This is a genomic window from Agaribacterium haliotis (assembly GCF_002312815.1).
Lineage (GTDB): Bacteria > Pseudomonadota > Gammaproteobacteria > Pseudomonadales > Cellvibrionaceae > Agaribacterium > Agaribacterium haliotis.
Window position 1 is genome coordinate 173015 of record NZ_NKQJ01000006.1, and the last position, 82408, is coordinate 255422.

Annotated in this window: 67 protein-coding genes (1 of these 67 only partly in view); 32 read left to right on the forward strand and 35 right to left on the reverse strand. The window is 50.9% G+C overall.

All coding sequences use genetic code 11. The features are described 5' to 3' along the window. A protein-coding gene (locus CFK45_RS08900; protein ID WP_143247531.1) for an autotransporter subunit C crosses the window boundary here: on the reverse strand, positions 1-1206 show its start. The gene continues 7554 nt to the left of window position 1, outside the view; 1206 of the gene's 8760 nt are visible here — the first part of the coding sequence; it begins with the start codon at positions 1204-1206; its stop codon lies off the left edge, out of view. Between the two features lie 10 nt (positions 1207-1216). Between CFK45_RS08900 and CFK45_RS08905 the strand changes: the two genes are divergently transcribed. After that, a complete protein-coding gene (locus CFK45_RS08905) occupies positions 1217-1444 on the forward strand; it encodes a hypothetical protein (RefSeq protein WP_096086093.1) in 228 nt (75 codons plus the stop codon). A 165-nt stretch (positions 1445-1609) separates the two neighbouring features. On the opposite strand, the gene greA is transcribed toward CFK45_RS08905, so the two are convergent. The 4 genes from greA to CFK45_RS08925 form a co-directional block, all read right to left on the reverse strand. After that, positions 1610-2086 (reverse strand): transcription elongation factor GreA, encoded by a 477-nt coding sequence (gene greA / locus CFK45_RS08910; RefSeq protein WP_096086094.1) that lies wholly within the window; start codon positions 2084-2086, stop codon positions 1610-1612. A gap of 30 nt (positions 2087-2116) precedes the next feature. Beyond that, positions 2117-5332 carry a carbamoyl-phosphate synthase large subunit gene (gene carB, locus CFK45_RS08915; RefSeq protein WP_096086095.1) on the reverse strand — a complete coding sequence of 1072 codons (3216 nt, stop codon included), beginning with the start codon at positions 5330-5332 and terminating at the stop codon, positions 2117-2119. A gap of 7 nt (positions 5333-5339) precedes the next feature. Beyond that, on the reverse strand, positions 5340-6512 hold the full coding sequence (carA, locus tag CFK45_RS08920; protein WP_096086170.1) for a glutamine-hydrolyzing carbamoyl-phosphate synthase small subunit: 1173 nt from the start codon (positions 6510-6512) through the stop codon (positions 5340-5342). Positions 6513-7130: 618 nt separating this feature from the next. Then, entirely contained in the window at positions 7131-7703 is a 573-nt protein-coding gene (locus CFK45_RS08925; protein ID WP_096086096.1) for a hypothetical protein, read from the reverse strand. 245 nt (positions 7704-7948) lie between these two features. On the opposite strand from CFK45_RS08925, the gene CFK45_RS08930 reads away from it, so the two are divergent. After that, positions 7949-8779 (forward strand): N-formylglutamate amidohydrolase, encoded by an 831-nt coding sequence (locus CFK45_RS08930; RefSeq protein ID WP_096086097.1) that lies wholly within the window; start codon positions 7949-7951, stop codon positions 8777-8779. Between the two features lie 207 nt (positions 8780-8986). Here the strand turns inward: CFK45_RS08930 and CFK45_RS08935 are convergent, their stop codons facing one another. The 3 genes from CFK45_RS08935 to CFK45_RS08945 all read right to left on the reverse strand — a co-directional run bounded on the left by CFK45_RS08935 (position 8987) and on the right by CFK45_RS08945 (position 14026). Continuing rightward, complete coding sequence (locus CFK45_RS08935; protein ID WP_096086098.1) at positions 8987-9985, reverse strand: cytochrome-c peroxidase; 999 nt, start codon at positions 9983-9985, stop codon at positions 8987-8989. A gap of 291 nt (positions 9986-10276) precedes the next feature. Further along, a complete protein-coding gene (locus CFK45_RS08940; protein ID WP_096086099.1) occupies positions 10277-12445 on the reverse strand; it encodes a cation:dicarboxylate symporter family transporter in 2169 nt (722 codons plus the stop codon). Positions 12446-12904: 459 nt separating this feature from the next. Next, positions 12905-14026 carry a zinc-dependent alcohol dehydrogenase gene (locus tag CFK45_RS08945; RefSeq protein ID WP_096086100.1) on the reverse strand — a complete coding sequence of 374 codons (1122 nt, stop codon included), beginning with the start codon at positions 14024-14026 and terminating at the stop codon, positions 12905-12907. A gap of 453 nt (positions 14027-14479) precedes the next feature. Between CFK45_RS08945 and CFK45_RS08950 the strand changes: the two genes are divergently transcribed. Together CFK45_RS08950 and CFK45_RS08955 are read left to right on the forward strand one after the other, a co-directional pair. Then, positions 14480-16696, forward strand: coding sequence for a DUF6359 domain-containing protein (locus CFK45_RS08950; RefSeq protein WP_096086101.1), 2217 nt, complete (start codon positions 14480-14482; stop codon positions 16694-16696). Positions 16697-16736: 40 nt separating this feature from the next. Beyond that, entirely contained in the window at positions 16737-18743 is a 2007-nt protein-coding gene (locus CFK45_RS08955) for a bifunctional 2',3'-cyclic-nucleotide 2'-phosphodiesterase/3'-nucleotidase (RefSeq protein ID WP_096086102.1), read from the forward strand. Between the two features lie 181 nt (positions 18744-18924). On the opposite strand, the gene CFK45_RS08960 is transcribed toward CFK45_RS08955, so the two are convergent. The 4 genes from CFK45_RS08960 to CFK45_RS08975 form a co-directional block, all read right to left on the reverse strand. Continuing rightward, positions 18925-19176, reverse strand: a complete 252-nt coding sequence (locus tag CFK45_RS08960) for a GlsB/YeaQ/YmgE family stress response membrane protein (protein ID WP_096086103.1) — start codon at positions 19174-19176, stop codon at positions 18925-18927. A gap of 236 nt (positions 19177-19412) precedes the next feature. Further along, positions 19413-20267, reverse strand: a complete 855-nt coding sequence (locus tag CFK45_RS08965; protein ID WP_096086104.1) for a class II fructose-bisphosphate aldolase — start codon at positions 20265-20267, stop codon at positions 19413-19415. Positions 20268-20278: 11 nt separating this feature from the next. Next, the gene (locus CFK45_RS08970) at positions 20279-21790 is read right to left on the reverse strand and encodes an L-fucose/L-arabinose isomerase family protein (protein WP_096086105.1); all 1512 of its coding nucleotides are present in this window, start codon (positions 21788-21790) and stop codon (positions 20279-20281) included. Between the two features lie 17 nt (positions 21791-21807). Next, entirely contained in the window at positions 21808-22719 is a 912-nt protein-coding gene (locus CFK45_RS08975) for a carbohydrate kinase family protein (RefSeq protein ID WP_096086106.1), read from the reverse strand. A 155-nt stretch (positions 22720-22874) separates the two neighbouring features. Between CFK45_RS08975 and CFK45_RS08980 the strand changes: the two genes are divergently transcribed. The 3 genes from CFK45_RS08980 to CFK45_RS08990 all read left to right on the forward strand — a co-directional run bounded on the left by CFK45_RS08980 (position 22875) and on the right by CFK45_RS08990 (position 25841). Next, a complete protein-coding gene (locus CFK45_RS08980) occupies positions 22875-23729 on the forward strand; it encodes a helix-turn-helix domain-containing protein (protein ID WP_096086107.1) in 855 nt (284 codons plus the stop codon). 133 nt (positions 23730-23862) lie between these two features. Beyond that, on the forward strand, positions 23863-24861 hold the full coding sequence (locus tag CFK45_RS08985; RefSeq protein WP_143247532.1) for a type 2 periplasmic-binding domain-containing protein: 999 nt from the start codon (positions 23863-23865) through the stop codon (positions 24859-24861). A gap of 119 nt (positions 24862-24980) precedes the next feature. After that, on the forward strand, positions 24981-25841 hold the full coding sequence (locus CFK45_RS08990; protein WP_158224652.1) for a type 2 periplasmic-binding domain-containing protein: 861 nt from the start codon (positions 24981-24983) through the stop codon (positions 25839-25841). A gap of 33 nt (positions 25842-25874) precedes the next feature. Here CFK45_RS08990 and dapB read toward each other — a convergent pair whose 3' ends face one another. From dapB to grpE, 4 genes are all read right to left on the reverse strand, one after another. Next, positions 25875-26681 (reverse strand): 4-hydroxy-tetrahydrodipicolinate reductase, encoded by an 807-nt coding sequence (gene dapB, locus CFK45_RS08995; RefSeq protein ID WP_096086110.1) that lies wholly within the window; start codon positions 26679-26681, stop codon positions 25875-25877. A 436-nt stretch (positions 26682-27117) separates the two neighbouring features. Next, on the reverse strand, positions 27118-28257 hold the full coding sequence (gene dnaJ / locus CFK45_RS09000; RefSeq protein ID WP_096086111.1) for a molecular chaperone DnaJ: 1140 nt from the start codon (positions 28255-28257) through the stop codon (positions 27118-27120). Between the two features lie 329 nt (positions 28258-28586). Further along, positions 28587-30515 (reverse strand): molecular chaperone DnaK, encoded by a 1929-nt coding sequence (gene dnaK / locus CFK45_RS09005; protein ID WP_096086112.1) that lies wholly within the window; start codon positions 30513-30515, stop codon positions 28587-28589. Positions 30516-30933: 418 nt separating this feature from the next. Beyond that, on the reverse strand, positions 30934-31500 hold the full coding sequence (gene grpE, locus CFK45_RS09010; RefSeq protein WP_096086113.1) for a nucleotide exchange factor GrpE: 567 nt from the start codon (positions 31498-31500) through the stop codon (positions 30934-30936). Positions 31501-31774: 274 nt separating this feature from the next. On the opposite strand from grpE, the gene recN reads away from it, so the two are divergent. Then, on the forward strand, positions 31775-33445 hold the full coding sequence (recN, locus tag CFK45_RS09020) for a DNA repair protein RecN (protein WP_096086115.1): 1671 nt from the start codon (positions 31775-31777) through the stop codon (positions 33443-33445). Between the two features lie 43 nt (positions 33446-33488). Here recN and CFK45_RS09025 read toward each other — a convergent pair whose 3' ends face one another. From CFK45_RS09025 to CFK45_RS09035, 3 genes are all read right to left on the reverse strand, one after another. Then, entirely contained in the window at positions 33489-34346 is an 858-nt protein-coding gene (locus tag CFK45_RS09025; protein WP_239923619.1) for an SDR family oxidoreductase, read from the reverse strand. A gap of 59 nt (positions 34347-34405) precedes the next feature. Then, the gene (locus CFK45_RS09030) at positions 34406-35437 is read right to left on the reverse strand and encodes an HAD family hydrolase (protein WP_158224653.1); all 1032 of its coding nucleotides are present in this window, start codon (positions 35435-35437) and stop codon (positions 34406-34408) included. Positions 35438-35609: 172 nt separating this feature from the next. Beyond that, a complete protein-coding gene (locus tag CFK45_RS09035) occupies positions 35610-36887 on the reverse strand; it encodes an ABC transporter substrate-binding protein (RefSeq protein WP_143247533.1) in 1278 nt (425 codons plus the stop codon). 122 nt (positions 36888-37009) lie between these two features. Here CFK45_RS09035 and CFK45_RS09040 point away from each other — a divergent pair, with 122 nt between their 5' ends. Continuing rightward, positions 37010-37999, forward strand: a complete 990-nt coding sequence (locus tag CFK45_RS09040) for a serine/threonine protein kinase (protein WP_096086118.1) — start codon at positions 37010-37012, stop codon at positions 37997-37999. Between the two features lie 82 nt (positions 38000-38081). Then, positions 38082-39524, forward strand: coding sequence for a DEAD/DEAH box helicase (locus CFK45_RS09045; RefSeq protein ID WP_096086119.1), 1443 nt, complete (start codon positions 38082-38084; stop codon positions 39522-39524). Positions 39525-39710: 186 nt separating this feature from the next. Here the strand turns inward: CFK45_RS09045 and CFK45_RS09050 are convergent, their stop codons facing one another. The 3 genes from CFK45_RS09050 to fur all read right to left on the reverse strand — a co-directional run bounded on the left by CFK45_RS09050 (position 39711) and on the right by fur (position 42185). Further along, positions 39711-40415: a DUF3313 domain-containing protein gene (locus tag CFK45_RS09050; RefSeq protein ID WP_158224654.1), complete on the reverse strand. Its 705-nt coding sequence runs from the start codon at positions 40413-40415 to the stop codon at positions 39711-39713. A 137-nt stretch (positions 40416-40552) separates the two neighbouring features. Next, on the reverse strand, positions 40553-41521 hold the full coding sequence (locus CFK45_RS09055) for a glucosaminidase domain-containing protein (protein WP_158224655.1): 969 nt from the start codon (positions 41519-41521) through the stop codon (positions 40553-40555). A gap of 253 nt (positions 41522-41774) precedes the next feature. Next, on the reverse strand, positions 41775-42185 hold the full coding sequence (gene fur / locus CFK45_RS09060; RefSeq protein ID WP_096086122.1) for a ferric iron uptake transcriptional regulator: 411 nt from the start codon (positions 42183-42185) through the stop codon (positions 41775-41777). Positions 42186-42263: 78 nt separating this feature from the next. Here fur and CFK45_RS09065 point away from each other — a divergent pair, with 78 nt between their 5' ends. Beyond that, complete coding sequence (locus CFK45_RS09065; protein ID WP_096086172.1) at positions 42264-42674, forward strand: outer membrane protein assembly factor BamE; 411 nt, start codon at positions 42264-42266, stop codon at positions 42672-42674. Between the two features lie 141 nt (positions 42675-42815). Here the strand turns inward: CFK45_RS09065 and CFK45_RS09070 are convergent, their stop codons facing one another. From CFK45_RS09070 to CFK45_RS09105, 8 genes are all read right to left on the reverse strand, one after another. Continuing rightward, entirely contained in the window at positions 42816-44153 is a 1338-nt protein-coding gene (locus tag CFK45_RS09070; protein ID WP_096086123.1) for an MATE family efflux transporter, read from the reverse strand. Positions 44154-44205: 52 nt separating this feature from the next. Further along, the gene (locus tag CFK45_RS09075) at positions 44206-44898 is read right to left on the reverse strand and encodes a DUF6445 family protein (protein WP_096086124.1); all 693 of its coding nucleotides are present in this window, start codon (positions 44896-44898) and stop codon (positions 44206-44208) included. 84 nt (positions 44899-44982) lie between these two features. Then, positions 44983-45555, reverse strand: a complete 573-nt coding sequence (locus CFK45_RS09080) for a DUF4136 domain-containing protein (RefSeq protein WP_096086125.1) — start codon at positions 45553-45555, stop codon at positions 44983-44985. Positions 45556-45600: 45 nt separating this feature from the next. Further along, entirely contained in the window at positions 45601-46197 is a 597-nt protein-coding gene (locus CFK45_RS09085; protein WP_096086126.1) for a hypothetical protein, read from the reverse strand. A gap of 2 nt (positions 46198-46199) precedes the next feature. Then, positions 46200-46850 (reverse strand): hypothetical protein, encoded by a 651-nt coding sequence (locus CFK45_RS09090; RefSeq protein ID WP_096086127.1) that lies wholly within the window; start codon positions 46848-46850, stop codon positions 46200-46202. Positions 46851-46869: 19 nt separating this feature from the next. Next, positions 46870-47454 carry a DUF4136 domain-containing protein gene (locus CFK45_RS09095; RefSeq protein ID WP_096086128.1) on the reverse strand — a complete coding sequence of 195 codons (585 nt, stop codon included), beginning with the start codon at positions 47452-47454 and terminating at the stop codon, positions 46870-46872. A 14-nt stretch (positions 47455-47468) separates the two neighbouring features. After that, the gene (locus CFK45_RS09100) at positions 47469-50501 is read right to left on the reverse strand and encodes an efflux RND transporter permease subunit (RefSeq protein WP_096086129.1); all 3033 of its coding nucleotides are present in this window, start codon (positions 50499-50501) and stop codon (positions 47469-47471) included. A 10-nt stretch (positions 50502-50511) separates the two neighbouring features. Then, complete coding sequence (locus tag CFK45_RS09105; protein ID WP_096086130.1) at positions 50512-51591, reverse strand: efflux RND transporter periplasmic adaptor subunit; 1080 nt, start codon at positions 51589-51591, stop codon at positions 50512-50514. A 384-nt stretch (positions 51592-51975) separates the two neighbouring features. Here CFK45_RS09105 and CFK45_RS09110 point away from each other — a divergent pair, with 384 nt between their 5' ends. The 3 genes from CFK45_RS09110 to CFK45_RS09120 all read left to right on the forward strand — a co-directional run bounded on the left by CFK45_RS09110 (position 51976) and on the right by CFK45_RS09120 (position 56431). Next, positions 51976-54396 carry an arylsulfatase gene (locus CFK45_RS09110; RefSeq protein ID WP_096086131.1) on the forward strand — a complete coding sequence of 807 codons (2421 nt, stop codon included), beginning with the start codon at positions 51976-51978 and terminating at the stop codon, positions 54394-54396. A 353-nt stretch (positions 54397-54749) separates the two neighbouring features. Then, positions 54750-55436 (forward strand): DUF3313 family protein, encoded by a 687-nt coding sequence (locus CFK45_RS09115; protein WP_096086132.1) that lies wholly within the window; start codon positions 54750-54752, stop codon positions 55434-55436. Between the two features lie 98 nt (positions 55437-55534). After that, the gene (locus CFK45_RS09120) at positions 55535-56431 is read left to right on the forward strand and encodes a hypothetical protein (protein WP_143247535.1); all 897 of its coding nucleotides are present in this window, start codon (positions 55535-55537) and stop codon (positions 56429-56431) included. A 3-nt stretch (positions 56432-56434) separates the two neighbouring features. Here the strand turns inward: CFK45_RS09120 and CFK45_RS09125 are convergent, their stop codons facing one another. Beyond that, a complete protein-coding gene (locus tag CFK45_RS09125; protein WP_096086134.1) occupies positions 56435-56965 on the reverse strand; it encodes a DinB family protein in 531 nt (176 codons plus the stop codon). Between the two features lie 158 nt (positions 56966-57123). Here CFK45_RS09125 and CFK45_RS09130 point away from each other — a divergent pair, with 158 nt between their 5' ends. After that, the gene (locus CFK45_RS09130) at positions 57124-58176 is read left to right on the forward strand and encodes a nucleoid-associated protein (RefSeq protein WP_096086135.1); all 1053 of its coding nucleotides are present in this window, start codon (positions 57124-57126) and stop codon (positions 58174-58176) included. 22 nt (positions 58177-58198) lie between these two features. Here the strand turns inward: CFK45_RS09130 and CFK45_RS09135 are convergent, their stop codons facing one another. Together CFK45_RS09135 and CFK45_RS09140 are read right to left on the reverse strand one after the other, a co-directional pair. Continuing rightward, positions 58199-58468: a hypothetical protein gene (locus CFK45_RS09135; protein WP_143247536.1), complete on the reverse strand. Its 270-nt coding sequence runs from the start codon at positions 58466-58468 to the stop codon at positions 58199-58201. A 384-nt stretch (positions 58469-58852) separates the two neighbouring features. Beyond that, complete coding sequence (locus tag CFK45_RS09140; RefSeq protein WP_096086137.1) at positions 58853-61552, reverse strand: cation-translocating P-type ATPase; 2700 nt, start codon at positions 61550-61552, stop codon at positions 58853-58855. Between the two features lie 365 nt (positions 61553-61917). On the opposite strand from CFK45_RS09140, the gene CFK45_RS09150 reads away from it, so the two are divergent. From CFK45_RS09150 to CFK45_RS09190, 9 genes are all read left to right on the forward strand, one after another. Next, entirely contained in the window at positions 61918-62688 is a 771-nt protein-coding gene (locus tag CFK45_RS09150) for a DeoR/GlpR family DNA-binding transcription regulator (protein ID WP_096086139.1), read from the forward strand. Between the two features lie 15 nt (positions 62689-62703). Then, on the forward strand, positions 62704-64527 hold the full coding sequence (gene glmS, locus CFK45_RS09155) for a glutamine--fructose-6-phosphate transaminase (isomerizing) (RefSeq protein ID WP_096086140.1): 1824 nt from the start codon (positions 62704-62706) through the stop codon (positions 64525-64527). A gap of 136 nt (positions 64528-64663) precedes the next feature. Continuing rightward, on the forward strand, positions 64664-65101 hold the full coding sequence (locus CFK45_RS09160; RefSeq protein ID WP_096086141.1) for a GNAT family N-acetyltransferase: 438 nt from the start codon (positions 64664-64666) through the stop codon (positions 65099-65101). Positions 65102-65130: 29 nt separating this feature from the next. Then, the gene (locus CFK45_RS09165; protein ID WP_096086142.1) at positions 65131-65817 is read left to right on the forward strand and encodes a glutathione S-transferase family protein; all 687 of its coding nucleotides are present in this window, start codon (positions 65131-65133) and stop codon (positions 65815-65817) included. Between the two features lie 106 nt (positions 65818-65923). Beyond that, on the forward strand, positions 65924-66355 hold the full coding sequence (locus tag CFK45_RS09170) for an MmcQ/YjbR family DNA-binding protein (protein WP_096086143.1): 432 nt from the start codon (positions 65924-65926) through the stop codon (positions 66353-66355). 51 nt (positions 66356-66406) lie between these two features. Beyond that, entirely contained in the window at positions 66407-67045 is a 639-nt protein-coding gene (locus CFK45_RS09175; protein ID WP_096086144.1) for an SDR family oxidoreductase, read from the forward strand. A 211-nt stretch (positions 67046-67256) separates the two neighbouring features. Continuing rightward, the gene (locus CFK45_RS09180) at positions 67257-67661 is read left to right on the forward strand and encodes a Rap1a/Tai family immunity protein (protein ID WP_096086145.1); all 405 of its coding nucleotides are present in this window, start codon (positions 67257-67259) and stop codon (positions 67659-67661) included. Positions 67662-67922: 261 nt separating this feature from the next. Then, positions 67923-68165 carry a type II toxin-antitoxin system ParD family antitoxin gene (locus tag CFK45_RS09185; RefSeq protein ID WP_096086173.1) on the forward strand — a complete coding sequence of 81 codons (243 nt, stop codon included), beginning with the start codon at positions 67923-67925 and terminating at the stop codon, positions 68163-68165. Beyond that, positions 68162-68482: a type II toxin-antitoxin system RelE/ParE family toxin gene (locus CFK45_RS09190; protein WP_096086146.1), complete on the forward strand. Its 321-nt coding sequence runs from the start codon at positions 68162-68164 to the stop codon at positions 68480-68482. The genes CFK45_RS09185 and CFK45_RS09190 overlap by 4 nt, the downstream gene beginning before the upstream one ends. 92 nt (positions 68483-68574) lie before the next feature. Here CFK45_RS09190 and CFK45_RS09195 read toward each other — a convergent pair whose 3' ends face one another. After that, complete coding sequence (locus CFK45_RS09195) at positions 68575-70818, reverse strand: hypothetical protein (protein WP_143247537.1); 2244 nt, start codon at positions 70816-70818, stop codon at positions 68575-68577. Between the two features lie 622 nt (positions 70819-71440). Here CFK45_RS09195 and CFK45_RS09210 point away from each other — a divergent pair. From CFK45_RS09210 to CFK45_RS09240, 7 genes are all read left to right on the forward strand, one after another. Then, entirely contained in the window at positions 71441-73921 is a 2481-nt protein-coding gene (locus tag CFK45_RS09210; protein ID WP_096086150.1) for a cation:proton antiporter, read from the forward strand. Between the two features lie 101 nt (positions 73922-74022). Next, complete coding sequence (locus tag CFK45_RS09215; RefSeq protein ID WP_096086151.1) at positions 74023-75504, forward strand: MATE family efflux transporter; 1482 nt, start codon at positions 74023-74025, stop codon at positions 75502-75504. Positions 75505-75559: 55 nt separating this feature from the next. Further along, entirely contained in the window at positions 75560-75922 is a 363-nt protein-coding gene (gene folX, locus CFK45_RS09220) for a dihydroneopterin triphosphate 2'-epimerase (protein WP_096086152.1), read from the forward strand. Positions 75923-75945: 23 nt separating this feature from the next. Further along, on the forward strand, positions 75946-76656 hold the full coding sequence (gene folE / locus CFK45_RS09225; RefSeq protein WP_096086153.1) for a GTP cyclohydrolase I FolE: 711 nt from the start codon (positions 75946-75948) through the stop codon (positions 76654-76656). Continuing rightward, positions 76653-77375 carry a dihydromonapterin reductase gene (gene folM, locus CFK45_RS09230; protein WP_096086154.1) on the forward strand — a complete coding sequence of 241 codons (723 nt, stop codon included), beginning with the start codon at positions 76653-76655 and terminating at the stop codon, positions 77373-77375. The genes folE and folM overlap by 4 nt, the downstream gene beginning before the upstream one ends. Before the next feature lie 16 nt (positions 77376-77391). Continuing rightward, on the forward strand, positions 77392-77838 hold the full coding sequence (locus CFK45_RS09235; RefSeq protein WP_096086155.1) for a thiol-disulfide oxidoreductase DCC family protein: 447 nt from the start codon (positions 77392-77394) through the stop codon (positions 77836-77838). Then, on the forward strand, positions 77828-78592 hold the full coding sequence (locus CFK45_RS09240; RefSeq protein ID WP_204378438.1) for a Rossmann-fold NAD(P)-binding domain-containing protein: 765 nt from the start codon (positions 77828-77830) through the stop codon (positions 78590-78592). The genes CFK45_RS09235 and CFK45_RS09240 overlap by 11 nt, the downstream gene beginning before the upstream one ends. A 47-nt stretch (positions 78593-78639) precedes the next feature. On the opposite strand, the gene CFK45_RS09245 is transcribed toward CFK45_RS09240, so the two are convergent. Beyond that, positions 78640-80538 (reverse strand): choice-of-anchor I family protein, encoded by a 1899-nt coding sequence (locus tag CFK45_RS09245; RefSeq protein WP_096086157.1) that lies wholly within the window; start codon positions 80536-80538, stop codon positions 78640-78642. Positions 80539-80759: 221 nt separating this feature from the next. Here CFK45_RS09245 and CFK45_RS09250 point away from each other — a divergent pair, with 221 nt between their 5' ends. Beyond that, positions 80760-82175 (forward strand): APC family permease, encoded by a 1416-nt coding sequence (locus tag CFK45_RS09250; RefSeq protein ID WP_096086158.1) that lies wholly within the window; start codon positions 80760-80762, stop codon positions 82173-82175. Positions 82176-82408 lie beyond the last annotated feature (233 nt).

The window sequence follows — 82408 nt, forward strand, 5'->3', positions numbered from 1 at the left end:
GTTGTCATCGCAGTTTGCCGCATAGGCATCGGCATAACCGTCTGCATCACTATCGGTGTGCGCACTGCCATCGAAAGGCCAGACATCAAACGCGTCAGCACGCGTATCGCCGTCAGAATCGCGCAAGAGCACATTGTTAAAATACAGGCCCGGCAGTTGTTCAGCACTGCCAAAATCCCACAGCGGTTCACCATCGCTATTGCTCGCGCTGGCCCAGCCCTCGTATAAAATTTCATCGCTGCAGCTGCTGTTATCTGCCTCAGCACAGCGCAGCTGGCTTAGATTTACCGCTGTAACACCCGTTACGCCGCTGCCCGCGCTGGTAAACTGCTCTAGCGGCCAGTAACTTGCACTGTAACTTGCGCTGTAACCACTGCCAGTCACGGCTTTGCCAGTTGAACTGGCGCCAGTAACAAGCGCGCGCGTTAGCGAGGCATCGCGATCCACTCTGCCAAACAAAGCGCCAATATTGGAGCTGTCAGCGCCGCCGCTAACCACAACCGACGCAACAACATCGCTGGCTGTGCTGTCGCCGGCAAGGCGAGCGGCAATGCCACCTACACTAGTATTGTTATCGCTTTGCACCGAGCCACTAACAAAAGCAGCTTCCAGCTGACTTGCACCCAAAGTACCGACTAGGCCACCGGCCTCACCCGAGACATAAATATCAGCAAAGGCCCAAACCTCTTTTATCTCAGAGCGCAAGGCATAACCCGCCAAGGTACCAACGGTACTGCCGCCAGTAACCGAGCCCAAGCGACCACCCAAACCCAAACCCGAGACTTTGGCACCGTCGAGATAAGCCCAAAGACCAATAAACGAATGCAGGCGCTTGATATACAAATTGTCTATCTGCAGGCCGTTGCCCTGGAATACAGCGGTAAAACGATTATTGAGGCCGCCAATTGGCTGCCAGCCTTCACCGTCGTTCCAGTAATCGTCACTCGCATCTAACTGGCCATCGCCATTTGTATCAAAATCGAGTGACGTCGTTAATTCAAAACCCGTGCAGCCACCAGCCGGACAACCGTTGTTTTCGCCATACAGGCTCGTACCATCGAGGTTATTTCTAATTTCATTGAGATCGGCAAGATCGTTAATTTCGATCAAACCGTCGTCGTCGACGTCGTAGTCAGATCGGCCGGACTCGGCCAGGGTAAAGCAACTACAAATGAGTAGTACAAATAGGACAAGAACTCTTGTCATATAAATCTCCATGTTGCGTTTAAGTTATAAAAAGCCTTTTCCAAACAGCCCGCGCACTATAAGAGACCCACCCCCACAAAACCGAATCGAACATGTAAAGAAAATCAACACAAATGACACAAAAACCCAGGTCAACCAAATATTTGGGATACGCATCACAAAAACACAGCAATTAATGAATGCATTAGAGGCGCAAAAAGACGAAATCCGAGATTGGCTAGATAGCGCAGGAATTTAACGGTAAAAAAATGGCGTGCAATAAAAGCGTCATCGATAACACATAGCATTTATGATGGAGTTAATTGCGCCTTAAAAAAGAGCAAAAACAAATAACGCAGACACAAAAAAGCCCGCATAAGCGGGCTTTGGCAAAAACAGGCTTAGAATGTTTTTTTAAAATATTTTAAAGGTGCTTAACCTCGGCGATCTCGTAATAGATCTCGCCGCCGGGAGCGTTTACAACCACTTCTTCGCCCTCTTCTTTACCAATCAGCGCGCGCGCAATTGGCGAGGTGATGGAGATTTTATTGCTCTTAATATCGGCTTCATCTTCGCCGACCAGCTGGTAAGTGATTTCTTCTTCGGTATCGCAGTTGATCAGATCAACCGTTACACCAAAGATCACCTTGCCGGTTTGCGGCATAGACTTAACATCAATCACCTGGGCGGTGCTTAGCTTAGCTTCAATTTCTTGAATTCGCCCCTCGCAAAAACCCTGCTGTTCCCGGGCGGCGTGGTACTCGGCGTTTTCTTTTAAGTCGCCGTGCTCACGCGCCTCGGCAATGGCCGCAACAATTTTCGGTCGCTCAACTTTTTTTAAGTTTTCAAGTTCGTCACGCAGGGCTTTTTCACCAGCGACGGTCATCGGAAACTTTTGCATGTATCTCTCTCCGTGTTGTGTACGCTGGTGTTATACCAGTTTATGCAGTTCTTGCAGTGGGCGCACGGTTTGCTCCTGGCCAAAACGCAGGGCCATACAAAGTGCATTACCGGCAGCAAGTGTAGTGGTGTAATACACGTGGTTAGCCTCAGCGCTGCGGCGAATGCTGGCTGAATCCTGAATCGCCGCCTTGCCTTCAGTCGTGTTAATGATCAGTTGGATTTCGCCATTTTTGATCATATCCACTGCGTGAGGGCGACCTTCGGCAACCTTATTGACGACCTGAACGGCAATGCCGGCCTCTTCAATCACCTTGGCGGTACCGCGAGTGGCAACAATATTAAAGCCGAGGTCTTTGAGCTCTTTGGCTACAACAACAATGCCGTCTTTATCAAAGTCGCGCACACTCAAAAAGGCCGAGCCCTCTGTCGGTATCGCCGAGCCGGAACCGACTTGAGCTTTGGCAAACGCTTCAGCGAAGGTGTCACCAGTGCCCATTACTTCACCGGTACTCTTCATCTCGGGGCCGAGAATCGGGTCAACCGCAGGGAACTTGTTGAACGGGAAGACAGATTCTTTCACGTTCATAAAGCTCGGTACGATTTCTTTGGTGTAACCGGCCTCTTCCAGAGTCTTACCGGTCTGACAACGCGCCGCAACTTTGGCGAGGCTGGTGCCGATACACTTGGAAACAAAAGGAACCGTACGAGAAGCGCGAGGGTTGACCTCGATCACGTAGATCTTGCCATCCTGGTATGCGAGCTGAGTATTCATCAGCCCCACTACGCCAAGCTCAACCGCCATCTTGCGCACTTGCTCACGCATCTCGTCCTGCACATCTTCCGGCAGTGAGTACGGAGGCAGAGAACAGGCCGAGTCACCGGAGTGAACACCACACTGCTCAATGTGCTGCATGATTGCACCGATAACTACGTCTTTACCGTCACTGACCGCATCGATATCAACTTCGATCGCGTTGTTAAGGAAGTGATCTAACAAGACAGGAGAGTCTTCACTTACTTTTACCGCTTCAGTCATGTAGCGGCGCAGTTCTTTTTCGTTGTAGACAATTTCCATTGCGCGGCCGCCGAGTACATAAGACGGGCGAACAACCAGCGGGTAACCCACTTTTTCAGCCTGGTGAATCGCTTCTTCAGTCGAGCGAACAATGGCGTTTTTAGGCTGAAGCAGACCGAGGCGGTTGATCATTTGCTGGAAGAGCTCACGATCTTCTGCGCGGTCAATCGCTTCAGGGCTGGTGCCGATAATAGGTACACCTTCAGCTTTCAAAGCGTTAGCCAGCTTCAATGGCGTCTGACCACCAAACTGAACAATGACGCCTTTGGGTTTTTCTTTGCGAACGATCTCGAGCACGTCTTCCAGAGTTACCGGCTCGAAATAGAGGCGGTCGGAAGTGTCGTAATCGGTTGAAACGGTCTCAGGGTTACAGTTAACCATGATGGTTTCAAAACCGTCTTCGCGCGCAGCCAGAGCCGCGTGTACACAGCAGTAGTCAAACTCGATGCCCTGACCAATACGGTTGGGGCCGCCACCAAGCACCATAATCTTGTCATTGTCACTCGGGTTGGACTCACACTCTTCGTCATAGGTGCTGTACATGTAAGCGGTAGAAGTTGAGAACTCAGCCGCACAGGTATCAACGCGCTTGTAGACCGGGAAGACTTCCAGATTCTGGCGCAGTTCGCGGAAGTTCTTTTCACTAACACCCAAGAGCTCAGACAGGCGCTTATCGGAAAAACCTTTGCGCTTAAGCTGCTGCATGATGTCTTTATCGATGTCACTCATGCCCATCGTAGACAGAGCGGTTTCAGCTTTAATGATGTCTTCGATCTGAACGAGGAACCAACGGTCGATGGCACTCTGCTCAAACACTTCGTCTACGCTCATGCCGGCGCGGAAAGCATCGGCCACATACCAGATGCGCTCGGCGCCTGGCGTGCTCAGGTCGCGGCGAATGCTCGCCAGCGCTTCATCATCGTCAAGGTCAACACGCGGTTCAAAACCGGCCGAGCCAACTTCGAGGCCACGCAGTGCTTTCTGCAGGCTTTCCTGGAAGTTGCGACCGATAGCCATCACCTCACCGACAGACTTCATCTGCGTGGTCAGGCGGGCATCGGCGTCGCCGAATTTTTCAAAGGTAAAACGGGGAACTTTGGTAACCACGTAATCAATGGAAGGCTCAAACGAAGCCGGGGTCGCACCGCCAGTAATGTCGTTTTGCAGCTCATCGAGGGTGTAACCCACAGCCAGCTTGGCGGCGACTTTTGCAATCGGGAAACCAGTCGCTTTAGAAGCCAGAGCAGATGAACGGCTTACGCGCGGGTTCATCTCGATGACAACCATACGGCCGTCTTTAGGGTTTACCGCAAACTGTACGTTTGAGCCACCGGTTTCAACACCGATCTCACGCAGTACCGCCACCGAGGCGTTACGCATGATTTGGTATTCTTTATCGGTCAGAGTCTGGGCAGGCGCTACGGTGATCGAGTCACCGGTGTGCACACCCATAGGGTCAAAGTTTTCGATCGAACAAATGATGATGCAGTTGTCGTTTTTGTCGCGAACAACTTCCATCTCGTACTCTTTCCAGCCGAGCAGGCTTTCATCGATCAGCAGCTCGTTGGTTGGGCTCAGGTCGAAACCACGAGTACAGATTTCTTCAAACTCTTCCCAGTTGTAAGCGATACCACCACCGGAACCACCCATGGTGAAACTTGGGCGAATAATGACCGGGAAGCCGTATTCTTTTGGCGCTTCCAGGGCTTCGTCCATGGTGTGAACAATACGCGCACGAGCACACTCAAGGCCGATGTCTTTCATCGCCTTGTCGAAACGCTGGCGATCTTCAGCTTTGTCGATGGCGTCTTGTTTGGCGCCAATCAGCTCACAGCCGTATTTGTCGAGCACGCCGTTGTCGTGCAAAGCGAGAGCGCAGTTCAGTGCCGTCTGGCCACCCATGGTCGGCAGGATCGCATCCGGGCGCTCTTTCTCAATAATTTTCTCAACCGTTTGCCAGGTGATTGGCTCGATGTAGGTCGCATCGGCCATAGACGGGTCGGTCATGATGGTGGCTGGGTTGGAGTTAACCAGAATGACACGGTAACCCTCTTCGCGCAGGGCCTTACAGGCCTGAGCACCACTGTAGTCAAACTCACAGGCCTGGCCGATTACAATCGGGCCAGCACCAATGATCAGAATACTTTTAATGTCTGTACGCTTTGGCATGGCTCTGTTAGTTCTTCTCGTTCATTAATTCGATAAAGTGATCAAATAAAGGCGCGGCATCGTGTGGGCCAGGGCTCGCTTCAGGGTGACCCTGGAAGCTGAACGCAGGCTTGTCGGTGCGGTGAATGCCCTGCAGGGAACCGTCAAACAGAGACTTGTGAGTTGCCTTCAGGTTTGCAGGCAGAGTCTCTTCATCGGCAGCAAAACCGTGGTTCTGGCTGGTAATCATTACCGTGCCTTTCTCAAGGTCCTGCACCGGGTGGTTAGCACCGTGGTGGCCAAACTTCATTTTTACCGTCTTAGCGCCAGAGGCCAGAGCCAGAATCTGGTGGCCGAGGCAGATGCCGAAGATAGGAATGTCTTTCTCAAGGAAAGTTTTAACCGCTTCGATCGCATAAGTACAAGGCTCTGGGTCACCAGGGCCGTTACTCAGGAAGATGCCGTCCGGATTCATCGCCAGCACGTCATCAGCTGGAGTCTGCGCGGGAACGACCGTCAGTTCACAGCCGCGATCGACCAGCATGCGCAGGATATTAGCTTTGGCACCGAAGTCGTAAGCTACAACTTTGAAGCGCTTGCCTTCAGGCAGGCCACCAAAACCTTTACCGAGCTGCCAGCTGCCGGCATCCCAAGTGTGTTTTTCGCTGCAGCTTACTTCTTTGGCGAGGTCCATACCGGCCAGGCCGCTGAAACCTTTGGCCAGCTCAAGTGCTTTTGCTTCGTCGATGTCGTCACCGGCGAGGATACAACCACTCTGCGCACCTTTGTCTCGCAGGATACGAGTCAGGCGACGGGTGTCGATGTCGGCGATGCCGAGGATGTTGTTGTCCTTCAGATAGGCATCCAACGCTTGCTCGCAGCGGAAGTTCGAAGCGAGTGCAGGCAGGTCGCGGATTACCAGGCCAGCGGCCCAGATTTGCTCGCGCTCTTCGTCTTCCTTATTGACGCCGGTATTGCCGATATGAGGGTAAGTCAGGGTCACGATCTGACGTGCATAGGATGGGTCAGTCAGGATTTCCTGATAGCCGGTGATCGCGGTATTAAACACCACCTCACCTACGCTCTGACCATCTGCGCCGATGGCGGTCCCACGGAAAACGCTGCCGTCGGCCAGCACCAATACTGCTGGACGGCCCTGCGAAGCCTTAAAGTAACTGAGATCTACTTGCTCTGAAGCCAAGTAATTATCCTCCGCGCCGAATTTTAGAAAGCTATTGCCAGTGCCGTGCTTCACGCGCCCGATAAAATCTTAAGAAAGGAGTAAAAGCACTTTACAGTAGGCCGTACGAAAGTGCCGCGCTGCTTAGCCCTGCTCGGCTGAGCTGGGGTAGTCCTAAGTTAAGCACGCTTCTGCTGGAGCAGTGGCGGATTCATAAGGCAATTGTAAAAAAGCGAGGAGAAGCTGTGCTTCACCTCGCTCGATACTCACTTAAACAAGTGGGGGCCCGTATACCGTTGTGACAGCTTGGAGCTAAAACAGGCTTCTACAAGATATCGAAAACGGTGGGCATATGCACATTTGGCTGGGGGCGCATTTTAGACAAAAAGCCAGCGTGCGTCTATGCAAATTAGTGCCTTTGTCCGAGCGACTTTATCTTGGCTACTAATCCAAGCTACTGATCCAAGCCACTTAGCTCACCGGGCAAAGCCCCAAAGAAAAAACGGCCCATGGCCGCAAATGCGGTGCATGGGCAAATGAGAGACAAACGAAAACGATGTCTATTGGAACAACTTTCAAGAGCATGTATAAACATGCGCAACAGCACTCGCGAAAGGCGGGCGCTATAAACAAAAACAACTAGGGCTGGGCAAACTCCAGAAAGAACTCTCGCGAGCGGGTACTTTTTTCACAGTTGCGCCGTTTAGCGTCGTGCCATACCGCTTCAACCGCAACTCGGAACCAGTGGTGCTCATCAGACATCAGTTCCAACTGTAATGGCTGAGCCCAATCAGCTTCCAGCAGGCGCTTGTCGCCCGTTGGCGGCTTAAGCCGGTAAGTTTCTTTATCCGAGCGCAGGTTTAAGCGGCTGTCACTTTGGGCATGCGGCGCCGTTTTACTCAATTCAGCATATTTCTGACTGGCGCCGTGAGCCGCAACACTGAGCTCCAGCGATTTTATTCTCAGAGCACTGCCACCGACATTGCTTAATTCCAGGCTGGCCATGCCACTGCGCTGCCCTTTTGGCTGTTTGACATTGAGCACCTTAAGTTGCAGTTGAGGTTCTCGACTTCTCAGCCAGGCGGCAATCATCGAGTTCACCCGCCAAGCAAGTAGCAAAAAAGCAAGCAACAAACACAGCACCGCCAGCAGCACCAGCACCTGCCACAGGGCCGCCGAACTGCCGTGTAATGATTCAACTAAATTTTGCAAAGCGCCCCCCTGACCTAAATTAGCTTTTGCCAGTATAAAAAACGCTCAACACGCAAACAGGGCCCAGCTCGCAAAAAGCGCCGCCGCCGTGTGATCAACATCGCGCTTTAAACAAAGCCGTGCTTAAGTAGCAAGCGCTTTTACTGCGCGCACAACAATTGCCGGCACTGAGCAATGGCGCTAATCTAGGGCCTGTTAACAGGCCCCAACACTAAGTGCTAAACGACAAGCAAGGAAGTCGAACAATGATGCTAAGTGAAGAAGAGATATGCGCACGAATTCAACGGCGCGAATGTTTTAAGGCCAGCATAGAAGGCGGCGGCTTTAGCATTAAAATTGACAGCTACCTCCCTTGTATTGCAGCGGCCATTCACAATGGCACGCGCCTGCGCGAAGAGCTCAAAGAAAACTGCCTGCTCAGTCACGCCGAACGCTACTTTGAAGAAGACCCGCACACCGGCACCTTTATCGACGACCAACAAATAACCTTAATTGCCAACGACAGCCGCTACGAATACGACCTCAACCGGGCAACGTCAAACTGCGTTTACGACACAGCCTGGGGCAAAGATTGCTGGAAACAAGCGCTGAGCGAAACACAAAAACAAACCAGCCTGGCCAAACACGCTCAGTTTTACCGCATAGTCTCGGTACTTTGTGAGGCCCTTATCGAAGACTTTGGTGCCGTTTTAGTAATCGATACCCACAGTTACAATTGGCGCCGTTTTGAAGACAGGCACACGCCAGTATTTAATCTCGGCACAAGCTCAGTAAAAGGTGATTTATGGCGGGCAAGTATTGACTGCTGGCTAAACGAGCTCAACAACATCAGCGTTGACGGCATAGATATTGACGCAGCTGAGAACGATGTATTTTTTGGCAAAGGTCAGCTCGCCGCCCACTGCCACGGCCTTTACGACAATGTTTTAGTACTGGCGACAGAATTTAAAAAAGTATTTATGGATGAACGCAGCGGCGAAGCCTACGACAGCATTATCCAACAGTTGAAACTCGGCTACGGCCAAGCCATTCAAAAAACGCTGCTGGAGTTTTCCAAATTAACTAAAAGCAGCTAGGGCCCGACATAACCATCAAATACGCTCTTTGGGTGTACAGGCCTCACCCTGTTAGCGGCCTGAACTTGATAGCAGCAGCTGAGACTCGGCGTATATCCATCCATGGAGCCTCAACAGCAGCATCCCTGCTGCTGATGGTCTCATCTACTGCTATCAAGTCCATGCTTGGAGCCTGGTAGTGCCCCACCAGCCAGAATTAACAAAACCTTAGCTATCAGCAAAAGGCTGAGGCGGGGTGGTATCGTTATTAGACGGCGGCAAAATCGGCAGCACAATTTTGGGCTGTTCACCGGTCAGTGTTTTCAAAAACGCAACAATGTTTGCAGTCTCTTCGCTTGTAAACTCTTTATTAAGCTGTAATTTACCCATCAGATTTACCGCCTCTTCCAGGGTAGCAACTTCACCATCGTGAAAATATGGATAGGTCAGCTCGATATTTCGCAGCAGCGGCACCTTAAACATATTTTTATCCTGCTCTTTACCGGTAACATCCATACGGCCTTTGGCAGTGCTTTTGGTTTTATACTCAGCAAAAACACCGAGCTTCTGATACGAAGTGCCGCCGAGCCCCATGCCACTGTGACAAGCAACACAGCCCGAGTTTTTAAATAGCTCATAGCCTTTGAGCTCATGTGCTGCCAGCTGCGACTTGTCACCCTTTAACCACAAATCAAAACGGGAATTAGGCGTGATTAAGGTTTTTTCAAATTCAGCAATGGCTGTTGTTGCCCTATCGATGGTGACCCCGTCGCTGCCAAAGGCTTGTTTAAACATTGCCCGATACTGAGGCATCGAGTTAATGATGCTGATCGCAAGCTCATGATTGCTGGCCATTTCTTTCGGGTTCTCAATAGGGCCACCGGCCTGCTCTTTTAAATCAGCTGCGCGGCCGTCCCAAAATTGAGAATTATTCAAACTGGAATTCAGTACAGTAGGAGAATTAATCGGCCCCTGCTGCCAGTTGTGACCAACCGATGTTTTGATGTTATCGGTGCCCCCCATGCTCAAATTGTGACAAGTATTACAAGAAATAACGCCCGACTTGGAAAGGCGCGGGTCAAAGTACAAAAACTTGCCAAGCTCGGCTTTTTGCTCGTCAATATTCTTGGGTTTTTCAAGAGGCGCGTACGGCTCGTAGGCGTGGGCTCGCATCACTGCGGCCATACTGATAAGTAAAACAGTCCACGTCAGTTTTACTGAGTTCATCTGGTTTTTCTCCGCTTAGTATTGTAATTGGCTGGGCTGACATTCCTAAATTCGGGATTATCATAACGACTCAGCGCATACATTAATGCGGAGAACTTGGCATGTTATAAAAATGTGATAATTGCTTTTAAGCGGCGCCACAAAAAAATAAAAAACGACAGCTTTGTTATTAAACCGTGAGAATTAAAATTAAAACAGGCGCAGCAGCCGCGATAACCACACTCTCGAACAACCAAGCCTTTGAATAACCAGGCTCGCGACTGCCTTAAAACACTTTAGTGATATTGGTGCTTATAAACCCCAGCCCAAAACATCTTCAGCAATAGACCAGCGGCGCTTATCTTCTTGCGGGTCGTCACCCAAAATCCAGTGGTTGTAGACAGGCGCAACCTCGCCCATATCCCGCTTAAGCTTCAGCCAGGTATTCATATACAAAGTCCAGTCTATCTCACCTTTCGGCAAACCAAAGACGACCGGCGCCTTCATCGTGATACCTTCGGGGATAACAACGGTAAAACTCGGATACAGCACAGTCCAGGCTGCGGCTACTTCGGCGGAATAAACAAAAGCATCGACGTTTTCAAACTCACCTTTAAAAAACGCGCGCGGACTTTTTACATGCACCAGTTCAGCATTGGGAAACAGCTCGTGCACCGGTGACTCAAAATAACGCGACTTAGACAGGCCTATCTTTAGTTGCTCCATATCGACTATGTCTGCGCGTGTTTTAAACTTGTCGCGGCGATAGTCTTCTACGATCAAGCCAATACTGTGGTAAGTATACGCATCGGTATAGTTCACCTTGGTTGCCCGCAGCGGCGTAATGGTGTTGCCGCCGACGATAATATCGACGGTGCCATCGGCCAGCATCGCCGCCGTCTTGTCGAAGTTACCCGGCAGGCGCTGCACAACCAGCTTTACATCTAAGTCGTAGGCGAGCTGATGCATCAACTCCATATCAAAACCGACCACCTCACCAAGCTGATTGCGAAAAGCAAAAGGTAGGCGATCGGCAAAATAGGCGACTCTCAAGCTGCCGCGCTCACGAATGACATCCAGCCTGGGGCGAGCCTGCTGCTCAGGGCTCAAAGCCTGAAGCGGCTCGTCCAGCACTTCGACCATGGACGACGACAAACGCATCGCTTCAAAGCTTTTATCGCCGGTATATTGGTAGGGAATCACCTTGGTCATCACAATGCCGGCGCCGATCATCAGCGCCGCCGTCAGCCCCAGGTGCAAGCCCATTGCCTGAAATAAATTTCGCCACTTCAGGTGTTTTTTAACCGCTGCGGCAACCAGCAGCGTCACAACAAAACCGTGCAGCGCAGCCAGCGCCGTGGCAAAACGCGCGGTGACAACCGAGCCGAGCAAATAGAGCTGGAACTGATCCGCCGGCAGGCCAAAATAGTCGAGCAGAAACGGTATCGCCACGGCCATCGAGCCAAAGGCCGATAGCGCCCCCATCACCACAAACGATGCGTACTGATCCAAACCTAAAGGCGAGCCGACATACCAGGCGGAAAACAAAATAAAACCCAGGCCCATAAGGGTGCCGGCGCTTGGGAAACTATAGGCAGTTGGCACTAATACATCGACGGCACTGTCCGTTTCCTGATTCTGCAGGCCCTTGCTCTCGATCATCTCCTTGCAGCGCTCGGCAATCATCGGCAGTACAACTAAAACGGTGCCTGTGGCCAGCGCTGTGATCATCGCCTCACCGGCGTTGCGCATTAATTCGCGGTACGAAAACGGTGTCGACCATTTCACCAACAGTGGCATCGCGATCAACGCAAGCATTAACCAAGCTAACAAATAGACCCATAAAAAGACCTGTAACTTGCCAAGTTCATCTGGGTCCAGCGTACCTGCTGCGGAGGCTGAAATTGCAAAAATACCAAACGGCGCCAGCTTGGCGACAAAAGAGGCAACCTTCATCAACGCATCACTGACGTTGGCCATTAGATCCAGCAATACCACTTTTTCTTTTACTTGAATAAGCGCCGCACCGAGCAAAAGGCAGAACAGCACCACGGCAGGCACGATAGTATTAGCCAGCGAATAAAAAATATTGGCGGGAATATAAAGATCGAGAAAGTTAAATTCCGACTTCGGTGCGAGCAAACTGGCACTGAAAAAACCGGCCGTCTCCCAGTCGGGGTAGGCGAGCGGCAACAAAAGCAGCGTCAGCATGGTCAATAACCACAAAAACAAGATAACCAAGCCGCCGCGTATACCTATCTTCTGTGCGGTTGTCGCATCGAGCCGGCCGAGACCTCCGATAATACTCACCAACACATAAGGCAATACCGTCATCTGCAGAAGACGGATATAGGCGTTGCCGAATATCGACAAGCTACCTGTGATTTCACCAAAAAAGAGCCCGGTCAAAATACCCAAGACCAGGCCGGTAAGAACACGCTGAAACGCGCTTAGATTCTTAAAGAAGCGTAAGATAGCCACCTTGCTACTCCATATCCCAAAGCTGTAATTACTGTAGTAGTTATTAACGACAGCGAAGATTCTACAAGAGAAAGCAAACAAACACCTACGCAAAAACTCGCCCCAGCGCGTTACTTTAGCACTTAGATCAAAATAGCTCTGAAGGCAGAAGCGAGCCCTAGGCCCAGCATCGACCAAAACAGCCAGGACGATACTGGGGCCTGTTAACACTAATTAAGCCTTTTTAAACTGCCCGACAACGTAGTCCCCCGCCGGAATAGCAAAAGCCCACATCAGCGATGTCCAGGAGAGTATGTGCGCAACCGCACCCTGTTAGTGGCGGGCCCGGGCTACCTACAAAAATTTGGCCAACCAACATCACCCGAACAATTAAGCCAGCACCGCTGCCTCTACATCGGCCCGAAGCGGTGCGTATTTCAAGAAAAAAGGCGCGCTGTAGACAGCGCGCCAAGTACAGCTTTAGCTGTTCACTGTAATAACTTTAATACCTTCCATACGGATATTAGTTTCCACGGCTTCGGTAATTTCTTCCAGAGGGAACGAGTGAGTTACCAGGCGCGTGATTGGCAGGCCCATTTCTTTGATGCTTTTCATACAGGCGATCGCATTGGGGTAATCTTCCGGAGCATAAGCCCAGGAGCCAACCAGGGTAATTTCTTTATTGCAGATATCGACATGAGGGTTGACCGCAGCCTCACCGTTGTCGACAAAAAAGCCGAGCTCACACAAACCGCCACCGCGCGCAATTAACTTCCACACACTGGTTGCTGCAGCCGGAACACCGGTACACTGAAACGCAAACTTAGCGCCGCGACCATTAGTCAGTGCTTTAACAGCATCCGCCAGTTTCTCTGGCGTTTCAAATTCGGTGAAGTTCAACGTTTCGCTGGCGCCAAGCTCTTTGGCAATTGCCAGCCTGTCACTCTGGCCGTCAACAGCAATGATGCTTTGTATGCCCATCGACTTAAGCACAGCAATAATCGACAAACCAATTGGCCCACAGCCTTGAATCAGCACTGGTGAGGCCCAGTTCAGCAAGTTTGTTGTTTTGGCTCGCTCAACTGCATGCACGGCAACCGCAACAGGTTCAATTAAGATGCGCTCTTCAAGGCTAAATTCGCTGACATTAAAAAAGGTCGAGCCGTTTTTCAGAACTAAATAATCGCCAAACCAGCCGTTAAATTTATTGTCTTCTTGTTCGCCCATCAAACCGTAACAGCCCATGTTTTCACACATATTTGTGCGGCCGGGCATCGATACGCAGGGCTCACATTCGCCGCAGGGGATAATACTGGTAATCAGCTTGCTGCCGAGCTCAACTTTATTGCCAACCGTATCTGTGGTGACGTTTTTCCCAAGTTTGACAACTTCACCCGTGCCCTCGTGGCCGAGCACGATAGGAATCATCTTAAACGGGTCATTTTTATATTCGTGTACGTCGGTACCACAAACACCACAGCCCTCCACTTTTACTAAAATCTCATCGTCGCCTATCTCAGGCAGCGAAAATTCTTGCAGTTCAAACTTTCTCAGTTCAGTTAAAACAGCAACGCGGGCAGCTTCAGGTAAATCTACGGTCATGGCGCTCTCCTGTAATTAAAATATTGACTTGTTACTTTGTACAGACACATATCAGCTAAGCCCGATGCAACTGCAAAAAGCGACATAAAATCAAAGATCAAATTCACTATATCAACGCCTGACGCGACAATTTAAATACAGAACCAGACCAAATATGTACTATTTTTCCCCACAGAAATTTATTTGACCTAGGTTAAAAACCGCCCGTGCAACACCAATGCTTATCCACCTAAAAAGCTATAAGACCGGGTTCATCGACAAAAGATCTTGCGCTAAAACAAAGCGGCTCTGATCTACATCAATACCAGCTCAACACAAAACAGCTGGCGCGCCATTCATTGCCGCATTCAAAAAGGCATCACAGAAGCATCATCTAGCCGTCATCGCACAGTCACCTGCTCACCCTAGAGTCTTGTCTCCTAGTCGCACTTGATCATTCAACGGAAGAAGCTCATGTTAAAAAATAAGTGGTCCCTGGCTCTTAGCCTTTGCAGTATTTGTGCACTCAGCCACAGCGCTTCTGGCGCTGACTATCAATGGAATTACCCGGCTCCGGTAAAGACACCTAGCGCCACTAGCAACAACGGCAAGATTGTATTATTTGATGTGTCGCACGGCGGCGTAGAGGGCAATGCCGACTGGGTGATCGACGGTGCGTTCTCAGACTTTGCCGACGCCCTGGTCAACGAAGGTTATCGGGTTGAGGAATACAGAGGCGTCGACAAAAACGGCGACGGTCTGATCCAGTTTGTCGACGACTACAACAACCCCAGCGCAAGCAATAGTGCGCTTAACGAAGCGCAAATTAATTTCCAGGCTATCTCCCACGCCGACGTCTTGGTGCTTGCCGAAAGCAACCGGCCTTTTACCCTGGCTGAACAAACAGCACTTGAGCAATTTGTTGCCGCGGGCAAAGGCATTTATTTTATCGGCGATCACTACAACGCCGATCGCAACCTCAACAGCTGGGACAGCACTGAAGTTTTTAACGGCTACAACCGCTCCGATCTCAGCCAATTTAATGTCGGCGGCGTTTACGGCGATCTGCGCCACCCCGGCGCCGCCGGGGGCGGCTGGTTGGCACAGAACTTCGGCATTCGCTTTCGCTTTAACGCCATCGACTATATCCCCGGCGCGAGCTTGTTAGTCGACGCCCAGCAGAGCGAGGGCATTACTGTCGGCGCAGGTCCCGTGCTTATGGCCGGCGGGGCAACACTTGCCATTACCGATGCCAGTCGCGCAAAAGGCCTGGTTTATTTTGCCCCAGGCGACAGTCCCAGCGCCTGGAATCACGCGGTGGATTCGGGTTTGTATCTCGGTGGCAGCGATGAAGGCCCCTACGTGGCTATCGCCAAATCTGGCGCCGGTAAAGCCGCTTTTATCGGCGATTCCAGCCCGATTGAAGACGCCAGCCCCAAATATCGGCGCGAGGACAACGGCAACACAAAGCGCACCTACCCCGGCTGGACGGACGCGGGCAACGCAGCCCAGCTGTCCATCAATATCGTCAACTGGCTGGCGACACCGGAATCCTATACCCACTTTAACAGCAGCGCCCACCCGCCAGGTTTTGTCACCCCGCAGGCGCTTTTTGTTGAAGAGCTGAGCGACCCCGACAACGGCCAGCCCTGGAACACTCCCAGCGGCGGCTACCAGCCCTGGGATAAATCGACCTTTGCCTACGGCTCTTACGGCGCACCGCAGGGCCCGGGCGGCAGCAGTGGCGGCGGCGACCCCAGCTCTGATGCACTCTCTGTTGGCGAGGCCCTCGCCCTGGGCAACGGCAGTGCCGTCACCGTTCGCGGCGTCGTGACACAGGCGATCAACGGCGAATACGCACTCGAGATTGCCGACGCGACAAACAGCAGCAACAAAATTTTTATCAAACTCGAAAGTCAGTACCGCGCCGAATTCAGCCCGCAGAACAACCCTGCCATCATTGGGCGCAGTATCGAAGTCAGCGGTGTACGCGATGATTATATGAGCTCACCGAGCGTCGAATCGGTCAGCGCCATGATCCTTGTCAGTGACAACAGCAGCGGCTCGCCCTCCGCACTCAGCGTTGGCGAAGCGCTCAATCAAACCAATGGCAGCGACGTCAGTGTTATCGGCGAAATTAGCCAGGCCATTAACGGCGAATATGCGCTCGAGCTCAGCGACTTAAACAACCCCAGTCAAAGCATCTACGTCAAACTCGACGCCGCCTACAGAGCTGAATTTAGCCCTCAAAATCAGCCCCAGCTGATCGGCCAGCAACTTCAGGTAAGCGGCCGGCGCGACGACTACATGAACTACCCCAGCATCGAGTACGTCACTGCCATGCAATTAGTCGGCTCCCCGGGTGGTTCGGGCAATGCACCCTGCTCCGTGCCCGGTGCCGTCTCGGTCGCAACGGTAAAAGCAGCCGATGTCGGTACCGCGTTTACCACCGTCGGCCTTGTTGTCGCCGGTGTCAATGACCCTTACGCGCTGGAACTTGCCGATATCAACGACAGCACCAGCAGTATTTACGTGAAGTTGGAATCACACCAGCGCAGCGATTTCAGCCCGGCGCTGAACCCCTCCGTGCTCGGCACTTATCTTGAAGTCAGCGGCCGCCGCGACCTCTACATCAGCTACCCGAGCCTGGAATCCGTCAGCCATTTGCAAATCTCTACCAGCTGCCCTTAAGGGCAGCTTTTTTTGAAAAACACCAAGGAACTTAAGTTCGATGAAACACTTTAAAAAAGCCGTACTCAGTCTCGCAGCAGGCTCAGCTAGTCTCGCCCTGATTAGCTGTGGAGGTGACGATGACAACAGCGCCAAAGTCAACTTGCGGCTAATGGAAACCACCGATATTCACGCCAATGTTATGGATCACAATTATTACAGTGGCAGTCAGAGTGAAAAAATCGGCCTGGTGCGCACCGCAACATTAATTAACGAAGCCCGCGCGGAACTCAGCGAAGCCGACAACCACGTTTTAGTCGACAACGGCGATCTGATCCAGGGTAGCCCAATGGGCGACTGGCGCGCGGCCGAAGGCATAGAAGCTGGCGAAGTCCACCCTGTTTATAAAGTTATGAACGAGCTCGACTACACTGTCGCCAACTACGGCAACCACGAGTTTAACTACGGCCTGGCATTTTTAGCCGAGAGTGTTAACGACGCCAACTTCCCCTATATCAGCGCCAATATTTTTAAGCACGACAGCGATAGCGACGACAGCAACGACGAGCTCTACTTCAAACCCTACCACTTAGAAAACAAGCTGCTGCTAGACGAGAACGGCCGCGAGCGAGAAATCACCATTGGTTTTATTGGTTTTGTACCACCCCAGATTATGCAGTGGGACAAAGCCAAACTTGAGGGCCAGCTAAAAACCAAAGACATTAAACAAATGGCCGAACGCTTTGTACCCCAAATGCGTGCCGAAGGCGCCGATATTGTCGTTGCCATTCCCCACTCAGGCATCAGCACCGAAGCATATAGCGCCGATGCCCTGCCGGAACACAGCGCCTGGTACCTGGCCGATGTCGACGGCATCGATGCCATCATGTTTGGTCACAGCCACCTGACATTTCCATCGGCTGCTTTTGCTGATACTGCAGGCGTTGACCTTGAAGCCGGCACCATTAAAGGCGTGCCGGCCGTTATGCCCGGATACTGGGGCAGCCACCTAGGAATTATCGACCTTGAACTGGAATACAATATCGACAAAGACCGCTGGCGCGTGAGCGCGAGCAAAGTCGAAGCGCGCGCGATTTACGACAACGAAAACAAAATGGCTTTGGTTGATGCCGACCACAGCCTGGTTGCCGCAGTTGCCGATGACCACGACAAAACTCAAGCCTACATGGGTACACCGATAGGTGAGGTCAGCGATAATATTTTCAGTTTTCTTGCCCTGGTAAAAGATGACCCGTCTATTCAAATTGTCAGCGACGCGCAAAAAGCCTATGTTGAAGACCTCATTGTTGGCGACGTCAACTTGCAAGAGCTACCGGTACTTTCTGCAGCTGCGCCGTTTAAAGCCTGCGACCGGGAAGGTATCTGTGCAGATGAAACCAGCTTTACCACTGTGCCCAAAGGCCAGCTAACCTTAAGTGATGCAGCGGATTTATATCTGTACCCAAATACTCTGGTTGCAGTAAAAGTCACCGGGGCCGAACTAAAAGGCTGGCTGGAATGCTCTGCATCTCAGTTTTTCCAAATTGATACAAACACCAGCGCGCGCCAAGAACTTATTAACTACGCTGGCTTTCCGACCTACAACTTTGATGTTATCGACGGCGTCACGTACGAGATCGACGTCAGCCAACCCGCTCGCAATGACGGCAAGTGCCAGGAGCTAAATGCCGATGCCGAGCGCATCGTCAATTTAAAATACATGGGCAGTAAGGTCAGTGACGAACAAGAATTTATTGTCGCCAGCAACAACTATCGCGCCAATGGCGGTCAATTCCCCGGCACTGGTGCCGATCATGTTGTCATTAACTCACCCGATGCCAACCGCACCGTATTAGCAAATTATATTCGCGACAACAGCCCCGTCACACCAACGGCTGATGGCAACTGGAGCTTTAAGAAACTCGATACCGACACCGATCTGGAAATTGTATTTCGGGTACCAGATAGTGAACGCGCCCGCAGCTTTGTAGCAGAACAGTTGCCAAGTGCTGTTGAGCTGGAAATAAACGATAAAAAAGAAGTCATCTACGAATTAAATATGCAATAACTGCGCTTGCTGTCGACAGGCCCCAATAAAGCAATAGAGAGCAAAGTAATAGAGAATAACGTAATAAAGAGTAAAGCAATAAAAAAGCCCTGTTAGCTTAAGCTCAACAGGGCTTTTTTCTAGGGCCAGTTAGTGGCAGTTTTGTCTTCGTGACCACTCTGTGCTCTTGCACTTAAAAAAATCAGGCCTTTTTAATCAAACCCACAACAAACAACAGTAGCGCTGCGCCGACTGTTGCCGTGATGATCGAACCAACCAAACCACCGGCAGAAATACCAACAAGGCCAAAAACAAAACCGCCGATAACCGCGCCAACGACCCCGACAACGATATTGCCCAACAGGCCAAAACCACCACCTTTCATTAAGTTCCCTGCCAACCATCCTGCCAATGCTCCGATGGCCAAAAATACTAGCAAACTGACTATGTCCATAACTTCACCTTTAATGCTGAGTGTAGAGTTGATTCAATCGACTGATAAAAATCGCAAGCAAAATAAAAATCGCAAACTTAGGCGACAATACGCCAACATAAATCAGTCGAATTAGACGCTAACACATAAGGCTTTAGCTTGCGTTACACTCAGCGCCACTTTTTTATTGAAGCTCAAACACAAAAAAAGGCGCCGCGTTTTAGCGCGGCGCCTTTATAAAGCTTTAATAAAAAAGTTTACGCTGCTTTTTCGTTTTTAATACTATTAACAGCACACAAACGGTCATAAACCACATCGGCAATTTTAGGAATCACCTCTTTCATCAAGAATGGAGGATAAGCCGCAGCAACATCTTTACTTATTTCTTCATAAGTCTCACGCATGTAAGTAGTGTGCACGATGGTGCCAATATTAATCTTGGCTATGCCCATGGTGATAGAGCGTTGAATATCTTCATCGGGGATACCGGTACCACCGTGCAAAACAAGGGGCGCCGCAACGGCGTTGGCAATTTCCTGTAGCCTGTCAAAGTGAATTTTAGGTGTTGTCGGGGTAAAGCCGTGAGCGGTGCCTATGCCCACCGCGATGGAATCCGGGCCGGCCTCTTCGGCCAGCGCTTTAACATCGGCAACCGCAGCAAGATAATCGTCTTCAGTTTTGGCAACAACATCGCGGCCCATAATCTTGCCGATTTCGGCTTCAACCTGAACCCCGGCACTGGCGGCGTAGTTCACAACTTCTTTGGTACCGCGGATATTATCGGCCAGCGGCATTTGCGAACCATCAAACATAACCGAGTCATAACCATCGTCAATGGCCTGCTTGCACATATTGACATCGGAGCAGTGATCCAGGTGCAAATACAACTTGTTATTCGCCAGCTTTTCAAAACCATCGACCATTTTGCGGCACATATAGGAGCTATTTAACTCCACTACCGGGCCATAGGTCATCAGCATCGCGGGTAAATCTAGGCGATTAGCTGCATCGACAACCGCGTGAATATCGTAGATATCGTTAATATTAAAACCAGACAGGCAGCGGCCTTGTTGGCGATACTCTTTTAATAAATCTGCAAGTGCTTTAGCCATGATGCAGCTCCTTAGAAGTTCATGTTTTTAGGTTGACTGCGACCGCTGGTGACGCTGTCTAAAATGGGTAATTCGTCTACGCCTATCCAGTGATTAAATTCGCGCAAATCTTCAAGCAAGTGTCCACGCGCAACAATCCAATGGTGGTCAAGGCCGTTAGTCAGTACAGTGTTAATAACTGATTTAGTTGTGCAGTTTTTAGGGTCTACTTCGCCATAAGAGCCGCGATAGCGCATTTCTGAATCGACAATATCGCCTTCAAATGCCATAACAAAACTGGCGTGAGGGTACTGGTATTTAGCGACGGTAATTGGCCCGGTTTCCTGCAAAAATTCAAGCATCATGCCGCAGCTGCTTTCTTCATCGAAGTTGTCGAGTATGCTGTGGTTGCGCATCTGGAACTTAGTGCCCCGACGCATCAGGCGAGTTGCTGTGCCACCGCAGTGCCACATACCAACTTTGTTGTCGTTAGCGTTCAGGTAACTCAAGTCCATCAGTGTTGGCAGGCCCGCACCTTCGGTTAGCTCATTAAAGGTCACCATGGTCAGCAAACCGCCCATATCACTTTCGTCGGCAACGGGTATGCCCAAATCCTGCACCAGGCCACCTGCGCCGTCACCGGCAATGCCATAGCGGTCAAATAATTCGGGCCAGTTTTTCAAAGCGATGCCTAAGTAACCGCCGCTGCGAGTGTAATCGGCAATCGCCAGCGCAAAACGCACACTTAAATACAGCTCGTTTTCTTTTACTTCGTTCTCGTCACAAAGCTCTGAACTAATTAATTTTTGTACAATCGGGTTAATTTGCTCTTCGGTAAATTTGTCTCCGTGCTGCCACAACTCTTCTAGATCGACCCTATCTATGCTCAGACCAAAATGGCGCGCAATGCTCATTTCATTGAGTTCACAGTCGTAAAAACCCGGCACACGCATGCCGCCAATCATTAAGAGCTTGCCCTGATTTAAACGACTTTTTGCCAGCAGAGATCGGCAGTAGCGGCTTAAGGCCTGATTCAAATTTTCGGTGCCGATATCTTCAAATACCCAGCTGTATTTAATCTGCATATTGTTAAATACATTGAGCATAAAGTTTTGCGAACAAAAACGATTGGCGCGCAGGTTGCCGCCAGTCATTTCAGTGTGCGCCCAACTTAATACCGGCATATTGTTATCTTTAAGCCAGGTCGCAACCGCCAGCGCTACCGCACCGTCAATAAACGATGCGTGGTAAATAATCAAACCGGTCATGCCTTTACTTTTGTAGTTATTCAGCATCGCCAGTACATCGTCTTTAGTTTGCACAGGCTCGGCATCGGCGAGCAGCGAAGCCGCCTCGGGAACCAGAGCCTCGGTTGCAGCTACCGCTTCTTTATAGGCTTTTTTACAAAGCTCCCAGTCGAAGTGCATTTCCAGGCCAAGACCAATTAAACCAATCGCACAATCACTTTTGTTCTGTGCTGGCGCAACCAGCTCGTCCATTTCTTTCTGTACAACACCAACTCTTTCGAGGAAATTAACGCTCATAGTTCTACCAACTTCAATTACAGTAATTCGTTGTTGTTAATCACAGCTTCGACTTCGGCTGCACTCGGGTGATACGTTCTACCACCGACATGCCTGGCAACCAGCGATGCGTACGCGCTGGCAAACTGCATGCGCTGCTGTATGTCCATGCCCTGCAATAACGCGTAAGCGTAAGCCCCGTGATAACTGTCGCCGCAACCGGTGGTATCGACCACCTCAGTTTTAAAGGCGCCCTGATGCACAACCTTGCCCGCAAGCCAGGCCCAGCTGCCATTGGCACCATCGGTAATCACAATTTGTGCATCGCTTAATTTGGCAAGTTCAGGCAGTGCCAAACCGACTTCGTCTTCACCGGTGATGGCCTGCGCAGCCTCCAAGGGCAAAATGGCGTGAGAACCTAAGCTAATCATTTCAATGAGCTCTTCTCTATCGCCGGCTTCAACGTCGAGTACCGAGGGCACGCCGAGCTCTCGCGCAAGCTTTAACAGCTGGATATTTCCGGCTCGGTCATAACCGTCGACAAATACAAGCTTGCTGTTTTGCACCCATTCGCGCTTTACGTCGGCCGGAGCCAGCGCGCGATAGTTGTTCAGACTGTAAAACACCGTGCGCTCGCCGTTATTGGCATCAATCTCAACCAGGGCAACAGCTGGGTTGTGCTCGGGCTTGTTGAGCATCAGCGAGCTATCAACCTTGCAACGCTGCAATTCGCGCTCGGCAATATCACTTAAAACGTTGTCACCCCGGTTGCCCAAAAATGCGGTTTTCAGCCCCAACATAGCCATTACACTGGCGGCATTTCCGGCCGGGGCGCCGCCCTGAATTAATATCTTGTCGACTTCGTGTTTGCTGTCCCTCTTTACCTGTTCGGGCAGGGTGAACAACAGATCCACAACGTTCAGACCACTGACAATGACATCAAAGCTCATCTCTTATCTCTCTCGTTTTTGCTGAGTTCAGCTTACGCCAGGCTAAGACAACAGCGGCAATACTCAATTTGCCTATTTATGTACTATTTTTCCCTATAAACATAGAATTTGATTTTGATCAAACCTTTTAGATACACATAAGCCACTGTAGTCGCATGAAAGCCGTATTAGAGAAGATTCCAGAACAGGCGCGCCAGTCGTTCTATTTCAGCGACTACCGCCAAAGCCGCTTTAACAGCCCGTGGCACTACCACCCACAGTGGGAGCTAACCTGGATAGAGCGCGGAGAAGGCATTGCTTATGTTGGCAATGTCATACGCCCTTTTGTCGAGGGCGAGCTGGTCTTGCTCGGGCCCATGCTGCCGCACTGCTGGAAGAGCGACGCCAGCGACGGCGCTGTGGTCAGCTATTTTGCCCAGTGGGACGACAAGCTGCTCGGCAGTCACTGGCTGCAGGGGCCGGAGTTTGTTGCGCTCAACAAATTGCTGCAGGCGAGTCGCCGCGGCCTGCTATTTGACGCGCAGGTAAGTCGCGAGCTTGGCGAGAAATTAGTTCAACTTGGAGAACTCGCCCCGTTTGAGCGGCTGTTAAGCTTACTTAGTATTTTAAATACGCTCAGCGGCAGCAAATTTACGACCCTCTGTGAACACGAGGCGGTGCAAATTAATACGCTTGCAGCCGATCGTATCGAGCGCATCATTCACTACGTCGAAAACCACTACAGAGAAGAAATTACCGCCAACCAGCTAAGTGAACTGTGCAGCATGACCACAAGCTCGTTCGCCAAGTTCTTTCGCAAAACCTTCAATAAAACCTTTACCCAGTACCTGAATGAATACCGCATAAGCCGCGCATGCAGTTTGCTGCAGAGCAGCAAGATGAGCATTGAGGACATCGCCTTTGATGTCGGCTATCGAAACATGAGCTTTTTTCACCGCCAATTTAAGAACCAGTGCAGCAGCACACCCGCGGCGTGGCGGCGCGCCTTTCTCGCCCTGAACGAGAGTTAAAAAGCATGGACAACGGCAAGCCTTGCAATGCTATAGTTGTCGCTAAGACGAATTCTGACGACAGGAGGCCCGCTGTTTGTGCGCCTGTAAAGCTCAAGCTCAGAAGCTGTTTACCACGGACGCTGCAAACATCTTGACTGGGCTCAAGCTCATCCTCGGTGTTGCGATGATCTTAATCGCGGCTATTGTTCTCGCAACTATTGGGCTCGCGACTATTGTGCGCGCCGAGCCACCCGCATTACACGCCTCAGAAACTACCGGCAAACAACGTCTAAGCGCTGAAGATCATCGCAATGTTAAGCTCACCATTGCCATCAACAGTGTCTCCGCACGCAAGCTTGGGCTGAACAGTTTCAACAATGTCTGTGAACAACTTGATCAAAAACTGTCACTCAAACCTCTTTTTGACCGCGCTGGTGTCGAGCTTTTACTAATTTGTCGCGCCCTCGCTGCCGCTGGCATCAACGCCGACATTAAGCTTGTTGAAGCCCCCAATTATTGGCGCGCACTTAAAATGCTAGAAAGCGGCAAGGTGACCAGTATCGCCGAAAGTATCTGGAATACAGACGCCAAAGCAGAGTTTGTCTACCGCAGTGAAGCCGTGCTGCGACTCGGTGAATTTGAAAAAGGTATTTACACCACCGCAAAGCACCCACTGCAAAACACAGCCACCACCGAACAACAACTGCGGCAGTTTACTGGTGTAACCATGAAAACCTGGGATCACGACTGGCGCATCTTAAACGAGCTCAGCCCCCATACCATCTCAACCATACGCTACGAGAGCATAGTGAAGATGCTCGAGGTCGGCCGCGGCGATTTCACTTTGCACGCCTTCCCCAACAAACAAGATCTGAGCCTGGATGTCGCCGGACTCGAATTAAGGCCGCTGCGCGGCGTTAAAATCGTCATCCCCGAATCGAGAGTACTTGTTGTCTCGCGCAAAGCGCCGCAGGCCAGAACCATTGCCGATGCGTTGAACAAGGGCATTATTTTGCTGCGAAGCCGGGGTGAGATTCGCCCACTCTACGAGCAACACGGTTTTATTAATGCAAATACTCGGGATTGGCAGGTGCTTAACACCGTGCCCAAAGGGCTGGGACCAAGCGCTTTACTCGAAGCAATTGAGTAAAGCTTAACGCTGGCTTCTATAGTTAAAACAAAGCGTTTTTAACTATCGTCAGCATGCGCCAAACCACATCGCCCCAGCTACAATTTTTGCTCAATTTAGGGCTTATGTCGGCAATAGCTGTGTTTTTTATTGCCGCCAGCAGCCGCGCCGAGCCTTCAGCCGCTTTGCTGCGCGTGACTATTGACCGCACCATTGTGCTCAACCACCCCGAGCTGCTCGACGGCGATATCTGTGAACAGCTAACGCTGCACAACAACACGCTTGTCCGCCCTCCGGTCGACTTACTGCTGATTTGCTTAGGCCTGCAACAAAGCGGTGTACAGGCACGTATCGAACTGGTCGAATCGCCAAGTTATCAGCGCTCTTTGCGTATGCTTAAAAACGGCAAAGCCGATCTAATGGGTGAGAGTGTCTGGAATGCCGATGTCGACGAAACCCTATTTGCCGTATCTCAACCCGTGCTTAAGTTTGGCGACTTTGAAAAAGGCATCTACACACTCGAAGATCACAGTTTGCAACAGAGCTGGAGTGAGCACAGCCAACTGAGCGATTACACTGGTATTACCTTAAAAAGCTGGCACCAGGACTGGCGCATCATCAATGAGCTAAGCCCGAAGGTAAATTCCACCGCGCGCTACGACTCCCTGCTAAAAATGCTCGCCGCCGGGCGCAGCGACTTTACCCTTCATGAATTCCCCCGCGGTACCGATTTGATTGTCGACGCCCACGGGGTCAGGCTCGCGCCGCTGCCCGGCATTAAAGTGGTCATTCCCGATGAACGGGTGTTGGTGGCATCCAAACAACCCCATGCACTCGTCACTAAGCTGTGGCAAAGCCTTGCTGAACTTGAACAGCGGGGGGAAATTCGAGCGCTGTATCAGCGCCACGGCTTTATGCGTAAAAAAACAGCCAACTGGCGCGTAGTTAACAAGCTCTTTATAGAAATAAAAGCGGCGCCCGTGGCGCCGACAAATAGTTAAAATAAAAACCGGAGCAAACGCTTTAAAACAAGATTAACGCAGCTCAAGTACATCTTGCATATCGTAAAGCGCGGGCTCCTTGCCGGCCAACCAGCAAGCCGCGCGCACCGCGCCGCGGGCAAAACTCATACGGCTAGACGCCTTGTGCGTAATCTCAACACGCTCGCCGTCGGCGAGAAAACTTACCGTGTGATCGCCAACAACATCGCCGCCGCGCACCGTCGCAAAACCGATGGTGTCGCGCTCGCGCGCACCGGTCTGGCCCTCGCGCCCATAGACAGCAACTTTTTTCAGGTCGCGATCCAGAGCATCGGCAATAACCTCACCCATGCTCAAAGCCGTGCCTGAAGGTGCATCAACTTTATGGCGGTGGTGAGCTTCGTAGATTTCAATATCACTGTCTTCGCCAAGCACGCGAGCGGCAATGTCGAGCAATTTAAAGCACAGGTTTACGCCGGTGCTGTAGTTAGAAGCAACAATGGCCGGGATCTTGGCCAGGCTGGCATTAAATTCGGTTTTTTCATCGTCGCTAAAACCGGTTGTACCAACCACCATGGCCTTGCCGTGCTCAGCACACAAAGCGGCGTTGGCAACGGTCGCAACCGGCGCAGTAAAGTCGATCAGCACATCGAAGTCATCAAGCACAGCAGCTAAATCGCCACTAATAGCCACTCCGAGCTTGCCCAAGCCAACCACTTCACCGGCGTCGGCACCAATTAAAGAACTGTCTGGCCTATCAATAGCAGCTGCGAGAACTGCATCGTCATTATTTTGTACCGCTTCAATCAAAATGCGGCCCATACGACCGGCAGCGCCGGCAATTGCGATTTTTGTGCTCATCTTTTTTCTCTACTAACTTTGCAGCAGTTAGTTTTATTTAGGCGTGGTTTAGGTGCTTCGGAGCAGTTCCGGCACAGCCTGTCGGGACACGCCGTGAATATATCCCTATAGGCTCGGCCGCCGCATCCATGCGGCAGACGGTCCCGACAGCCTGTACCGGAACCACTCTTTGTAAATTCACTGCCACTTCAGAAAAATCTAAAGCATTGGTGAGAGTTAATTCAGAAGGTGAATAATAACGAAAAGCTGAAGCTCCTGCGCTCCCCCCCTCACCACTAGGTGATATATGTTGGAACTGGCACGCAGGTCCGAGCGAGTATTCGATAGTACTTAGCGAGACCATCTGCGCCATGGATGGCGCTGCTGAGCCCCCAAGGATGGGTTCACGGCGAGTCTCGATAAGTACTATCGAATACTCGCCTGCACCAAAGCCGAATTACAACTTCATATCACCGAAAAAGTTTTTCATGCCTTCAAACCAACTGTGCTGACGAGGGCTGTGTTTTTTGCCCTGCATTGAATCGCGCAGCTGCTCCACCAGCTCTTTTTGATCTTTGCTCAAATTCACTGGCGTCTCGAGTACCACACGACACATAAGATCACCCGTCGCGCCGCCGCGAACAGAACCGACGCCCTTGCCGCGCAGGCGGAACATCTTGCCAGTTTGAGTCTCTGCCGGAATACGCAGTTTTACCCGGCCATCCAAAGTCGGCACCTCAATTTCGCCGCCTAAGCAGGCATCAAAAATAGAGATCGGCACTTCGCAATACAGGTTGCGACCATCGCGCTGAAAAAACTCGTGCTCACGCACATGCATCTGCACATAAAGATCACCCGGCGGCCCTCCGTCGGCACCGGCTTCACCTTCACCGGCCAAACGAATACGATCACCGGTATCAACACCCGGCGGTACTTTAACACTGAGCGTTTTGGTTTCCTCTACGCGGCCCTGGCCGTGACAGCTTGTGCAAGGATCACTGATGATGGTGCCTTTGCCGCGACAAGTAGGGCACGTTTGCTGCACGGCAAAAAAGCCCTGCTGCATACGCACCTGACCGTGGCCGCCACAGGTATTACAGGTAACCGGTTTCGAACCGGCCTTTGCACCGGAGCCATCGCAGGCACTGCACGAAACCAGCGTCGGTACTTTAATTTTTACAGTCTTACCTTTAACGGCATCTTCAAGGCTTAAATCGAGGTTGTAGCGCAGATCGGCACCTCGGGCCGGCCCACCGCGACGACCACCGCCACCTCCGGCACCGCCAAAAATATCGCCAAAAACATCGCCAAAGATATCGCCAAAACCGCCAGCTCCGCCGCCGCCAAAACCACCGCCCATTCCGGCTTGGCCATCGACGCCGGCGTGACCGTATTGATCGTAAGCCGCTCGCTTCTGATCATCGCTCAGAATTTCGTAGGCTTCGTTGGCTTCTTTAAATTTCTCTTCCGCAGCTTTATCGTCGGGGTTACGATCCGGGTGATATTTCATCGCCACGCGGCGATAGGCTTTTTTCAGATCTTTTTCCGAGACGTCTTTGCTAACGCCGAGAACTTCGTAATAGTCGCGCTTGGACATAGGTGTAACTAACTTTCAGTGACTTTTTCTCTCAATACACAAACATCATCTGTGATTAAGAACTCTGCTTTCGTTGCCGCTTAAGCTCGTGCCTGCCGTATTTCAGCTCGCACGCTGTATTGCTCAAAGGCTCTCCGGCATCCGACGCGGGACTGAGGGAGCCTGACGGGACCGTCGATAGCAGGGATGCTATCGTCGAGCCTACAGGGAAGTATTTACGGCGTGTCCCGGCAGGCTTCATCTGTCCCGCTGCTGGCACCAAAGCCAACAGCCAAATTCCAGATACAACAAAGCCCAGACATCTCTGCCCGGGCTTTTATCAACAATAATTACTTATCGTCTTTAACTTCTTCAAACTCAGCATCAACCACGCCGTCATCGGCTTGTGCTTGTTCAGCACCTGCATCAGCAGCGCCTTGTGCAGCTTCGCCGGCTTGAGCTTGCTCAGCGTAAAGTTTCTGTGCCAGTGAACCAGAAGCGTCAGTCAGCTCTTTGGTTGCAGCCTCAATCGCTTCAAGGTCATCGCCTTTTACGACTTCTTCCGCTTTTGCGAGTGCAGCTTCGATGGCAGTTTTCTCGTCTGCTGTAGCTTTATCACCCGCCTCTTCAAGAGTCTTCTTCGTTGCATGAATCAAACCTTCCAAGGTGTTGCGCGCAGAGACAAGCTCTTCGAACTTGCGATCTGCTTCAGCGTTAGCTTCGGCATCCTGCACCATTGAATCGATCTCGTCGTCGCTAAGGCCAGAAGAAGCCTTGATAACAATGCTCTGCTCTTTACCAGTGCCCTTGTCTTTAGCGCTAACGTTCAAAATACCGTTGGCGTCGATGTCGAAAGTAACTTCGATTTGTGGCATACCACGTGGCGCTGGAGGGATATCAGCCAGGTCAAAACGGCCCAGAGACTTGTTACCAGAAGCTTGCTTGCGCTCACCCTGTACAACGTGGATGGTTACAGCATTTTGGTTATCTTCAGCGGTAGAGAAAGTTTGCGATTTCTTAGTAGGAATCGTGGTGTTTTTCTCAATCAGTGGAGTAGCCACACCGCCCATGGTCTCAATACCAAGTGTCAGTGGTGTTACATCCAACAGCAGAACGTCTTTAACGTCACCGGCCAGTACCGCACCCTGAATCGCAGCGCCCATGGCAACAGCTTCATCGGGGTTTACGTCTTTGCGAGACTCTTTGCCGAAGAAGTCAGAAACCGCGCTCTGAACCAGAGGCATACGAGTCTGACCACCAACCAAGATGACTTCGTCAATTTCAGAAGCAGACAGGTCAGCATCTTTCAGAGCAGTCTTAACAGGCTCAAGTGAGCGGGTAACCAGGTCTTCAACCAGAGACTCCAGCTTGGCGCGAGTCATTTTAACAACCAAGTGCTTAGGACCAGTTGCATCAGCAGTGATGTACGGCAGGTTCACTTCGGTTTGCTGGCTTGAGCTCAGCTCGATCTTGGCTTTTTCAGCCGCCTCTTTTAAGCGCTGCAGAGCCAGTGGATCGTTGTGCAGGTCGATGCCGTTTTCTTTCTTGAACTCGTCCGCCAAGTATTCGATCAAACGCAGGTCAAAGTCTTCACCACCGAGGAAAGTATCACCGTTAGTAGACAGTACTTCGAACTGGTGCTCACCGTCGACGTCGGCAATTTCGATAATAGAGATATCGAAAGTACCACCACCTAAGTCGTAAACAGCGATAGTGCGGTCGCCTTTGGCTTTATCCATGCCGTAAGCAAGGGCAGCAGCGGTTGGCTCGTTGATAATACGCTTAACGTCGAGACCTGCGATTTTACCGGCATCTTTAGTTGCCTGACGCTGGGAGTCGTTAAAGTAAGCAGGGACGGTGATTACCGCTTCAGTTACAGTCTCACCGAGGTAATCTTCGGCGGTCTTTTTCATTTTCTTCAGAACTTCAGCAGAGATCTGAGGTGGGGCTTTTTTGTCGCCTTTCACTTCAACCCATGCGTCACCGTTGTCGGCAGCGGCGATGGTGTAAGGAACCATCTTGATATCTTTCTGAACGACGTCGTCTTTAAACTTGCGACCGATCAGGCGCTTAACCGCAAACAGGGTGTTAGTTGGGTTGGTCACAGCCTGGCGCTTAGCGCTCTGGCCGACCAAAATTTCGTTGTCGTCGGTGAACGCAACGATCGAAGGCGTAGTGCGATCGCCTTCAGCGTTTTCAATTACTTTGCTTTTGTCGCCTTCAAGTACCGATACACAGGAGTTGGTGGTACCGAGGTCGATGCCGATGATTTTACCCATTTTGCATTTTCTCCGCGTTTAAATCAGAGCCCAGGCTCTGAGGCAATTCAAATTCTGTTGAGCTCAGCTTTAACTGTTCAGCTCTGTTGCCTTCTATATAAGTGCACTTTTGTGCATTTCAAGGCTTGTATTTGCTCGTTGCTTTTCGGGCTTGAGCTTCACTGTCAGGACTCGCCGTCAACCCTTCCATGGGGGCTCAGCAGCCGCATCTCTGCGGCAGATGGTCCTGCCAATAAAGCTCAAGCCCTCCAGAACCACTGTGCCAATTCAGGTTTGGATTAGCACGCAGTTGTAGGAGAGGTTTTGGTGCTTGCTGACGGAACCGTCTGCCGCAGGGATGCGGCTGCCGAGCCTACATGGATGTATTCACGGCGTGTTCCGGCAGTAAGTGCCAAAGCCTCAGTGGCACATAGTCGTGTTAGCCTGCTTTGCTAACTACAACCATGGCTGGGCGCACGAGGCGGCCGTTTAAGGTGTAGCCTTTTTGGACAACGTTTAATACCGTATTAGGCTCTGCTTCCGGGCTTTCAATAGCCGAAATCGCCTGGTGCAAATTCGGATCAAACGGCTCCCCCTCTGGTGCAACCTGATCAATTTTGTGGCCCTGCAGCGCGTCGATAAAGGTCTTCAAGGTCAACTGCACACCCTGGTTGAGCGACTCGGGGTCAGCACCTTCCGCGGCGGCAGCCTCGAGTGCTCGCTCGAGATTATCAACCACAGGCAACAGGCTGTTCACCAGCTTCTCCAAACCAAATTTATGCGCTTTCTCGACATCCTGTTCGGCACGGCGGCGAATATTTTGTGCTTCAGCAGCGGCGCGCAAGGCATTTTCCTGCGCCGCGGCAAGCTGCTCTTCCAGCTCAAATACTCGCTTATTTAAGTCGCCCTCTGGCGCTTCGCCGGGCTCTTGCTCGGTCGTTTGCTCTTCAGTGGCAGCCTCTACCGACTCCTCAACGGCGTCGTTTTTCTGATCGTCGTCGCTCATGTTTACTCCAAATGTAGATCGCATAAGAAATAGCTTTGGCGGCTATATGGGGCCGCGGTTGCGCCGCTTCAAGGGTCAAATAATACAAAGCCGACAATTAATTTAGTCGGCGGGCTTGGCAATACTGGATAAACTACTGTATAAATACAAGTACTGGTTAAACATACAGCGGTCAAAGCAAAACTTGGCCAACGTCCAAACGAAAGCCAGGCAAAAAACCAACCCAAAACCCAAAACAAATAGTTGATGTAGCCCACTTTAGACGGACGCCAATATGCTCAGCCACCTGCAAATCAGCAACTTCACTCTTGTAGAGCAACTCGAGCTCGAGTTGCACAAAGGCTTAAGTGCACTGACCGGTGAAACCGGCGCAGGTAAAAGCATCCTACTTGACGCTTTGGCCCTGGTTCTGGGGGATAGAGCTGATGCCGACAAAGTGCGCCACGGCGCCGAACGCGCAGATATTCAGGCGAGCTTTAATTTGGCGGCGCTGCCGTGGGTTAGCAAGTGGTTAAAAGAGCAGGACCTTGGCGAAGGCGACGAGTGTTTGCTGCGACGAGTTGTCACCCAGGAAGGGCGCTCACGCGCTTTTATCAACGGCCAAAGTGTCACCCTGCAACAGCTTAAATGTCTCGGCGACATGCTGGTTGATATTCACGGCCAACACGAGCACCAAAGCCTGCTAAAAAACCGGACTCAATTGCGCCTGCTCGACGCCTTTGGCCAGCAGCGCAAATTAGCCAAAGAAGTTAAGCGCGCTTACTTTCACTGGCACTGTTGCAAAGAAAGGCTTGAGCAACTGCAAAATCAGAGCGACGAAATTAACGCCCGTTTTCAACTGTTGAGTTACCAAGTAGACGAACTTGAGCAACTTGAACTCGGTGAGCACGAAATAAACGAGCTTGAAAACGAACAAAAACAACTGGCCAATATTGAACACATTCAACACAACTGCCAGCACTTAAACGAGCTGTGCAGCGACGACGAACAGGGCTTAATATCTCGCCTGCACAGCGGTTTGAAATTATTAAACGAACTTGGCGACACAAAAAGCACAAAACTACAAAATGTTGAGAGCCTACTAGAGCAGGCATTAATCAATGTTCAAGAAGCCCACAACGACGTAGAGAGAGAACAACAAAACCAAGAGCTCGACCCAAAACGCCTGCAAGAAATTGATCAGCGTTTGAGCCGTATTTACGATGTCGCCCGCAAGCACCGAGTGATGCCGGAAGAACTCTATGCGCTGCAGCAGCAGCTAAATGGCGAGCTACAACAGCTGCAAAGTGGCGATAAACAAATAGAAGCGTTAGAAAGCGAGTTGGCCGAGTACCTTCTGCACTACCGCCAACTCGCCGATCAGCTCAGCCAGGTGCGCCAACAAGCGGCCGAGCAATTACAGCTGGCCGTCAACGGCAAACTTGCGCAGCTGGCGATGGGCCATGCCAATTTTGTTGCCAGCTTGCAAAGCTTGAGCGAACAGCCTCACAGCGACGGCAACGAGCAGGTGCAATTTTTAATATCAACCAGCCCCGGCCAAGCGCCCAAAGCCCTTGCAAAAATTGCCTCCGGCGGTGAACTCAGTCGCATTAGCCTCGCGATTCAGGTTGTTACCGCGCAAACCTCAACCATACCGACGCTTATTTTTGATGAAGTTGATGTCGGCATCGGCGGCACCACCGGCGATATTGTCGGTGAATTACTGCGCGAGCTCGGCGAACAAGGCCAGGTGCTTTGTGTGACGCATTTAGCCCAGGTCGCAAGCAAAGCCCACCATCACCTACGCGTTGAAAAAACCATAGAAAAAGACGCCGTTAATTCGAGCTTAAGCCAGCTTGGAGGCGACGAAAAAATTATGGAAATCGCGCGCATGATGGGTGGCGCCATCGACTCCGAACAGAGCCTCGCCCACGCGCGCGCAATGCTGGCAAACAACTTACATTAGGGCCCGACACCAGGCAGACAAAAGAAACTCGCGCGGGCCTCGCTTAACGCCCACCACTGACATCAATCAAACTGCCCGTGACATATGAGGCCTGTTCAGACAGCAACCACGCGACCACGTCGGCCACTTCTTCAACCCGGCCACCTCGCTTCATCGGCACCGACGGGCTAATACGCTTTATGCGATCGGGTTCACCGCTGTCGGCGTGCATGCTTGTATCAATAATGCCCGGCCTAACTGCATTCACACGCACACCGAGTTCGGCAACTTCTTTGGCCAGGCCAATTGTCATCGTATCAAGTGCACCTTTGCTGGCCGCATAGTCAATATATTCAAAAGGCGAGCCGAGGCTAGCTGCCACCGAGCTCACATTTACAATCGCAGCATTGGCGATATTTTTCTGCAACTGCCGGCGGCGCAAATATTCTCTGCAGCACAAGAATGTGGCAAACACATTGACATCAAAAATGCGTTTAACGCGCTCGAGGCTCATTTCAACCAGCGGCATTTGTTTAGCTAAAATTCCGGCGTTATTCACCAGGTGAGTCACCGGGCCCAGTTCGCTTTCACACTGATCAAAAGCTGCGTTTATTTGCTGTTCATCGCTAATATCGGCGGCGATGCAGCTTGTCTCGGCGCCGAGAAACTCAAGCTCCTGCTGCAGCGCCAAGGCCTTGTCGTGACTTTGCCGATAAACCAGAGCAAGTGCATAACCCTGTTTGGCCAGAACCCGCGCGCAGGCAGCGCCGATACCACGTGTAGCGCCGGTAATAAAAACAACCTTTTTTACATGCTCTTGCTTATCCGTTTTTTTCTTTGCGCTGTCAGCGGCATCCTTTTGCTCATCGCGATGCTCACTTGTCGAGCCAGAGGACAAACTCATACCGATATGAATAACCATGTAATTTCCCCGTCGAAGCCTGAATGTTTTGCAGCACTAAGCTGAGCCCATATACACAGCTACTCGGGATAAACCTGCAGCCAGTCATGTTTCATATCAACCAGCGTCCAAGCCTTAGTGCGGGCCTGATCCCAGGCTTGATCGAGGCGACCGATATTTGAATGTCTATCATAGGCCCATTCGCGCTCACTATCGGTGTGGTGCACGAGCGCCTGAAAACTCAGATACTCGGGGTTAGCATCGGTCCACTGCAGCATTTGCAGATCGCCGTCCGAGTTGCCAAAAGCAAACACCGGGCGGCGACCGATAATATGATTAATGGCCACAGGTTTACCCTGTTTATCGTTGTAGTGTGCCAGTTCAGCGTCGCGAATCAGCACGGGCTCGGCGCCGCTATCATCCCAGTGAGTTTTGAGCGATGAGCCAATCACATACTGCGGCTCAATGCCGTAAACCTCTTCGGCAAAAGCGCGCATAAACTGCACACCACCACCGGAGACTATGTAAGTTTTAAAGCCATTGGCCCGCAAATAAAAAAGCAGCTCGAGCATCGGCTGATACACAAGGCTGTCAAAGCGGCGCTTAAACCGCGGGTGCTCGGCACTTTGCAGCCAGCTTTTCACCTCTTGTCGAAATTCAGTTTCACTCATGCCGGCATGAGTTTGCATCAACAGTTTTATCAGCGCCTGTTCACCCCCAACTTGCAAACTTTGCATATCACCTTCAAGCGCCGCTTTAAACGGCTGCTCTTGCAGCCATTTTTCTTTTAGCTCAGGGTCGGCCTCCGCCATCGACTTCACACGTTTTAATACAAAAAACAATTGAAAGTACATCGGCTGCTCGGACCACAGCGTGCCGTCGTTATCGAATACGGCAATGCGCGCCTTTTTGGGGATGTAGTGCTCGGAGTTAAGATCGGTGACACTTGCGATATAGTTTTGAATCGCATTTTTTACTTCGCCATCTCGCCAAGAATCTAAGCCAAGCCTAGGCGCAGTGTCACTTTCAGCATGCCCTGCCGAATCTCCTGTCGTCGATAGCGGTGCATCTGAACACGCAGTAAAAAATCCACAAACAGTCAAAAAAGCCAAGGCCATTAGACGCCTAGGGCAAAACAATCCATTAAACATAAGCAGCCTTCCCTAAAAACAGCAAAGAGTGTGAGCCGATGCTAACAAACTTAGACCTGCGGCCATAGTAGACAATACAGAAGCTCTGCGCACCGTATAAATAAGGCTCTGATTTTACGGCAATCAGGGCCGGCTATTTATTATTGAAAAACACCTGCTGGCGGAGAGCTTCGAGCTGCTCAGCGGTTTGATCAACATCTAAGTGCACAATAAAGCTCACCAAAATAGCGGGAACTTCTTTTGCAAAGGAAAAATTGGTGTCGCGATCGAGATACTGGATACCACCGGGGGAATTTCTAATCGCCATTTGCATCGTTCTTGTCAAGCGATCACTTGAGGCGGCGGCGTTCCGGTTTGCCGCGGGCCGGGATATAGGCTTGTTAAAAACAGCTTGAAAATCTTTGCCGGCGATCCAGCGAAGCACCTGTTTTAATTCGTCGCTCATCTGCACATAACTCGGCACCATAAACACATTAACAGGCGCCACGGTATAAAGCGGTAAATCTGGATTTATCTGCGGGAAGGGTGCGATATTAATATCGGCGCGCATCGCACTGTTAATACCCTGAGGCACCCCGTCGATCAAACTCAGTGCCGATTGAGCGTGAAGCAGACGCGGAAAGCTTTGCCACAAGTTGTAAGACGCGTGGTTTTTATTAAAGCAGCCCTCGTCAAACATTTGTTTCCAGACCCTGAGTACGGTTTTAATTCGCTCATCGGTATAGGCCACTCTGCCTGCCAGCACCTGGCGATAAAAACCCAAACCGTGAATGCGCAAGTTCAAATAATCAAACCACGCGTGTGTTGACCAGGCGGTCTGGCTGCCGATAGCAAAAAGATCGACATTCTGCTTGCGCAACTGCCGACAGCTCGCAAGCAGCTGCTGCCAGTTTTGGGGTACGGAGATGCCAAGCTTTTTTAGGCTCGGCTCGTGATAATACAAAGCCCAATAATAATAAGTGATCGGAATGCCGTAGATACCGCCTTCGACAAACACCGTATCGCGAAGCGCCAAGGGAAACTCTTTATCCATCGCCGCCGGATACCAAATATCGTCGAGCGCTCGCACCGCACCGGTTTCAACAAATTGATTCAGGCGTTGACCGCCGTACCAATAAACGATGTCGGGGCCGACACCGCTTTGCATCCAGTTTTCAACCTTAAGGTTGTAATCATCGATGCCGCGCATCGCCAGCAGTTCAAGATCAATATGTGCGTGGCGGCGCTCATAGGCGGAAACAATATTGCGCAAAGCCGCGCGGTGAGCCCCCCCATCGGCGTAGACGGCGATCTGAATTTTAACTTCAGAGCTGTGCACAGTGGCAGAAAAGACGCTGACAGCAAGCGTGGCAAACACCAGAGTGCAGCCAACAAACAGTCGCTGTACAGCTCGCCCCCCCTGTTTACTCATTTTGTCGCCTTTAATCCCGGTTAGCTCAACAAGTATAGGCAGCAAAACTCGCTTGAGCTGGCCCTCGGCACCGGCAATAGAGATAATACCTGCTTATCGCCACCACTGCCCCAGAGAAACCCATGGAAACAACTGCAAGCGCCCCGTTCGACGGCCTCGGTATCGACGAAGTCATCAATGCAGTTGAGAGCCTTGGCTACCTTAGCGACCTGCGGGTGTTTCCGTTAAACAGCTATGAAAACCGCGTATATCAGGTGGGCATAGAGGATGAGCAGCCTCTGATCGCCAAGTTTTATCGCCCCGAGCGCTGGAGCCGCGAGCAAATACTCGAAGAGCACCAGTTCAGCCTTGAACTGGCGCAGGCCGAGATCCCCGTTATTGCGCCGATACAGCGCGACAATCAAAGCCTGTTCGAATACCGCGGTTATTGCTTTAGCCTCGCTGAACGCAAAGGCGGCCACGCCCCGGAGCTCGACAATCTCGATACGCTCTACAGCCTTGGCCAGCAGCTAGGCCGCATCCACGCAGTCGCGTCGGCAAAAGATTTTGAATACCGGCCCGAACTCAGCCTAAAAAACTTTGGCGAAGACAGTGTCGACTTCTTGCTGCAAAGCGACATGCTGCCACAGAGCTTGCTGCCCGCTTACAAAGCGGTGGCCGAACAGCTGCTCGCCAAACTGGCCGCTAAGCTTGAGCCGGCCAACTACCGCCGCCTGCGCCTGCACGGCGACTGCCACCCAGGCAATATTCTCTGTCGCCCCGAATCGCTGTTTATTGTCGATCTCGACGACTGTCGCAGTGGCCCGGCCATTCAGGACTTGTGGATGCTGATCAGCGGTGATCGCATGCAGCAAAGCAGGCAGATGCAAGAGCTGCTCGAAGGCTACGAGGAGTTTATGGACTTCGACCGCGCCGAGCTGCGCTTGATTGAGCCTCTGCGCACTTTGCGTTTAATGCACTATGCCGCCTGGCTGGGCAAGCGCTGGCACGACCCGGCCTTTCCCCAGGCTTTCCCGTGGTTTAACAGCGAGCGCTACTGGGCCGAGCACATCAACGAACTCAAAGAGCAGTTGTATGCCCTCGATGAAGAAAGTTTACAGCTGCAGCCCTAAACCTGTTTATAACTAAGCGCTCAGCGTTTAAGCTCAAGCAGATAGAACAAATTAGTCGTGGAGCCGAGCCATACATTCGGCTATGCTGCGCGCCCTTTTCTTCCCGCCAACGAGAGATACTGTGAGCACTAGCTTCGAAGACTTAGGCCTGCGCGCTGAATTATTACAAGCCGTCGAGGCTCAGGGTTATCAAACACCGTCGCCGATTCAGGCCAAGGCTATTCCCGTTGTGCTCGAGGGGCGGGATGTACTCGCCGCAGCGCAGACAGGCACAGGCAAAACTGCAGGCTTTAGCTTGCCCATCCTGCACCGGCTCAGCCAGGGCGAAAAAGCCAAAAACAATCAGGTTCGCGCTCTGGTTTTGTGCCCAACACGAGAGCTCGCCGCTCAGGTTGCCGACAATGTAAAAGCGTACAGTGAACACCTGCCTCTGAGCAGCGCCGTGGTTTTTGGCGGTGTCAAAATCAACCCTCAAATGATGCGCTTGCGTCGCGGTGCCGATATTTTGGTTGCCACACCAGGGCGCTTGCTCGATCTTTACAATCAAAACGCGCTTAAGTTTAAGCAGCTTGAGGTTCTGGTTTTTGATGAAGCCGACCGCATGCTCGACATGGGTTTTATTCACGACATTAAAAAGATACTCGCAATTTTACCCAAAGAGCGCCAGAGCCTGCTGTTTTCAGCGACCTTCTCCAAAGAAATTCGTGAACTTGCAAAAAATCTTGTCCGCAACCCGGTTGAAATCAGCGTCAGCCCACCGAATGCTGCCGCCAAAACAGTTAAGCAGTGGCTGGTACCAGTCGATAAAAAACAAAAGGGGCATTTGCTGACGCACCTGATCAAAGAGAATCAGTGGCAGCAGGTACTGGTATTTTGCCGCACCAAGCACGGTGCAAATCGCCTGACCCGCCAGTTGCAAGAGCGCGGTATTGAAGCGGCCGCCATTCACGGCAACAAAAGTCAGGGCGCGCGCACCCGCGCGTTAGCTGAATTTAAAGATTTGAAAATACGCGCCCTGGTTGCCACCGATATCGCTGCGCGCGGCCTAGATATCGATCAACTGCCACAGGTTGTCAACTTTGACCTGCCCAATGTTGCCGAAGACTATGTACACCGCATCGGCCGCACCGGTCGCGCCGGCGCCGAAGGCCAGGCTGTGTCACTGGTCGCCGCAGACGAGCACAAACAACTGCTCGATATCGAACGCTTGATCGGCAAACTGATCGACAGAGAATATGAGCCGGGTTTTGAGCCCAGCCACGAGCTGCCAGAATCAACGGCCAACTTCAAAGCCAAGAAAATTAAGAAACCCAAAAAAGCCAAAGCCCAACCCCCCGGGCGCTCAAACAGCAGTGCGGCTAGAAATAGCGAAAATAAAGCTGGCGGCAATAAAACACGAAGCCGGAATAATCAAAACAGAAACGCCGACAACAAAAACGCAAAACCGCCGGCTAAAAGAAGAACAGGCAAGCGCAATACAAGCAATACAAATAGCTCCGTAAAGCCGCGCCAAAAACCTTTATAAGTACTCGCTGCTAAGCGCTAGTAGGTATTTAATACCAGGTATCGAGCGCTGAGATACTGGCTGCGCGAGCGCATCATCGTTAGCTGTCTGCCTCTGGCAAGCAGCTAACGATGATGCGCTCAGCACCTTGTACAAACACACGCAGGCTAACTTAGCGGTGTTTTAGAAGGTGTTTTAGAAGGTGTTTTAATTCGCCGCGACCAGGCCGTGAGCACGATCAACCTTGAGCTTAAACTGCTTTGCCCAGCCTTCAATTGCACTTTTAACCTGCCCCCACGTCGCACCCTGCTGCGCTTGCTGATGAGTATTTTTGGTTTTTTGCAAACCCTTGTACGCAGCGAGTAGCTCGCCTGTTTCGCTGTTGTAAAGCCCTCCGGCCAGGGTTGCACTGATAATATAGCTATTTTTCTTTTCTATTTTTTCCCTCGATGGCGCATTGGCCCCGGAAACTTCTTTGACACCGTAAAACAGGGCGCCAATGGGAATATAGTTAATGGCTTTCATCGGCTGGTAGCGTTTCATCTGCGTAATCGCCGCGCGAATTCTCAATACACCGGGGCCTGGCTGCTCGACAATTTTATAATTTTTGCTGAGCTCAGTTATCAGGCTGTTTCTAGTGAAATCTGAAATCGCCTTTAGCTCATCGGGAAAAATCCCCTTGTAGTCACTGTCGTCGGCATACCAAATCATTACCGGGTCAACAATAAAACTATCAACCTGAGCCAGCTGCTGTTTAGTAAAACCCGGGGCAACGTAGAGCTCCTCGATGCCATCAGCGCTGGGCTTAAAAAGCAAAGCATCGCCTAAAAAACTACTGTCGTGCTCACTGTCAGGTGTATTTGCACAAGCAAATAACAAACACAACAATATGCCCAGTGAAAATCTTTTCACAGCGTAAAGCATCGAAACATCCCCTGTTTAACATAAATGAACAGCTAAAAAATCACGCAAGGCACAACTAAAAACACCCTCGTTATGTATGCGCAGTGATTTCACTGTATCGCCGTCAAACTGGCAAGCAAGCTTAGTTAAGGGGAACTGACCGCGGGGACCAAGTACAGGGCCTCGCTATCTGCCAAATATGCATCATCGGCTCCAGCCAAGTGGTTGTAGCTAATCATCGAATGCAATAATTCGACATAGGCTCGGCCTTTCTCACTGTATTTATCCAAGCCATTAGCCAGCTCCGTGCCACTGGGTTCCAGCCCCTGTTGACGCATCTGCAGACGAATATCGCGCAGCGCCTGATAGGCCCTGTGGGTATTGAGGTTATGCATGTAGGCAATCACACTTTGCAGCGGGCTTTCATAGGCCTCCAGGCCGTAATTGCCCAGGTGCTTGCGCTGCTCGGCTGGTTTCATGGCGTGCTCGCCCCAGGCCCACTGGCCAAACAGCGCATTGCCTTCGCTGGCAAAACGCGATGTGCCCCAGCCGCTTTCAATCGCGCCCTGAGCGAGCGCCAGCGAGACGGGAATAATATCAACGCGCTGTTCAAGCAGCTCAAATTGCTGCTCACTCAATACCGTGTCATCGGGCCCTATCACCTTGTAGCTGCGCGCCAGCGCCAATAACCACTGTTTTTCTTTTTCTGGCAAGAATTCAAACGCCTGCTGCTGCAACTCAATTAAGTGCTCGCGCTGCTCGTAGATCAATTCGTTACTGCGCAAGACCAAAGGCGCCAGGCCGCGAAAAAACAAACGCTTTTTATTAAGCACCGACAACTGCTTACTTGCAGTGCTCGACCAAAGCTTGGGCACACTGGTGAAATAAAGCCTGGGCACCTGCCTGAGCCCGGCCTGCCACGCTTCGGGTGTGTAGTTGTACTGGGCAAACAAGTCGATCAGGTCCTGATAACTGCTGTAGACAAAACTCTGATGAGCGGCGTGCAGGCTCTGCAGCGGCTGGTTTTTAATATCGGCAAGCGGCGAAGGCGAGCTGCGCTCAAGCTCAGCGTCAGAGCTCTCCTGGCGCTGGCAGGCACCTACTAGCAACAACACAGCAACACATAGAGATTTAACAACAGCCGGCACCGGGGCTCTAAGAGCCCGGTGCGACACAAGGTGTTTGCACATCAAAAAACTAACCGGTAAAGAATGGGTTTAACAGGGCTTCTAATGAGCTTAGAGCCTGTTAGTCAAAACAAGCGGGATTTAAAGGAATAAGCAGAACTTCACTTAAAGCCGCCTCAGAACTGAGGCAGGCAAAGACAACAGAAAGCTTTGAATTCAATAAAAGCTTGGCAACAAAACGTTACTTAACCTTGGGTTTTACATATAACACCAAGCTGTGACCGGTAATTTCGTAACCGGCTGCACCGGCAATGTCGTGCTGAAGTTGCTCGATATCTTCACTGTGAAACTCGATGACCTTGCCGCTCTCTATGCACACCATATGGTCGTGATGATCGCCGCGATCGAGCTCAAAGACACTGTGTCCGCCATCAAAGTTATGGCGCTCAACCAAACCCGCGCCCTCAAATTGCGTCAAAACGCGGTAAACAGTCGCTAAACCTACGTCTTCTCCCGCATCGAGCAGGGCTTTGTAGACATCTTCCGCGCTCATATGGCGGTTATCGGAACTTTCAAGAATCTGTAGTATCTTAACGCGAGGTAAGGTTACCTTCAGGCCTACTTTCTTTAGTTCTTGGCTTTCTGCAGCCATCCGGGCTCTCCACGGGCTTCAAACTGGGAATAAAGCCAAGTATTATCGTCGCCCTGCATGATTTCGGAAAGCCCTTTAATGAAAAAAAGACTCAGCCTCGCCCTGCTCAGCCTCGCAGTCCTTAGTAGCAGTGCCTGCTCCAACCTGAAATTCCCCTGGGTGTATCAGGTAAAAATCATGCAAGGAAACTTTATCGAACAGGATATGGTCGATCAGTTAGAGCTTGGCATGAGCAAAAACCAAGTGCGCTACGTGCTCGGCACCCCCCTGGTTGAAGATAGCTTTAACCCAGATCGCTGGGACTACTTCTACAACGTGCGCCGCGGTGACGAAGATTTTGGCCAGTGGCACTTCACGGTGTTTTTTGAAGAGGGCAAGCTAGCGCGCTGGGAAGGCGACGCCGAACCGCGCAGAAAGGCCGAGAACGACAAAGACGAACAAGACGAAGCGCTCGAAGCCACCCAGAAAAAGCGCGACGCCAAGTTTTAAGAACAGCAAAAATAAGTTCAGCGCGCTGGCCCGCTTAAAAGCCAGCGCAAGCTTAAAACAGCGCTTAGCAACGCTAATCAGCGCTTGCTCCTCAGAGTTGCTTACGCACGCTTACTGCTCACAGCGGCTTACTCACTCTAACTAAAGCCCAGCTCGCTCCGCCCCCGGCAGCGAACGCACTTTAAACCAAGCCAGGTACAGGCCAATCACGGCAATAATCGCCGAACCTATCCACATGCCGATGAAAATGCCAACCGGCCCCGCCAGCTGAGCGCCTATATACGCAAAAGGCATGGTGAATATGGTGGCTTTAGCGAAGTTAATAACCGTCGCCCAGTGCGCAACTTTGAGGTTGTTAAAAAACGCATTGGAGCAAAAGGTCAGGCCATTAAAGACAAAAGCCGTCGACAGCCCCCAGCAGAACCAGCGTATCAACTCGGCCGCCTCGCCCGAGGCATTAAATGCGGCAACCAAAAATTCAGTCAAGGCAAACAGCAGCAGGCAGGCAACTAGGCAGTAACTCAATACAAACACCACACTCTGTTTCAGCGTTTCCATAATCCGTGAAATCTGGCCGGCACCGAGATTCTGGCCAACGATCGGCCCCACCGAACCACTCAGAGCAAACAAGCCGGCAAACGCTAAGGCTTGCACCTTGCCAACAATCGCGTTGCCGGCGACGGCGCTGTCGCCAAAACCAGCCATCACCGCCGTCACATATGCAACACCTACCGGTGTGCTCAAGTTCGTCAGTGCCGCCGGCAGGGCAACCTCGGCAAAGCGGCGAAAGTCGCGGGCAAAGAGCTCGCGCTTTGGTCTGGCAATCAATCGGTGTTTGAACACCAACAGGTAAATGCCGTAAGCCAGCATCGCCACCCGGCACAAAACAGTCGCCCAGGCGGCCCCTTCGATGCCGAGGCCGAAAGTAAAAATAAGCAGCGGGTCGAGCGCGGCATTGACCGCACCGCCGAGCAAGGTCAGATACATCGCCTCTTTGGCGTTGCCAAGTGCGCGCATCACCCCGCTGGCCGCCATCGCCCCGGCCATCAGCGGCATAGACGGCAACACAATCACCGCGTAGCTCAGGGCCAGCTCATGCGCGCGCCCCTCGGCGCCGAGGTAGCCGAGCAGCACCGGCAACAGCAGCACCACCAGTAACATCACCGGGATACTGATCAAAACAATGGCAACAGCGATATTGCCGACCAGCCTGCGCGTGGCGTTTCTATCCCCGCCGCCGACACTCTGGCTGACCGTAGCGCCGACACCGATGCTAAGGCCTATGCTCAAGCTCAAGGTAAAAAATAAAATCGAACCGGCATAACCTATGGCCGCGGCAAGTTCTATCTCCCCGAGCAGGCTCAACCAGTACATATCAACCAGGTCGACCAAAAATAAACTCAGCAGCCCGGCCATCGATGCAAAAGTCATATTGCAGATATGACGCAAAATGGAGCCTTGGGTAAATTTGGATTGCATACAGCCAGAGGAGCAAGAGGGGAAAAGGCGCTAGTTTACGGCAACTGGCAGCTCAGCGAAATTGCAAAAAGAAGTTAGCCGTTAGGCGGCCACTGACGGGGCATGCACTGACATTCTTTTCAGCATCGTCAATATAAGCTGAATGCAACAACCTGCTCGGGTAAATAAGCAAACGGTTTGCCTTGTATTCAACCTTGTGGATACGCTCGTAAAGCTCGGTAGAGTCGGTGAAATAACACGCGCTGCTGCGGCCACCGGAGTCAAAAAAGGTCTTGTTTGCCTGGTGATACTGCTCAACCCGGTCTTGCTCAATTAGCTCAAAGCCAGTGCTTTTGTGACGATAAAACGCCGTACCGCCAAAGTCACCGGGGTTTAGATAATGCAACACAGCAAACAGGTACGGAAACGGAGCATCGTAGTGCGGAAGGGTCTGCAGCCTCGACAGCTTATCTTCAGCAACCGTGATCAGCGCAAAATTACCATCGACAGGATACAGGCCCATGCCCCGTGGAACTGAAAAATACTTGTGAAACAGCGGCGCAACGGCGCGAATCAGTGCATTGCCATAGCCGGCAGCTATGGGCGCGTTCAAGCCCGGGTAAATTAGCTCTGTGCGCGGCGCTTGAAAGTCCGCTTGCTGAGCCTCCTCTCTTACCGCTTGTATATCTGAATGAAAGTTATCAATAACAAGCAGCGGTGTTTTTTCATCGCCGATGTGAAGCAGCTGAATATCTTGCTCTTCCATAGAGTCCATCAATGCTTTGGGTGCAGCTAAGCCAAAACACAGGGTGCGCCTGCGCGGTTCGGCTTAGCTGAAGTAGGTGAGGCGCTATTGCGGAGGGAAAGTCTTCAGAATAGAACTGGCCACTTCATCAATCAGCTGGTCTCTATCGCCCTTGTTGACCATATCCGGCAGGCGGCGCTTGCCAATGCCGCGCCACAGCAATTTATTGCTATCGGCCTTGAGCACATCAATAATCAACACGCCCTCGCGGTAGCTGTCGATTTCGGTCTCGGTGTACTCTTCGCGCGTTTTAAGAAAGTGGGCGCCGTCGTCGCGATTCCAGGTAAAACCCGGAGCATAACCATCGTAGACCTGATAGTTATTAACGTCGGTTCTGTCTTCGGCATTAACACTGTAGTTTAACTCCAGCACGCCATCTGCACTTTCAGTAAAGCCTTTTGCCGCCATCTGCTTATCAATCGCCGCTTTAATTCGCTGGTGCACAATATCGCTGACACCGGGGTGGTGAATAGTATCGTCACCGTCGTACCAGTGATACGTTTTAGCCGAGCTGTAGTCAAAAGGCTGGTAATCGGTGCTGACTTTGGTCTGCTCCGACGTACAGGCCTGCAATAACAAGGCAATTAAAAATAAACCAAAATACGTAAGCTTTTTCATCGTTGTACTATCTAATTGTCAATTAATATGATTGGCCGCGCGCTGTTAATTCGCTGCGACGGGCATGCTCGAAACCAAGCGCTGAATAAACATTTCAGTGCGGTCACGGCTTTGGTCGGCGCTGATTTTGTCACCGAGCACATAGGCCTGAATGGCACTTCGCCACATAAGTGAGTTAATTGTCTGATAACCGGGCTTGGTAATCACCATCACCAGTGAACCTTTGTGATCCATGCCACTTTGGGTATTTAAGTGGGGGAACATATGGGTCAACTCTTGCAGGCGATCAGCCTCGTGACTGTTGTCGAGAATAATCGCCGCGGCGATAAAATAGTCGGCGTCATCTTTATCTGCAACGATGGTATAACCGCGCTTTTTGACTTCTTCACTCAAACGCTGCTGTGCCCATTTGGCCTGCTCGGGTTTAACTTTTACATCACTTAGCTCGTCGGCAACAATAATGTCTTTGAACCAGGCGACTTTAGTTCCGGCTGCGGGTTTGAAGTCGGGGTTACTGGTCGAAACGGCACTGTAATCGGCGGCGTGCGGCGGCGCACTGTCGACACTTTCAGCACTTTGGCTGCACGCGGCAACAACAAGACTCAGCGCCACAAGCGCAAATATTTTTTTAACCACTGACATATTTATTCCTCTAATTCCTGTTCTGCATCGATATTGCGCTGCCATTGACCGTCTGGCTGCTGACAAAAAACGTAGGAGCCACTGGCGTGGCGCCCCTTGGCGTCGTAAATGCTCAAAGCTGCCCGGCGACAACTCAAACTCTGCCAGCGAATTGTCGCTTCAGGCACAAGCATGCCGCCGGAACCTCGCTCGGGCGTACTCCAACTATTGGGTTCACCGGGCAAGCTGTGGCTGAGCGCCTCATCAATGCTCTGCTCCATCAGTGTCAGTTCCTGCTCGTTAAAATAGCGCAAAGGCTGTTCGCGGTACTTCCACTGACCATCTATCTGACACAGGTCGAACTGATATCGTTCCCGCTTTTGAAACTCATTGACAAATAAAAAGCGCACCCGCCGGCATTCGTTGCCATCACTGCGGTATTTAAGCACAACTTTCATTTTGCCCTGCAGGTCTTTTTCAGAGTTCCAGTAGTACACCTGCTGCTCTTTATCTTCGCTGAGCATAGTGCCGACGGCCTGGCGCAAAGAGTCGGCGTCAGTTTTACTCATCGAGCCAAATACCGAGCGATTTAAAAACTGATACTTGCCATAGGCCAGCGCCTGCGAACAGGGCAGAACACTTAGAAGCAGTACAAACGCCAATTTCAACTTCATAATATATGCGGCCCGGCGACTAGTTAGCCTGTGTAAGCAAAGGCTTTACAGGGTATTTGTTAAAGATACGCTGCACGGCATCGGTGGCTTTTTCCTGAACCTTGCCCCGGTCGCTCTCGCTAACCGTGCCGATGGCCAGGCCTTCCCAAACCAAATTATTCTGCGCGGCATCAACCAGGTCTATGTTCAGAGTTCCCTCGGTGTACTGGCGCACCGTGGTGTCTGTACCGTAACCAAAACCGTAGCTATAGCCATAGCGACCGCGATAACCGTAATAGCCCATGCTCATAGACGGGCTGGTTGTCGAGCTTACTTTTTCTTTGGTGTGAATATAAAAATTCACCAGCATATCCGGGTTAGTCTCATCTTTGCTCATGCCGCGAGCGAGCAGTTCTTTCTCGATCGCATCGCGCAAAAATCGCTCGGTGAAGCTCTGGTACTGCTCAGTTTGCTGGCCCGGTGGCGCAGGCATGAAATTAAACGTTTTATACTTGCTAAAATCCGCCTTGGGGTCGCTGTTGTAATGAATACGCGGGCCAATCGTACAAGCGCTAACCAATAACAGCAGCAGCGAAACTAAAAATAAACGGGATTTCATCATCATTAACCTCTTTTCACTCAAGCGCTTTTGACGCGGTAAATCGTTGCATAGAGCACCGGCACTACCACCATGGTTAATACCGTTGCACACATCAAACCAAAAATAATGGTGACAGACATCGCCGAGAAAAACGCGTCAAACAACAGCGGTATCATACCCAAAGCTGTAGTCAGCGCCGCCATACTTACCGGGCGCAAACGGCTGATAGCAGAAAATACAATGGCTTCATACAGGGGTTTGCCCTCAGCCGTTTCAATATTGATTTGGTCGATTAACACAATGGCATTTTTAATTAGCATGCCCATCAGGCTCAAGAAACCAAGCAGGGCCATAAAACCAAAAGGCTGGCCAGTTCCGAGCAGGCCATAGGTAACCCCGATCAGCGCCAGCGGCACACACATCCAGATAATTAGCGGCTGACGCAAGCTGTTAAACAGCGCCACCGTAATCACCATCATCAACAAAATAAATACCGGCAATTTTGCCGCCAGGCCAGATTGCGCTTTGGCACTGTCTTCGTATTCCCCGCCCCACTCCAGAGTGTATTCCTGCGGCAATTCGATCGCTTCAATCTGCGGCCGCACTCGCGCAAACAAATTACTCGCAGGGCCAGTTTTCGGGTCGGCAAATACCGTTAAAGTCAGTTTTCTATCTTTGCGATAGAGCAGCTCATCCTCCCAGGTTGTTTCAAACTCAGATACAACCTGGCGCAGAGGAATCATCTTGTGCGCGGCATTGGAATAAATTTGTACATTATTTAAGTTGGCAACATTGCTGCGCCGCTGTTCAGGTGCGCGGAAAATAATCGGCAACAGCAAATCGCCGTCGCGATATACACCGGTTTGTACGCCGTCAAAATTTTCTTTAATGGCCTCGGCAACATCCATACGGGTAATACCGTTAAGGTTCGCCTGCTCTTCGGCCACCACCGGCTTAATCACTTTTACCCGCTGGCGCCAATCGCTGCGCACAGATTTTGATACCGGGTCAGCATGCAAAATCGCTTCGGCCTGCTGAGCCAGGTCGCGTAAGACATTTGCATCCGGCCCCGAGAAACGCGCCTGAATTTTACCCGTAGAGCCCGGCCCTAACTGGAACTTGGAACCGTAACCAAGCAAGTCGGGAAAGCGATCGGCCAGATGCGCTTCGATTTGAACAATCAAAGCATCCATATCGGTCTCCGGCTCAACATCGACAATCAACTGAGCATAGGCCGAATTTAATTTTTCCGGAGCGTAAGTCAGCAAAAAGCGCAGTGCGCCCTGACCAATCATCGACGAAACGTGGGCCACCTCGTCAAGTTCAAGTAGGTATTGTTCAACTTCGGCGGTGGTATCGCGGGTGGTATTGATATGAGAGCCTTGCGGCAACCACAGGTCAACCATGATTTGCGGGCGCGTCGACGGCGGGAAGAAACTCTGCTCAACAAATTTAAAGCTATACAAACTCGAGGCAAAAACAAGAATAACGGAAAAAATCGTCAAGCGGCGACGCTTTATACAAAACTCTAAGAAGCTGCGGTACTTTGCATAAAAACCACCGCCGTAAGCGTCGCCACTCGCTGACGGTTTGGGCGCATCGAGAAACCATACGCAAAACAGCGGCATAATGGTTACCGCCGTCACCCAGCTCAGCAGCAGCGATACAAACACCACCTGAAATAAACTTCGGCAAAATTCACCGGTACTGTCTTGCGAGGTACCAATCGCGGCAAAGGCTAAGATGGCAATCAGGGTTCCGCCGAGCAGCGGCATCGCATTTTGCGCCACGACTTGCGATGCCGCTTTGCGCCGGTCAACGCCCTGCTGTAATTTCATTAACATGCCATCGACAATCACAATCGCGTTGTCGACCAGCATGCCGAGGGCAATAATTAAAGCGCCGAGCGAAATTCGTTCAAGCGCAACACCCCACGGCGCCAGGAAAATAAAACTGCCGGCAATGGTGACCAACAAAATTGCACCGATAAGCAAGCCCGAGCGCAGGCCCATAAAAAACAGCAGCACCAGCACGACAATTACGACAGCCTGCAGCAAGGAGCCGGTAAACCCCTTGATAGCGGTGGTTACCGCATCACTTTGCAGCGAGATTATGCCAACTTCGATACCCAGAGGAATGCGATCTTGCAGCTCCATGGCCCGCTGTTGCAAAGCCTCGCCCATAACCACAACGTTGCCACCGCTGACAGTACTAATGCCCAAGCCAATGGCCGGCTGACCATCGTAGCGAATCATATTTTGCTGTGGCTCTTTATAGCCCCGGCGAACTTCGGCGATATCTTTTAAATAAATTTGCGCTTCGTCTTCCGAGCTTATCAGGATATTTTCAAAATCCTTGATCGAGCGAATGGTGCCCGTCGGCTGCAGCGCAATATACTCCGAACCAACACGCACACGCCCGGTATCAACCACCAGGTTTTTACTTTTTAAACTGTTGGTCAGCTGCCCGGGGTTAATACCGAGCTGGGTCATGCGCTCGCGGTCGAGTTCAACGTAAATAACTTCCTGGCGCTCACCAAAGGTTTCAATTTTGGCGACATCCTGCACCAAAAGTAATTCTTTGCGCAGCATGTCGATGACTTTTTTAAGCTCGGCGTAGCTGTACTCCTGACCGTAGACCGCAACAAAAACTCCGTAGACATCGCCGTAATCATCGATCACCGTCGATTCGATAACGCCCGGGGGCAAGTCGCTCTGAGCATCGCCAACTTTGCGGCGCAGCTCATCCCAAACCTGCGGCAATTTGTTTTTATCGAACTTGTCTTTCATGGTCACGGTGATGGTGCTCAAACCGCGATCGGACTTTGACACCACCTCGTCAACCTGACCCATTTGCTGAATGGCTTTTTCGAGTTCGTCGGTAACTTCCTGCTCAACCTCCTCGGCCGAAGCGCCTGGATAAGGTGTGACGACTAAGGCATCTTTAATAGTAAATTCAGGGTCTTCGAGGCGGCTCATACCGTTAAAGGCATGCAAGCCACCGACGATCATCAACACCGCCAGCACCGAAGTTAAAGTGGAATTGCGTATGCAAAAATCGGCAATATTCACGGCGCTCTCCTTATTTGAACTCGCGCACTTTCATGCCTTCACGCAGGTGACTAACGCCGGAGCTCGCCACCTGATCGCCATTTTGCAGGCCTTTAAGCACTTCAATACTGCTGCCGCTCATCTGCCCCACTTCAACTTCGCGCTTAGTCACCGCCGTTGCCGCCGGCTCGTAGATCCAGACAAAAGCCTTGCCTTCATCGTCATAACTTACGCTGTTAACTGGCACCATCAACGCAGAGCCGCGCACCTGGGCCGGCACTTCAACAAATGCCTTGGCGGTCATACCCGGTAAAATTACTTCGTCGCCTTCAACCTTGAAACCGAGCTTAATTTCGTAAGTGCGCGTGGTTGGGTTGGCAGTGGTGCTGACCTCGCGGGTTACCGCTGGAAAACTGCGCCCCGGAAAACCGGCAATTTCAACCAGGGGGTTTAATGCATCCTCGTCGGACGAACCCATGGTTTTTGAGCGCGCGCGGCTGACTCTGGCCCAATCCGATTCGGGAATATTGATTACAACTTCGAGATCGTCGAGGTTGTGCAGCACCAGCACCCCCTCTTTTGCCTGCACATTGTTATAAATATCAACAAGTTTTCTGGCGATTTTTCCGTCAAAGGGGGCTCTCAGGGTGGCGTCGTCGAGCGCTTTTTCGGCTCTGTCCATATTGGCTTTCGCCTGGCTGCGCGTAGCTTTTAAAGTGTCGTAATCGGCCTGCGAAACAAAACCGCCTTTAATCAGTTCTTCAGCGCGCTTGAAATTGCTTTCGGCCCGCTCAAATTCACTTTTTGCCGCGTCAAAATTGCTCTGGTAATCGCGCATATCCAATTGCGCCATCAATTCACCGCGTTTTACATCCTGGCCTTCAACCACCGGGAATTTAACAATTTTCCCCGAGACCTCAAATGCCTGCACCGACTCGAGGGTCGCCGAAACCTGGCCCGGATATTCAAGGCGAATGGTATCGCCGCCTACCACGGTATATATTTTGATCGGCTTGATGACTGGCTCTTGCGGAGCCTCTTCTTTTTTGCCACAGGCGCCGAGCGCTAGTAAAAAAGACGCGGTAAACGCGAGGGAACGGAAACGCAACATTGGAACATTCCTTTAGCTTTGAACTGATGGCTCGGGCCTGGCCCTCGACGCGGGTCCAGATTCCATGACTCGAAAGTAAGGTGCATGCTAAGCGATAGCCGCGGCACTGTCACCATTTGCCCCCGGGCTAATTTAACAACAGAAAAAGTCAAGCCAGTGAACACCGGGGCATAGAACAGCCGGCGTTGAATATCTGGCATTGAGTATCTGGCATTGAACAAAGATAGAGCACAGAGCTAAAAAACAGTAAGTGGCGCCCAGAGGCACATCCGGCTTTATCCCGGCCAACTAAAGCTCCTATTATGACCGGCACTACTGTTTTATAAACTGAAGTAGTCGCTATGGCGTATCTGCGCAAAGTAAAAAATACATGGAGTATCAATAATGGCCACCCCCTCTTTTTTTTCAAACAATAGGCTGCTGTTTGCCAGCCTCGTGCTCAGCTTCGGCTTGAGCGCCTGTGGCGGCAACAAGTCAGCCGAACCGGAACAAACAGCACTCGGTACACCAGCGACTGAAACAAAAGCGCAAACAAACGACAACAAAACAAGTGGCGATAAAGTCTTTGAAAAAGACGGTATAAAAATGAAAACCGTCGAAGGCTTTAAAGGCGTTATTGCCGAACGCTACCAAGATTCAAAAGAGTGGTGGGCGCCCGAACCCGAAGCCCCGAAAGACGCCCCCAACGTTATTATCTTTTTACTCGACGATACCGGCTTTGCCCATATTGAAAGTTTTGGTGGCCTGATTAAAACCCCGAGCATCGACGCACTGGCGGCCGACGGCCTGCGCTACAACAACTTCCATACCACGGCACTTTGCTCGCCGTCGCGCGGCTCACTGATGGCCGGGCGCAACCCGCACAGTATTGGCCTTGGCTCCCACGCGTTAACCGCGATGGGCTTTCCCGGCTACAACGCCATCATGCCGGAAACAGCCAAATCCGTGGCCAACTACTTAGGCGAGAACGGCTACGTCAACTACGCGCTCGGCAAGTGGGATCACACCCCGCTGTACGAAGTCAGCCAGGTTGGCCCCTTTGACAGGTGGCCAAGCGGCGAAGGTTTCCACCACGCCTACACATTTATGGCGGCCGATGTGCACCAGTTTGTGCCGGTCATGTGGAACGACCACACGCCCGAACACTACCGCAAAAGTGAACACCTGGATAAAGACCTGGCCGATCGCGCCATTCACTACATCACCGGCCACAAGAGTATTAAACCCAATTTGCCATTTATGATGCTGTGGGCCTCTGGCTCCATGCACAGCCCCCACCACGCCCCGGATGACTACCTCGACAAATACAAAGGCCAGTTCGACATGGGTTGGGACAAAGCCCGCGAGCTTATTCACCAGCGCCAACTTGAGCTCGGCATTATTCCCGCAGGCACCTTGCTCAGCCCGCGCATCGATCAACTGCCCGCGTGGGACAGCCTCAACGCCGACGAGAAAAAACTCTACGCCCGTCAGATGGAAGTATTTGCCGCCCAGCTTGAATTTGTCGATCACCAAATCGGCCGTGTTGTTAAAGAGTTAAAACGCATTGGCGAGTACGACAACACTCTAATTTTTGTCACCTCAGATAACGGCGCCAGCGGTGAGGGTGGCCTCGCCGGCACCTTTAATGAAACCTATGTGCTCAACGGCCTGCAAACCCCTTTTGAAGCCAATATGCGCCACTTAGAAGACTGGGGCCGTACCAATACCTACCCGCACTATCACGCAGCTTGGGCCATGGCCGGCAACACGCCGTTTAAATATTTTAAACAAAGTGAACACCGCGGCGGCCAGCACGACGCGCTGGTAGTCAGCTGGCCCAAAGGCATTCAGGCACGCGGTGAAATTCGCAAGCAGTACCACCATATCAGCGATATCGCGCCAACCATTATGGAGGCGGTCGGTATTGAAGTGCCCGAAAGCTATCACGGCGTTGAACAGCAGCCGATGGACGGCACATCGATGATGTACAGCTTTAACAACGCCAGCGCGCCCAATGCCAAAAAGCGCCAGTACTACGAAATGTTTGGCAACCGCGCAATCTGGGTAGACGGATGGAAGGCGGTCACCCTGCACGCCAATCGCATGCCCTGGGAATTAAATGTCACCCTCGATTTTGACAAAGACGTGTGGGAGCTCTATCACGTTGCCGAAGACTTCAGCGAGAGTAAAAACCTCGCCGATCAAATGCCGGAAAAACTCGAAGAGCTCAAAGCCATCTTTGAAGAAGAGGCCTGGAAATACAATGTCTTCCCACTGTACGACGACATGATTCAGCGCCTGGCCAAACAACAGGACAGACTGTTTGGCGATCAAAAAGAATTTACTTATTTCTGGCCCGGCGCCGTGCGCATTGCCGAAAAGGCCTCGGCACCGGTCAAAGACCGCAGCCACAATATCAAAACGAAGCTTAACTACAGCGGCAGCGAAGAAGGTGTGATTGTCGCGGTTGGCGGCATGACTGGCGGCTTTACCATGTTTGTTCAGGACGGCCGCCTGAAATACGACTACAACTACCTCGACGGCGTTTATTACCAGATGAGTTCCCCCAAACTCAAAGCCGGAAACAACGAGTTTGAATTTAAATTCACCCGCTCCGGGCCGTTTGCCGGCACCGGTGAGCTCTATGTTAACGGTGAAAAAGTTGATGAAGTAAGCATGCCGAAAATGCACATATCAACTTACTCGCTGGCAGAGACCTTCGACATCGGCCGCGATACCGGCACCCAGGTCAGCAAGCTCTACAGCGACCCGTTCCCGTACAGCGGTGAACTCGATCGGGTAATCATCACCCTAACCGACTAACACCCGGCTCGATAACAGGCCCGCTAATAGCTTGGCGGGCCTTAACCAAAGCTGCTCCTTCCCTAATTCGGCCTGCCCTAATCCAACCCGCCCTGCTTCGCTCCACCCTGTTTCACTCTGGCCTTTTATAAATTTTCACAAAGCTGCCTAAGCTGCGCCCTTCAACAGCTGCGCCCTTCAACAAGCTTTGGCAACTTATGCTGGCGTCACTTGTCTTATTTTTTAGTTTAAACAACAAAATAATCCCGCCGGGGCGCATACTTCAGATTATTTCAGTGTTAGCCTCGCACGAGAGATACTCGCGCCAGCCAAACAACACTTAGGCTGACAGCGCAAAAAACAAGGAGCACCCTATGAAACGCTTTTATCTTTTCCCCATTGCCGTGCTGAGCCTGACACTGATCGCCTGCGCCAGCCCCAAACCCGAGCTAGGCAAAACTATAAAAGACGGCCCCTACGCCGGTATGACCGAGGTAAACAGCACGCCGTTCTCAGTCTTTTATCTGCGCGACGGCGAAGATCTGAGCCGCTTTAAAGCGGTCAAGTTTGACCCTTTGCAACTCGACAACTTAGAGCTCGACACGCGCCGCCTTGAGCCGCGCGATCGCAATAAGTGGGAAATTACCGACGAAGACAAACAAAAAATGCAGCAGCGTTTTGCCACCCGGGTCGACATGGCCTTCCCCGCCAATGGCAACATCAAGCTCGTTAATGAAGACGGCCCCAATGTGCTCGCCGCGCGTTTTGCCTTTAATAAATACATGCCCAACGCAACCCAGGACAGAGGCAACAACCGCGCAATTCGCGGCAGCGTTTGGACATCGGGCATCGGTTATCTAGCCATTGAGGCCGCTCTGTACGACAGCGAAAACGGTGAGCTTGTCGCCTACCTGGCCGACGCCCGCGAAGTCGGCGATCAACACCAGATGCGCCGCAACGACAGCGTCAATAACAGCCGCTACATCAACCTCGAAATTGACTCGTGGTTAAATAAACTTAAAAACACCATGGGCTCCTTAAAAAGCCAACAACAGCAATAAAAAGCAAAACCAGGCGCTTTAGCAGCGCCTGTTGACACCCGGCAAGCGAAAGCCCAAGCTTGTTTTTTTATTTGCTTTGCTTAGACAAGCACTCGCCTATGCACTACTCAAATGCTGCACGCTTTGCCCTGGCTTTTGCGATTAGCATGCTGGCCGCGGCGCTGGCTTATTTTGGCTGGAGCCTCGATCGGGTCGCCAGGCAAATGCCAGCGATATTACAGGGCGTCGACAACAGCAGCGGCACCATCGATGCTGTGGTCGAACAAGTCAAACACATCAACCAACAAGTGCCCGATATCTTAAAGCGCGTCGACGATATCAACGAGCAGGTCCCCGGTATTCTTGCGCAAGTCGACAAAGTCCAACAACAAATTCCCGACATACTGCAGCAAGTGCAAGCAGTAGAAAAAAACATCGCGCCAATGCTCGCCGAAAGCGCCGCCCTGCGCGCAGAATTACCGGCAATACTGGCCGAAGTTGAAGCGGTGCGAAACACCGTGCCGTCGGTGCTCGATGAAGCCAGCGCTTATCGCGAACTGGTGCCGAGTGTACTCGATGAGAGCGAAAGAATTCGCGCCATGGTACCGCCAACCTTGAGCCGCGTTGAAGGCATAGTCGCCAGCGCCGATCAAGTCGGCAAAAACGCCAGTGAAGCGGCGGTACAGGGTTTTTTTACCGGTATTATCAAAACCCCGTTTAAAATCGCCAAAGACATCAGCACATCTATGCTGCCCGATGCCGACCTGAGCAAAAGCGATAAAGACGCAATTGCCAGCGCCTTGCGCGAATTAATTGAACACCCGGAAGAAGGCGCAAAAACCAGTTGGTACAACCCCAAAAGTGGCAAGCGCGGCGAAATAGTACTGCTGAATATCTTTACAAAAAATGGCCTGGAATGCCGCAGTATAGAACTGCTGCCACGCGAAATAATGAAAGGCAAGGGCCCCGTCACCCTCTGCAAAGATAAAAACAATACCTGGCAAGTGCAAAACTAGCCGTTAGATATCGTCGATACACAACACCAGGTCTGTTGCTCCGTAGTCGAGCTCAAACAGCGAAAATAATACCGACAACTGGCCGCGGTGATGGCTTTGGTGGTTAAACAGGTGCAACACCAAATCGCCAAAGTTTTTTCTTACTTTGTGCCCGGCGACATTAATATACGCTAAGGGCACACGGCAGTGCGCGTCGCTCAGTTCAGCGGCAAAAGCAACAATAATGGCGTCGAGCTGTTTGCGCCGCCGGCTCAGTTCGGCAAAATCAATATAGAGTATCTGGTTTAAGGCTTGAGGCTGAGGCCAGCTCTCTAGTAGCTCTAGTGCATCAAAACGGGCCTCGTGTTTGGCAAAGCGCTTCAACCAAAGCAAATCACCAACCAGTAAATGGTTCAAGGTTGCGTGCACCGACGAGAAAAAAGCGCCTTTATCCTGGCGCCGCTGCGCATCGCTGAGCTTGTCTGCCAGCGCATAAAAACTGGCGTTCATATCCTGGTTGTACTGCGCAAGCAGGCGCAATCGATTTGCGTACATAACTTCCCTTGATGTGAGATCGAGCCTCTTAGGCGATATTCATCCAGCTTAAATCGCGGGCTCGGAATCATCCTTGAATTTAAACACAGGCTTAAGCTTACTTGGCTAGCGGCCAGAAGGCTATATAATCAGCGCCCCGCCACCAACGAATCTTTAGCATGGCCCTGCAAACTATCAACGCTCAATTTTTTAACCGCACCCTGCCAGACAGCCCCGCCAAACTCGAACTTCGCGACGACTGGCAGCTAGACGGTCGCATCGACGAGCTGTTTCGCGAACTTAAACAGCAGCTGATCAAACGCAGCGGCAAACTCTACGGCCGCTTAAGTGACGACAGTGCCGTACACCCGTGCAAAGCCTGGGTAAAGGACTGGCGTGAAGGCAAGCAGAGCTTTAACAGTTTTAGCCACAAGCTTATGCAGCAGCTCAAACACGAGTTTGACGAAAGCGAGGCCCTGCTTGAAGGCTATGTTATTTTTGCCCATGAAAAGCTGCAAAACGAAGAGCTGTTTTACGCCTTTGTGGTCCAGCACCAAAGTGCTCAGTTTCTCAACAACGAGCTCAAGCTCGAATGCTGTCACTACCTCGATACCGGTAAATTGCTGCTCGCTGCCAAGCTAAATCTGAGTGAGTTCGAAGATGATGAACAAAGCAGCGACAAAGAACTGCTGCTGCTTCGCAATCGCGGAGAAAAAGACATCAGTGATCACTTTAGCAATAGCATCGGTTTTAGTGACAAGCGCGATATAAGCAAAGAAACCGAAAGTTTTCTCGAGGTGGTCAACGAGTTTGCCGACAAACTGCCAGCAGTTGAGGCCGCCGTCACCCGCAAACAAGTTGTCGATTATTGCTTAAACCAAGACAAAGTCGGCAAGCCGGTTGAACTTAAAGACCTGAGCGAAGAAATTGAGCAGGGGCGCAAACAAGTCGACAGCTACCAACCCGGCCCGCGCTTCGACAGTTTTGCCAAAAGTGACCAGCGCATTCAAAAAACCGAATTAATTCCGGATAAAACTCAATTGCGCAACTTTGTGCGTATCAGTGGCCGCAACGAACAAATGAGCATGAGTTTTTCTTCGAGCTGCCTCGGCGAGAGTGTGGTCTACGATGCGCAAAGCGACAGCCTGATTATTAAAAGCATTCCTGCATCGCTTAAAAACCGCTTAATGAAACACACTAAAAGCAGTGACAACACAAGCAGCGAACACTAAAACGATACTCAGCAAATAAAACTCAGTGGCGGGCGTCGTGCATCTTTTCGTTGAGATTTACAATTTGCCTGGCACAGTATTCGGCCTCGTTATCCGAGGCCGTATCGGCGTCACGGCACGCCGACATCAGCAAGCTAAACTCCTGCTGTAGCTCCTCCGGCAAATCGGCTTTGGGGCTAATATGATTAAGCTGGCTTTTGATGGCACCGTGTAAACGAGTTTGCATGGTGCCCGGGCCAACCAAACTGATCAGCGCCAAGTGCATTTTTTTCCTGGCGTATATGTAGGACATCTCGCTACCCCTCTGGATCTTCCACATCCATCGAACTTAAGTCTAGATACGCAGCCTCTGACTGCCCAGATCAATAAGCAATAATGCGCGCCAGGCCTTAGAGAAGCCGACGATAAAAATAGTTACTTTTAAAAAGTAATCACAAAGCCAAAACACGACAGCAAATATAAGGCGATAGACAAGAACCGTAACGCCCGAACAGACAAAGGCTTAGAGTAGCAGGCAGACTCAGCGAGCAGCCTATCCGCACACGCGTAAACCCATCCATGGGGCTCGACCGCCGCCTCCCTGCGGCAGACGGTCCGGCTAGGCTGTTCGCTGAGCCTGCTTCAGATCCGCTGCCAAACCCAGGCACTTACTTTGCCCAGAAGCAATACGATAAAACTACAACCACTTAATGGAAAATAATTCCTTTAAACCCGACATCACAAAAGTCGGCAATGCCGCAATCATTAAGGCCATTAATAAGTGCTTAAACGACAGCGGCACCGTGCCAAATAAAAACGCGCCGAGCGGTGAATAAATCACGGCGAGTGTGGTTCCCGTGGTTAATAAAATCACCGGCAAGATCAGCTTGTTACCAAAGGGGTTTAAACGGAACAGGCTTTTAAAACTACGCGCATCAAACAAGTGAATACTGAGAATAAACATCAACGTCACAAACGCCAGCGTCTGGGCGTAGGCCACACTCGCGCCCCGGCTCAGCGCCAAATCAAACAGCGAATAAACAATCCAGCCGTGCACCAGGCCGCGAATAATAATGCGCGCGCCGAGGCCATCGGCAAAAAAGCTTTCGTTTCGCTTGCGCGGTTTGCGCCGCATAATGTCATCTTCGTCTTTTTCCCAGCCCAAACACAGGCTCGGCAACGCATCGTTAAACAGGTTGATCCACAAAATCATAATTGCGGTTAGCGGAATTAAAGGGTCGTCGCCCATTAACAAAAACGCAAACAATACGCAGCTAACCTCCGAGACGTTTGCCGTCAGCGCGGCGCGCAGGTATTTGCGCAGGTTGTCGTAAATGCGCCGGCCGAGGCGCACTGAGTTGACGATGGTCGAGAAGTTGTCGTCAAGCAAAACCAGATCGGCCGAATCTTTGGCCACCTGGGTGCCAGCGATGCCCATCGCCACACCGATATCGGCATTGCGCAGCGCCGGTGCGTCATTGACACCGTCGCCGGTCATCGCCACCACTTCTTCATTGGCCTGCAATGCTTTGACAATGCGCTGCTTGTGCTCGGGGCTTACGCGGGCAAATACACTTGCCTTAGGCGCGAGCTCAACAAGCTCTCTATCGCTGATTTCTTCGAGCTCGGGGCCGGTAATTACCAGCTCGTCTTCACTGCGGCGTATGCCGAGCTCTTCGGCGATGGCCTGCGCAGTGGCGGCGTGATCGCCGGTAATCATAACCGTGCGTATGCCGGCATCGGCACACTGTGACACCGCGTCGACCACCTCCGGGCGCGGCGGATCAATAATGCCGTGCATAGCGAGAAAACACAGGTCTTGCTCGTGTTCCTGCTGGCTTTTGTCGATCTCGGCCGCGTCGATTTCGACATAAGCCAAAGCCAGAGTGCGCAAAGCCCGCTCGGCAAAACTCTCAAGCCCGCGCTCAACTTTGCTGCGGTAAAACTCATCGAGCACTTGCTCTTCGCCCTGCCAATAAATGTTTGCACTTTGATTGAGCAGTACATCGGGCGCACCTTTGGCGATTAACCAGTAGCGCCCGGCGGGCCCGCGCACAATGGAGCTGGCCATTTTGCGCTTGCTATCAAACGGAAAACTCTTGATCAGCTCAAAACCGTCTTCGAGCAAGCCCTCTTTATAAATGCCGACTTTGGCCCCGGCGACAACCAGCGCGCCTTCTGTTGGGTTGCCCTGAATGCTGTACTGGCCCTCTTTTTCTTGCAGCACGGCATCGTTGCACATGGTTGAAATAATCAGGCCGTACTTCAGCGCATCGTGCTCATCGAGATGCAGCTCTTTGCCGTCTTCATCGAGAAAGCGCCCCTTTGGCTCAAAACCCTGGCCGGTGACATCAAAGCTGCGGCCCTCACTCCAGTAGGCAACTACTTGCATTTGGTTCTGGGTCAAGGTTCCGGTTTTGTCCGAGCAAATCACCGTGGTCGAACCGAGGCTCTCAACCGAAGCTAGCTGGCGCACACGCGCATTGCCCTGCACCAGTTGTTTGGCGCCCAAAGTCAGCACGATGGTTACAACGGTTGGCAGGCCTTCGGGAATTGCCGCAACACACAGAGAAATACCGGTGCGCAGCATTTCAAACCAATCGGCGCCATTGTATAGGCCGATGCCAATTACACAGGCGACAGCTGCAACCGCCAGGCCAATAAGCGCCTGGCTCAAGGCGTGCAGGCGCCTTTGCATGGGGGTATCCACGGCCTCGGCGTTTTGCATTAAATCGGCAATGTGGCCAACTTCCGTCTGCATGCCGGTATCAACAACCACACCCAAACCGTTGCCGGCGGTGACTATGGTGCTCATAAAGGCCATATTGTTGCGATCGCCAATGCCGAGCTCTGGCGCGTGTAAAACTTCGCTGTGTTTTTCCGCCGGCTCACTTTCACCAGTCAGCGCCGACTCATCAATATTTAACTGGTTTGTCGTTAACAGGCGCAGGTCTGCACCGACAACATCGCCGGTATTTAATTTAACGATGTCGCCCGGCACCAGCTCTTTAACAGGCAGCTTGCCAAGTTCGCCGTCGCGCAGCACCATCGCATTGGGTGCGCCCATTTCACGTAGTGAATCAAGCGATTTCTGCGCGCCGAGTTCCTGCACAAAGCTGATTAGCGCATTGGCAATCACAATCACAATAATGGCTACGGCATCGATCATATGGCCGCCGACGCCCGATAAAATGCCGCCGAGTGCCAGCACCACCAGCATCGGGTTTTTAAACTGCTCAACAAACAGTGCCAGCGCCGATTTCTTTGCCGCTTCGGCAAGCTCGTTATATCCGTATTGTTGACGGCGCGTATTGGCCTGCTCCGCACTTAAGCCCCGCTCAGCGTTGCTCGTCAGCTCATCGAGTAATTCAGCCTCACTCTGTCGATACCACTTCATGTGCCTTCCTTTTTTGCTTACCGTGCTTTTGCCTTGGGATCCAAGACTTAGGGTCCTGGATTTAGGGACCGGAACCTGTGAACAGCCCCTAGCCTAAGCCAATTAAATGAACATTAAAATGCAGCTCGATGCATTAAAGCCAAACACAGCCGCAAGCTTGCGAGCGATGTACTCGGCCGCGTTTACAAGCCTGTCTGATCTGAGCGGTCCCAATTTGATCCGACGCAAAAAGCTTGCCCGCGTCACAGCAGAAAACCAAAAACAAACCGCCAACACAAACGATACAAATTCCCACTTGCATAAATAAGTCGAAACACTACAATTGCTTTCGATTCGAAACTTAACACTCAACAAAACTTTCGTTTATGCCCAAGCGCAATACCCAACAGCGCCGTCACCAAATACTCGAAGCGGTAAATAATGAGGGTGAAGTGAGTGTTGACCAACTGGCCAGGCTCTACCACACATCAGAAGTTACGGTTCGAAAGGATTTAGCTGCGCTGGAAGAGGCCGGTTTGCTGCTGCGTCGCTACGGTGGCGCTGTTAGCCTGCCCAAAGAAATTGTCGACGAAAGCCCCAGCATAGAGCCATCACAGGGCAAACGCGCCATTGCCGCGCGCGCCGCCGAGCTGATTCGCGACCACAACCGCATCATTATTGACAGCGGTTCCAGCTGCACAGCGCTGCTGCCGCATTTAAGCAAGGTGCAGGGTTTGGTGGTGATGACTAATAGCCTCGCTGTTGCCGCGTCGCTGCGCGAACTCGAAAACGAGCCAACCCTGCTGATGACAGGCGGCACCTGGGACAAACGCTCGGAAAGTTTTCAAGGCCTTCAGGCCGAACAGATGCTGCGCCACTACAACTTTGACCAGCTATTTATTGGCGCCGACGGCATAGACCCCGAGCGCGGCACTACAACCTATAACGAATTTACAGCGCTGAGCCGCTGCATGGCCGAGGTCGCACGCGAAGTGATTGTGCTCGCCGAATCCACTAAAACCGAACGCAAAATTCCCAACCTGGAGCTGCCCTGGGCCGAAGTATCAACATTTGTTACAGACAGCAAACTTAAGCAGCAGCAAAAATACGCCATTGAACAACAGGGCGTGCGCGTTATGTGCGCCCAGCTAGATTAACTATAAGGAGCGACTATGTGTGGCATAGTTGGAGGCGTCGCCCAGCGCGACGTAGCAGAAATATTAATTGAAGGCCTGCGTCGCCTTGAATACCGCGGCTACGACAGCGCCGGTTTAGCCGTTGTGCACGACGGTGAAATCACCCGCCTGCGCCGCCTCGGTAAAGTTAAAGCCCTGGCCGAAGCCGCCGAGCAGTGCGACACCAGCGGCGGCACCGGCATCGCCCACACCCGCTGGGCCACCCACGGCGAACCGAGCGAAGCCAACGCCCACCCGCATATGAGCGGTGAAAAAATTGCACTGGTGCACAACGGCATCATCGAAAACCACAGTGCTCTGCGCCGCCAGCTGCAAAGTGAGGGTTATCACTTTAGCTCCGATACCGATACCGAAGTGATCGCCCACCTTGTCGATCTCGAACTTAAAAACAGTGACTCTTTATTAGAAGCGACACAAAAAGCCGTCAGCCAACTTGAAGGCGCTTACGGCACCGTTGTTTTTGATAAAGACAACGCCGATAAAATTGTTGTCGCGCGCTCGGGCAGCCCCCTGGTAATTGGCCTTGGCATCGGCGAAAACTTTGTTGCCTCAGACCAATTGGCTTTGCTGCCCGTTACCCGCCGTTTTATTTTCCTCGAAGAGGGCGACGTGGCCGAAATCAGCCGCCGCGACGTCAAAATCTTTGACGAGCACGGCAAGCAAGTTAAGCGCGATATTCACGAAAGTGATGTGCACTACGACGCCGGCGACAAAGGCCCCTACCGCCACTACATGCTCAAAGAAATTCACGAGCAGCCACAGAGCATTAACGACACACTCGAAGGCCGTTTAAATGATCAAGGTGTTGTGCTGCAAAGTTTTGGCAGCAACGCCGAGAGCCTGTTAAAAGAAGTAAAAAATATTCAAATTGTTGCTTGCGGCACCAGTTATCACAGCGGCCTGGTCGCGCGCTACTGGATAGAAGCGATGTGTGGCCTGCCCTGCCAGGTAGAAATTGCATCGGAGTTTCGCTACCGCCAAACCGTTGTGCCTGAAGATTCACTGCTGATTACCATCAGCCAAAGCGGTGAAACCGCCGATACCTTAGCCGCGCTGCGCAAAGCCAAGGCCGAAGGTTTTCTCGCCAGCCTGGCCATTTGTAATGTTGCCGGTTCGTCGCTGGTGCGCGAAAGCGACATGGCCTTTTTAACTCGCGCCGGCACAGAAATTGGCGTCGCATCAACCAAAGCTTTCACCACCCAACTTGTGGCTCTGGCGATGCTGGTCAGTGCAGTAAGCCAGGTTAAAGGCAGTGGTGACTGCAGCCACCTGCGCCGCGACCTTGAACACCTGCCAGCATTAATCGAACAGAATTTAAAACTGGCAGACAGCATCGAAGCACTCGCCGAAGAATTTGCCGACAAACACCACGCTTTATTTTTGGGCCGCGGCGACCAGTACCCCATCGCGATGGAAGGCGCATTAAAACTCAAAGAGATTAGCTATATCCACGCCGAAGCCTACGCGGCCGGCGAACTAAAACACGGCCCACTGGCACTGATCGACGCCGATATGCCGATTATTGTTGTCGCCCCAAATAATGAACTGCTGGAAAAACTGAAAAGCAACGTCGAAGAAGTGCGCGCTCGCGGTGGTGTGCTGTATGTATTTGCCGACGAAGACGCCGAATTTGAAAGCGACGACACCATGCGCGTTATTACCGTGCCGAGCATGAACAACTGGCTGAGCCCCATTGTCTACACGCTACCGCTGCAACTGCTCAGTTATTATGTCGCAATTATCAAAGGCACCGATGTCGACCAGCCACGCAACCTTGCTAAAAGTGTTACTGTGGAATAAGCACTTTTATTAAGATGACAAAAAGCTAAAATGACAAAAGCTAAGGTGATAAAACATCACCTTAGCTTATACTGCTGTAGCTAACTCGCGGCTACATTATCTTAAATTATCTTAAGTTCAAACGAAGCCCTACTCCATGTCATACAGTGTTGAAATTATCGACAGCGATGCAGATATCATGCTTTGTTTTCAAGCCTTTAAAGAGTTAAGGCCCAAGCTAGACAAACAACAGTTTATTCAGCAAGTTATTCGCCAGGCTCAGCACGGCTACTGTATAGCCGCAATAAAAAATAACGCAGCTGTAGTAAGTGTCGCTGGTTTCCGCATCACTGAATTTCTCGCCTGGGGCAAGGTGCTTTATGTCGATGACTTAAGCACACTTAAGCAGTATCGAAAACAGGGTTATGCCGCGGCACTGATGGATTGGCTGATTCAACACGCCAAAGCTAATAACTGCGACGCCTTACACTTAGACAGCGGCCACCACAGGCACGCCGCTCACAAACTGTATCTAAAAAAAGGCCTGAGCATTAGCTCTCACCATTTATCGCTTGAAGACCTAAAACACAGTTAATTTTCGCTCTCACACCGGGGACTATTACTTTGTACAAACTCTTCTATTACCCAAGAAACGCAAGCTGGGCCCCGCACCTAATACTAAAAGAGTTAAATCTTGATTTTGAGCTAATACTGGTAGATAGAAAATCTAACTCACAAAAATCTTCAGAATATATGCAGCTAAATCCCACCGGCCGCATACCAACATTAATTGACGGCACGCAGGTTATTTTTGAAAGTGCAGCCATCGCCCTACACCTGTGTGAAAAACACCCCGAAGGCCAGCTCTTGCCAGAACAAACAAATGCAGAAAGAGCACTGTGTTATCAGTGGTTGTTTTATTTAAGCTCAACACTGCAGCCCGAACTGATGCTGTATTTTTACCCAGAAAAACATATACAGCACAGCGAACAGACAGCGAACATCAGCGGCAGTACCTCTGCCAATGTCGCCGCTAATATCGGGGCCAACATTAAGGCCAAACAAGAACAGCGCGTCACCGACATGTTTTGCCTGTTAGATAAACAGCTCAAAAACAACACTTATCTACTAGGTAAGACGTTTTCAGTGTGCGACCCGTTTTTATTTATGCTCTGTCACTGGGCAAGTGAATTTAGCTGCCCGCCGTTGGCTTTTCCCGAGCTTTCGCGCTATTTAAAAAACTTAGCTAAAAGAAAAGCATTTCAGGATGTCTGTGCTCGCGAAACAACAAGCCTACAACTTTACCAATAATAGGCCCCAATCTAAGCAATAAAAGACGAAACAATTGAAATCGAAGCGATAAAAAACGGCGTACTAGGGCCTGTTAACACTAATACAGTTTCTGCGGAGTTTGCCAATGACCTACGATGAATTTAATAAGTTCTGCTCTTCCTTTGCCGGTAGCTCTTACGTTGTACAGTGGGGCGGCGCCCATGTTTGGAAAGTCTGCGATAAAGTTTTTGCAATTGGCGGCTGGGAAAAACAAGAGCAAGAACAAGAAAAAGCACAACCAGCGTCGAAAAAAAGCCAGCCCGCTTTTTCCTTTAAAACATCTGAAAACAACTTCAACATACTCAAAGATGAAGCCGGTTATCGGCCCGCACCGTATATGGCCTCGCGCGGCATGAAGTGGATTCAACTGTACCTCAGCAGTGCTCACAACGATAGCGAACTAAAAGCTTATATTGAAGACTCCTACTTATTGGTAGCTAAAGGCTTAAGCAAAAAGCGCCAACGAGAAATTGGCCTGCTAGAGCCTATTGACAAAAAAACAAGCTCAAAAGCCTAAGGACTAAAAGCTAGCAACTAAAACCCAGGAGCTAAAGCCTAGGAGATACAAATGAATAAAATACTTGTTATTGGCGCCAATGGAAAAATCGGAAGAATTTTATGCACAAAAATTGCCGAGCGAGGCCTGGCCTGTAAAGCCATGCTTAGGGATATTCACAACACAGATTTTTCACCTGAGGTCGAGCGAGTCGAGGCCGATTTAGAAGGCGATATCAGCCACGCAATGAAAGATTGTGATTGTGTGATTTTCAGCGCAGGTTCCGGCGCACAAACCGGTTTTGATAAAACCTTACTGATAGACCTATGGGGCGCAAAAAAAGCCATAGACTGCGCAAAAGACAACAACATCAAGCACTTTATTATGGTCAGCTCGCGCGGGGCAGATAACCCAGACAACGGCCCGCAGCGAATAAAACCCTACCTGGTGGCCAAGTACTTTGCCGACGACTACTTGCAAAAACAGCAAGGATCAAAGCTAAACTACACCATCTTGCGCCCGGGTCGCCTCACCGATAGCAAGGCCTGCGGCCTGGTTCGCACTGACAGACCAGCTTCACAAGAGCTGCAACAAATATCCCGTGCCGATACTGCTGATGCGATTATTCACTGCCTGAACAATCACAAGGTTCACAATAAGGTATTTGAGCTATTCGAAGGCGACCGGCCAATTAGCGAAGCACTTGGCTAAATACAAGCCAAACTGTGCTCGGGGCAAAACAATAGTGGTGTCATTGATCTGACAGCTTGAATAATTGCAATAAATAGCTCAACCTTGGCTGACACGGTGCTAAGCTCGTAAGCCATTTTTTATAAAGCAAGCGCTATAGAGCAAAAGCTATTAACCAGGCTCAATGGCCCCAAGCTAAGGGCCCATGCGTCAAAACCAGACAGGAGATAACATGCGTATTATTGCCTTAATTGCCACACTGCTGGCGGCCAGCCCGGGCTTCGCGATAGAAGCGATGGATTCAAACAAGCTCAAGCAGCTTTGCAGCAAAGAAAAAGCAAGCGAGTGCCAGGCATATATCCAGGGTTATCTAGGCGGCGCCCTCGCCTCAGAGCGCGCGGCTTTTGAAACTGAACGCAGTAAATTCGAAGAGCGCGCCATGCGCACACGTCTCGGCAGTAAACGAGCCGTCAATCAGAACTCATTACTTCAATACTGCCTTGCAACAGACTCAAGTATTGAAACACTGACTAAATCGTTTCAGCAATATTTAACCGAAACCAAAGACATGCCCGATGAGGCCAACAAATTATTAAGCACATTTTTGAAAAGCGAATTTCCGTGCAACGAAAAATAGCGCGTTAAATAATTTAAAGCCAATAAACTCGCATTAAGTTATTTCATTTCCACTTAAATAAAAACCCGCCGCTGGAAACAGCGGCGGGTTTTTATTTGGGTTATTTTAGCCACATGCAATTGCTGGGTTTGAAACAACATTGTCGACTTTCATGGCCTCTGGTCCTTTGATTCTCAACAACCAAATAGCCATCAACTTGACCGCATTGTGACAGCCCTATACCATTATATACCCAATTATGGTACACAAATGGTACGCCTTATGCCTAAGAACACCAGTATGACACTTGGCGAACACTTTGACGGTTTTATAGCCCAACAGATTGCCGCAGGCCGCTACGCCTCTGCGAGTGAGGTAGTGCGCGCAGGCCTAAGGTTACTTGAGGATAAAGAGGGCAAGCTTGCCACGCTGAGACAGCTACTTATTGACGGTGAAAACAGCGGCACGGCGGAATACAGTTATGAAGCGCTGATGAGTGAGCTAGACGACGAACTAGGTAAATGAGCCGTTTTACATTAACAGTAAAAGCTTTGGCCGACTTAAAATCGATTGCCAGGTACACTCAGCTGGAATGGGGTACTGAGCAGCGCCTAATTTACTTACGACAGATCGATGACAGCTTTCACTTACTTGCAAAACAACAAGAACTAGGCGCGCCTTGTGACTATATTCGTGCCGGTTATCGAAAACACCCAATATCCAACCATTTGATTTTTTATCGATCTCTTTCAGCAGATAAAATTGAAATTATTCGAGTCCTTCACAAACGCATGCACGTGCGTTCGAACCTAGTTGAGCCTGGTGTTTCCCCAAAAAAATAAACCCGCCACTGCTTACAGAGACGGGGTTTTATTAAGCCCTAGCGCCTGTTATTTACAAGCGCTATTTTTTAGCACTACTTATTTAGCACATTTTAATTACAACCAATCGCCTGAGTTGATACAACAATATCGTCGACCCACATTTCAACACTATGGTTGCTAAAGCTGTGCCAGCCAAACATTGCGTAACCCATTTTATCGGCAAGCCAGTTTGCGCTGACGCTGTCGACATGCCAATCGGATGCGCTGCGCACGGCGTTTACTTCTTCACCGTTTAAGTACATAACCATGCTGTCGTAACCACCGCTGGTGCTCAGTGGGTTTAAGTGCGCTTCTATGCAGTACCACTCGTTCACCGGGGTTGTCGGGCCGGAATACCAGCGCTCCATCGTTGGTGAAATAGCATCGCTATTGGGCACCACATTAAAACCAAGGTGGCCTTTGCCCTGGCCGATACGCGCTTCGTTATTGGCAGAAAAAGAGCTGTTGTCGGCGCCGCCCTCGTACTGTTTAACACCCATCATATGCTCGTGGTTGTCGCTGGCATCGCTGCCGATGGCGATATCCATATAGAACCATGCGCGCATATAAATCTCGCCGGGGTTTTCCGGCAGGCGTTTAACAATTTGAGCCGGGCCATTGCCGCCAACTTTAAGCGCCATGCTGCCGCTGCGCGCTTGCTGATTGTCGACCAGCGCGTAGGTATTGCCGTTGCGGTTGTTGTTGCCATTGGGCACATAACCAACAAAGCTGTGCCAACCGGCGGGCACCGTATCTAAGCTCTCGCCTTCAAAGTCCATGCTGAACAATACGCCGGGGCCGTCGCTGCCACCGCCCGGTGGCGCTGTCGGCATAGCGCTAGGCACAGGGCTTGGAATTGCCGAAGGTGTCGGGCTTGGCTGCGGCATCATCGACGGTGTTGGCTCGGGGCTGGGCTCGGGCTCGCCGGGCTCAAAATCACCACAGCCAATTTGGCTGCTGCTTAATACCACATCGTCGATATAGGCGTGGCGCGCTTTGGCATCACCGTGGTATTGCTCAAAACCAACAAACACTTGCTCAAAGCGCTCGGGGCCATACCACATCGAGCCCTGAGTTTGCGGATTAAGGCACTGCCCGCCGCCACCGAGCATGCCGATATCGTCAATGCGCTCGCCGTTTAACCAGTATTCAAGCTGATCGGCTTCGGCATCAAAGTGCCATTCAAGGCAAGACCAGGTTTCATGCGGCATGGTGAACTCAGAGGTCAAGGCGCAGTCGGTGAGCCAGTCGGTCTGGCCGTCGCTATTGTTGTCGAGCCAGGTATCGTAGTTTGACATCAAGCGGTCACCCGGGCCGCGGCCCTGCACACGGTAGCGGTACATGACATTGGTCTGCGCCGGCGCGCCGCTGGCGACCTTGGGTTTACCTTCGGCCTGCACAAAAGTGAAATCGCCGGCCTGGCCCTCAGGTTTGTCGAGCCAAAACATCATGCGCCCGTAGTGCGCCTTCTGAAACTCTGGCCGCTGATCGAGCTTGTAGCTGATGACATTGCGATTGTAGCCGCTGCCGCGCGCGTTAACTTTTAAGGCTTGGCTGCCGCTGTAGCTGCGTTCGTTGCTGATCATCGTCAAACCTGCAGCCTGCCAACCGGCTGGCGCCGTGCCCGAGGCCTGCTCAAAATCTTCACACAGCATCGACTGCGTATCGCAGTTTAACGGCCCGGGGGCATCGGGTGTGGGGCTGGGCTCAGGCGTCGGTGACGGGCTGGGCTCTGGTGTTGGGCTCGGCTCCGACGTCGGCGACGGGCTGGGCTCTGGTGTTGGGCTCGGCTCTGGCGTCGGTGACGGGCTAGGTTCAGGCGTTAGGCTCGGCTCAGGAGTCGGCGACGGGCTCGGTTCTGGTGTTAGGCTGGGCTCTGGTGTCGGCGACGGGCTCGGCACGGGTGTCGGGCTGAACTCGGGTTTTGAGCTCGGCGCCGCGCTGGGCACGGGGCTGGGGAAAACAATTGGACTCTGCTGCGGGGAAGGCTGCACAGACGGAAGCGGCAGCGGCGATATCTGCGGCTCAGAGCTCGGCGTCGGCATGGGCGTCGGCTGAGTACTCGGTTGCGGGCTCGCTTCGGGCGCCGACGATGGAAAAACGATCGGGCTGGCTGTTGGCGAAACTTGCGGAGACGCTTGTGGCGATGCCACGGGTGAAAGCTGCGGTGAAGGCGCAGGCGACAAACCGGGCCCAACAGGCGCAGAACCTGCTGCACTTCCGCCGCAGGCACTCAAGCTAAAAGCCGCAGCCGCCAGAGCGGAATAAACGACGGGCTTTGCAGTAAAAAATGTGGTGAATCTGGTGACAGGCACTCGGTATCCCTCTATCGATATAAACAGCCAACGCCCGGGCCAACAAGAAAACTCGGGCCGCATCAAACTAAGCGTGGGAATGGCGTCAAAAATAACCTATAGAGGGAATGCATACATTGTCGCGAGTCACAGCCTGCGAAGCAAAAACGCTTTTTGCTGAAAATAAAAACTGCGCAGCGCAACAAAAACTAAACAGGCACAACCAAACAAGCACAGTTAAACAAGTACAGCCAGCATCAGATAAAAGCATGAGCCTTAAGCAAAACCCAATACAAAAGACTGATCTTATTTGCACTCCCCTGATCGGCCTTTCGCTGCAACAGTAGCGTCACACACAAATAATCAAACACAACTTAATATTGTGTTTTATAGTAATTCCGGTCAGCTCGACCCGGGCTGCACTTCAATGACAGCGAGTCATAACAACGACTAATTAAAACAGGTAATGGCAGCGGATCATGCCAGCGGAATATTTACCGCAACAGCCGTTAGTAAATTAGGCCATTAGGCTTACATAAAAGCCGCTAAAAGCTGCGCAACTTTTTATTCGTAGCATTTTACTCGTAGCTTTTAACCCATAGCCTTAAACACGTAGCTTTTAACCCGTACAAGGACGATTTTGATGCACGTTGACGCAGGGGTATTACTGATTTTAACCGTTGTAGTTGCTTTGTTTGTTGGTGTACTTACCCGCCACGTACTTAAACAAAGCCACCTGCCCTACACCGTCGCCCTGCTTATTATCGGCCTGCTTGTTGGCCTGGTTGAGCGCTTCTTTTACAGTTCAGGGCCAAGCTCACCGTTCCAGCAGTCGGTCGACTTTCTCACTCAGCTAGACCCGCATTTAATTTTATTTGTGTTTTTACCGATACTTATTTTTGAATCGGCCTTTTCTATTGAAGTGCATTTATTTCGCCGCCTATTTTCTCAACTGTTAGTTTTAGCGGTTCCGGTATTTATTGTTGCAACCATCGCCACCGCGGCGTTTGCTTTTTATTTTTTACCCGTCGAATGGAGCTGGCCCGTCGCTTTATTATTTGGCGCGTTAATTAGCGCAACCGACCCGGTTGCGGTGGTTGCCTTGCTCAAAGAGGTGTGCCCACGCAAGCGCCTTGAAACTTTGATTGAAGGTGAAGCGCTGTTAAACGATGGCACTGCGATTGTGTTATTTAGTTTATTTGTCACCCTGCTTGCAGCAGATGCCGGCTCAAGTTCGCTTTTATCTGTCAGCGGCAGCTTTATTTGGGTGGTCTGCTTAGGTTTTGTCAGCGGCTTGGCAATTGGTGGCCTGGCACTGATGTGGATAGGGCGTGTATTTAATGACCCGCTGCTCGAGATCTGTATCAGCATAGGCACGGCGTATCTGGTTTATTTTGTCGCCGAATATGTTTTACACGCATCGGGCATTGTTGCCCTGGTCACCGCCGCGCTATTATTTGCCGGCATAGGCCGCACGCAAATATCGAGCGAAGTTGCCGAGTTTATGCACAAGTTCTGGGAACTGATGGCCTATGTTGCCAATACCCTGATTTTTCTTTTAGTTGGCGTACTTATCTCTAAGCGCATAGATTTAGGCTCACCACAACTGTGGTTTGCGCTGTTTGCGCTCTATATCGCCCTACTAATAATTCGTGCGGCATCAATAGGCCTGTTTTTACCCGTGCTCAAACGTATAGGCATAGGCATTAACCGCGATAAAACCCTGGTGTTAATTTGGGGGGGCTTGCGCGGCGCCGTGGCCTTGGCACTGGCCTTAAGTTTGGTTCAAAGTAAGTTGCTCGAGCCCCATATCGCCGATCAGATTTTGTTTTTATGCGCCGGGGTAGTGGTGTTAACCCTGCTTATTAATGCTACCTCTATGGTATGGCTATTGCGCAAGTTGGGTCTCGACAAACTGCCGTTGGCCAAACAGGTAACCTTAAACAAAGCCCGGCAACAGCAGCAGTTTGAACTCAATACGTTTATCCCCCAATTACAGCAAGAAGAGTTTTTAACAAACGCCGACTGGGCCAATATTTATAAAGACTATTGCGGTGAAGCGCCCGATGAAAACGCTGAAATACCATCGCTCCATACTGAAGACAAACAAGTAGTAAGCGCCAGCGAAGACGAAATACTGATTGCTTACGAGCGGCGCCTGCTCGAAGCTGAACGCAAAAATTACTGGATCCAGTACCACGAGGGGCTGTTAGATAGGGAATCGACACAACACCTGATTGAATCCATAGAACTTGCGCTGGACGGCAGGCCAAAGCTGCACCCGCGAGAAAAGCTTGATGAGTACTGGCAATTGCCTTTATTTTCTCGCCTGAGTAGAAAGTTTAAACTGCTCGATAAGTTTGTGCTTGCTTTATATTATCGGCGTATGTCGCTGGGTTATGAAATCACCTGTGGTTTTTTACGTGCCCAACTCGAGGTTCAAAACTACGTCGACAAACTCGCCCCAAACGCCGCTGCGGTAAAGCTGGTTAATGAAAAAATCCAGCGCAATATTAACGACGCCCACAAACGAACAGCATTGCTGCGCGATACCTTTCCCGAACTGATAGGCGAACTTGAAAGCTCATCTGCGCGCTGTTTGGTACTGCGTCGCAAACGCGCCATCGTCCAGCGCCAGCTTGATCACGCCGTGCTCGACAAAGCTGAAGCTCAAAAGATGATCGACGATATCGAAGCGGAGCTGGCGAAAAACCGCAGCAAGCACGCACATTTTTCCCTGGCTCCGGCATCTGAGCTGCTGCGCCAGCAGGCTTTTTTCCAAGAGCTAAGTAACGAGCTACAAAACAAACTAACACGCTTAGCTAAACACCGGGTATTTAGCGCAGGCGATAGCATCTTACATTTTGCTGATCACTCCGGTTCTCTTGTGTTAATACTCCGAGGCAACGCCGAAATACTGACGCCACGCGGCGAAAAACAGCAATTGTTAAAACCCGGCAGTTGGATCGGCGCCGAAGCTATTATCGATGGTGAACTGAGTTATTCGCTTGTCGCCTGTTCACCTGTCGACTGTTTAAGCTTACCCGGTTCCGCGCTTAAGCAGCTAGATGAAAAACACTACAACGAGTTAAAAAGGCAACTTAAAAAACTAAGGCTTCCATAGAAGCCTGCCTACGCAGCTACTACAAGCACACTGATCAAATCGAAGTCGAGCCAGCAAAGGCTGGCTAGTTTGGCGCTATCGCAATTGGGTTGTATATATCTATGACTGGTAAAAATGCACTGCAACAACAGCCTCAACAACAACTTCAACAACAACGTCAAAAACAGAAGCAACATCTATTTTTAAACGGATCTATCGGCAAGGCGCTCTACAGCTTAGCCCTGCCAATTATTGCCGCGAATATTCTGCAATCGTGCTATCAGTTTACCGATGCTTTCTGGGTTGGCCGCTTGGGCTCATCGGCTGTGGCAGCGGTATCTGTTAGCACACCGGTTACTTTTTTATTAATTGCGATAGGCTCCGGCCTGGCGATGGCCGGCACAACTTTAACCTCACAATATATGGGCGCGGGCCAAGGCGACAAAATCAATCAAGTAGCCGGGCAAACCCTGTTAATGGTGCTTGCTTTATCTATTGTATTAGCCGCGCTCGGTTGCTTACTCGCGCCACATATATTAACGCTGATGGGTGTGGATGCCGATGTTTACAAAGATGCAATTAAATTTATGCGTGTATCGTTTATTGGCGTGGTCTTTGTTTTCAGCTTTTCAATGTTTCAATCGCTAATGCGCGGCGTCGGCCATACTACGGTGCCGCTGCTGATTGTCTTATTTACCGTGGTGCTTAACCTTATTCTCGACCCATTGTTTATTTTTGGTTACGGGCCTATCCCAGCCTACGGCGTTGAGGGCGCTGCTTTGGCGACTATTGCCACACAAAGCCTGGCCGCTGTTGCCGGCATTGTTGTTATGTTGCAGGGCAAATACGGTATACGCCTGCGCCTAAAACACTTAGTGCCGCAGCCGCAATATATGAAAAAAGCAGTACTGTTGGGGTTACCCGGCTCACTTGAATTATCAACTCGCAGCCTGGGTTTGATGCTGATGTCATTTCTGGTGGCAAGCATGGGCACGATGACCATTGCCGCCTACGGCATCGGCGCCAATATTATTCAATTGGTTATGATTCCAGCGATGGGCCTGTCTATGGCCGTATCAACTTTGGCGGGCCAGAATATAGGCGCAGGCAAGCTGCGCCGCGCCGAACAAATTACCCAGCTGGCCACACTGTACGGTTTTTTAATGCTCACAGCTGTAGGAATTATTGCCTACATCTTTGCAGAAAAAATCCTTTGGTTTTTTGTTCCCAACGAAAGTGAAGTCATTGAGCAGGGCGCGCATTTTATCCGGGTCATGGCGCTGTCGTGGGGTGGCATCGGTATTCAGCTGTGTATACTCGCGGCATTCCGAGCCTCTGGCAATATGGTCAATGCAATGGTGTTGGCCATGGTATCGCTGTGGCTGCTGCGCTTTCCTTTAGCCTATGTATTATCCAAACACACAAACCTGGGTGAAGAAGGCCTGTGGTGGTCCTTCCCGGTTTCAAACATTATCACTGCAATTATCGCCCTTGCCTGGTTTGCACAAGGTAGCTGGAAACACACCGTGTTGATTGATGAGCAACAGCAGCAGAGCATGAAAACCACCGACGAAATCCTCTGTGAAGAAGGTTATCGACACTAACCAAATCATCTACTTTCCCTTGGGCCGCGTATAAGCAGCAGCCCAAGGAGATTCTATGCCTCTTTCAAACGCCATCATTGAGATTAAACAGCTGCGTCTTCGCACCTTTATCGGTTTCAACCAAGAAGAGCGAAACAAACAGCAGGATGTTGTTATCAATATTGAAATTCACTACCCGGTGAATGCGCAGATATTTGAAGACAAAGTCGAAGCGGCTCTGAACTACAAGACCATCTGTAAAAATGTAATCGAACATGTCGAAAACGGTAAATTTTTATTGCTCGAAAGGCTCGTCGCTGACGTACTTAAAATTTGCCGGCAAGACAGCAGCGTCAGTTATGCCCGGGTCAGTATCGACAAACCCCACGCCCTGCGCTTTTCCGACTCGGTCAGCTTAACCCTGGAACACCGCAGCTGAGTTATTCAGCAAGGAGCCCATTTATGTCATTTGAAACCACAGTCAGTGAAACCAAAGCCAGTCAAGTCATACACGAACACGCCCTGATGGTTCGCCAGGCGCTAGCAGAGCACGGCTTAGAAACACCAATGCAAAGCCAGGTATACAGCGAGAATGAGCAACAACTTAACTTAAGCCATCAACAAAAGTATCAGCGCATTAAAGCTATGATGAGCGAAGTTTTAGTTACTCTGGGCCTGGATCTTAAAGACGACAGCCTTGCACAAACGCCGCACCGTATCGCCAAGATGTATGTTGATGAGATTTTCTCAGGTCTTGATTACGCAAACTTCCCCAAGCTGTCTCTTATCGAGAATAAAATGGGCGCGGATGAGATGGTAAAAGTCAGAAATATTAATCTAACCAGCACCTGTGAACACCATTTTGTTGTTATCGACGGCACAGCCAAGGTTGCCTACATTCCAGAACAGCGCATTATTGGCCTGTCAAAGATCAACCGTATTGTCGATTTTTTTGCACAGCGACCTCAGGTGCAAGAGCGCCTGACCAGACAAATATTAGTTGCCTTGCAAACCCTGCTCGGCACCGAAAACGTCGCCGTGAGCATCGACGCCAAACACTACTGCGTAAAAGCCAGGGGTGTGCGGGACAGCAGCTCACAAACCAGTACGACTGCTTTAGGCGGCTGCTTTAAAGATAATATTCACACCCGCGCAGAGTTTTTAAGCCCGTGAACAAACACAGCAGCATTGTTATCAGTGGCGTGGGTCAGCGCCTGGGGTTTTTTCTCGCTCGAGCCTTTTTAAACGAGGGTTACCACGTTATTGGCACGTATCGAAAACAGCGAGATGAACTAAAACAATTAAGCTGCCTCGGCGCGGAACTGTACTGCTGCGACTTTTATATCGGCGATCAAGTCGACGGTTTTATTAGCGCTGTACAAAAACAGCATCAACAACTTCGCGCCATTATTCACAATGCTTCAGAGTGGTTAGATGACAGGCAGCCCTGGTTTGAAGTTATGGATAAAATGATGAAAGTGCACGTCAGTAGCCCTTTTCAAATATCCATGCAGTTGGCGCCATTATTACAAGCCAGCGACAGCGACTTTGCCGATATTATTCATATCAGCGACTATGTCGCCAGCACCGGCAGTAAAAAACATGCTGCTTACGCTGCAAGTAAAGCCGCTGTTGACAATCTGAGCTTATCGCTTGCAGCCAAGTTTGCACCAAAAATCAAAGTTAACAGTATTGCCCCATCACTCATTCAATTCAACAACGACGATGGTGAAAATTACCGCGAAAGGACTCTAAAGAAAAGCTTGATACCGAGCGAAGCGGGCTATGCTGAGATAAAAAACAGCGTGTCGTATTTACTTGGCAGCGCGTATATCACCGGCTCCATCGTAACGGTAAACGGCGGTCGCCATATATGCCGGCAAAGCTGTTAAACTTATAGGTTTTTCCATGTCGTTGAATTCAGACAGACACGTAGATCAAATAAAAGCGGAGCTAACCATCTTCTTTGATTCACAGTGCCCACTGTGCGCCATTGAAATAAACGAGCTAAAAAAAAGAGATACAGAACAAAAACTTGATTTTGTTGATATATTCTCTAAAGGCTTTGCCAGCGACTATAAACAGATAGACAAAAAACAAGCACTTCGCATCTTACACGGGCTAACAGCAGACGGACAGCTCTTACTCGGCTTAGACGTTAGCCACCGAGCCTGGTCTTTGCTTGGTAACGCTCGCCTTACTGGCTTTTTACGCTGGCGGCCAATTCGCCCCTTAAGTGATGCAGCCTATCGATTTTTCGCCAAACACCGCTACAGTATTTCAGCTTTGTTAACCGGTCGCTCCAGAACAAAAAAATGCAATACATGCGCAAGGCCAGATAACCGTGCCCGCTAGTTTAGTAATCGGAGCATCAAGCAGCATCGCAACCGCACTCATTGCTAAGCTTCGCGCTGACAGAGGGAACAAGTTCAGCAAAAACAATGTCGACAACAGCGAACCATATTTAGTTTGCATCAGCCGCCAGCGCTTAAAAATACATCATCCGGGTGAGATTTTTTTACACTGTGACTATAGCGAAAGCAGCATAAGCCAGCTATGTGACGAACTTTCCGAGCAAGGATTAGTATTTGAACAGGTCTTTATATTTAACGGCGTATTACACAAGCACGATTTTATGCCCGAAAAACGTCTGCAAGATATAACGACAGGGCAACTAATCCAGAGTTTTTCTGCAAACACGCTGATACCACTTTTGTGCTTAGCTAAACTTGCACCGCTATTAAAATCATCGCCGCATCGATCTCTGCCAAAGATTACTATCGCCGTGCTAAGCGCGCGCGTGGCGAGCATAACAGACAACCAACTCGGTGGCTGGTATAGCTATCGGGCAACAAAAGCTGCATTAAATATGGCATTAAAATGCGCCGCCATTGAGCTTAAGCGAAGCCATAAAAACGTAAAACTTATTGCCTTTCACCCAGGCACAACCCAAAGCCCTCTTTCACAACCCTTTCAAAAAAACGTCGCCGAAGGCAAATTATTTCAACCCGAGTTTGTTGCCAATCAGCTACTGGAGATATGCAGCAAAAGCAAGGTCGATGGAAAGCTTAGTTATTTAGACTGGAATAACAAAGAGATTCCGTGGTGAAGCGGAAAAAATGGGCGCCAAAGGCGGCGCCCATAACAAGCTTAGTTTTAGTCCGCACTGTGAACAATGCTATCAATCTGAAAAATAGCCGTCGTACCGCTGACCTCATTGCCAACAAGTAACAGAGCCTGATTATTTGGGCTATCTGCAGCCGGGATAAAATGAATGCTTTCGGGGCCCAGATCGCCTGCCGCAGAAAAATCACCTTCATCAACAAGCGCCTCGATATCAACATCGTGATTTCGAGTCGATACAAACTGCACAAACTCAGCCGCTTCCGGGTTACTAATATCGTAAACCATCAGTGCGCTGACACGCTCAAGACCAATAAACGCATAGGTTTTGCCATTTAAATTGGCAATTTCAATCGCTTCAGGCTCAGGCCCCTTGTCGTCAGACCTGTCGTCGCTGCCATTTTCATCGTTGCTTGCATTAAAGCCATCAAGGCCGAGACGAGCTGCACTAATGCGCTCAAAATCGCTGCCGCTATTATAAACCAGCGCTCCCGTTTCACCGTTCCAAATACTGAACGAGCGCGTGCCATAACTGTAGAGCGCACTGTAAGTACAGCTGGCATTTGGCTGGCCCGTATTTTTCAAGCTGCTATCGTCGTCGCAGTCAACGCCCATATCGGCGACGATTTTTAGACGGCCAAGAAAACTGTTATCGGCCAGTAAATCTATGCTGCTGGCGTAGAGGCCCATGTTCTCGAGCTCAACACTCGCACCCGCCTCATCGGCATCAACAATATCTTTGAAGCGAATTTCATCGAGATAAAACAGGCAATCACCGTCGTCAAAGTCAAAACCACCCGCAGCCGAACAGGTATCTTCATCGTCACTGTCGCTTAAATATTCGCGCGCATCGCCTTCGTTAGCGGTAACAACATAGGTCATGCCATTAAATTCATAACTGTCGATGGAGTCGGGCATAAATAAACCGCGCACAGGCCAGTTGCGAATATTGACACCTCCGTCTTTATTGCTGGCATCAAGCTCGTTGCCGAGCACTTCGTGAGCGACGTAACCCAACGCTAAAATCGTATCAATACTGTCGTTGCTTAAATCGAGCACAGCAAGTGCATTATTTTCCTGTAGGGCCACCCAAGCTGTCTGGCTATCTGCGCTAACAGTGATGTATTCAGGTTCCAGGTCCTGAGCAACTGATGCGGCTTTTGCAGATATACGCACATCTTTAGCTAAATCGTCTTCCCGGCTTGCACCTTTATTAAACTCAACAAAACTCAGCTGCGTAAGGTTTGCCTCACTGAGAGACTCCACACCGGCGCTGATATCAATAATCGTAATACTGCCTTCAGGGTCATTGCTGTAATCTCCATTGGGTTCACCTTCATTGGCCACCAGGACTTTTTTACCATCCGGGGTAAAGGTCAGCATGTCGGGCAGCGCACCGGCGGGCACAGCAGTAATAAAACTGCCGTCGGTTTTATAAAAAGCGACAAAACCTTGATCCTGTTTAACAGCGGCTTCAACTGCAACCGCAACAACATCGCTATTGACCGCCAAGCTATTGGCAGCACCAAAATCTTCTTCACTGAGCTCGCTATAAAATGCAGCAAGATCGCTCGTTAATTCTAAAGACGTCACCAAGCTTGGCGCGGCAGGATTCTTAATGCTGAGCACATCGACTTTGCCAGAGTTGGCGTTGACAACAAACGCCTGCTCACTGCCAGCGTCGTAACTGACAATCTCAGCAGCCGACTCGTCAAATTCACCCGTTGCATAACGACCGAGAAACTTAAGTTGAATCAAACTATTTTGCGCATCTTTGCCCGCTGGACCCTGGGCCCCGGTTTCTCCCTGGGCCCCGGTCTTGCCTTGATTTTCTTCTTGCTCAGAGTCTTCATTGCTGTCAAAACCTCCGCAAGCACTCAAAGCAGTGACCACTGCCAAACTTAAAGCCAATTTTTTAAAATCTAAGTCCATGTCGTTTTGTCTTCTTTAGTTTGATGATGCGCGACATTCTTTCCGCGCCAAATGACAGTATCGCTACATTTTTATGTCACAAAGATGAAAAACAACAACAAGCAAAAGCTTAAGCCCGCGAGCCGGTGGTATCATAAGCCATGCGCATACATTAGCCATTAAAGGGCCTAATGCTGACTTAAACGCATCAATGGCAGTAATTATTTTCTTAAGGATTAGAAATGTCGGCTAACAGTGAAATAAAACATCAAAAAGACGACGCTAGCCCCTCTGCCAAAACCGTCGGCACCCTTGGCGCGATGAGCATAGGCATTGGCGGCATGGTTGGCGGCGGGATTTTTGCTGTACTCGGGCTCGCTGCAAGCATGGGCGGCGGCGCAACGCCGTTGGCCTTTCTAATCGCCGGTTGTGTGGCGCTGTTAAGCGCTTACAGCTACGCAAAACTTTCGGTGGCCCTGCCGAGCCGAGGCGGCACCGTTATTTTTATAGACCGGGCCTTTGGTGTGGCTTGGTTTTCTGGCACGATAAATAACTTGCTGTGGATAAGTTACGTTGTCACTTTGGCGCTGTACTCGGTTGCTTTTGCAAACTACGCATTGACCTTTTTCCCCGACATCAATGGCAATGATAAAAGCTTGTTTTTACACGGGCTAATTAGTTTAGCTATTGTTGTACCCACCTTACTCAATTTATTTAGCGCTGAGCTAATCAGTAAAACCGAAACAGCTGCCGTTGTTTTTAAACTCGCCATCCTCGCCCTTATTATTGTGGTTGGCATCAGCGGTGTCGACAGCAGCCGTTTTGCCGCGAGTGAGTGGAAAACATTCCCTCAAATTGTTGCTGCGGGCATGATTATCTTTGTCGCCTACGAAGGTTTTGAGTTAATCGCCAACGCCGCTGAAGATGTACGCGATTATAAAAAAACGCTGCCAAAAGCCTTCTACGGTTCAGTAGTGCTGGTAATTTTGCTGTATGTGCTTATCGCCATAGTCACCGTTGGAACACTTAGCGCCGCCGATATACAAAAGTACGCCGACTTTGCCCTGGCCGTTGCTGCAGAACCTTCACTTGGCCACGCGGGTTTTGTGCTTGTCGCTGTTTCGGCAGTACTCGCGACCTTCTCTGCAATTAATGCAACGCTCTACGGCGCCGCTCGCTTGAGTTACGTTATCGCCACCGAAGGCGAACTGCCGGTATTCTTAGAGCGGAAAGTGTGGAAACAACCGGTGATGGGCCTGCTGATCACCGCAGTGCTTGCATTAATACTCGCCAACGCCTTTGATTTGAGTAGCATCGCAACCATGGGCAGCGCCGGTTTTTTGTTGATTTTTGCTGCGGTGAACGCCGCAAATTTTTGTTTAGCTAAGCAGGTCAACAGCAATCGCGCTTTAGCCTGCCTCGGTGTGGCCGCGTGTTTGATCGCACTTGGCGTACTTATATGGCAGAGTTTACAAACACAGCCGTGGCAATTAATGACCTTAGTTGTAATGCTTTTAGCGGCGGGCCTTATTGAAGCGCTATACCGACTTAGCGGCAAAACTCACCACTACCGAGCTAAGTTTCATTCCAGACACAAACTTAAAGCCAGTCACGCTGCAAAAACTAGAGAAACAAAAGCTGATGGCGATTCGGGCTAAGTCTTGTTTAAGCTAAGTCTTGTTTAAGCTAAGCCCTGTCCATATCAAAAGTGATATAAACAGAGCCTGTGTGCCTTAGGGCCTGCTAACACTAATTAAATGCACTCTGTTGCGCCCCTCATTCTGCTATCAAGGCGTTTGGAGCGCAGTTTGGTTGTTCCAAATAAGCGACAAACAACACAGAGAGCGGGATGAGGGGCACAACCCGAAGGGCTGGGCCTGAATATCCGCCC

Excerpts from the sequence above, each read along its gene's own strand:
- CFK45_RS08905 (WP_096086093.1), top strand. The coding sequence starts at position 1,217 with ATGTTGCGTTTAAGTTATAAAAAGCCTTTTCCAAACAGCCCGCGCACT.
- greA (WP_096086094.1), bottom strand. The coding sequence starts at position 2,086 with ATGCAAAAGTTTCCGATGACCGTCGCTGGTGAAAAAGCCCTGCGTGAC.
- carB (WP_096086095.1), bottom strand. The coding sequence starts at position 5,332 with ATGCCAAAGCGTACAGACATTAAAAGTATTCTGATCATTGGTGCTGGC.
- CFK45_RS08930 (WP_096086097.1), top strand. The coding sequence starts at position 7,949 with ATGATGCTAAGTGAAGAAGAGATATGCGCACGAATTCAACGGCGCGAA.
- CFK45_RS08935 (WP_096086098.1), bottom strand. The coding sequence starts at position 9,985 with ATGAACTCAGTAAAACTGACGTGGACTGTTTTACTTATCAGTATGGCC.
- CFK45_RS08945 (WP_096086100.1), bottom strand. The coding sequence starts at position 14,026 with ATGACCGTAGATTTACCTGAAGCTGCCCGCGTTGCTGTTTTAACTGAA.
- CFK45_RS08950 (WP_096086101.1), top strand. The coding sequence starts at position 14,480 with ATGTTAAAAAATAAGTGGTCCCTGGCTCTTAGCCTTTGCAGTATTTGT.
- CFK45_RS08955 (WP_096086102.1), top strand. The coding sequence starts at position 16,737 with ATGAAACACTTTAAAAAAGCCGTACTCAGTCTCGCAGCAGGCTCAGCT.
- CFK45_RS08960 (WP_096086103.1), bottom strand. The coding sequence starts at position 19,176 with ATGGACATAGTCAGTTTGCTAGTATTTTTGGCCATCGGAGCATTGGCA.
- CFK45_RS08965 (WP_096086104.1), bottom strand. The coding sequence starts at position 20,267 with ATGGCTAAAGCACTTGCAGATTTATTAAAAGAGTATCGCCAACAAGGC.
- CFK45_RS08970 (WP_096086105.1), bottom strand. The coding sequence starts at position 21,790 with ATGAGCGTTAATTTCCTCGAAAGAGTTGGTGTTGTACAGAAAGAAATG.
- CFK45_RS08975 (WP_096086106.1), bottom strand. The coding sequence starts at position 22,719 with ATGAGCTTTGATGTCATTGTCAGTGGTCTGAACGTTGTGGATCTGTTG.
- CFK45_RS08980 (WP_096086107.1), top strand. The coding sequence starts at position 22,875 with ATGAAAGCCGTATTAGAGAAGATTCCAGAACAGGCGCGCCAGTCGTTC.
- dapB (WP_096086110.1), bottom strand. The coding sequence starts at position 26,681 with ATGAGCACAAAAATCGCAATTGCCGGCGCTGCCGGTCGTATGGGCCGC.
- dnaJ (WP_096086111.1), bottom strand. The coding sequence starts at position 28,257 with ATGTCCAAGCGCGACTATTACGAAGTTCTCGGCGTTAGCAAAGACGTC.
- dnaK (WP_096086112.1), bottom strand. The coding sequence starts at position 30,515 with ATGGGTAAAATCATCGGCATCGACCTCGGTACCACCAACTCCTGTGTA.
- grpE (WP_096086113.1), bottom strand. The coding sequence starts at position 31,500 with ATGAGCGACGACGATCAGAAAAACGACGCCGTTGAGGAGTCGGTAGAG.
- recN (WP_096086115.1), top strand. The coding sequence starts at position 31,775 with ATGCTCAGCCACCTGCAAATCAGCAACTTCACTCTTGTAGAGCAACTC.
- CFK45_RS09025 (WP_239923619.1), bottom strand. The coding sequence starts at position 34,346 with ATGGTTATTCATATCGGTATGAGTTTGTCCTCTGGCTCGACAAGTGAG.
- CFK45_RS09035 (WP_143247533.1), bottom strand. The coding sequence starts at position 36,887 with ATGAGTAAACAGGGGGGGCGAGCTGTACAGCGACTGTTTGTTGGCTGC.
- CFK45_RS09040 (WP_096086118.1), top strand. The coding sequence starts at position 37,010 with ATGGAAACAACTGCAAGCGCCCCGTTCGACGGCCTCGGTATCGACGAA.
- CFK45_RS09045 (WP_096086119.1), top strand. The coding sequence starts at position 38,082 with ATGCTGCGCGCCCTTTTCTTCCCGCCAACGAGAGATACTGTGAGCACT.
- fur (WP_096086122.1), bottom strand. The coding sequence starts at position 42,185 with ATGGCTGCAGAAAGCCAAGAACTAAAGAAAGTAGGCCTGAAGGTAACC.
- CFK45_RS09065 (WP_096086172.1), top strand. The coding sequence starts at position 42,264 with ATGAAAAAAAGACTCAGCCTCGCCCTGCTCAGCCTCGCAGTCCTTAGT.
- CFK45_RS09070 (WP_096086123.1), bottom strand. The coding sequence starts at position 44,153 with ATGCAATCCAAATTTACCCAAGGCTCCATTTTGCGTCATATCTGCAAT.
- CFK45_RS09075 (WP_096086124.1), bottom strand. The coding sequence starts at position 44,898 with ATGGAAGAGCAAGATATTCAGCTGCTTCACATCGGCGATGAAAAAACA.
- CFK45_RS09080 (WP_096086125.1), bottom strand. The coding sequence starts at position 45,555 with ATGAAAAAGCTTACGTATTTTGGTTTATTTTTAATTGCCTTGTTATTG.
- CFK45_RS09085 (WP_096086126.1), bottom strand. The coding sequence starts at position 46,197 with ATGTCAGTGGTTAAAAAAATATTTGCGCTTGTGGCGCTGAGTCTTGTT.
- CFK45_RS09090 (WP_096086127.1), bottom strand. The coding sequence starts at position 46,850 with ATGAAGTTGAAATTGGCGTTTGTACTGCTTCTAAGTGTTCTGCCCTGT.
- CFK45_RS09095 (WP_096086128.1), bottom strand. The coding sequence starts at position 47,454 with ATGATGATGAAATCCCGTTTATTTTTAGTTTCGCTGCTGCTGTTATTG.
- CFK45_RS09105 (WP_096086130.1), bottom strand. The coding sequence starts at position 51,591 with ATGTTGCGTTTCCGTTCCCTCGCGTTTACCGCGTCTTTTTTACTAGCG.
- CFK45_RS09110 (WP_096086131.1), top strand. The coding sequence starts at position 51,976 with ATGGCCACCCCCTCTTTTTTTTCAAACAATAGGCTGCTGTTTGCCAGC.
- CFK45_RS09115 (WP_096086132.1), top strand. The coding sequence starts at position 54,750 with ATGAAACGCTTTTATCTTTTCCCCATTGCCGTGCTGAGCCTGACACTG.
- CFK45_RS09120 (WP_143247535.1), top strand. The coding sequence starts at position 55,535 with ATGCACTACTCAAATGCTGCACGCTTTGCCCTGGCTTTTGCGATTAGC.
- CFK45_RS09125 (WP_096086134.1), bottom strand. The coding sequence starts at position 56,965 with ATGTACGCAAATCGATTGCGCCTGCTTGCGCAGTACAACCAGGATATG.
- CFK45_RS09130 (WP_096086135.1), top strand. The coding sequence starts at position 57,124 with ATGGCCCTGCAAACTATCAACGCTCAATTTTTTAACCGCACCCTGCCA.
- CFK45_RS09135 (WP_143247536.1), bottom strand. The coding sequence starts at position 58,468 with ATGTCCTACATATACGCCAGGAAAAAAATGCACTTGGCGCTGATCAGT.
- CFK45_RS09140 (WP_096086137.1), bottom strand. The coding sequence starts at position 61,552 with ATGAAGTGGTATCGACAGAGTGAGGCTGAATTACTCGATGAGCTGACG.
- CFK45_RS09150 (WP_096086139.1), top strand. The coding sequence starts at position 61,918 with ATGCCCAAGCGCAATACCCAACAGCGCCGTCACCAAATACTCGAAGCG.
- glmS (WP_096086140.1), top strand. The coding sequence starts at position 62,704 with ATGTGTGGCATAGTTGGAGGCGTCGCCCAGCGCGACGTAGCAGAAATA.
- CFK45_RS09160 (WP_096086141.1), top strand. The coding sequence starts at position 64,664 with ATGTCATACAGTGTTGAAATTATCGACAGCGATGCAGATATCATGCTT.
- CFK45_RS09170 (WP_096086143.1), top strand. The coding sequence starts at position 65,924 with ATGACCTACGATGAATTTAATAAGTTCTGCTCTTCCTTTGCCGGTAGC.
- CFK45_RS09175 (WP_096086144.1), top strand. The coding sequence starts at position 66,407 with ATGAATAAAATACTTGTTATTGGCGCCAATGGAAAAATCGGAAGAATT.
- CFK45_RS09180 (WP_096086145.1), top strand. The coding sequence starts at position 67,257 with ATGCGTATTATTGCCTTAATTGCCACACTGCTGGCGGCCAGCCCGGGC.
- CFK45_RS09185 (WP_096086173.1), top strand. The coding sequence starts at position 67,923 with ATGCCTAAGAACACCAGTATGACACTTGGCGAACACTTTGACGGTTTT.
- CFK45_RS09190 (WP_096086146.1), top strand. The coding sequence starts at position 68,162 with ATGAGCCGTTTTACATTAACAGTAAAAGCTTTGGCCGACTTAAAATCG.
- CFK45_RS09210 (WP_096086150.1), top strand. The coding sequence starts at position 71,441 with ATGCACGTTGACGCAGGGGTATTACTGATTTTAACCGTTGTAGTTGCT.
- CFK45_RS09215 (WP_096086151.1), top strand. The coding sequence starts at position 74,023 with ATGACTGGTAAAAATGCACTGCAACAACAGCCTCAACAACAACTTCAA.
- folX (WP_096086152.1), top strand. The coding sequence starts at position 75,560 with ATGCCTCTTTCAAACGCCATCATTGAGATTAAACAGCTGCGTCTTCGC.
- folE (WP_096086153.1), top strand. The coding sequence starts at position 75,946 with ATGTCATTTGAAACCACAGTCAGTGAAACCAAAGCCAGTCAAGTCATA.
- CFK45_RS09235 (WP_096086155.1), top strand. The coding sequence starts at position 77,392 with ATGTCGTTGAATTCAGACAGACACGTAGATCAAATAAAAGCGGAGCTA.
- CFK45_RS09245 (WP_096086157.1), bottom strand. The coding sequence starts at position 80,538 with ATGGACTTAGATTTTAAAAAATTGGCTTTAAGTTTGGCAGTGGTCACT.
- CFK45_RS09250 (WP_096086158.1), top strand. The coding sequence starts at position 80,760 with ATGTCGGCTAACAGTGAAATAAAACATCAAAAAGACGACGCTAGCCCC.